The organism is Acidiluteibacter sp., from assembly GCF_055129545.1.
This window is the reverse complement of sequence record NZ_JBSRUB010000009.1, coordinates 1-115343: the sequence shown is the minus strand read 5'-3', so window position 1 is coordinate 115343 and position 115343 is coordinate 1. Positions and strand designations below refer to the sequence as shown.

The 115343-nt window shown below is 34.6% G+C and carries 100 protein-coding genes and 3 tRNA genes (1 of these 103 running past the window's edge); 47 read left to right on the top strand and 56 right to left on the bottom strand.

Annotation, left to right across the window (positions count from 1 at the left end; all coding sequences use genetic code 11):
- From ACTB0X_RS04195 to ACTB0X_RS04165, 7 genes are all read right to left on the bottom strand, one after another.
- Positions 1-247, bottom strand: the start of a protein-coding gene (locus tag ACTB0X_RS04195; RefSeq protein WP_463023738.1) for a SpoIIE family protein phosphatase. 1541 nt of this gene lie to the left of the window's left edge; only the first 247 of its 1788 coding nucleotides appear in the window; it begins with the start codon at positions 245-247; its stop codon lies beyond the left edge, outside the window.
- A 20-nt stretch (positions 248-267) separates the two neighbouring features.
- Positions 268-1164: a hypothetical protein gene (locus tag ACTB0X_RS04190; RefSeq protein ID WP_463023737.1), complete on the bottom strand. Its 897-nt coding sequence runs from the start codon at positions 1162-1164 to the stop codon at positions 268-270.
- Positions 1165-1166: 2 nt separating this feature from the next.
- Entirely contained in the window at positions 1167-1700 is a 534-nt protein-coding gene (locus tag ACTB0X_RS04185; RefSeq protein WP_463023736.1) for a YfiR family protein, read from the bottom strand.
- A gap of 81 nt (positions 1701-1781) precedes the next feature.
- The gene (locus ACTB0X_RS04180; RefSeq protein WP_463023735.1) at positions 1782-2186 is read right to left on the bottom strand and encodes a hypothetical protein; all 405 of its coding nucleotides are present in this window, start codon (positions 2184-2186) and stop codon (positions 1782-1784) included.
- A gap of 62 nt (positions 2187-2248) precedes the next feature.
- On the bottom strand, positions 2249-3076 hold the full coding sequence (locus ACTB0X_RS04175; RefSeq protein WP_463023734.1) for a universal stress protein: 828 nt from the start codon (positions 3074-3076) through the stop codon (positions 2249-2251).
- A gap of 3 nt (positions 3077-3079) precedes the next feature.
- Entirely contained in the window at positions 3080-3796 is a 717-nt protein-coding gene (locus tag ACTB0X_RS04170) for a response regulator transcription factor (RefSeq protein WP_463023733.1), read from the bottom strand.
- Between the two features lie 3 nt (positions 3797-3799).
- The gene (locus ACTB0X_RS04165; RefSeq protein WP_463023732.1) at positions 3800-5374 is read right to left on the bottom strand and encodes a sensor histidine kinase; all 1575 of its coding nucleotides are present in this window, start codon (positions 5372-5374) and stop codon (positions 3800-3802) included.
- A 242-nt stretch (positions 5375-5616) separates the two neighbouring features.
- On the opposite strand from ACTB0X_RS04165, the gene ACTB0X_RS04160 reads away from it, so the two are divergent.
- From ACTB0X_RS04160 to ACTB0X_RS04140, 5 genes are all read left to right on the top strand, one after another.
- Positions 5617-7062 carry an aldehyde dehydrogenase gene (locus ACTB0X_RS04160; RefSeq protein WP_463023731.1) on the top strand — a complete coding sequence of 482 codons (1446 nt, stop codon included), beginning with the start codon at positions 5617-5619 and terminating at the stop codon, positions 7060-7062.
- A 16-nt stretch (positions 7063-7078) separates the two neighbouring features.
- A complete protein-coding gene (locus tag ACTB0X_RS04155; protein WP_463023730.1) occupies positions 7079-7579 on the top strand; it encodes a hypothetical protein in 501 nt (166 codons plus the stop codon).
- A gap of 104 nt (positions 7580-7683) precedes the next feature.
- Entirely contained in the window at positions 7684-8937 is a 1254-nt protein-coding gene (locus ACTB0X_RS04150) for an SPOR domain-containing protein (RefSeq protein ID WP_463023729.1), read from the top strand.
- 2 nt (positions 8938-8939) lie between these two features.
- Complete coding sequence (locus ACTB0X_RS04145) at positions 8940-10115, top strand: SPOR domain-containing protein (RefSeq protein WP_463023728.1); 1176 nt, start codon at positions 8940-8942, stop codon at positions 10113-10115.
- Between the two features lie 108 nt (positions 10116-10223).
- On the top strand, positions 10224-11714 hold the full coding sequence (locus ACTB0X_RS04140; RefSeq protein WP_463023727.1) for a PP2C family protein-serine/threonine phosphatase: 1491 nt from the start codon (positions 10224-10226) through the stop codon (positions 11712-11714).
- Positions 11715-11829: 115 nt separating this feature from the next.
- Here ACTB0X_RS04140 and ACTB0X_RS04135 read toward each other — a convergent pair whose 3' ends face one another.
- The gene (locus tag ACTB0X_RS04135) at positions 11830-12825 is read right to left on the bottom strand and encodes an Omp28-related outer membrane protein (RefSeq protein ID WP_463023726.1); all 996 of its coding nucleotides are present in this window, start codon (positions 12823-12825) and stop codon (positions 11830-11832) included.
- Between the two features lie 163 nt (positions 12826-12988).
- Between ACTB0X_RS04135 and ACTB0X_RS04130 the strand changes: the two genes are divergently transcribed.
- Positions 12989-13672 (top strand): YdcF family protein, encoded by a 684-nt coding sequence (locus tag ACTB0X_RS04130; protein ID WP_463023725.1) that lies wholly within the window; start codon positions 12989-12991, stop codon positions 13670-13672.
- An 85-nt stretch (positions 13673-13757) separates the two neighbouring features.
- Here ACTB0X_RS04130 and ACTB0X_RS04125 read toward each other — a convergent pair.
- Positions 13758-13831 (bottom strand) — tRNA-Ala (locus ACTB0X_RS04125).
- 145 nt (positions 13832-13976) lie between these two features.
- On the opposite strand from ACTB0X_RS04125, the gene ACTB0X_RS04120 reads away from it, so the two are divergent.
- Positions 13977-14852, top strand: coding sequence for a fructosamine kinase family protein (locus ACTB0X_RS04120; RefSeq protein WP_463023724.1), 876 nt, complete (start codon positions 13977-13979; stop codon positions 14850-14852).
- Here the strand turns inward: ACTB0X_RS04120 and ACTB0X_RS04115 are convergent.
- A complete protein-coding gene (locus tag ACTB0X_RS04115; RefSeq protein ID WP_463023723.1) occupies positions 14844-15635 on the bottom strand; it encodes an XRE family transcriptional regulator in 792 nt (263 codons plus the stop codon). The genes ACTB0X_RS04120 and ACTB0X_RS04115 overlap by 9 nt on opposite strands.
- Positions 15636-15719: 84 nt before the next feature.
- Between ACTB0X_RS04115 and ACTB0X_RS04110 the strand changes: the two genes are divergently transcribed.
- The gene (locus tag ACTB0X_RS04110; protein WP_463023722.1) at positions 15720-15986 is read left to right on the top strand and encodes a hypothetical protein; all 267 of its coding nucleotides are present in this window, start codon (positions 15720-15722) and stop codon (positions 15984-15986) included.
- On the opposite strand, the gene ACTB0X_RS04105 is transcribed toward ACTB0X_RS04110, so the two are convergent.
- On the bottom strand, positions 15983-16459 hold the full coding sequence (locus ACTB0X_RS04105) for a hypothetical protein (protein WP_463023721.1): 477 nt from the start codon (positions 16457-16459) through the stop codon (positions 15983-15985). The genes ACTB0X_RS04110 and ACTB0X_RS04105 overlap by 4 nt on opposite strands.
- 155 nt (positions 16460-16614) lie before the next feature.
- Positions 16615-17178, bottom strand: coding sequence for a hypothetical protein (locus tag ACTB0X_RS04100; RefSeq protein ID WP_463023720.1), 564 nt, complete (start codon positions 17176-17178; stop codon positions 16615-16617).
- Between the two features lie 79 nt (positions 17179-17257).
- Between ACTB0X_RS04100 and ACTB0X_RS04095 the strand changes: the two genes are divergently transcribed.
- Entirely contained in the window at positions 17258-17722 is a 465-nt protein-coding gene (locus tag ACTB0X_RS04095) for a sterol desaturase family protein (protein ID WP_463023719.1), read from the top strand.
- 36 nt (positions 17723-17758) lie between these two features.
- Entirely contained in the window at positions 17759-19294 is a 1536-nt protein-coding gene (locus ACTB0X_RS04090; RefSeq protein ID WP_463023718.1) for a cryptochrome/photolyase family protein, read from the top strand.
- On the opposite strand, the gene ACTB0X_RS04085 is transcribed toward ACTB0X_RS04090, so the two are convergent.
- On the bottom strand, positions 19289-19720 hold the full coding sequence (locus ACTB0X_RS04085; RefSeq protein ID WP_463023717.1) for a glyoxalase: 432 nt from the start codon (positions 19718-19720) through the stop codon (positions 19289-19291). The genes ACTB0X_RS04090 and ACTB0X_RS04085 overlap by 6 nt on opposite strands.
- A 141-nt stretch (positions 19721-19861) precedes the next feature.
- On the opposite strand from ACTB0X_RS04085, the gene ACTB0X_RS04080 reads away from it, so the two are divergent.
- A complete protein-coding gene (locus tag ACTB0X_RS04080) occupies positions 19862-22033 on the top strand; it encodes a choice-of-anchor I family protein (protein ID WP_463023716.1) in 2172 nt (723 codons plus the stop codon).
- A gap of 323 nt (positions 22034-22356) precedes the next feature.
- Here ACTB0X_RS04080 and ACTB0X_RS04075 read toward each other — a convergent pair whose 3' ends face one another.
- On the bottom strand, positions 22357-24969 hold the full coding sequence (locus tag ACTB0X_RS04075) for a lamin tail domain-containing protein (protein ID WP_463023715.1): 2613 nt from the start codon (positions 24967-24969) through the stop codon (positions 22357-22359).
- 77 nt (positions 24970-25046) lie between these two features.
- Here ACTB0X_RS04075 and ACTB0X_RS04070 point away from each other — a divergent pair, with 77 nt between their 5' ends.
- The 4 genes from ACTB0X_RS04070 (at position 25047) to ACTB0X_RS04055 (ending at position 29875) form a co-directional block, all read left to right on the top strand.
- Entirely contained in the window at positions 25047-26036 is a 990-nt protein-coding gene (locus ACTB0X_RS04070; protein ID WP_463023714.1) for an aspartate-semialdehyde dehydrogenase, read from the top strand.
- A gap of 102 nt (positions 26037-26138) precedes the next feature.
- Positions 26139-26678 (top strand): RNA polymerase sigma factor, encoded by a 540-nt coding sequence (locus ACTB0X_RS04065; protein ID WP_463023713.1) that lies wholly within the window; start codon positions 26139-26141, stop codon positions 26676-26678.
- On the top strand, positions 26671-28209 hold the full coding sequence (locus tag ACTB0X_RS04060) for an outer membrane beta-barrel protein (RefSeq protein ID WP_463023712.1): 1539 nt from the start codon (positions 26671-26673) through the stop codon (positions 28207-28209). The genes ACTB0X_RS04065 and ACTB0X_RS04060 overlap by 8 nt, the downstream gene beginning before the upstream one ends.
- A 52-nt stretch (positions 28210-28261) precedes the next feature.
- Positions 28262-29875 carry a T9SS type A sorting domain-containing protein gene (locus tag ACTB0X_RS04055; protein ID WP_463023711.1) on the top strand — a complete coding sequence of 538 codons (1614 nt, stop codon included), beginning with the start codon at positions 28262-28264 and terminating at the stop codon, positions 29873-29875.
- 73 nt (positions 29876-29948) lie between these two features.
- Here the strand turns inward: ACTB0X_RS04055 and ACTB0X_RS04050 are convergent, their stop codons facing one another.
- From ACTB0X_RS04050 to ACTB0X_RS04035, 4 genes are all read right to left on the bottom strand, one after another.
- Positions 29949-30566 (bottom strand): lipoprotein signal peptidase, encoded by a 618-nt coding sequence (locus ACTB0X_RS04050; protein WP_463023710.1) that lies wholly within the window; start codon positions 30564-30566, stop codon positions 29949-29951.
- A 43-nt stretch (positions 30567-30609) separates the two neighbouring features.
- Positions 30610-30996: a TraR/DksA family transcriptional regulator gene (locus ACTB0X_RS04045; RefSeq protein ID WP_463023709.1), complete on the bottom strand. Its 387-nt coding sequence runs from the start codon at positions 30994-30996 to the stop codon at positions 30610-30612.
- A 1-nt stretch (position 30997) separates the two neighbouring features.
- Positions 30998-34366 carry an isoleucine--tRNA ligase gene (gene ileS / locus ACTB0X_RS04040; RefSeq protein WP_463023708.1) on the bottom strand — a complete coding sequence of 1123 codons (3369 nt, stop codon included), beginning with the start codon at positions 34364-34366 and terminating at the stop codon, positions 30998-31000.
- Between the two features lie 162 nt (positions 34367-34528).
- Complete coding sequence (locus ACTB0X_RS04035; RefSeq protein WP_463023707.1) at positions 34529-34945, bottom strand: RidA family protein; 417 nt, start codon at positions 34943-34945, stop codon at positions 34529-34531.
- Positions 34946-35158: 213 nt separating this feature from the next.
- Here ACTB0X_RS04035 and ACTB0X_RS04030 point away from each other — a divergent pair, with 213 nt between their 5' ends.
- Positions 35159-35488 (top strand): Hpt domain-containing protein, encoded by a 330-nt coding sequence (locus ACTB0X_RS04030; protein WP_463023706.1) that lies wholly within the window; start codon positions 35159-35161, stop codon positions 35486-35488.
- 78 nt (positions 35489-35566) lie between these two features.
- On the top strand, positions 35567-36469 hold the full coding sequence (locus ACTB0X_RS04025) for a DUF6252 domain-containing protein (protein WP_463023705.1): 903 nt from the start codon (positions 35567-35569) through the stop codon (positions 36467-36469).
- On the opposite strand, the gene ACTB0X_RS04020 is transcribed toward ACTB0X_RS04025, so the two are convergent.
- From ACTB0X_RS04020 to ACTB0X_RS04005, 4 genes are all read right to left on the bottom strand, one after another.
- Complete coding sequence (locus ACTB0X_RS04020; protein ID WP_463023704.1) at positions 36463-37875, bottom strand: DASH family cryptochrome; 1413 nt, start codon at positions 37873-37875, stop codon at positions 36463-36465. The genes ACTB0X_RS04025 and ACTB0X_RS04020 overlap by 7 nt on opposite strands.
- Positions 37872-38006 carry a DUF2256 domain-containing protein gene (locus ACTB0X_RS04015; protein ID WP_463023703.1) on the bottom strand — a complete coding sequence of 45 codons (135 nt, stop codon included), beginning with the start codon at positions 38004-38006 and terminating at the stop codon, positions 37872-37874. The genes ACTB0X_RS04020 and ACTB0X_RS04015 overlap by 4 nt, the downstream gene beginning before the upstream one ends.
- 17 nt (positions 38007-38023) lie before the next feature.
- Entirely contained in the window at positions 38024-38215 is a 192-nt protein-coding gene (locus tag ACTB0X_RS04010; RefSeq protein WP_463023702.1) for a YgaP family membrane protein, read from the bottom strand.
- Between the two features lie 69 nt (positions 38216-38284).
- Positions 38285-39733 (bottom strand): SDR family oxidoreductase, encoded by a 1449-nt coding sequence (locus ACTB0X_RS04005; RefSeq protein ID WP_463023701.1) that lies wholly within the window; start codon positions 39731-39733, stop codon positions 38285-38287.
- Positions 39734-39801: 68 nt separating this feature from the next.
- On the opposite strand from ACTB0X_RS04005, the gene ACTB0X_RS04000 reads away from it, so the two are divergent.
- The gene (locus ACTB0X_RS04000) at positions 39802-40257 is read left to right on the top strand and encodes an SRPBCC family protein (protein ID WP_463023700.1); all 456 of its coding nucleotides are present in this window, start codon (positions 39802-39804) and stop codon (positions 40255-40257) included.
- Between the two features lie 81 nt (positions 40258-40338).
- Here ACTB0X_RS04000 and ACTB0X_RS03995 read toward each other — a convergent pair whose 3' ends face one another.
- The 10 genes from ACTB0X_RS03995 to ACTB0X_RS03950 all read right to left on the bottom strand — a co-directional run bounded on the left by ACTB0X_RS03995 (position 40339) and on the right by ACTB0X_RS03950 (position 52071).
- Positions 40339-43185, bottom strand: a complete 2847-nt coding sequence (locus ACTB0X_RS03995; protein WP_463023699.1) for a T9SS type A sorting domain-containing protein — start codon at positions 43183-43185, stop codon at positions 40339-40341.
- Between the two features lie 150 nt (positions 43186-43335).
- Positions 43336-44598, bottom strand: coding sequence for a T9SS type A sorting domain-containing protein (locus tag ACTB0X_RS03990; protein WP_463023698.1), 1263 nt, complete (start codon positions 44596-44598; stop codon positions 43336-43338).
- 361 nt (positions 44599-44959) lie between these two features.
- Positions 44960-46261 carry a cryptochrome/photolyase family protein gene (locus ACTB0X_RS03985; RefSeq protein WP_463023697.1) on the bottom strand — a complete coding sequence of 434 codons (1302 nt, stop codon included), beginning with the start codon at positions 46259-46261 and terminating at the stop codon, positions 44960-44962.
- A gap of 11 nt (positions 46262-46272) precedes the next feature.
- On the bottom strand, positions 46273-46887 hold the full coding sequence (locus ACTB0X_RS03980; protein WP_463023696.1) for a flavin reductase family protein: 615 nt from the start codon (positions 46885-46887) through the stop codon (positions 46273-46275).
- Positions 46887-47579 carry an SDR family NAD(P)-dependent oxidoreductase gene (locus ACTB0X_RS03975; protein ID WP_463023695.1) on the bottom strand — a complete coding sequence of 231 codons (693 nt, stop codon included), beginning with the start codon at positions 47577-47579 and terminating at the stop codon, positions 46887-46889. Before ACTB0X_RS03975 ends, ACTB0X_RS03980 begins: the two co-directional genes overlap by 1 nt.
- Before the next feature lie 87 nt (positions 47580-47666).
- Complete coding sequence (gene idi / locus ACTB0X_RS03970) at positions 47667-48191, bottom strand: isopentenyl-diphosphate Delta-isomerase (RefSeq protein ID WP_463023694.1); 525 nt, start codon at positions 48189-48191, stop codon at positions 47667-47669.
- 1 nt (position 48192) lies between these two features.
- A complete protein-coding gene (locus tag ACTB0X_RS03965; protein ID WP_463023693.1) occupies positions 48193-49029 on the bottom strand; it encodes a phytoene/squalene synthase family protein in 837 nt (278 codons plus the stop codon).
- Positions 49030-49033: 4 nt separating this feature from the next.
- On the bottom strand, positions 49034-50506 hold the full coding sequence (locus tag ACTB0X_RS03960) for a phytoene desaturase family protein (protein WP_463023692.1): 1473 nt from the start codon (positions 50504-50506) through the stop codon (positions 49034-49036).
- A gap of 10 nt (positions 50507-50516) precedes the next feature.
- Entirely contained in the window at positions 50517-51020 is a 504-nt protein-coding gene (locus tag ACTB0X_RS03955; protein ID WP_463023691.1) for a sigma-70 family RNA polymerase sigma factor, read from the bottom strand.
- 163 nt (positions 51021-51183) lie between these two features.
- Positions 51184-52071, bottom strand: coding sequence for a MerR family transcriptional regulator (locus ACTB0X_RS03950; RefSeq protein WP_463023690.1), 888 nt, complete (start codon positions 52069-52071; stop codon positions 51184-51186).
- Between the two features lie 127 nt (positions 52072-52198).
- Between ACTB0X_RS03950 and uvrC the strand changes: the two genes are divergently transcribed.
- A complete protein-coding gene (gene uvrC / locus ACTB0X_RS03945; RefSeq protein WP_463023689.1) occupies positions 52199-54001 on the top strand; it encodes an excinuclease ABC subunit UvrC in 1803 nt (600 codons plus the stop codon).
- A gap of 143 nt (positions 54002-54144) precedes the next feature.
- On the opposite strand, the gene ACTB0X_RS03940 is transcribed toward uvrC, so the two are convergent.
- Positions 54145-55152 carry an NAD(P)H-dependent glycerol-3-phosphate dehydrogenase gene (locus ACTB0X_RS03940; RefSeq protein WP_463023688.1) on the bottom strand — a complete coding sequence of 336 codons (1008 nt, stop codon included), beginning with the start codon at positions 55150-55152 and terminating at the stop codon, positions 54145-54147.
- A gap of 131 nt (positions 55153-55283) precedes the next feature.
- A complete protein-coding gene (gene lysS / locus ACTB0X_RS03935; protein ID WP_463023687.1) occupies positions 55284-57017 on the bottom strand; it encodes a lysine--tRNA ligase in 1734 nt (577 codons plus the stop codon).
- Positions 57018-57118: 101 nt separating this feature from the next.
- Between lysS and ACTB0X_RS03930 the strand changes: the two genes are divergently transcribed.
- Genes ACTB0X_RS03930 through ACTB0X_RS03890 form a run of 9 tightly spaced genes read left to right on the top strand, consistent with a single transcriptional unit; the run spans position 57119 to position 64024 of the window.
- Positions 57119-58129 carry a bifunctional phosphoglucose/phosphomannose isomerase gene (locus ACTB0X_RS03930; RefSeq protein ID WP_463023686.1) on the top strand — a complete coding sequence of 337 codons (1011 nt, stop codon included), beginning with the start codon at positions 57119-57121 and terminating at the stop codon, positions 58127-58129.
- A 20-nt stretch (positions 58130-58149) separates the two neighbouring features.
- Positions 58150-59313: a serine hydrolase domain-containing protein gene (locus tag ACTB0X_RS03925; protein WP_463023685.1), complete on the top strand. Its 1164-nt coding sequence runs from the start codon at positions 58150-58152 to the stop codon at positions 59311-59313.
- Between the two features lie 5 nt (positions 59314-59318).
- The gene (locus ACTB0X_RS03920) at positions 59319-59558 is read left to right on the top strand and encodes a rhodanese-like domain-containing protein (RefSeq protein WP_463023684.1); all 240 of its coding nucleotides are present in this window, start codon (positions 59319-59321) and stop codon (positions 59556-59558) included.
- Positions 59559-59577: 19 nt separating this feature from the next.
- Positions 59578-60033 (top strand): heme-binding domain-containing protein, encoded by a 456-nt coding sequence (locus ACTB0X_RS03915; protein WP_463023683.1) that lies wholly within the window; start codon positions 59578-59580, stop codon positions 60031-60033.
- A gap of 13 nt (positions 60034-60046) precedes the next feature.
- Complete coding sequence (locus tag ACTB0X_RS03910; protein WP_463023682.1) at positions 60047-60661, top strand: DUF502 domain-containing protein; 615 nt, start codon at positions 60047-60049, stop codon at positions 60659-60661.
- Entirely contained in the window at positions 60648-61313 is a 666-nt protein-coding gene (locus tag ACTB0X_RS03905) for a hypothetical protein (protein WP_463023681.1), read from the top strand. Before ACTB0X_RS03910 ends, ACTB0X_RS03905 begins: the two co-directional genes overlap by 14 nt.
- Entirely contained in the window at positions 61313-61963 is a 651-nt protein-coding gene (locus ACTB0X_RS03900) for a SanA/YdcF family protein (RefSeq protein ID WP_463023680.1), read from the top strand. The genes ACTB0X_RS03905 and ACTB0X_RS03900 overlap by 1 nt, the downstream gene beginning before the upstream one ends.
- A complete protein-coding gene (locus tag ACTB0X_RS03895; RefSeq protein ID WP_463023679.1) occupies positions 61960-62787 on the top strand; it encodes a 5'-nucleotidase, lipoprotein e(P4) family in 828 nt (275 codons plus the stop codon). The genes ACTB0X_RS03900 and ACTB0X_RS03895 overlap by 4 nt, the downstream gene beginning before the upstream one ends.
- Positions 62777-64024: a peroxiredoxin family protein gene (locus ACTB0X_RS03890; protein ID WP_463023678.1), complete on the top strand. Its 1248-nt coding sequence runs from the start codon at positions 62777-62779 to the stop codon at positions 64022-64024. The genes ACTB0X_RS03895 and ACTB0X_RS03890 overlap by 11 nt, the downstream gene beginning before the upstream one ends.
- On the opposite strand, the gene ACTB0X_RS03885 is transcribed toward ACTB0X_RS03890, so the two are convergent.
- From ACTB0X_RS03885 to rpiB, 7 genes are all read right to left on the bottom strand, one after another.
- A complete protein-coding gene (locus tag ACTB0X_RS03885; protein WP_463023677.1) occupies positions 64021-64974 on the bottom strand; it encodes a hypothetical protein in 954 nt (317 codons plus the stop codon). The genes ACTB0X_RS03890 and ACTB0X_RS03885 overlap by 4 nt on opposite strands.
- 8 nt (positions 64975-64982) lie before the next feature.
- Entirely contained in the window at positions 64983-66290 is a 1308-nt protein-coding gene (locus ACTB0X_RS03880) for an MBOAT family O-acyltransferase (protein ID WP_463023676.1), read from the bottom strand.
- A 223-nt stretch (positions 66291-66513) separates the two neighbouring features.
- Complete coding sequence (locus ACTB0X_RS03875; RefSeq protein ID WP_463023675.1) at positions 66514-68064, bottom strand: SDR family NAD(P)-dependent oxidoreductase; 1551 nt, start codon at positions 68062-68064, stop codon at positions 66514-66516.
- 279 nt (positions 68065-68343) lie between these two features.
- On the bottom strand, positions 68344-68931 hold the full coding sequence (locus ACTB0X_RS03870) for a hypothetical protein (RefSeq protein ID WP_463023674.1): 588 nt from the start codon (positions 68929-68931) through the stop codon (positions 68344-68346).
- 22 nt (positions 68932-68953) lie between these two features.
- Positions 68954-69340 (bottom strand): hypothetical protein, encoded by a 387-nt coding sequence (locus ACTB0X_RS03865; RefSeq protein WP_463023673.1) that lies wholly within the window; start codon positions 69338-69340, stop codon positions 68954-68956.
- 503 nt (positions 69341-69843) lie between these two features.
- Positions 69844-71355 (bottom strand): M28 family peptidase, encoded by a 1512-nt coding sequence (locus ACTB0X_RS03860; RefSeq protein ID WP_463023672.1) that lies wholly within the window; start codon positions 71353-71355, stop codon positions 69844-69846.
- A 5-nt stretch (positions 71356-71360) separates the two neighbouring features.
- On the bottom strand, positions 71361-71801 hold the full coding sequence (gene rpiB / locus ACTB0X_RS03855) for a ribose 5-phosphate isomerase B (RefSeq protein WP_463023671.1): 441 nt from the start codon (positions 71799-71801) through the stop codon (positions 71361-71363).
- 408 nt (positions 71802-72209) lie between these two features.
- On the opposite strand from rpiB, the gene ACTB0X_RS03850 reads away from it, so the two are divergent.
- The 3 genes from ACTB0X_RS03850 to ACTB0X_RS03840 all read left to right on the top strand — a co-directional run bounded on the left by ACTB0X_RS03850 (position 72210) and on the right by ACTB0X_RS03840 (position 79184).
- Positions 72210-73748: a hypothetical protein gene (locus ACTB0X_RS03850; protein WP_463023670.1), complete on the top strand. Its 1539-nt coding sequence runs from the start codon at positions 72210-72212 to the stop codon at positions 73746-73748.
- 456 nt (positions 73749-74204) lie between these two features.
- Positions 74205-78407, top strand: a complete 4203-nt coding sequence (locus ACTB0X_RS03845) for a PAS domain S-box protein (protein WP_463023669.1) — start codon at positions 74205-74207, stop codon at positions 78405-78407.
- An 18-nt stretch (positions 78408-78425) separates the two neighbouring features.
- The gene (locus tag ACTB0X_RS03840; RefSeq protein WP_463023668.1) at positions 78426-79184 is read left to right on the top strand and encodes a response regulator; all 759 of its coding nucleotides are present in this window, start codon (positions 78426-78428) and stop codon (positions 79182-79184) included.
- On the opposite strand, the gene ACTB0X_RS03835 is transcribed toward ACTB0X_RS03840, so the two are convergent.
- Positions 79162-80238: an NAD(P)/FAD-dependent oxidoreductase gene (locus ACTB0X_RS03835; RefSeq protein WP_463023667.1), complete on the bottom strand. Its 1077-nt coding sequence runs from the start codon at positions 80236-80238 to the stop codon at positions 79162-79164. The two genes, ACTB0X_RS03840 and ACTB0X_RS03835, sit on opposite strands and share 23 nt — an antisense overlap.
- Before the next feature lie 74 nt (positions 80239-80312).
- On the opposite strand from ACTB0X_RS03835, the gene tatA reads away from it, so the two are divergent.
- The 6 genes from tatA (at position 80313) to ACTB0X_RS03805 (ending at position 85982) form a co-directional block, all read left to right on the top strand.
- Complete coding sequence (gene tatA, locus ACTB0X_RS03830) at positions 80313-80498, top strand: twin-arginine translocase TatA/TatE family subunit (RefSeq protein WP_463023666.1); 186 nt, start codon at positions 80313-80315, stop codon at positions 80496-80498.
- 24 nt (positions 80499-80522) lie between these two features.
- Positions 80523-81959 (top strand): Asp-tRNA(Asn)/Glu-tRNA(Gln) amidotransferase subunit GatA, encoded by a 1437-nt coding sequence (gatA, locus tag ACTB0X_RS03825; RefSeq protein ID WP_463023665.1) that lies wholly within the window; start codon positions 80523-80525, stop codon positions 81957-81959.
- Positions 81960-82060: 101 nt separating this feature from the next.
- On the top strand, positions 82061-83560 hold the full coding sequence (locus ACTB0X_RS03820; RefSeq protein ID WP_463023664.1) for a lytic transglycosylase domain-containing protein: 1500 nt from the start codon (positions 82061-82063) through the stop codon (positions 83558-83560).
- Between the two features lie 5 nt (positions 83561-83565).
- Positions 83566-84570 (top strand): DUF4837 family protein, encoded by a 1005-nt coding sequence (locus ACTB0X_RS03815; protein ID WP_463023663.1) that lies wholly within the window; start codon positions 83566-83568, stop codon positions 84568-84570.
- Positions 84545-85114, top strand: a complete 570-nt coding sequence (locus tag ACTB0X_RS03810) for a hypothetical protein (protein WP_463023662.1) — start codon at positions 84545-84547, stop codon at positions 85112-85114. Before ACTB0X_RS03815 ends, ACTB0X_RS03810 begins: the two co-directional genes overlap by 26 nt.
- Positions 85104-85982 carry a glycerophosphodiester phosphodiesterase gene (locus ACTB0X_RS03805; protein ID WP_463023661.1) on the top strand — a complete coding sequence of 293 codons (879 nt, stop codon included), beginning with the start codon at positions 85104-85106 and terminating at the stop codon, positions 85980-85982. The genes ACTB0X_RS03810 and ACTB0X_RS03805 overlap by 11 nt, the downstream gene beginning before the upstream one ends.
- On the opposite strand, the gene recO is transcribed toward ACTB0X_RS03805, so the two are convergent.
- Positions 85979-86692, bottom strand: coding sequence for a DNA repair protein RecO (gene recO, locus ACTB0X_RS03800; RefSeq protein WP_463023660.1), 714 nt, complete (start codon positions 86690-86692; stop codon positions 85979-85981). The two genes, ACTB0X_RS03805 and recO, sit on opposite strands and share 4 nt — an antisense overlap.
- Positions 86693-89017, bottom strand: a complete 2325-nt coding sequence (gene porZ, locus ACTB0X_RS03795; RefSeq protein ID WP_463023659.1) for a type IX secretion system anionic LPS delivery protein PorZ — start codon at positions 89015-89017, stop codon at positions 86693-86695.
- A gap of 82 nt (positions 89018-89099) precedes the next feature.
- Between porZ and ACTB0X_RS03790 the strand changes: the two genes are divergently transcribed.
- Positions 89100-89173 (top strand) — tRNA-Arg (locus tag ACTB0X_RS03790).
- 272 nt (positions 89174-89445) lie between these two features.
- Here ACTB0X_RS03790 and ACTB0X_RS03785 read toward each other — a convergent pair.
- Genes ACTB0X_RS03785 through ACTB0X_RS03765 form a run of 5 tightly spaced genes read right to left on the bottom strand, consistent with a single transcriptional unit; the run spans position 89446 to position 96467 of the window.
- Complete coding sequence (locus ACTB0X_RS03785) at positions 89446-90330, bottom strand: class I SAM-dependent methyltransferase (RefSeq protein ID WP_463023658.1); 885 nt, start codon at positions 90328-90330, stop codon at positions 89446-89448.
- Between the two features lie 28 nt (positions 90331-90358).
- Positions 90359-92224, bottom strand: coding sequence for a tRNA uridine-5-carboxymethylaminomethyl(34) synthesis enzyme MnmG (mnmG, locus tag ACTB0X_RS03780; RefSeq protein ID WP_463023657.1), 1866 nt, complete (start codon positions 92222-92224; stop codon positions 90359-90361).
- A gap of 35 nt (positions 92225-92259) precedes the next feature.
- Positions 92260-92694, bottom strand: coding sequence for an rRNA maturation RNase YbeY (ybeY, locus tag ACTB0X_RS03775; protein ID WP_463023656.1), 435 nt, complete (start codon positions 92692-92694; stop codon positions 92260-92262).
- Positions 92687-93097, bottom strand: coding sequence for an ATP-binding protein (locus ACTB0X_RS03770; protein ID WP_463023655.1), 411 nt, complete (start codon positions 93095-93097; stop codon positions 92687-92689). The genes ybeY and ACTB0X_RS03770 overlap by 8 nt, the downstream gene beginning before the upstream one ends.
- A gap of 7 nt (positions 93098-93104) precedes the next feature.
- On the bottom strand, positions 93105-96467 hold the full coding sequence (locus ACTB0X_RS03765; RefSeq protein ID WP_463023654.1) for a DUF4175 family protein: 3363 nt from the start codon (positions 96465-96467) through the stop codon (positions 93105-93107).
- Positions 96468-96671: 204 nt separating this feature from the next.
- Here ACTB0X_RS03765 and gltX point away from each other — a divergent pair, with 204 nt between their 5' ends.
- The 4 genes from gltX (at position 96672) to ACTB0X_RS03745 (ending at position 99318) form a co-directional block, all read left to right on the top strand.
- Positions 96672-98207 (top strand): glutamate--tRNA ligase, encoded by a 1536-nt coding sequence (gene gltX, locus ACTB0X_RS03760; protein ID WP_463023653.1) that lies wholly within the window; start codon positions 96672-96674, stop codon positions 98205-98207.
- Positions 98208-98213: 6 nt separating this feature from the next.
- Positions 98214-98567, top strand: coding sequence for a dihydroneopterin aldolase (folB, locus tag ACTB0X_RS03755; protein WP_463023652.1), 354 nt, complete (start codon positions 98214-98216; stop codon positions 98565-98567).
- A 55-nt stretch (positions 98568-98622) separates the two neighbouring features.
- Positions 98623-98693 (top strand) — tRNA-Cys (locus ACTB0X_RS03750).
- Between the two features lie 58 nt (positions 98694-98751).
- Positions 98752-99318 (top strand): anthranilate synthase component II, encoded by a 567-nt coding sequence (locus ACTB0X_RS03745; protein WP_463023651.1) that lies wholly within the window; start codon positions 98752-98754, stop codon positions 99316-99318.
- A gap of 64 nt (positions 99319-99382) precedes the next feature.
- On the opposite strand, the gene ACTB0X_RS03740 is transcribed toward ACTB0X_RS03745, so the two are convergent.
- From ACTB0X_RS03740 to ACTB0X_RS03720, 5 genes are all read right to left on the bottom strand, one after another.
- A complete protein-coding gene (locus ACTB0X_RS03740; protein WP_463023650.1) occupies positions 99383-99673 on the bottom strand; it encodes a TRL domain-containing protein in 291 nt (96 codons plus the stop codon).
- 16 nt (positions 99674-99689) lie between these two features.
- Complete coding sequence (locus ACTB0X_RS03735) at positions 99690-99971, bottom strand: TRL domain-containing protein (RefSeq protein ID WP_463023649.1); 282 nt, start codon at positions 99969-99971, stop codon at positions 99690-99692.
- Positions 99972-99999: 28 nt separating this feature from the next.
- Entirely contained in the window at positions 100000-100254 is a 255-nt protein-coding gene (locus ACTB0X_RS03730; RefSeq protein ID WP_160631756.1) for a hypothetical protein, read from the bottom strand.
- Between the two features lie 171 nt (positions 100255-100425).
- Positions 100426-101973: an L-piperidine-6-carboxylate dehydrogenase gene (gene amaB, locus ACTB0X_RS03725; RefSeq protein WP_463023648.1), complete on the bottom strand. Its 1548-nt coding sequence runs from the start codon at positions 101971-101973 to the stop codon at positions 100426-100428.
- A 152-nt stretch (positions 101974-102125) separates the two neighbouring features.
- Entirely contained in the window at positions 102126-103076 is a 951-nt protein-coding gene (locus ACTB0X_RS03720; protein WP_463023647.1) for a DUF3078 domain-containing protein, read from the bottom strand.
- A gap of 188 nt (positions 103077-103264) precedes the next feature.
- Between ACTB0X_RS03720 and ACTB0X_RS03715 the strand changes: the two genes are divergently transcribed.
- Together ACTB0X_RS03715 and ACTB0X_RS03710 are read left to right on the top strand one after the other, a co-directional pair.
- Entirely contained in the window at positions 103265-104521 is a 1257-nt protein-coding gene (locus ACTB0X_RS03715; RefSeq protein ID WP_463023646.1) for a metallophosphoesterase, read from the top strand.
- Between the two features lie 8 nt (positions 104522-104529).
- Complete coding sequence (locus tag ACTB0X_RS03710; protein ID WP_463023645.1) at positions 104530-104976, top strand: DUF2141 domain-containing protein; 447 nt, start codon at positions 104530-104532, stop codon at positions 104974-104976.
- Here the strand turns inward: ACTB0X_RS03710 and ACTB0X_RS03705 are convergent.
- A complete protein-coding gene (locus ACTB0X_RS03705; protein ID WP_463023644.1) occupies positions 104973-106268 on the bottom strand; it encodes an alkaline phosphatase D family protein in 1296 nt (431 codons plus the stop codon). The genes ACTB0X_RS03710 and ACTB0X_RS03705 overlap by 4 nt on opposite strands.
- Positions 106265-106609 carry a helix-turn-helix domain-containing protein gene (locus ACTB0X_RS03700; RefSeq protein ID WP_463023643.1) on the bottom strand — a complete coding sequence of 115 codons (345 nt, stop codon included), beginning with the start codon at positions 106607-106609 and terminating at the stop codon, positions 106265-106267. The genes ACTB0X_RS03705 and ACTB0X_RS03700 overlap by 4 nt, the downstream gene beginning before the upstream one ends.
- A 127-nt stretch (positions 106610-106736) precedes the next feature.
- Here ACTB0X_RS03700 and ACTB0X_RS03695 point away from each other — a divergent pair, with 127 nt between their 5' ends.
- From ACTB0X_RS03695 to ACTB0X_RS03685, 3 genes are read left to right on the top strand one after another with little or no spacing between them, the layout of a single operon-like run.
- Positions 106737-111959, top strand: coding sequence for a T9SS type A sorting domain-containing protein (locus ACTB0X_RS03695; RefSeq protein ID WP_463023642.1), 5223 nt, complete (start codon positions 106737-106739; stop codon positions 111957-111959).
- Complete coding sequence (locus ACTB0X_RS03690; protein ID WP_463023641.1) at positions 111956-113458, top strand: T9SS type A sorting domain-containing protein; 1503 nt, start codon at positions 111956-111958, stop codon at positions 113456-113458. Before ACTB0X_RS03695 ends, ACTB0X_RS03690 begins: the two co-directional genes overlap by 4 nt.
- A gap of 10 nt (positions 113459-113468) precedes the next feature.
- Positions 113469-114977, top strand: a complete 1509-nt coding sequence (locus ACTB0X_RS03685; protein WP_463023640.1) for a T9SS type A sorting domain-containing protein — start codon at positions 113469-113471, stop codon at positions 114975-114977.
- Positions 114978-115343: the final 366 nt, after the last annotated feature.

Here is a 115343-nt window from a genome sequence, read left to right as displayed (position 1 = left end):
ATTTGAAAGGTTCGTCTTCTTTCGGCTCTGAAGGCCATTTTGCGATAAGTGATGTAGACTCTAAAATCATAAATCTCAACTCCTGCAAACTTGCATTTGTTGGACTATAGATATTATTAATTTTATCATTTAGGGTTCTGGATTCAGCAAGCCTAATGTAAGTAGTGACAAATATAATTAATGTAAGAAAAATTAGAATTCCAAAACCGAAACCAATCTTCTTACCAATCGTTACTCTAAAACTCATAATTGCTAATAAGCGGTTGTTTACTTTTCTACTTCCTCTACTTCTTTAAGATTTTGAAGTTCTTGTTTATATGCTTCTGATTTCGCTAAATCATTTAGGCTGTAGTAAATCCCTTGCAAGCCAATTAATGTTTCTTCTCTCTTAGGATTTAAATCATAAGCCTTTTTCATATAAGGTAATGACTTCTTAAAAAGTGCTAGAATTTGATCTTGAATACTATTAAGTTCTTCCAAATCTAAACTGTAATCCATATTATTTACAATGTCTACTCCTTCATTGTAAAATAAAATACCCATATTATAATTTGCACTAATATTATTGGAGTCAACTTTTAGTATTTCTTGATAAAGATTTTTTACCTTCAATAGGTACCCTTTTGGATCTGCAGTGTCAGTTGTAGCCATTTGCGTAAAAGTGGTGGCCAATGCCAATTTAAACTGAATATCCCTTTCACTAAAATCGGATTCTGGTTTCACATAGCTCATGATTTCTTTCGAAAGCTCATAATTAGATATCGCTATTTCATATGATTCCGGATTAAATGAAATTGCAGCGTCGTTATAAATTGTGGTTGCTAAAAATGTCAAATTCTTTTGAGTACTAACACTTATTTCACCACCTTTATCCAGCTCATAGGCTTTCTTAAAAGATTCAACAGCCACCAATCTAGAAGGAGATAATTTATTCTCCGATTCTAACTCTTTGTACATTTCTTTATAGATATTTCCGCGGTAATACCATGTTCTAGAATCGTCTTGAAACAACGTATCAACAATGGCAGCATCTATAAGCTCCTGCGCTTTTACTAATTCTTTATTTTGAAGTGCATAAATAGCATTGAGCAATTTGTTTTGCGCATGCACAACATTGGAGGACCAAAGAAGCAGAAAAGCCAATATATAAAATAGCTTTTTCATAATTATTTAACTACTAGTGCTACGTCTTCTAAACTTTTACTAACCTTAAGGTTATGTTTTTCGACGTTTAACTTATTTAATTCAAATTTTTGTCTATTTGCAACTACAACGAAATTGATTCCAGAACCTTGTTGAGTTAAACCTGGAGCTTCAGTTACAATCAATGTACTTTTCCCTTTCAATTTTTGTACCGCTCCACTCAAATTAGCAGATGCATCGTCAGGAATATAAAGTATATGTATTTTATCATTTATTTCTGATGGGCTTGAATAAACCTGTATTTCGAATTCTTGACTCGCCACCTTTTTGGTTTTTGACATGTCATACAGCACCTTGTAGAGGTTAGATTTATTTCCAAGGATACCTACAACAAAGTTGCCTGACTTATATTCTGACGGCCAGTCGATATACTTCGTAAAGTTGTATAAGAAAGCTGCTTTAATTTTGGCGTTAGTATCCACTTGTGGATTAGACTCCACGAAACTAAAGCCAATGCTGCTTAAAAATAACAGTAATATAATTCTATATTTTTTCAATTTTTATTTATCAACTTCAATTAAACCACTAAAATAACATTTTTTATCAGAAAACTATGCATTTAGCGAAACTCGTGCCAATTATTTTTTTCTAGTTTTAAATAAACTGTTGTTTTTCCTCGATCCACCATTGTTCCCTTTTCTCTTATAATTGCTACCTGATGACTTCAAACGACTTTTCTTAACAGTTCGTTTCATTTTAAATTTACTTTTGCCGTTCTTATTATTTTTATAGGCACCACTACCATTTCTAAAGAGCCTTTTCTGCTTTTTTCGCTTATATTTTTGAAGTGCGCCTCTAGTTCCTCCTTTAAAGGGATTACTGTAATATCCCTTTCTGGATGTTTCATCTTTACCTGTTGATGGATTTCTCTTGGCATTTTTTTGAGCACGACTGGGCGTATGAAATCCTTTATGACAAGAACTTAATCCCAAAGAAATAATTAAAACAAATATAATGGTGTAGCTAAATGAAAATAATTTCACTGGTATTGACAAATTTTTCGCAAAGCTACTAAACAGCTAGTAGAGTATTTAGTAAACTAATATTATTTTCTATCAGGGATGGATAATAATGGAACTGAAGTCCTATTGGCTAGCATTTCAGTATTTGAACCTTGAAATAATCGTTCAAAAAGAGAATGCTTTCTGGCTATCATAGCTAAAAACCCACCTCCACTTTCCAGAAGATATGAAGTTAAACCATCCGCAACTTTCTCCTTTTTAATAAAAACATTTGAGGATTCAATAGGTGACAATGCTGACTTTATTTTATCCAACATTTCTCTTTTAGAATGTGTTATTTCATCAGCGTCACTAGGAAGTACATGTAATATATTTATTTTTTTATTTAATGCTGATGCCATTTTCTTTATCAAATCGAAACCCAATGGATTTTCTATTGGTTCTAAATCTGAAGCAAAGGTAATAGCGTCAAACTTCTGGTAGTCGTAAAATTCAGGAATAGCAAGAACTGGTATTTTAGACGTTTTTATCATACGAGTAGTATTACTTCCAATAAAAAACTCTTCAAAAGCACTCAAACCTTTTGTCCCCATTACAATAACATCTGCTTTTATTTCTGAAGCTACTTGTGGCATTACTGTTTCTAGATCACCTATATTAGAGTAGGTGGTAAGCGTTATATTCTTAAAACGCTCATTCGACTTAACATCTTCTTCAATTTTTTTTAACCCTTTTTCAGAGTCTTCTTTTAATACATCAATTATAGATGTCACTATATTTGATTTAGAATAAGGCAATTCGAAACAATTCAAAACTGTTATTTTTGAGTTGCTAATCAATGCGAATTCTAACGCAAAATCTAAAGCATTCTTTGCGTTCTTAGAAAAATCTGTTAATACTAGTAAATTCATTATCTATGGGTTTTGATCAGTTTGTTTGATATATAATTTAAATCCTTTACCATGAATATTTATTATTTCTATCCCATCATCAGCTTTCAAGTATTTTCTGAGCTTTGTAATGTAAACATCCATACTTCTTGAATTGAAATAATTATCATCTCCCCATATCAGCATCAATGCAGACTTTCTTTCTAAAGTTTTTCCATCACTTTGGGCAAGTAACTTTAATAAATCATTTTCCTTTGAAGTTAACTTTACTTCCTTCCCATTTCTTGACAACACTCGTCTGTCAGAATCAAATTCATAGCTTCCAATATCAAAGCTAGTTTGGTCCTTATCTATCGCTCCAGCATCTTGAGATCTTCTCAAAATGGCTTTAATTCTCAACAATAATACCTCCATACTAAATGGCTTGGTAATATAATCATCTGCCCCTAAAGTAAACCCTTCCATCGTATCTTCCTTCATACTTTTTGCCGTTAAAAAGACAATCGGAATATCAGAATTTAGAGATCTAATTTCTCTCGCTAAGGTAAATCCATCCATCACGGGCATCATTACATCTAAAATACACAAATCAAATGATTGATTCAAAAACTTTTTTAAGCCTCTTTCTCCATCTGTGGCAAGCTCTGTTTCGTACCCTTTAGAATTTAAGTACTCACTTAATAATGTTCCCAAGTTATCATCATCTTCAACTAATAGAATCGTTCCGTTTATTTGCTTCATATCTTATTTTTTAAAAAGAGGAATTGACACTGTAAACTTACTTCCAATTCCTAACTTACTGGAAAAAGTAATGGATCCTCCATGTTTCTCTACAATTTCTTTAACATAATTTAAACCCAGTCCAAAACCTTTTACGTTATGTATGTTTCCTGTGGGCACTCTATAGAACTTTTCAAAAATCTTCTTTTGATCAACCTTTGAAATACCTATTCCACTATCTTCAACAGTTAAACTAATAGTGGCTCCTTTTATTTCAGTGGAAACATGAATTTCCGGTTTTTCTTTAGAATATTTTATTGCATTGTCTAGCAAATTAAATACCAAATTTGTAATTAACACTTTATCTGCTAAAATCAAATCATCTCCTGCATCAAAAGAAGATGTAATAATGCCGCCCCTACTCTTCACTTGAATCTCAATACTTCTTATGACATCTTCAATTAAAAAGTTAAACTTCACTTTCTTTAATTTAAGCTCAAAGTCACCAGAATCCCATATTGCACTTTTCAATACATTCTCCACCAATAATGCCAATCGACTATTTTCCTGACCAATCATACGAACATAATTTGTTCTTCTTTTCTCATCGGCCCCCAACTCGCCATCAGACAATGCCTCACATGCTAAAGAAATGGTTGAAATTGGTGTTTTTAATTCATGGGTCATATTGTTAATGAAATCATTCTTAATGATTGAAATACGTTTTTGTTGAAAGATTGTCCTCAATGCAAAATAAAATATCCCAATTAAAATAGAAATCAGAATTATGGAAGCTACCAGGATTTGCCACACTTTTTTCAACAGATATTTGGATCTATTGGGGAATAAAATCAACAAAGCATCCGTTTCCATTAAATAATCATTTGGAAATAGATCGATCCTATAATGAGTTTCTAATAGGTCCGCTGCCCATTCGTTATCTGAATTCGCTAGCAATTCTCTATTCTTTGCGCTATAAATATCAATTATCGCTTCTGCTCGAATGCCCCTTAGCTTTAATTCATTTCGAACAATAGTATCTAACATATTGATATTAATCCGCTCAACAGCACTTTTATTGATGCTAATAAATGCCAATTCATTGACAATATCATTTACCAAAACCGACTTATTTTTAATCTGATCTGCTGTCAAGCCTTTATTAACTGAACTCGCATTTTCGTCGGATCGAAGCACTCTTTTTTGAGTTTTACGAATAATAAAGGTATTAGAATCTTTAAAAGATGGGCCAGGAAATTCAATTTTAAACTGTTCTCTATTAGGATTTCGTCCGGAAGAATCAAGGCTTATTATGGGACTACTAAAGCCATTTTGTTGAGCTACTTCTTCTCCCATATCTTGGAGATAGAGACTTAAATCAGATGAGTTAGATTGATTAAATTTCTTACTTACTTGAGTGATTGCTTCCTTTTTCTCTAATCGAAAAATAGCTTGTTCTAAGCTCTCCATCACTGCTTGGTCAAACTTCTCTCGCCGCAATTCTATGGCATTATTAATCCAATACAATTGAATCAACAATATCCCAAACAACACCACAGAGGTCACTGAAATCAACAGAAGAAAGTTCGATTTTTTCACAAGGACGAAGTTAAATATCCAATTGTCAATATCGCTGGTGTTTAACTTTAATTAACACGCCTTAACGCTTGCTTAACAATTCATTATAAAAGTTAGGATTAACTTGGCATTGTCCAATAAAAAATGGACAACAACATATTGAATTTATGTTAAATCAAAACTACAGTTAAAAGGCACCTTTGGTGCCTTTTTGTTTTTTAACCTCCTTATTTATTACATTTACTTTTAATAAAAAAGGAGATATGAAGCAGCTTCAGAACTATATAAACGGTGTATTGGTTTCACCATTAAGCAATAAATATTTAGATAATTACAATCCATCAACTGGTCATGTTTATTCTAAAATTCCAGATTCGGATCACAGAGATGTACAGCTCGCAGTAGATGCCGCGAAAGCAGCTTTTGAAGGTTGGAGCAATACATCGAAAGACGAGCGGTCATTAATTTTATATAAAATTTCCACTTTAATCGAACAAAATTTAGATCGATTAGCAGAAGCAGAATCTACAGATAATGGCAAACCTTTAAGCTTGGCCAAAAGAGTTGATATTCCGAGAGCAGCGCACAACTTCAGATTCTACGCAACAGCTATTTTGCATTTTAGCTCCGAGTCTCATAGCATGGAAAACAATGCGGTAAACTATACTCACAGAGACCCTGTGGGTGTCGCCGGTTGTATTTCACCATGGAATTTACCACTTTATTTATTTAGTTGGAAAATAGCACCTGCAATTGCTGCCGGAAATTGTGTTGTTGCCAAACCGTCTGAAATTACTCCAATGACAGCATTTTTACTTTCTGAGATTTGTATAGAAGCTGGACTTCCAAAAGGTGTGTTAAATATTGTGCATGGTTTAGGCCCTAAGGTAGGAGAAGCAATCGTGTCACACCCTGACATCCCATTAATTTCTTTTACAGGAGGAACGCAAACTGGAAAACACATTGCACAAGTCGCAGCACCAATGTTTAAGAAGTTATCGTTAGAATTAGGTGGAAAAAATCCAACCATCATCTTTGATGATTGTGATTTTGAAAAAATGTTAACCACTGTAGTTTCATCTTCATTTGATAATCAAGGACAAATTTGCTTATGTGGTTCTAGAATATTTATCCAAGATAATCTTTATAATAAATTTAAAACTGAATTCATTAAGAGAGTAAACAATCTTAAAGTAGGAGATCCAAAATCAGCGGAAACGAACATGGGAGCATTGGTTTCAGAAGCTCATTTGAATAAAGTACTTTCTTATGTAACACTTGCAAAAGAAGAGGGAGGCACAATTTTGACGGGCGGAAATAGAGTTTACTTAGCAGAAAGTTTAAAAGATGGATGGTATATGGAGCCCACTGTTATTGAAGGGTTGGATTATCAGTGCAGAACAAATCAAGAAGAAATTTTTGGTCCCGTAGTGACTATCACCCCATTCTCAACAATGGATGAAGTGTTGAAAATGGCAAACAGCACAAAGTATGGTTTAGCAAGTAGTGTTTGGACATCAGACATTAATAAAGCAACTCATGTTTCTAGAAAAATTCATGCTGGAATTGTATGGATAAACTGCTGGTTATTGAGAGATTTAAGAACCCCTTTTGGTGGTGTAAAACAAAGTGGAGTTGGAAGAGAAGGGGGAAATGAAGCTTTACAATTTTTTACTGAACCTAAAAATGTTTGTATAAAGTACAATTAAATAACCCGACTTTAAAATGACAACCCTCTACAAAAACTCTCTTCGATTTACTGGTTTAATTTTATTACTATTTTGTATTCAAACAACTTGTATTTCACAAACCTCACTGGCTGTTGACAAAGGTGGAAAGGTAAAAAGAATTCATTTTTATACAGGCTATTACATCATAGTGAAAGTGAAAGAAGAGAAAGAGGTAATTAAGGGCTATATAGGAAATATAGAAGATTCAGCAATCGTATTGGAAGGTAGAAGAATTAAGTTAAATCAAATCGATTATATTATAAACCCTAATGGACCATATATTTGGAGATTGTTGAGTCAGCTAGGCATAAAAGGGGGTATTGTTTATTTTACTTTAGATGCCGGAAATAGATTAATAAGTAATGACCGCCCTATTGTAGACGACAAAACACTGAAAGTCGTTATTCCATTTTTAACTGTAGGAGTAATTGCCACATTATTAAAAAATAAGAAATACAAAAACGACGGAACTAACATTAAGATAGTGAAGTTGTAGCTTCAGGTATTTTTAAGTTTTGAACATAGAAGGTGTTAATAGTAATACCAACTTTAGATTGAGGCTTTAAACATTTAGAATACATTTGTTACAAACACATAAGAATGAACATTAAATCACTAATTGTACTGTTTTTTCTATCTCTATCAATTTCTAGCTTTAGTCAGTCAATTGATAAGGAGTTTCAAATGAAATTTAATCAAGCGAAGACTCACCTTTCACATCGGAAGATGATGAAAGCCTTACCAATATTATACAATCTATATCAATTAGATAGCACAAACTCAAACATAAATTATCTAATTGGCGTATGTTTCGTTGAAGGAGAAATAATAACAGAACGCTCTATTTTTCACCTTAAAAAAGCGATTAAAGATGCTTCAGCAAAGTATGATTCTGATAGTCATGAGGAGAAAAATGCGCCCATTTATGTGCACTATTACTTGTCAATTGCCTACAGTCAAAATAAAAAGTGTGATTTAGCCATAACTACTCGAGAAAATTTCATGGAAATTTATACCTATGATGATCAATATTATCCCAGGGAATCTCAACGTTGGTTAGACAAATGTAAAGTTGAAGAAGAGTTGGTTCCTGCTGATCTTGAATTTTTAGTCGTTGAGGAAGTGTTACCGATAGATAAAAATAAGACTGAAGAAGATGCAGAATACTCATTGCCCTTATTGTCATTTCAATCTGTAAAGAAAGAAGTACCAGTTCAAGAAATAAAAGGTAGCGAACCAGTTAAACCATCTAGCTTTGTTACAAAAGAAATAGAATATACTACAAATATGCCACTTTATGGCATACAAGTGGGAGCTTTCAAAGAAATGATGCCTGTCCTTCGCTATCCAGATTTAAAAAATGTAGATGCATTTGTCGATTCTACAGGCTGGGTTCGTTATGTTGTGGGTCATTTCTCCTATCGCTCTCAAGCTGAATCTTTGAAAAAAGTGATTATTGATGCAGGCTATCCTGATGTTTTTATAGTTGATGTAAATAAGGACAAAAAATACGCTGAAAATGTTATTAGCATAGACAATATTAGTTTAAAATCTACCATAACCGGAAAGATTGAATTTAGGGTACAGCTTGGCGCATTCAAAGAGGAAATTCCTACTGAAATAGCTGAAAACTATCTAAAAATAAGCCATCTGGAACAGTATACAATTAATAACATCACATATTTGTCATCGGTGGGATTCCCAACCTATTCACAAGCAATACAAGCTAAAGATCAATATGTTAAAATTGGAGTTTCCGATGCATTCATTGTTGCTTTTAATAAAAAGAAAAAGATTCCTTTGATAGATGCATTAAATTATACTCACGAGAATCCTGCAAATAACCTACAATAAACATGAACTACCGTACACTTTTATCAATCTGTCTTTTATTTTCAACTTCAGTAATTTGCCAAAATAGCAGTGATGAGGAAAAAATGTTTATTCAGTCGAGACAATTATTAGCGATGCGTCAAATCGAAGAAGCCATTCCTAGTTTGGAGACGTTGTATAATCTGAATCCTGAAAATGCCAACTATAACTTTCTATTAGGTGCAGCTTATCGAGAATTAGGAAAGAACAGAGCTTCTGCTATTTTCCACTTACAAAAAGCCGCGTCAAACATTACTGAAAAGTATGACGCATCAACTTATAGAGAGGATAAAGCACCCATACTAACTTATTACTATTTAGCTACTGCACAAGTAGATAATGACCAATGTGTTGATGCAGAAAAATCACTAGCAGAACTAAAAAAATATGGTGATCAAGTAGACGGTTACTTCATTCGAGAAATAGAAAGAAACTTAAGTAAATGCGATTATGAAGCTGTTCCAGAAGTGGTGAAAGAAGAAGACCTACCGATTGCTGAATTAGTGGTAGCTCCAAAAGTAGAAGTGAAGAAAGAAGTAAAACCAAATGAACCAGTTGAGAAAAAAGATCCAATGGTTGGAATGGTTACAAAAACGATCAGCTACACTACAAAATCTCCATTATGGGGAGTTCAAATTGGTGCATTTAGCGAAGTTATTCCTACAAGCAGATTTGATAATATTAAAAATGTAGATGCTTTTGTTGACAAGAAGGGATTAATCCGATATGTAGTTGGTCACTTTTCATACAAGCAACAAGCGGAATCTTTACTTGAAGTGATTAAAGAAAGTGGTATACCTGATGCTTTCATTGTAGACGTAAATGACAATACAAAGTTTAACGAATCAATAGTTAGCGTTAACAACATCAATATTAAAAGTGGTATTGTTGGCAAAGTGTCGTTCAAGGTGCAAGTTGGTGCTTTTCAAAAAGAGATCCCTCAAGAATTAGCGAATAAATACCTGACGGTTGACAACATTCAAGAAGTAAATTACGAAGGATTAACATTGCTGCTTGTGGGAAATTATGGAAGTTATGATGAAGCACTTAAACTTAAAGACCAATTGGTTAATGAAGGTGTAAAAGAAGCATTTATTGTAGCTTTCAACAATGGTAATAAAATCCCAATAAAAGAAGCAAAAGAACATTCAAAAAAGTAGTTTTCCCGACAAAACTACCTTCTTAATACTATTTTGACCTTTTTAATCTAAAGATTTTAAATCTTTATCTTTAGTATTACGTATTTAATAATATTAATAAAGTAATAATTGGGAAATATAATCCACCAAATATTTCAGAATAGAAGTACTAGAATTTTAATTCTACTCTTTTCTTCCATGCTATTCATTTCAGGATACTTTATTGTATCGTCCTACTTTTCCCAACTTAATCTGCATAAAGAGCGAGAACTTAATAAACTTGATGCGATTGTTTCTACTTTGGCTTCCCAAGTTGATGAAAAACAGCTTAGTTACCTTTTTGATCATTATCCTTCCAAAAATGACATAGCTTCAAATGATCAAGATGCAGTATATAAAGAAATTCATACGCTATTACTTGGTGCAAAGCTTGGTAATGAATTAAAAACTGACATTTATACTATCACTCTGTACGACAGTTCTTTTTATTTTGGTGTGAGTAGCTCTCTTGCCCCCTACTTTAGACATCAATACATGCAATTTCCTAGAGAACTCATTTCATTATATGACAAAGGGGGAAGTTTAGATTTTTATGAGAGTGAAAATGGAACTTGGCTCTCAGCGAATGCACCGATAAAAAACAATGAAGGCAAGACCATTGCTTTGATTCAAGCAGATCAACGATTTGACGACTTTATTGCTGAAGCAAAAAGCAAGATATTCATTAATATCTCTATATCATTGGTAATTTTTACAATCATCGTACTTATCATGATTAGTGCCTTGAAAAAGATTCTTAGAAAAGAAGATGAACTGAAAGAAAAGCTTGTGCTCTCCAAATTTCAATTGGAGCGAAAAAATAAGGAAACTGCCGATAGTATTAGATATGCTAAACGAATTCAAGAGTCGATACTTCCAATTAAAGAGGATATTATAAAAACACTGGAGCAGTCATTTATTCTCTATCTTCCAAAAGACATTGTAAGTGGAGACTTCTATTGGTATAAAAAAATTGAAAGTAGAGTACTGATAGCTGCAGTAGATTGCACAGGACACGGGGTGCCTGGAGCACTTATGAGCATGATTGGAAACACTCTACTTAATGATATAGCCTCAAAAGGAAAAGACTTAAGCACAAGTGCTATTCTTAATTACTTAAATAAAGGAGTTGTGCGGACGTTAAAACAAAAAGGAATCAACTCCATTTCCAATGATGGAATGGACATCGCACTTTGTTCAATCAATTTTATAGATAATATCCTGGAATTTTCGGGCGCTCAACGTCCATTATATTTGGTAAGAAATGACGAATTAACCATAATTAAAGGTGATGCCCTTTCGATCGGTGGTGATTTTTTAGACCAAAGAAAACAATTCAGCAGCCATGAAATTCCATTGAAAAAGGGCGATACCATTTATCTTTTTTCAGATGGTTACCCAGATCAGTTTGGAGGTGATCGAAACAAAAAGTACCTCGTTGGACGATTTAAAAAATTCTTACACTCCATTCAACAACATACAATGGATAAGCAAGAAACACTTCTAAAAAGAGAGCTAATAGATTGGATGGGAGACGAGGAACAAGTAGACGATATTCTAGTCATAGGATTTAGAGTATAATCAAATACCCTTAAGAATCTATAAGTTACACCTTTTCTCTAATTTTAGAGTTTGCCAAAAAAAATAAGCTACCTGATTATTCAGATAGCCTATTTTATTTTAACTAAATTCTTTTTTATTGAATAGCTACTTCAATAGCATTCAGTACATCCTTTGTACCTCTTGTGACAAACACAACAACTTTCATGTCAGCAGTAACCACGGGGCCTCCACCATCAGGACCTGAACCATTATAGTCAGCAGGAATAGTATAGTTGTAGGTTCTTCTTACAAAGTGATCCTTTTCAGTTGAGGTGGTAACAGTTTCACCCCATTGACCAGTAATAAAATCTCTTAGGACATGATTTTGAATGTATCCAGGTTGGCCTGTGTTTGGACCACCAACTATTGATTGGTTAGAAGAAATCCCAGATTGTAACAAAGCCACATTAATAGAGTTACCAGCAGCTTCTGTTGCTGTGTAATACAAGTCTACATCTACGGTTAAGTTAGAACCAACTAATTTAGCTTTAGCTCCAATGTTAACCGGTGCATTTAAGTTAGCTGCTGCATTTGCAGCATTGGACCATTCACCTCTGCCCATAGCCATACCATTATCAGCAGGTTTTTGCGCAGTAGAACCAAGATCACCAGCTGGTAACCTATTCATTTGTCCAGCAGGATATCCAGAAACTTTAGATTGATCTATTAATGCTTGAGCAAATGCAGTATTAAAATCCATCCATCCAGGAGCAGGCGTTGCATAAGTACCTCCATGTACAGCCATTACAATAAATTTAGATCCCATCGTGTTCTTAATATTTACAGCTACATCATGTCCTGCAGGACAATATTGGCATCTAACTCCTGTAAAATCTTCTAATAATGCGACTCTTTTATTAACAGTTGTAGCTGCCATAAAACCTGCAGGTGGCTGTCCCCCTCCACTTGAAGTAGTGTCACCACCTCCACCACCATTGGTAGTATCGGTTATGGTGGTATCATTTCCTCCCGGAATAACAGGCACTTCTAGGTATTTAGGGTTTGGAGTCAAAGCGCCCTCTTTTTCGCAGCTAGCAAAGCCAATTGCTAAACCTAACGAAAGCATAATTAGTATTTTATTTGTTTTCATAATTTTTATAGATTACATTTTGTAATTAAATTCCAATTTATTAGGCGCCTAATTTAAGAATAATTAAGAGAACACTTACAAAAATTAACTTAATAATGATACTTCTGTTGTAAATTATACAATGAATTTTTATAAGCGAATAGAAATGTTATAAATTTGAGAAGTGAAAAAGCAACTACAACGTTATGCCAAAATAATTACATTCATCTTTGGAATCATATCATTGATACTGGTTTTTTTGAGTTTTACTAGCATACCTTACATCGCTTACCATCAACTAGCTGCTACCGATTATGAATTAAATTCTAACCCTACACACATAGTGCTTCTAAGTGGAAATGGCATGCCAAGCCCTGATGCATTGATAAAAGCCTATTATGGAGCAGAATCTGCAATAGAGTTTCCTAATAGTAAGGTAATTATAGCATTACCGAATGATTCAAAAGGTAGTTATAAGTCCCTAAAATTAATGGCTAAAGAAATCATCAATAAAGGGGTAGATTCAAGTAGAATTTCATTTGAGCCAACAGGATATAACACTTATACACAGATAAAAGCCATTTCAAAAACAATTACACAAAATACATCCATTTTAATTATCACGAATCCAGAACATATGTTACGGAGTATTAAAACCTTTAATAAGTTGGGATACAATAATGTTGGAAGCTTGCCGGCATTTGAAACTCCGAATGAAGAACGCTCTTTACGAAATAGTTCAGAGGCTAAAACACAGATTAAAAACGTCAACTTACGTTACAATGTTTGGAGCTACCTTCAATATGAGATTAGAGTGATAAGAGAATATTGCGCCATTGCCTACTATTGGATAAAAGGGTGGATATAAATATCCAATCATACTTTCAACCCATTAACAAAGAAAAATATAGTTAAAAAAAAAAACGACATTGAATTAACAACATCGTTTTTCGTGGAGAATATCGGAGTCGAACCGATGACCTCTACACTGCCAGCGTAGCGCTCTAGCCAGCTGAGCTAATCCCCCATAGGGTTTCCAAAAGTAACTAATAATTTGAATCCATTTTTATTCCATCGTAATTTTGTATAACTATTTAATGAAATAACTGCCGCACCTTTTCTTGAGAGTTCTTATTTTTGCCGCCCTATATTTTTATTGATTCCCTCCTAAAATGTTGAATAAAGACTTCCTCCTTTACATAGAAAATTCAATTAATCAGCACCAATCAACAACTGTAAAAATCATTGATTACAAACAACTGCATGGGGGATCTGTCAATTTCTCTTATGAATTACTTACTTCCAAAAGTTCCTTTTTTATAAAAATAAATCAACAGAAGGCGTTTCCGAAAATGTTCGAAAAAGAGTTAAATGGGCTGATCCACTTAAGTGATTTTTTCTATGTACCAAAATTTGTTTGCAAGGGTGAATTCGCTGATCTATCCTTTCTGGTTTTAGATTACGTAGAAACCCATCAAGCTAATGACCAGTTTTGGCAATTTTTTGCCGAAAAACTAGCTTTGTTACACCAAAGCACAGCTAAAAAATTTGGATATAAGGAAGACAATTACAATGGGTCATTAAAGCAATTGAATTCTGAAAAACAGATTTGGAGTGAGTTTTTTGTAGAAAATAGATTAATGGTACAATGTCAAATGGCCAGAGATAACCAGTCTGTTGATGCCCATTTTGTTTCACAATTTGAAAAAATATATCCTAAGATTGGGTCAATCTTTCCAACTGAAAAACCTTCATTATTACATGGTGATTTATGGTCTGGAAACTTTTTAATAGGTAAAAATAATACTCCGATTTTGATTGACCCCGCAGTATATTATGGTCATCGTGAAGTTGACATTGCCATGAGTTTGCTTTTCGGTGGATTTGACAAGCAATTTTACAGTCATTATAATGCGCAATTTCCATTAGAAAAAGATTGGGAATCACGGGTTGACATTGCCAATTTATACCCTTTAATGGTTCATGTCAATTTGTTTGGAGCTAGTTATGCACAACGTGTAAAATCTGTGATTAAGCGATTAGTTTAAGTTTCCTTTTAACTCTTTTACTTCCTGTTGTAATTGTAATAACATCTCATTCATTTGCCCCAATTGATTAGTAGCATCTGACAAACCAGCTGACAACTCAAAACTTAGATAGCCAATTGCTTTCCAAACTTCAGTTACCTCATCGATTTTAATGGAATATGGCGTATAGAATTTGTTATCTGAATGTAATACAATTGAACTATCCTCCTTAATTCTATTCTCAATTCGTTTAAAAACAACTCCATCATTTGATGAGACTACAATAGCCGGTTGCTGATTTTTTATAGTGGCCCAATCAAGCAAATATTCCCCAATAATATAAGCCCCAGAAGGAATTGGTAACATTGAATCCCCATTTATTTGAAACATTCTATAAGTTGAATTAGGGCTTAACTCGTTAATTGGCAATTGAAAAGTCGGTAATTGTTCAATGTATTCTAAATCTGAATATCCTTCTAAATATCCTGCAGCAGCCTTAATTGGAACCAATGAAATTTGTTCCATATTGTTTCGATCTACTATTATTGGCAAAACACGTAAATTGGATCCATTGATGTCTTTTAACCTTGATTGCGTTAAAGACAAGTCAATTTCCAGCAATTCATCAATATTTACTTTATAAAAATGAGAAATTTGTTGTATAACACTCAACTTAGGTTCTGCTCGGCCTTCTTCGTAAGAACCAATTTTTGGACGATTTATTCCTATCTTATCAGCTAATTCTGATTGTGTTAAACCCTTCTGTTTTCGAAGGAATTTAATATTTGATGCAAAAAAATTCATTTTATTTTGCTAATTATATTAGTAAACTAAATATTTTAGTATTTTTGATGGGTAAATTTAAACAATACTAATTAATTTAGCAACATGAGACAGATATATCATAAAATAAGAGGAAGTCACCCTGGATACATCGCAATAGAACTTCCGAATGAAACAGAGGTGATTTTATTGGATGAAGAAAATTTTAACCTTCTAAGAAATGCTGGCAACTACAATGGTACTCGAATATTAATCAAAGATCAGTATTGCCATTTTTTGAAACCAACGAACGGTTCATGGCACATTGTTATTGAGGGAAGGTCTTTGGACTTTAAACCTGAGATGGTCAATATTATTTACAAAGCTGCTTAAGGATTAGTGGCTAAATCCTCCACCAATCCACTTGCTATTGCGATAGCTACGCAGCCTGAGCGCTCTATTCTATTAGAAGTATTTTTGGCAGGAATGGCCACCTTTAGTGTAACTGTGCGATCTCTAATAGATCGTAAATCAATATATTCTGCAGTTTGATTAACATAAAGAATTCCATCATTCAGATCTTCTGTTAATTCTGTTGAAACTTCACCTAAGTATTTGTCGGCTTTCAATACTAGTCGATAAGTCCGGTTAGCTAACAAAAGTTGATCGATAGTTGCGGAGTCTCCAGGATACATTTTTGCAGCTTGTGCTCCTTCACATGTTTCAAATAAGTTTAAAGATTGGCGATCCATGTTTTTTACAAAACCATTGCACTGACCAAATGTACTAATGACGGAAAGTGTCATTAATAAAGTGATTAATACGATTGAAATTAAATACTCGACTTTGCTGTTTGTAGTTTTCATCTGTTTAATTTTTACACCGCAAATTTGAGTTAGTATTCGAAATTTAAGTTCAAGTTGAGTTTATGGTATTATTAATAAAATGGAAGTTTAATTCTATTTTTATTAATCAAAAAGCAGTAATTAGATGAATGACTTAACCTAGAATAAAAGAATCGTTAACGTAGTTTTCCTACTAGTTTAAAATAGTCCTTCAATGATTTCTCTAGCGACTTTCTCTGCTCTTCTGAAATAACTAATTCTACTAGGCTTTCCTGGTTGTTATGATAGAAAAACCTAGAATCTGCAAATAATTGCTCATAAAAATTAGCTGCAAAAACATAATGAGCCTCCACGTCAGAACCATTCAATTTAATGGTGTCAGAACCTCTTTCATTTTCACAATGCAGTCCGTTTAAAATGAAATTATAAGGGTGAAATTCTGCAAGAATATAATTTTCATCTTGCAACCAATTACTTACTATAAGAAAGTTAAGACCAAAGACAGTAGTATCCTCTTCTCTACTTTTGATGCGGTATAAAATAAAGTTTGCCTTTTCGTCTACTACACGATCATAAGAAAACGACCTAATATTCTTAAAATAGAGCTCTGATGATTCTGTGCTAATAAAGTTGATGGACTTCAGATCTAACCGTTTCACTTTAGGACCAAAAACTGCAAAAAGCGTTATCAACACGATCATACCAACAATCCAGTAATAAAAATATTTCTTTAGCTTCATTTCAAACTTAGTATAATGATTAAACATTCGAGGCTAAGAACTGTTTATTCTAGTTGAAAACTGGTTAAATTTGCCTCATATGGAAACGACTTTATATATCCTTGTTACCATAGCTACATTCTTCTTTATGGAATTTATGGCTTGGTTTTCACACAAATATATTATGCATGGTTTTGGATGGTACCTGCACAAAGACCATCACCAGCCTCATTCAGGTTGGTTTGAAAAAAACGATGTTTACTTTATTTTTTATGCTGTCATTAGCACCGGATTATTCTTTTTATGGCAATTGGGCATTTTTAGTTTTGGCCTTTCAATAGGGTTGGGAATTTTACTTTATGGTATCGCTTACTTTTTAGTTCACGATGTTTTTATTCATCAACGATTCAATTGGCTGAAAAAAACAGATAATATTTACTTTAGAGCTATTCGAAAAGCACACAAAGTGCACCACAAACATTTAGGGAAAGGAGAGGGAGAATGTTTTGGAATGCTTTTAGTTCCTTTAAAATATTTCAAAGAAGCTGCTAAATCGAACAAATAGATTGAATTAAACGTTGGTAGAATTTAATTTCTATCCATGTCAAAGATTTTACGACTAATTCTCGGTGACCAACTCAACAGCAACCACAGTTGGTTTAGCCAAGTTGATTCTAATGTATCCTACTGTATGATGGAAATGCGTCAAGAGACGGATTATACCACCCATCACATTCAGAAAGTGATTGGATTTTTCTCGGCAATGAGGGAATTTTCAAATCATTTAAAAGAGCAAGGTCATCACGTCATCTACCTACAAATTAATGATGAAAAAAATAAACAAGCTCTTGAAGACAACCTCAACTCAATCATTCAAACTGAAAAGATAAACCAATTTGAGTATCAACTTCCTGATGAATATCGTTTGGATAAGCAATTAAAGCAATTCTGTTCCAAGTTAAAATTGAATACAAAAAGCTATGAAACAGAACATTTTTACACTAAAAGAGAAGAATTAAAGACTCATTTTAAAGGAAAAAAGCAATGGGTGATGGAAAGTTTTTATCGAATGATGCGAGAAAAACACGATGTCCTCATGGAGGGCAAAAAACCGTTGGGTGGTAAATGGAATTATGATGCTAGCAATCGAAAAAAATTGCCACAAAAGCACAAGCCGACAGCACCATTCATTTTTGATCATGATGTTTCGGAACTGTTGAATACAATCAATAAAGCTGGAGTAAAAACAATTGGCAAAGTAGATCCAAAACATTTTTCTTGGCCCATAAATAGAACAGAAAGTCTTGAACTGTTAGATCACTTTTTTGAGAATTGTTTATCTCTTTTTGGCGATTTTCAAGATGCAATGGCTGTGAATGAATGGAGTGTTTATCACTCTAGGATTTCTTTTTCATTGAATACTAAAATGCTAGGCACAAAAGAAGTAATAAATAAAGCACTTGAATTCTATCATAGTAATACAGATAAAATTGACATTTCACAGATCGAAGGTTTTGTGCGTCAGATTATTGGATGGAGAGAATACATGAGAGGCATGTATTGGGCAAAGATGCCTGAATATGCAAATGCCAATGAATTAAATCACAACAGAAATTTACCAGAATTTTACTGGACAGGTAAAACTAAAATGAATTGCTTAAAGTCAGCCATTACTCAGTCGTTAGAATATGCCTATGCACATCACATTCAGCGATTGATGGTCACTGGGAATTTTGCGCTGCTGGCCAATGTTCATCCAGACCAAGTCGATGAATGGTATTTGGGAATATACATTGATGCCATTGAGTGGGTAGAAATGCCAAACACAAGGGGAATGAGTCAATACGCAGACGGAGGAATCATTGCTACCAAACCTTATATTTCATCTGCCAATTACATAGATAAAATGAGTAACTATTGTGGAAGTTGCTATTACGATAAGAAACAAAAAACTGGTGATAAAGCTTGTCCATTCAATAGCCTTTATTGGAATTTCATTTCCCATCACGAAGCCTATCTATCAAACAATCCAAGAATGGGAATGATGCTCAATCTTTGGAGAAAAATGGATGGTGAGCAGCAAGCAAAAATTCTTGAACAAGCAGAATTCTACTTAACCAATATCAATGATTTATAGTATTAATCTCGACAACTGATCTTGCAGTCGCTGAGTTGCCATACTAACGATTCGCTTGTTGACCTCATTCAAATTTTGGCTGTAGAAATTAAATTCCTCAACCGTAAAAAACGCAACAACAATAAAAATTATTTTATTCTTTAATCGTTGATCTTCTATTAAGCTGTCCTTTATTATTTCCAATTGAACCTTTTGGTTTAATGCAGAAAAGGTGCGCTTCGTCCTTTTAATATGGTCTTTAAAGATTTCTAAAATGATCAAATTTTGAAACTTCAAAATCGGACGTAAGGCATTGGATTGAAATACTTCAATTGGTTTTGATTGCTCAGTAGATAACTCCAAGTCAACCCGCATGTCTATCAATAATTCATCTCGCTCTTTCATGTAGTAATAACAAACTACATCACCGCTATGTTTTGTAAACAATACTATTTAGTGTTAAAAATACCCCTTCTCTTAACTTAAATTTCACCTGGTTAAAGATTGATTAATTAATCCATAATGTAAGCCTAAAACCATTAAACTAGTCGTTAGATAGCTTTGTAGTTAAATATTAAACTAAAAGAGATGAAAAAAACAATTACCTTATTTTCAGGTATTTTATTAGCTGCAGGAGTTTATGCTCAGAGCTTTCAAATCAACGCAATCGGAAGTTATAATACGGGGGTTTTCGATGATGGAGCTGCTGAAATAACTGCTTATGATACCACAACACAACGATTATTCTTTGTGAATGCATCCAACTCAAGTATTCAAGTATTAGACATTAGCAACCCAGCATTACCAATACTACAGAATACAATAAACCTAACTCCTTATGGAGCTTCAGCAAATAGTGTAGCATTTAAAAATGGTGTTTTAGCAGCAGCAGTAGAAGATACCAATAAGCAAGCTAACGGAAAGGTTGTATTTTTTGATGCAGCGGGAGTTTATTTAAATGATGTAGCAGTTGGCGCTTTGCCAGACATGTTGCTTTTTACACCTGATGGCAATAAAGTGATTGTAGCGAATGAAGGTGAACCAAACGATGATTACACTATAGATCCAGAAGGATCAGTAAGTATTATTGATATTAGCGCTGGAGTAGCTCAAGCAACCGTTTCTAATGTTTCTTTTACTTCTTATAATAATGTAGTGGATAGTTTAGAATCAGGCATGCCAGCAGGCTGGTTAAATGCAGGAGGATACTTCAACACAAGTAATGCTAATTCAGGAAATGGAAAAGCAGGTCTAAATACTACTGGTGACATTATCAGAACTGGAAAGTATTCTGCTGTTCAAGGTTTAACCTTTTTTGCTAAAATATCTAGTGCAGGTGCAGATTGGCAAACGGCTATTGAGGTTTCTCAAGATAGCATCGTTTGGACAGCCATCGATACCATAATTGCAGACGGAAATAATACAGGCGATGTTGTAGATTCTGTCTACAGAAAATTCAATTACAATGTAGGATCTAATTTACCACATTATGTTCGTTTCAATATGTACAACAGAGTAGGCGGAAGTTTCTATTTTGATGACGTAGAGGTAAGAACCATTTCGAAAGATGTACGTGTATTTGGACCAAATGCTACTGTAGCAATGGACTTAGAGCCAGAATACATTACAGTTGATCAAAACAATGCTTTTGCATACGTAAGCTGTCAAGAAAACAATGCGATTGTAAAAATTGACCTTGCTAATGCAACTGCTGTTGAAATAATGCCTTTGGGTTACAAAGATTGGTCAGCAGTTGGCAATACACTTGATGCAAGTGATAAAGATGGTGTTATCAATATGAGAAACTATCCTGTAAAAGGAATGTACATGCCAGATGCAATCGACGGTCATGTAATTGGTGGTAACTTCTATATTTTTACTGCGAATGAAGGTGATTCTAGAGATTACAATGGTTTTTCAGAAGAAGATAGAGTGAAAGATTTAAACCTTGATACCTTAGTTTTTCCAAACTATGCAGGTTTACAAGACCAAGACAGCCTTGGTCGTTTGAACATTACCAACACCATGGGTGATATCGACAATGATGGCGATTTTGATGAAATATATGCATATGGAGCACGATCTTTCTCTATCTTCTCTACTTCTGGTGCATTAGTTTATGACAGTGGAGATGATTTTGAAAGCTATATCGCCGCTAATCATGCTGCTAATTTCAACTCTAACAATGACGACAACAATTCGTTTGATAAAAGAAGCGACGATAAAGGTGCAGAGCCTGAATCAATCATTGTGGAAGAAATTAGAGGAAAGCAATATGCGTTTATTGGATTAGAAAGAATGGGTGGAATAATGGTTTATGATGTGAGCAATGTAAGTGCTCCAACATTTGAGCAGTATTTCTTGAACAGAGATTTCTCAGCTGTAGCGACTGATTCTGCTGCAGGAGATTTAGGTCCTGAAGGACTTTTCTTTATCCCCGCAAGTGTTTCTCCAAATGGATTAGATTTATTGGTTGCTTCTAATGAAATTAGTGGTAATGTATCTATCTATAGTCTTTCTTTTACTACTTCATTAATTGAAAATGGAATAAAAGGAATCGAATTGAGCATCTATCCAAACCCAACAAATGGAAACACAATCAACATGAATAAAGTGGCAACAGGATCAATTTTCAATATGATTGGAAAAGAAGTTGCTCGTTTTAACAACACCAATAACATTGACATCTCTTCATTAACTGAAGGAATGTACATCATAAAAACAACTAAAGGTGAAAGCCAAAAGTTGATCAAGAATTAGAAAATAGTTAAATAGTTAGTTAAGTTAGTGTGAAAAAGAGGTCTTAAGCAGAAATGCTTAAGGCCTTTTTTGATTGATCCTCTCCGTAATAAATAATCATTGAAGTGTATTAATCTTGTCGTATAATTTGGCAGTCAAGACTGGTGGTAATATGAACCCAATGACAAATCCAACACACGCCGAAAGTAAACAAGTTATCCAATGTAATTTAAACTTAATAGCCAAATCAACAACCTATAAACCAATAATTTATTATAGGATTGTTCCAAGAATAAAAGATAAATTAATTACAATATTCCTTTTCATCTTTTGTAAATAATTAACTACAATCTCCCTCCCAACACAAACGTCTTTTTGAATTTCTCAGTATCGCCCTTTTCGGTAAAAGCCTCAAATATTAGAACATAAGTACCAATGGCAGCCTTTGAGTTATTGTCGTTAATTCCATCCCAAATGAAGTTTCCGGAGGCTCCAACCACTTTGTTATTTGCTAAATTTTTAACTAGTCTTCCTTTTGCATCGTAGATGTTTAAGGTTACAATGTAATTTGGATGATCAAACTGATAGTTGAAGCTAATCAAGTCTTCAAAACCATCATTGTCAGGCGAAAAAACTTCAGGTGTAATTGAAACTTTAGAAGTCGAATTTTCCATTCCGAAATACTGTGAATTCTTATAGGTCGGTGTAGCATACCCTACACTAGAAGAAGCCGAGTGCCAAGTTCCCTCTTCATTGGTTGGTCTGTCAAAGCTGATTCGTTCCAATGAAATACCATTTAAATCAGTCAAAAGTGCCAAATGCATGTCGTCATTGTACAGAAAGAAGTCGGACACCAATGAATCATTGATCAGTAAATAAATATTGCCTTCAGTGTCGTTCATTGTTGGAAGAGAACTCATTTCTAAGAATCGATCAGAGAAACTCAGAGGATATTCCTTTTTTATGTTTCCAGGGTCAACTGTTAAAACGGTATACTCTCCGGGTAACATCACATAAGATTCCGCACTTATCTCTTTTATATTTGTAAAATCTACGCTATCTCTATTGGCCAATTTCCACCCTAGCAAACTAATTGCTTTTTGGCTGTTGTTATAAACTTCAACAAAATCTACACCTCCGGAACGAGGATTAAACAGCACCTCATTTAAAATAATATCTCCAGCTTGTGGTTGTTCGGGAAGCGAAAATGTTTTGGAGTTCACATTACCTATCAAATTACCTGAACAATCTGTAAGTCCTGTAATAGTAATTTTCTCTATCACTCCTGGTTGCAATGGTTGATTCAAACCGATCAAGATTCTTTGATATAACGGTGGAACATTCGAAAGAAAGTTGACCGAACTTCCTTGATCAAACAAATAATTTGCCAATAAAACAGATGAGCTATCTAGGGTCTCGTTGAACTCTAAAACAATGGTGTCAGATGAGATGATAAATACATTCAACAATTCAGGACCAGTTTGATCAACGACATTACTAAATACACTATTTTGTGCGCCAGGAGTTCCACCCAACGCATCATTTGAAGCCGACCAGTTAAATCTTCCACCACAAATAGCAGACGGATTGATTTGCTCCAATGTGTATCCGCCAGACTTTTTTGTCGCATCATTGTACCATTCATCGGTGTAATTCACTTGATCGATAATTACGCCATTGTTGTCTTTTAGTGTCATGAAATCTCCTGAGTTATTCAAAGTAGGGAAAGATGACACACCCATCACATTACCGAAAGATTGAAAAAGTGCAACATCAGCAGTGGCGCAAATAATTATATACTCATTTGGAGCTAAGATTTTGGTTGATAAATTAGCTGTACTTGAACCATCAGATATCGTCCAGTTATTTAAATCAAATGCCTCATTGGATGTATTGAATAGTTCAATAAATTCTTTTTCTGGTAATCCTACAACAGGAGAAGGATCAGGAAATAATTCATTGATAACGACATCTCGATAAGAAGCAGTGCCAGGTATGAAATACAAGAAGTTAGTAGTTGATTGATTGATTACATTGGATGCTCTATCTTCCACATTATTAATGGTTAGATTGTAATTATTGCCATTAGTAAACGGTGTAGAAAAAGTCAATAGTACTTTTGAGCTGTCTACCATATCAATAGCTGCCATTTGAGGATTTCCGATTCCACCATCGACAGTGTAATTATTAATATTTACAGCAGTAGCTACCTCTACAAACTCTGAAAACTTAATCTCTAATTCCGTTGCTGAATTAACGGTAACGTTTGAAACTGTTGGTTTGATATTATCCTGAAAAGCTATTCCTGTTACCACAAAATCATCAAAGTAAAATTTGTCTGATCGAGTAGAAGTATAAATACAATGAACACCAAAGAATGAAGACTGTGTATGAGTAGCATCTAAAACTGTTCCTTCAGAAACATAAGAGGAGCCAGTAGAAGTAGCGTCAACAAACAACTCCCAATTCCCAATACTGTCTCTGGTTACTTTTATTTTCAATTCAGGACTAGTAGCTGCACTTCCATCAATTCCATCAATAATTTTTGTTGAACCAGAACCATCTTGACGATACAAAGAAACATCATCAACCGTCCCAGTCGCTCCGCCAATTTTGACATAATACCCATTAAATGCAGCTGTCAAATCTAGGCTAGTTGACATCAAAGCAACTTTAGCATAATTGGAAGTAGAAGGATCGAAGTCTAACTTTACATAAAACTCCCAGCTTGCATTATAAACCGCTGGAGAAGCCGTGCTCAAATAAGCAGGACTCGTAGCCGTTCCATCATTTAATCGAAGTTGGTTCTGAGGAGTTACCTCAAACTTGGTTGTTTGACCAATCCAGGCGGGATTAGCGGTAAAATTTCCATCTGTAAAATCATCTGAAAACTGTGCTTTTGAAAGGGTTGAAAAAGCAAGGAATAAAAGGATCGAAAGACTAAATTGAATTCTCATAATTATAATTTCTCTAGAAGGTAAATATAGTATTTTTGTGTCCTTTAAGAGTGATGTTAACATTAAATCGAATTCAAATGAAAGTAGCAGTAGTAGGTGCAACAGGTCTTGTAGGAACAGTAATGCTAAAGTTATTGGCTGAAAGAAATTTCCCATTAACTGAATTAATTCCAGTTGCTTCTGAGAAATCGGTTGGAAATACCTTATCATTTAATGGAAAAGACTACCGAATCCATTCGATGAAAGAAGCCATTGCTGCTCAGCCAAACATTGCTATTTTCTCAGCAGGCGGGGATGTTTCATTGGAGTTTGCTCCAAAATTTGCAGCAATAGGAACTACTGTTATTGACAACTCTTCTGCTTGGAGAATGGATCCAGATAAGAAATTAATTGTTCCAGAAATTAATGCATGGTCTTTAAGAGCTACCGATAAAATTATTGCCAACCCGAACTGCTCTACCATTCAAATGGTGATGGCGTTGAACCCATTAAATAAAAAATACGGTGTAAAGCGAGTGATTGTTTCTACCTATCAATCCATTACTGGTACAGGTGTTAAAGCAGTAAATCAACTGGCCAATGAAAGTGCCGGAATAAAAGGAGAGATGGCTTATCCCTACCAAATTCACCAAAACTGTATTCCACATTGCGATGTGTTTTTGGAAAACGGCTACACTAAAGAAGAAATGAAGTTGATGATGGAAACGAATAAAATTTTAGCTGACGATAGCATAAAAGTAACAGCTACTGCAGTCCGTGTTCCTGTAATGGGCGGACACTCTGAATCAGTAAATGTAGAATTGAATGCACCATTTGATTTAGCTGATGTGCGAAAGTTACTTTCAGAAACGGAAGGAATTACTTTACAAGATCAACCAGAAGTGAATAATTATCCTATGCCATTTTACTCAAAGGATAAAAACGATGTTTTTGTTGGAAGAATTCGTCGTGATGACACTAGAGATAATGCACTAAATATGTGGATTGTTTCCGATAATTTGAGAAAAGGAGCTGCTACAAATGCCATTCAAATCGCCGAGTATTTGGTAAAACAAGGCTTGGTATAGGGAGAAAAATTTAACTTTTCCAATATTTCTTTTCTATTTTCTTAATTTAAAGCAGCGAAACTGCCATTTTGGGAGTCTTGTATTAAACCCGCTTTGTAGATTATGCAAGAAGAAGAACTCATAAAAGGCTGTATAAACGAAGATAAAGCTTGCCAAAAGGCGCTTTATCAAAAGTTTAGTGGCCTAATGTATGCAGTTTGTTTGCGTTATGCCAAGCATAGAGCGGAGGCTCAAGACATCATGCAAGATGGGTTTATTAAGGTTTTCGATAATATTTCTAAATTTTCTTTCAATGGCTCTTTCGAAGGATGGATTCGACGGATAATGGTCAATACTGCATTAAATTATTACAGAAAAACCAGTAGCCAAAAAGAACAATTGGGAATTGAAGATTACCAAGTAGGATCCACAGAACCTATGGCCAACAGCAATCTCGGAGAAAAAGAATTAATGCAAATAATACAACAATTGCCTGAAGGTTATAAAGTTGTTTTCAACTTGTATGCCATTGAAGGTTACAGTCATAAAGAAATCGGAGAAATGCTTGAAATCACTGAAAGCACTTCACGTTCTCAGCTTTCTAAAGCGAGAAAATGGATACAAAATGTTTTAGAAAAATATAATATTGACGCAAATGTTTAACGAAGAGGGAAACCATATCGATGAACTGTTTAGATCGGTTTTAAAAGACCATCAAGAAACTCCACCAGAATCCGCATGGGATAATATTGTGGAGAAAAGGAGTTTTGGCCATATACTAATGAACCAAATTTCTTTGAACTGGAAAAACTTCATGTTTTTAACGTTCATTTTCGCAACTGCAGGAATTTCAATCATAATGGCAACAGACGGATCTAAAAAGCAATCGGCTACACAAAATTCAAACAATCAAGTTCAATCCAATCAAATTGAATCAAAATCCAGCAGTCATCTGCAGCTAGCTTATAACGAACCAAGCGGTGGAGTTATAAATGGAATGAGACAAGCAGGAAGTCCCATCCATGGACCAAACAACCATACTACCGAATCTATTATTCATTCCAATAACACAATCGTTGCTAAAACTATAAACCATAGAAACCCTAACAATAAAACAACCTTATTAGAAATTGAATCTAATAATGAAAAGGTTGAAGATTCAAAATTAGCGGATCGTCAGATCACAAAAAATAATAGAAAAAGGAAAGAAAAAACCACAGCGTTGAAAGTTAATCAACTCATCAATGGTTCAACAAATGCTTTCTTAAACAGAAACACATCTACTTCTATTTTAAACAATAATGCAGCTTCAGATGTGCTTTTTGAAGAATTTAATATTGCCAACAACCACATTGACTTTTTAAATTCTAAGGGAATTTCAAACTTAACTTCAATAGAAGATCGATTCTTACTATTGGATTCCAATTACTATAAACCTGAAACTAGAAAAAGGTTAACATTTAAAAATCATTTATTTGTTTCTTTTAAGGCTGGGCCAGAATTTCACCAAACCACTTACTCTGTAAAAAATGGAGAATTCAGTGAATACAGTAATAAACGAAAAAGTGGTACTGCTTCAAAAGTAGGTGGTTCTTTACATTTGACAATGAGTTATTATTTTCACAATAACATTCTAATTGAAACTGGGTTTAGGTATAATCAATTGAGGGAAGAAGTGAAATATGAAAGCTATAGAATAATTTCTGAGCAAACCGTTTATGACTCCACATTGTTAGGATACAAAGTTGGTCCAACTGGCGAACCAGAAGCTATCTATGACATCACAGAGCGCACTGCAGTAGAGAAAGACATTTCTTCAAACACAAACATCAATGTTTATCATTCCTTGGGAGTTCCTTTGTTAGTGGGTTATCAAATCGATTTTCATCGATTTTCATTCCAATTGAAAACAGGAGCCAGCTTAACATTTTTAAGTAAAAGGAATGGTGAAATAGTTGGAGTTGATGAAAACCAAACCATTGAGTTAGGTGCGAATGGGGATCCATATAAAAACTCATTATTGTGGAATTGGGAAGTTGCTGCCGGAATTGGGTATCAATTAACAGAGAACGTAAATTTAATTTTAGAACCAACTTACAGAAACTCCATAAACAAGGTAACTCTGGAAGGTGCACCCGTTTCAGAGAAAAATAAAACAATTGGAATTTTAACAGGAATTAGGATTAAATTATAATATTGTGTAATTTAATACCCCTCAAACCGTTGTCAATGAAAATTTGATTTAAATGAAACCGCTAAAAGCCCTCATCCTTTCTCTCTTTTGTTCTATAGGAGGTGTGGGGTATGCTCAAGCCACTTATCAGGAGTTTGAAGTCGGTAACATTAGCACAAGAGTTTATGCAGACGGCTGGTTATTCAATGATTTTCATTACCAAAAAGCCAGATATGATATTCCAAAAAATTCAGGTATAAGCGCCATTTACATGTCAGGTTTATGGATTGGTGGGTACATTGATTTAAACATCCCAAATCAACCTAACATTTTGAGGTTATCCAAAATGTATAATACAATCAATAATTTCAAGCAAGGCCCCATTCTATTGCAAAATAGAACTGGTGCAGATCCTTCCTATTGGAACAAAACTTGGATTATTAATAAAAGTGTAGTTCTTAAACACATTCAGAGTTTTCAAAATAAAAGCTATGAGATTCCAGCCGAAATTCTAAATTGGCCTGCACATGGGAGAAATGGAACAGCAGAAATACTTGCTCCATTTATTGATGTAAATGGAAATTCCATTTATGAACCTGAAAAAGGAGACTATCCTGATATGAAGGGAGATAAAGCCATTTACTTCATTTGTAACGATGCTGGTCAAGGTGCAAGCAATGATGGTTTGGTATTGGAAATTCATGGAATGTTGTATGGTTTTAATTCTAATGATGAACGCATCAACAATACGATGTTTTTAAACCTAAAGATCCTAAATCGCTCAACTTTTGATTATAGAAATATCTATTTTGGGATGTATAACGATTTCGATTTAGGTGATCCCACTGATGATTATATCGGCACTGATTCGGCATTAGATATGGTTTTTTCATACAATGGTGACGCACAAGATGGCCCTTCAAAAGGTATTCCATCTTATGGTGATTCGCCACCTGCTGTAGGAATGATTTTTTTAAATAAGAAACTTTCAAACAGCATGTATTTTGATTTGGATGATGAAGAAAGAGGTGTTCCGCAAACGAATGAACAGTACTTTAATTATTTACAGTCTATTTTTAAAGATGGTACTAATCTAAAATTTGGTGGAGATGGACATTACAAATCAACTGGAGCAACCAATCAAGGCGCTAACTTTGTATTTCCAGGTGACCCAAATCATCAAACAGTTTCGAGTTGGACAGAATCTAATAATTTTGCGATACCAAATCAACCAAGTGATAGAAGAATTATAGCAGCCCACCACCAAAGTAGTTTTAATCAAAATGATTTTATAGAAATTGATTTTGCTTATATTTTTGCCGAGAACAGTAAAAATGACGGCACTAATACACAAGCTGTGGCTGAATTAAAAAACTTAGCTAAAGACATCAAAATACTTTACGATTCAGGAGAGTTTAGTAAACCTACTCCACCAGTAAATCCCAAGCCTAACAATCCTATTTTGGGTATTTATCCAAATCCTTTAAGCGCGGATGAAAGCATAATTATCGTGGATGATTTAGTGAGCAATGTATCTATTTACTCTGTAAATGGAGTAAAAGTATTGGAGAAGCAAAAAGGAGATAGTGAAATTCAAATTTCTCACAGCGAATTATCAAGTGGTTTATATATCATTAGACTTTCCACTCCTTTTAGTTCGAAAAGTGAGAAATTAATTGTGAAGTAATATCTAATATTAAATGTGAGTATTGTCAAAACAGTTTGCCCTGCTCAACGATTTCTCTAAAAACCCAATTCCACTAAAGGTTCTTAAAAAATTTTCGTTGAAACAATAACAGGCTAACTATTCCAACTGTGATTGCAGAGTCAGCTATGTTAAAAACAGGTCGAAAAAATAAATAGTGCTCTCCCCCCCAAATAGGAAACCAATCTGGGAAAAATCCTTCCATTAAAGGGAAATAAAGCATGTCTACAACCTTTCCGTAAAGTATTGGTGCATAGCCACCAGACTCAGGCAAAAATGTAGCTACTTGGTTATAACTTTCATCGAACACAACCCCATAAAGCACACTGTCTATTATATTACCTACAGCACCTGCGAATATCAGGGAGCCTGTAATCAAAAGTCCTTTAGAAGTAGTTTTCTTTGGCATTCTAAATAAATAGATCCCGATTACGGTAACCACAATAATTCGAAAAAGGGTCAGAAAGAGCTTTCCATAATCGCCAGCAAACTCAATTCCAAAGGCCATTCCATTGTTCTCAGTAAAATGAATAATGAACCAATCTCCTAAAACAGAAAACTCTTCCCCAAGGAACATGTTTGTTTTAATCCAGAATTTTGACCATTGGTCGGCAATAAGGATGGTAAGTACAATGAATAAAGGGTGAGTTAGAAAACTGGTAATTCTTTTCATAGAGAAATATGCATAAAGAAAAAGGGCTCGTGGCCCTTTATTCTTATCTATTATTTTGAGCTTCTTTTGCTTCTATTGATAGGGTGGCGTGAGGTACTGCTCTTAACCTTTCTTTAGGGATTAACCTACCAGTATCTCTACACAAACCATACGTTTTGTTTTCAATGCGGATAAGGGCATTTTCTAAGTGGGAAATAAATTTCTCTTGTCTAATAGCCAATTGTGAAACCTCTTCACGTGAAAGAGTTTCAGAACCATCTTCCATCATTTTAAAGGAAGGAGAGGTATCATCAGTTCCATGATCATCTTTGTAAGAAAGCGTATCTCTTAAATTTTTTAAATCAACTTTCGCTTCACTTAACTTTCCATTAATTAATTCTTTAAACTCAGTTAATTCTGCATCTGAGTATCTCGTTTTTTCTTCGCTCATACTATTGTATTTTATATAGAGAAACAAAAGTTTCTATGTTGTTATCAAACTCTATTTTATGCTGGTTATCATCTAACTCATCGACCTGCACAATTGATTCAGCCAAAGTTTCCAAACAAATATACTGTTTATTAGCTTCGATTGCTGCAACCAACTCATCATGTTTTTTAACAGTGATTCTTATTTTATCAGTTACTTCAAATCCTGCATCTTTTCTAAGGTTCTGTATGCGATTCACCACTTCTCGAGCTATTCCTTCTTGTTTTAATTCGTCAGAAATGTTGATATCTAATGCCACTGTGTATGCCCCTTCAGAAGCTACTAACCAACCAGGAATATCATCAGTAGAAATCTCTACATCATCCATTGAAATGGCCAAATCATTCCCATCGATCGTAATCGTATACGATTGATCTTTCTCTAGTTTAGTAATTGCATCTTGGTTCATAGCTGCAATTGCAACCGCCACCTGCTTCATTTGCTTACCAAACTTTGGTCCCAATTTTTTAAAGTCAGCTTTGATTCGCTTCACCAATACTCCTGAAGTATCTTCTAGGTATTCAATTTCTTTTACGTTTACTTCAGAAAGAATTAAATCTTGTACTTCAGTTAATTGTCGCTTAAAAGTTGGGTCCAATACCGGAACCATAATTCGCTGTAAAGGCTGGCGAACTTTGATTTGCTCTTTCTTTCTTAAGGCCAAAATCATGGAAGTCACTTTTTGAGCAATCCCCATTCTCTGCTCTAGGTCTAAGTCAATCAAGTCATCATTTGCTTTTGCAAATTTGGCCAAATGAACTGATGTATTATTATCCTTACCACTAATTGCATTTAAATCATTAAACAAACGATCCATGAAGAACGGTGCAACGGGTGCAGACAGACGAGCAACAGTTTCTAAGCAAGTATATAATGTTTGGTATGCAGATATTTTATCGGTAGAATAATCTCCTTTCCAGAAACGTCTTCTGCATAAACGAACATACCAATTACTCAAGTTTTCAGTTACAAAATCTTGGATCTGTCTTGTAGCTTTTGTAGGCTCATAATCTGTATAAAGCGCATCAACTTCTGCAACCAAAGAGTTTAACTTTGACAACACCCACCGGTCTATTTCTGGTCGATCTTCTAAAGTAACCTCAGCTTCTTTATAAGTAAATCCATCAATATTGGCATACAAAGCAAAGAAGTTATAAGTATTGTAAAGTGTTCCAAAAAACTTACGTTGAACTTCCGTAATCCCATCCAAATCAAACTTTAAGTTGTCCCAAGGCTGAGCGTTACTAATCATATACCAACGGGTAGCATCAGGACCAAATTTATCTAAAGTCGTGAATGGATCTACCGCATTACCTAATCGTTTGGACATTTTCTGTCCATTTTTATCTAACACTAACCCATTTGAAACAACATTTTTAAAAGCTACAGAATCAAAACAAAGTGTGGCAATTGCATGCAATGTAAAAAACCAACCTCTCGTTTGATCAACACCTTCGGCAATAAAATCTGCCGGATAGAATTGATTCTGCTCGATTAACTCTTTATTTTCAAACGGATAATGCCATTGAGCATAAGGCATAGATCCAGAGTCAAACCAAACATCAATTAGGTCTAACTCTCTTTTCATTGGTTTACCTGACTCGGAAACCAAGATAATCTCATCTACAAATGGACGGTGAAAATCGAATGAATTGTAATTTTCTTTAGAGAAATCACCAGGAGTAAAATCAGCCATCGGGTTTTTATTCATAACCCCTGCTTCAACTGCTTTTTCACAAGCTAATTTTAATTCCTCAGCGGACTCAATCAAAACTTCTTCTACGCCATCTTCGGTTCTCCAAATTGGCAATGGAATACCCCAATAACGTGAACGAGAGAGGTTCCAATCTTGTAGATTTTCTAACCAGTTCCCAAAACGACCTGTTCCAGTACTTTCTGGCTTCCAATTGATCGTTTTATTGTTAGCGATTAATTCAGGCTTCATCGCCGTCGTTTTCACGAACCAAGAGTCTAATGGAAAATACAAAACTGGCTTATCGGTTCTCCAACAATGTGGATAACTGTGTTCGTATTTTTGCACATCAAAAGCACGGTTTTGCTCTTTTAACTTTATAGATATTCGCACATCAGCCGATTTATAATCATCGGGTTTTGTTGCTTCATCTTCATATTGCTCTTTTACATATACTCCTGCAAAATCAGTTACCTCTGGTAAAAATCGGCCCTGCATATCTACCAAATGCAAAGATCCAATTCCATTGGTTTTTGCCACTCTAAAGTCGTCAGCACCATAACTTGGTGCTAAGTGGACAATACCAGTACCGTCCTCTGTGGTTACAAAGTCACCTAATATTACTCTAAAAGCATCGCCATCTTCTGGTTGTACATACGGCATTAACTGCTCGTAACGAACCCCCTCCAATTCAGAACCTAACAGTTCCCCAACAACTTCAAATGGGATCTTTTTATCGCCTGCTTTATAGTCTTCTAATTTAAGCTCAGCGTCTTTTGGTGCAAACCATTTACTCAACAAATCTTTAGCTAAGATTACAGTAATTGGTTCAAATGTGTATTTATTAAACGATTTTACTTTAACATAGGTGATTTTTGAACCAACTCCCAAAGCTGTATTGGAAGGTAATGTCCAAGGAGTCGTGGTCCAAGCAATGAAAAACAAATCACCTTGAACATCTGCAAATAATGAAGCAGACTGCTGATTATTAATTACTTTAAACTGAACTGTAGCAGAAGTATCTTTCACCATCCTATAGCAGCCAGGTTGATTTAATTCGTGTGTGCTCAATCCTGTTCCTGCCGCAGGAGAGTATGGTTGAATAGTATATCCTTTATAAATCAATCCCTTTTTATACAACTTAGACAGCAAATACCAAACACTCTCAATGTATTTGTTATCATAGGTTACATAAGGATCTTTCATGTCTACCCAGTACCCCATCTGTTTGGTCAAATTGTTCCAAACATCAGTGTATCGCATTACCGCTTCTCGGCATTTTTGATTGTATTCTTCTACAGAAATGGTTCTCCCAATATCTTCCTTGGTAATCCCCAATTCCTTTTCAACGCCTAACTCTACAGGCAGTCCATGCGTATCCCATCCGGCCTTTCGTTTAACTTGAAAGCCCTTTTGAGTTTTATATCTACAAAAAATATCTTTTATAGTTCGTCCCATTACGTGGTGGATACCAGGTAATCCATTAGCAGAGGGAGGTCCTTCATAAAATACAAATGAAGGTGCTTCTTCTCTTGAATCAATACTTTCTTGAAACGTATTCTCCGCTTCCCATTTAGATAAAATTTCCGAAGCTATTTCGGGTAAATTTAATTGCTTGTATTCTTTGTATTTACTCATGTTGAATAATAACGTGTTCACTGTAATTTAATGGGCGCAAATTTAACAATTCTCAACCAGATGGGAATCATCAAAATTGAGCCTTAACTTTATGATAAAAAAACAGCCGATTGGTAATTCAATCGGCTGTTTAGGCTCTTTATTGAATATTTTCTTATTCTACTAAATGGTAGCAATTACTTTAAGTTCAATACCAATAGGTGTTGGTAAACTTTTAATTTCTACTGTAGTTCTGCACGGCTGATTATCAGCAAAGTACTCGGCATAAATTCGGTTGTAGGTTTTAAAATCTGCCTTCATATTGGTTAAAAATACTGTTACATCCACTACATCGGCCCAAGAGGCACCGGAATCTTCTACGATAGCTCTTACATTCTTAAACACAGAATGACATTGCTTTTCAATATCATACGATAGAATTTCTCCGTTTTCATCGAGTTCCACCCCTGGTATAATTTTAGTCCCCCTTTCTCTTGGCCCTACACCTGAAAGAAACAATAAATTACCCACTTTTCTGGCGTGAGGATAAGCACCAACAGGCTCTGGTGCTTTATGAGAATCAAATTTTTCTGAAGACATACTATTTATTTTGATAAACAAAGGTAATAATCTAACCTCAAATAGTAAACTTCGAATTCTATAGTAGCATTCAGCTTACAAATAAACACGCCCGTCGAAAGAAATACTAAGAACCCTAATTTTTAGGTTAATTGGGGTAGAATGTATTTTGAGGAAACCATAGGATCAAGAAGATATATTGGAAGAGAATTTTGATTTTAAATTTGATTAATCATGCACATAGTAACTCTTCCAAAAAGCATTAGTCCTGAAGTTTATAAAAAACTTATTTACTTATTGATTAAAGAGATCAACACAGATTTTAATATTCTTAAAAGCGCGTTTGGAAATAATGATTGGAAAGAGGTAAAAATGCTATCCCACAAAACTATTGGGGCTTCAGGTAGTTATAGCGCTTTAGAGGTGCAGGATTTAGCAAAATCACTTGAAATTTCAGTCAATTCAATTGAGGACCTCAACAAAAATGCCATTGAAAATCTTGAGAATGCAATTTCTAAGTTAAATGTATACATAAAGTCAATTTCCCAGCAACCAAACAAATAAACTTTACGTCTTTATCTTAACTTTTAACTTTCAGAGAGAATTTATTATAACCTTTGCAAGTCTAAAAAACTAAGAAAAATGAAAAATTTATTGCTTACTATTTATTCGCTTGCGTGCGTATTAACATTTACATCTTGTGAGAAAGAAACCAATCTAACTCCAAATCCACTTTTCAATAAAACTCCAAGTCAGCCTCAAAACTTTCAAGCTGATCTAGATAGCACAACTTATGTATTTGATATAACAACTAGTGTTGAGTCAAGTGGCTTTCTAAATCTAGAAGGTGTAAAAGGGATGTATAAAATTGTTGTTTTGACTAGTTCTTTAACTCCTGGGGTTTATAAAACTATAGACAACGGTTTAAATAATGTTAGTATATATGTGAATAACGGAGTTCTTGGGATATATTCCAGTGCTTTCGTACCAGTTCCTAATATGGAAATTAAAATCAATTCATTCGATGCAGTCAATAGAACTATTACAGGAACTCTAAGTGGATTAGTACAAGATATTAATACGAAAGATACCATTCGTATTAATAATGGTATTTTTTCTAATGTAAAAGTATTAAAAGGTCCAGATGTTAATTTAGGGACAATGACTGCCAAAATAGATGGAATTAAATTCGAGTCTTATTTTTGTGTTCAAACAAATGCTTCCTATAATGGAATTCAAATTAGTCAGATTGATGGATCAAGCAGTGGGGTGAGTAAGTCATTGAAGATTTTATTCAATGATAAAATAAAAGTTGGAACTTTTAATGTTGACGGTATTGATGTCTCTGCTCAGTATTATGCAAATTTATCTTCCAATCAAGATCCTTTCGAAGATAATTACGACGCAATTAATGGATCAATTGATGTAACCAAGATAGATACTGTTGCCAAAATCGCTGTAGGAACATTTAACTTTCAGGCGGTAAACCTTAACTCAGATACATTGAAAGTAACTGATGGGAAATTTGAAGCTGCTATTCAATAGTGCTTTTCCCAATAAGTGGGCGGAGGTATTACCATTTTGGGATATTCAATACCTTCCAGTTGATTAAATAAAGTATTTTGAGTGGTCCACGGGTGATGGACCACTTTTTTTTCAAGTATACCTAGTTCAGGAATCCATAGCTTTACATACTCACCATCAGGATCATAATTTTTAGCTTGTAAAATAATATTAAAGTATCGATCTCTGCTATCATTTCCCACACCAGCTATATACATCCAATTTCCATAATTGCTGCAAACGTCATAATCTAATAACACCGATTCAAAGTATTCTGCTCCTATTCTCCAATCTAGCTGCAACTCTTTAACTAAGAAGGAAGCAACATTCTGTCGCCCTCTATTGCTCATGAAGCCTGTTGCATTTAATTCTCGCATGTTGGCATCAATAAATGGAACTCCGGTTTGTCCAGTAGTCCAAGCTTTAACCAAATCAATATTGTCTTTATATTGATAAAATTGATTTTGAATCCCGTTTTTTTGAAAAATTCTATTCCCGTATTTAATTGCGATATATTTAAAATAATCCCTCCAAATTAATTCGAATATAAGCCAATAAGTGGAATCATTCGCTTCTACTAGTTGCTCATAATTTCTTACTTCCCAATATATTCTTCGTGGCGAAATACAGCCATTCCATAACCAAACTGAAAGCTTACTTGAATAGTTAGCTCCTATTAATCCATTCCTTTTTTCTTTGTACTGACTAAGCTCCCTGCTATCATAAAAATAATGGTTTAAACGGCGCATCGCTTCATCTTCTCCTCCTTGAAATGGAAATACTTCACGAGGATCCCTTTCAAGGGAATCTATTCCAAAATCCTCCAAAAGAGGAATCTGACCCATAAAAATTTGAGAAGGAAGTTGTTTGATTTTTTCTGGAATTGAAAAACAAGCTCTCACTTTAGATTTCTGCTCTATCAATTTCCTGAAAGGAGTAAATACTTTAGGAATTTCTTCCATTTTAAATGGAAGATCGTTGGGATGGTATAATGCTGCACCAAAAAAGTAGGTAATTTCTCCCTTAAACAACTTTGCCAATTGCTTCTCATTCTTGACTTCTTCTTCTGTGATTTCTTTGTGGCAAAATATAGCAGTTGCTTGACTATCTTTAGCTAACTCTATTAAGTGTTTGATAGGATTCCCTGTTCTAACCACTAAATCACTTCCTAGCTTTTGAATATTTTCTTTGAGGTTTTGTACACTTTCAATTAGAAATCGTGCACGATGCGTTCCTATTTTTGGAAAGCCAAATCTAGTTTTCTGAAAGAAAGCCTCTTCAAAACAATAAAACGGAATAACTTGATCAAACTTCTCTGTTGCCTTAAATAAGGCTTCATTATCATGTACCCTGAGGTCGTTTCTGAACCATACTATTGCTGTACTCATTTCTTATTTCTTCTACATTTCTCTCCACAGTAAAGGACACTCTCCCAGTTTCGTTCCCATTTCTTTCGCCATGAAAATGGTTTTTGACAAGTGGCACATATTTTTTGTGGCAAATTTCCTTTCTTAACCAATGCAGAGGGTATTTGTTTTAAGGACGATCATCAGAGTATGTGCCTAATAACTTATAGAGCGGTGAACGCCCAACAAGCCCAACAATAAGAAAGAAGACCCCAAGGAGCGTGAAAATAATTACTCCTGAAACAGATTCCATCTTGGTATATGTGAAATAAAATGTCGCGAAGGCCATCAAAAATCGTAGAATTCGATCTAGGAGCCCCATATTTTTCTTGAATCCAAACATTGTATCTAATTTTTACAGAATGTATCCATTTTTTTAATAAAATGAAACTTATTGGGCAGAAATGATCCTTTTTGCCATGTTTTTGAAGATAAAACCATGAAAAGGCAAAACAGAATACCAATACAATCGACCAGCTAATCCTTTTGGACGAAAAGTCGCTGTTTGGACTAAACAGTAAATATTGGAATCGTTCTTTTTCGGCACAATTTTAAACTCTAGCCATGCATCTCCAGGTAATTTCATCTCAGCGTACAACAACAATCTTACATTGGTTTCATCGGCCAATAACACTCTCCAAAAATCCAAAGAATCTCCGGCAAAAATATCGGTTGGACTGCGTCTACCCCTTCTTAATCCTACTCCTCCAACCAATTTATCCATATGTCCCCTTACTCTCCACAAAAAGTTTCCATAATACCAACCTCTGTTTCCTCCAATGGACCAAATGTTTCGTTTCACTCGTTCCAACTGACTCTTTTCAAACTCTTCTATTTTTACATCTTCAAATGTCCCATTTTGGGGCACTTCAATATAATCATTCAGTGAAGATTCAGGATGTACAAATTGATCAGAATCCACCCATGACGAAACCACCATGTTTTGCTCTATTCTTTTGAAGGCCAACTGAACAGCTTCAGAATAAGTAAACAAATCAATTTTAATAATTTCTCGTAAGTCGTTCTTAACGATAACTTCATTTTTCATACTGTCCACTAAATTGACAGCCAAATGGTAAGATGTTGAGGTGACGAAATACAACCAATAGGATGAAATTCGAGGGCTGAAAACTGGCACTGTCAAAATGTATCTTTTCATTCCGCGAACCTTGGCAAATTCAAGAAGCATTTGCTTATACGTCAAAATATCAGGACCTCCAATATCGTATGTATTGTGATATGTTTTTTGATTTAAAGCAGTACGGCTTAAGTATTCAATGACATTCCTAACTCCAATTGGCTGACAATTAGTATTTAGCCATTTTGGAGCAATCATAAATGGGAGCTTTTCAACTAAATCTCGAATAATTTCGAAACTTGGACCACCCGAACCAATTACAATAGCAGCTCGAATTACGGTCGTCGGAACTTTAGACTGTTGCAACACCTCTTCAACACTTTTTCTGCTGCTTAAGTGTTTCGATAGGTCAGAATCATTTGAAATTCCTCCCAAATAAATAATTTGCTGCGCCTGTGATCGATCTATATAGTTCTTAAAATTTTCAGCAGTCTGTTGTTCCATTTCTTGAAAGTCACCTGAAGTGGACGAAAGGGAGTGAATTAAGAAATAAGCCACGTCAAAATCCAGAGGCAAGTTCTCCAAAGAGGATTCTTGCAGGAAATCTGCCTGAAAAATAGTTACATTCTCTTTTATGGACTCATTGATAGTGATTCTACTTTTATCACGAACAACAGCATACACCTGATGTCCATCTTGTGTTAGGCTTGACAACAATCGTTTTCCAATATATCCATTGGCACCAGTGAGTAGAATTTTCAAAATGATTCTTTTTTAGTTAAACAAACACCTATAGATGATTGTTTGTATGAAACTGTAAATTACAAAACATGCATAGATTAAAACGAATTAGTCGACTACCAATTTCGCTAGACAAAGCTTGGGATTTTTTCTCATCTCCACAAAACTTGAAAGAAATCACACCAGACTACATGGGATTTGATATCACTTGTGAGCTACCTGAAAAGATGTATCCGGGAATGGTAATCACTTATAAAGTAAAGCCACTTTTGGGTATCCCGATTGGTTGGATGACAGAAATCACTCACATTGAGGATAAAAAGTTCTTTGTGGATGAGCAGCGAGTAGGGCCATATACTATTTGGCACCATCAACACCATTTTAAAGCCATTGAGGGCGGTGTAGAGATGATTGACACTGTTGATTACGTTTTGCCGTTAGGCCCGATAGGAAGAGCTGTAGAACCTATTTTAGTTCGAGGAAAACTGAAAGAAATCTTTGATTATAGAGAGAAAAAAGTGGAGGAGTTGTTTGGAAAATTCTAATTGACAATAAAACCGATTTAAACATAAAAAAGGGCGAAATCAGAATTGATTTCGCCCTTTCGTATGCTAATAAAAGTTGACTTATTTGATGGTCACTTTTTGAATGGTATTCTTTCCGTTGATGTTTGTTCTCAAGAAATACATTCCATTGTTTAAGCTTGACAAATCAATTTGCTCTTGTACAGAATTTGCACCTGAGAAATTGTTATTGTAAACCACTTTTCCAGTAATATCATATACCTCAACTAGAACGTTTCCAATCTTGTTTTCATCAGTTATGTTTAACGTAATGAATCCGTTTGAAGGGTTTGGATATACTTTAATTGCGGAAGTAGCACTTAAAATTTCATTCGTTCCGATAATAACAGTCCTTGGTTTTCCAAAGTTTGGACGAATCAAATAAGTTAATGCAAGTGCTGGGTTAACTACCTCGTTAGGTCTCCAAGGATTAGCTCCAAAAATTACAAAATTAGTGTTCGCAATAAACTTAGTTGCAGTCGTTCCAATAGTCACGTTAGAATCTTGCTCTTCTACACCTACAAAGAAAGAGTCAGCAGGAAGAATTACATATCCACCTGCATTATTAAACGTCAAAGTAGCGTAAGAAGCTCCCGTATTGGTATAAATCATTGTATCTGTTGTAGCAATGATACTTCCAGGGATTCCATTTGTAAAGTTTCTAACTTGAGCGCTTAGCGGTTGGTTAGTCATTACCCCGCCACCATTTAAGATATAAACAGAAACAGAAGTTAATGTATCGCTTTTATTAATCTCATAAACAGAACCTAACTCTCCTCCTGCACCTGAACCAATTCCTAATGAACCAGTAGCAATACCATTGTCTCTAGCCATTGTTGTATCAGTTACAATCAATGTATCAGATGAATTTGAGTTGTTTGTTAAGTTAGCGTCAACGTTAGCGTGAGAAACTAAATAGTCTACAGTGTAAGAACCTAACACTGTTGGAACATAATTGGCCACTTTTACGAAAGTATTGTTAGCACCAGGAGCTAATTTAGCTATTGAAGAACTATCTCTATATACTACTGTTGCATTTCTTTTAACGGTATAATTCACTTTTACATTTCTCAATGTATCTGCTCCTATATTTCCGGCAATTGCAGCGAAAACAATGGAATCCGTTTGATTAAATGGCAACCTTGTGTACTCTGATAATCTATTTGTAGCTAATAATTCTACCTCATATGATGCAGCGTTCTTTACAGAAATATCATCAATTGCGATATCATCGTAGAAAGTACCATTTGTTTCATCAACTACAAATCGAATCTTAATTGTAGCAAAAGATCCAAATGGTGATAAGTCAACTTTATTTCTTTTCCAACCATTTGTGTTCACTGAATCAGTAAATACAGTATCCAAAGTAGATCCATATTCTACAGTTACATAAAGCGTAGCGTTTCTTGAACCAGTTTCTCGATCACTATAATGAAAGAACTCTAATTCAGGATTTGTTAACCCACTAATATCGATGTCAGGCATTTGCAGCGTTACGTCAGAAGAAGATGGAGTTTCAGAATCGTCTACGTAAGCAAAAAATCCAGTTCCACTATTATCAGTTGAAGGCCCATGACCACCACCAATAGTTGGTGAGTATGCCTGTGAAAGCACCCACAATTCATTAGACGTAGAATAGTTGCTTAAGCAAGGATCAAAAGTAGCTGAACCAAAGTTTTGTGTGTAAGGAGCTACAGCTACAGGACAAGTGGTAGCAAATCTTCCTTTAACTGACCAGAAGCTATTATTCCCTGCACTACAACTATCTTCGACTCTAAATTCATAAGGAGTTGAAGCGGTTAATCCGGTTAACGTATATGGCTTAGCTGTTATATTTGAAACTTTAGTTCCTGTACCAGATGCAAAACCAACAGGACCGTACTCAATGTTCCAAATCGTAGCACCACCCGAAGTCCAGTTTAAATCAATACTTGTTGTTGTAGGATTTGAAGCAACAGGTAATCTAGGATTCAAACAATTTGGTACTACTGTATTGTATCCAAATAATATATCAGGAGTTCCTTGCATTACACCAAAAACCTGTAAGTTAGATGTATTGTATTGATCAGTAATAAATAAACCACCTGCAATTGGTCCAGCAGTTGGTTGTTGAAATCCAATTAAATCAGGTGTTACTGCGTAAAAAATACCAGTTGGAGTTCCAGAAGGAATAGAAATTACATCTATTCTTGCTAGTTCTAAAGCACCAGTTGCGCCTTGATTAAACAAATAAAGATAAGGACCACCTGCCGTAACAGTATCCACAGCTCCACCGTAAATAGCAGAAACCCCATGCGTAGCCATTGGGATAACAGTTGAAGCAACACCAGTCTTACTTACCAATACTACATCGGAAGTAAAGTTTCCTAGCCAGAAACCACCTGCACCACTAAAAGCTGTCGGATCGTAAGCACACATTCTTGCACCCACAGTTGTTCCAGTGATTGCAATCGTTGAAGTTCTAGTTTTTGTAACGGGATTCACTACAAAAATTGAAGCTCCAGCAGCACCCATGTATAAAGAAGTACCATCTGTAGTAATTGAACGAATACCTGTCACACCGGGAATAGTAAACTTTGAAGTAACCTGCCCTTGAGCATTCATGGTAAAGATAGAATCCGAAGCCCATTTAGAAACCCAAAATTGTCCATTTAAATAAGTAACTCCAGCATTGCCATCTTTAACAGATCCTGCTTGGAACTTCTGCAACGAGTCGCCAATGTTAACTGTTAAAAATGGATTTAAAGCAGACTTACTAAAGTTGTTTGAAAACCCTTTTGAAGTTGGATTAATCACAAGCCCATCGATAGACTCGGATTGCGCAAATAGTGACGATGAAGCCACTAAAGCAGTACTAGCTAATGCGACAGCAAGTCCTTTTAGCCTTTTACTAGGTAATAAATTTCTCATAATTAATAGTTTTTAAAACCTTAAGACGAGATATATATTGAAATAGTTGCCAAAATAGAGTTGTTATAAAACATTTAACATTTGAAGACTCTCCATAAAAAAAGCCCTGAACATCAATGTTCAAGGCTTCTAAATTTATTGAGAATACGATTAGTGAGTTACAACTAAACGCTCTGTTCTATTTCCAATTCTAATTGAATAAATTCCGTTATCCAAATCAGAAACGTCAACATTCATTTTAGCAGAAGAGATTGCTGATTGATAAACTAACTTTCCATCAATTGAATAAATAAAAACTCTTTCTTGGCTATTGGCAAACTTATTCATTTCAATTGTAAGGTTACCGTTAGTAGGATTAGGGTAAACTGCAAATGCATTTGCATTCGCTTCTAATTCAGAAAGGCTTGTGATTTTCCCTACAGCTAATAATTTTGTTTCAGTAGATACACAAAACGAACCATTGTATTGACGGATCGTATCATTCAATGAAACGGTATAGTTTTGAAGTGTATTGTATACTACATTTGAATCAGTAACTCCAACTGCTCCACCACCATTACCAAAATCATAAGTATGGTTTGAAATACTATTACCAAGAGCAACGTTGAAGTTATACATTCTGTCATTAATAACAGGAGAAGAACTATTTGTTACACTAATAGTTGCAGGTACTGAGTACAAACTATCAGGGTTCAAAACAAAGTCAGTATTTAAGTCATAATCTACATGTGGGTGACACAAGAAATCTGCATTAAATGAAAGACCACCTACACTAACTACCGAACCTCTTAAATAATTAGCTCCAATCTTCAAAATAGACAAATCTTCAAAACCACCATTTCCTGCGGTGTAAGAATTGCTAATCATAGATACAGGAGTTGCAGAATTATTAGATACAATTAAAATATAAGGTTGTGTAACTATTACTGGAGTAGTAAAAGCAACAGACTTAAATGACCCAGCCAATGTACCAGCTCCAGAAGTATCAATTGTGATAGCCTTAGTAGCTAAAGGTGCACCTGTAGGTAATGAATCTGTACCTGCAAGATAAATTGAGGCGTTAATAGTAATTGTAGCTCCATTTGTTCCATTACTTTTCCATGCAAAAAAGTCAAATCCACTTACTGTAATTGAATCCGAAGCATTGTAGTACTGACCCGCTTCAGAAGCAGAAGTAGCGTTATTAATACTTAAAGCAGAAAGTCCTGTAGCTTTTCTTAAAGGATAATCTACAGTATCAGTTCCACAAACAGCCAAAGATTTGTTGTATGTATTGGCACTTTTATTCAATTTTAAATCATTAACAATAGTAGGATTGTTAGGTGCAACCTGCAATTGAGCTGTACTAGTTAATGAAGCTCCGCCTATAAGAAATAATGAAAAGGCAGCATTTAAAAGATAGTTTTTGTTCATAATGAATTGTTTTGAGATAGAGTTTAACTTAATTATTACTCTATTCTATGATTAATAAAAATTATTGATAGTTCACTAACCAATAAAACCTGAATAGGTTTTATCACTTCGTGTATTGTAATTTTGAAATAAGTAAACTGATGTTTCGAGGTGAAAATCTTGAAAATTTACCCCTAATAGTTAAAAAGTTTTTACTTGAATATACAAGTAGGTTAATAATTCAATTTAATAGTATCTTGGGAAAAGACTCGCCAAATTTAATATTAATTTAGGATTGAACTTGTTAAAAAATATAAAAGGCTAATTCTAATGACAACTGGTAATTAGTTGCAAATGATCCTTCGGAATCAATTACTATTTTTTAATTCAACGCACTTTTGTAGGTTTCCAATGCTCTATTTCTAGCCATTTTATGCTCTACCATTGGTTCTGGGTATTTTTCTGTATTCCATTCCTTCACCCATTTTTTGATGTATTTATAGTCTTTGTCGAATCGTTTAATTTGTTCGGATGGGTTAAAAACTCGAAAATAAGGCGCTGCATCTACACCAGTACCAGCTGCCCATTGCCAATTTCCATTGTTGGCAGAAAGTTCATAATCCAATAACTTTTCAGCAAAATAGGCCTCTCCCCATTTCCAATCTATTAGTAAATGTTTGGTCAAAAAACTTGCCACCACCATTCTTACTCGGTTGTGCATAAATCCTGTTTCATTCAGTTCTCGCATTCCAGCATCAACTAACGGGTAGCCTGTTTTTCCTTCGCACCACTTTTTAAACTCTTCTTCATTATTTCGCCATTTTACAGCGTCGTACTTACGATGGAAATTATTCGAAACTACATCGGGATAATAACTCAATATGGTCATAAAGAATTCGCGCCAAATTAGTTCACTTAAAAATACCTCGCTTTTATCTTTTGCCCTTGAAGCTATTTCACGAATGGAAACCGTCCCGAATCTTAGGTGAATTCCTAACCTTGAAGTGCTATCTTTTCCTGGAAAGTCTCGTTCATCAGCATACGTTTCTAATGTACTGTCTTGTAAGTTAGACTTGGGAAGCTCTATATCTGTCAGCGCAAAACCAATATCATTTAATGACGGAAACTCAAATTTAGATGGATTCCATCCTTCAAATCGAAGTGCAGATGAATAGGAATCAAGGTGATTTTTCTGAAGTGCTGCTTTCCACTTTTTACTAAATGGAGTGAATACCAAATAAGGCGTTCCGTCATCTTTCAGCACCTCTCCCGGTTCAAGTATCACCTGATCTTTAAAGGTATTAAAAGTGACTCCTTTTGATTTTAGAAATCCTTCCACCCATTTATCTCGTTCTTTTGCATAAGGTTCATAATCTCGATTGCAATAAACAGAAGCAACTTCAAAGTCAGTCACAACTTTTTCCCAAATTTCTTTCGGTTTGCCATGATACACTTTCAAACTACTGCCTTTCGTTTTTAAAGATTCGTTTATCGCAGTCAATTCTTGATGAATAAAACTCACTCTCGCATCTTTCTTATCCTTAAGATCAGACAAGATTTCTTCATCAAATATAAAAATAGGCTGCACCGGAACATCTCCTGAAAGCGCATGATACAATCCTGCATTATCATTTAACCTTAAATCTCTTCTAAACCAAAATATGGCCACTTTATTCATCTTCATGTCTTAAGGAGTTATGGTTTGGCGTAGGGCAATCGTTCCAATAAAGTAGTTTTATAATACGCGTCTAACCCAACCACCGTAATACTTCCATGCTGTTGAATATCTATAAAACCATCTTCTGAAATTTGATTGTTTTCCAACTCAATGAACATAATTTCTCCAATGATAATATAAGTGCCGTTTAATTCAATTGGCTTAATTTCCCTTAGTTCTAGCCCAATTTTTATAGTACTTTCTTTTACAAATGGAACAGGAAACCCATCCATGTATTGTTCTGTTAATCCAACTTTTTTGAACTCAGAAATCCCTCTATCATACCGTGCAGAAGTTTGATGTGCTTGTTTATAAATCGACTCATTAACATGGTTCAACGTATATTTACCCGCATCTCTAATATTTTTAAGTGTATGTCGGTCTACAGAATCTGGTCGTGATACCATTCCAATCAATGGTGGATTTGCTCCAATATGAAAAATAGAATTGAAAGGTGCCAAATTGGTAATCCCATTTTTGTTGATGGTTCCTACTAAATTCAAGGCTTTAAACCCCTCAATTGAATTGATAAGGTTAGCTCTGTACCGCTGTTCTAGGTTTTCGATTTCTAACTTTGTGAATGACTTTTTCATTACTTTAAACTACCCATTCCTCCATCAACATGCAACACCTGACCAGTAATCCATGATGATTTATCGGTCAATAAGAAAATTGCTGCATCAGCAATATCTTTAGTGGTTCCAATTTTCTTTAATGGATGTCTGTCTGCATTTGCTTTTCGCTTTTCATCAGAGGATAACAGACTATTTGCTAATGGGGTATCAGTTAATGAAGGTGCAACTAAATTCACTCTAATTTTCGGAGCTAACTCTGAGGCCAACGCTCTACCGAAACCTTCAAGTGCCCCTTTCGCCATTGCTACCGAAGTGTGGAAAGTCAATCCTGTTTGAACAGCAACGGTACTAAATAGGACGATAGATGCAGTCTCTGCTTTCTTCAATGCAGGTAATGCTTGCTGAATAACCTTTGTTGCTCCAATGGAGTTCAATTGTAATTCATTCACGAATTCCTCTGTTTTTAATCGATGGAAGGGCTTTAGGTTGATAGAACCCGGACAGTAAACCACACCATCTAATTGCTCTGGTAGGTTCAATTCAAAAGAATTCAGTACATCGATTTGCTGAAAAGTAACATTATCAAATCCTTCTAAGTTTTTATTTTCTCGCGCAGCTACAATTATTTTATGGCCTTGTTTTGATAAATCTTCTACGATTTTATTCCCTATTCCGGAGGTTCCTCCTACAATTAGATATGTTTTATCCATTTCTCTTTTTTTATCGAAACAAAAAAATGTACTAAATGTTTATCTGTAAGGATTTTTATGGAAAAAACTAAACGCTTCTGAGGGGGGTTATGCTCTTTTTTCTAATCTATTTTTAACGACTTTCTCCCAACTGATCAAAAACCAAGGAGTATAATTTTCTGGATTCTCAGAAATATCAGTCTCCAAAACATCTAAATCGATCCATTTCCAATCATTAACCTCAATCGGATTGGGATTTGGAGAATCGTTAAAATGGCCAATCAATACATGATCGTATTCATGTTCTACCAATCCATTAGAAAACTCTGCTCGGTATATAAATTCAAATTCTTTATTCAGGTCACAGTCGAAACCCATTTCCTCCATCAATCTACGATGTGCCGCTTGATTGCTCGTTTCACCAGGCTGCTGATGACTGCAACAGGCGTTTGTCCACAAACCAGGAGAGTGATATTTATCCAGAGCCCGCTGATGAATCATCATCTGATTTTGATCATTGAAAATGAAAATAGAAAAAGCACGATGTAGCAACCCTTTTTCATGGGCTTCCATCTTTTCCATAACTCCGATCTGGTTATCCGATTGATCTACTAACAGTACAAACTTTCCCAATCTATAAAATATTAAAACTGTGCTTGATATATGAACTTAATAACAATCCATATTTTTTATTGTTTGGAATACGAACACGCTTATCCAAAATGATAGATGGCGGTGTATTCTGAATTTTTTTAAACAGTGCATAATAATACACATAGGCAGTATAAACCCCTAGTCGAGAATTTTTGGGCAATTGTTTAATTCCAACATATGCTTCCTTAAAGTCTTGCTCTATGTCTGCTTCTATTTCTCTTTTAGAAGCTTCATTAAAAGTAGCTAGATCCACATTTGGAAAGTAACTTCTTCCCATGTCTTTATAGTCTTGCTTCAAATCTCTCAAGAAATTTATTTTCTGAAAAGCAGCTCCCAATTTCATAGCTGAAGGTTTGAGGTGCTGATATTGTTCATCGTCTCCTTGACAAAAAACCCGTAAACACATTAATCCAACCACCTCGGCTGAGCCCAAAATATATTTTTCAAAACTGTCTTGATCGAATACTTTTTGAGACAAGTCCATTTCCATACTATGTAAAAATGCCTCAATTAATTCCTTTTCAATACCATATTCATTCACAGCATCTTGAAAAGAGTGCAATACTGGGTTCAAACTAATCTTCTCATCAATAGCTTTATAAGTATCCTTTTTAAACTCGTGCAATAATTGTAGCTTATCGTAATCATGAAAAGAATCTACAATTTCATCGGCCAACCTTACAAAACCATAAATAGAGTAGATAGGTTGATGAATTTTTCGATCTAAAACATAAATTCCAATGGAAAAAGAAGTACTATATGTATTAGTAATCAACTTACTAATCTTAAAAGATGATTTATCGTATAGTGCCTTCATGTGTCTAATTTACTTTTTTCTGAATTAATTCTGAAACGACCTTTCCAGAAATGATAGATGGAGGCACTCCCGGTCCTGGAGTGGTCAATTGACCTGTATAAAATAGGTTTTTTACTTTTGAATTAATCATAGATGGTTTAAAAATAGCTGTTTGTTTCAGCGTATTTGCCAATCCGTAAGCATTTCCTTTGAAGGAATTATAATCACTAACGAAATCGGTATACCCATAAGAACGCTTGAAAATGATGTGTTGTTTAATTTCAACTTTCAATAGTCGCTCTATTCTTGTCAATACATCTTCTAAATATTTATCCAACAATTCTTTACTTTCTTTCATATCAGGTGCCGTTGGAATCAAAATAAAAATATTTTCTTTTCCTTCAGGTGCAACCGAGTTATCAATTTTTGAAGGACAAGAAACATAAAATAGTGGTTTTTTAGGCCATTGAGGAGTGTCATAAATCTCTACCGCATGGTCATTAAATGATTCATCAAAAAATAAATTGTGATGAGTCAGGCCTTCTATTTTCTTATCAAATCCTAAATAGTAAATCAAACTTGATGGCGCCATTGTTCGAGTTTCCCAATATTTTTCATCGTATTTACGATACTTCTCTTCCAAAAGATGTTGCTCTACATGATGATAATCCGCCCCTCCGACTACTGCATCAAAAGGTAAAAATCCATTATTAACAACAATTCCTTTTGTAATACCATTTTCAACTGAAACCTTAGAAACAGTATGATTAACATGAAATTTAACGCCTAAACTTTCAGCCAATTTAGTCATCGCAGAGACGATATTATACATTCCTCCCTGCGGGTACCAAGTCCCTAAAGAAATATCTGCATAGTTCATTAAGCTATAAAGAGCTGGAGTTTTAGATGGCTTCGCTCCTAGGAATAAAACAGGAAACTCCATCAGCTCTATAATATTTGGATGTTTAAAGTACTTCCTAACATGATCGCTAAAGGAGCTAAATAAATTCAATCTAAGAGATCCAACAATCACTCTCCAATCAATAAATTCAGTAAATGACAATGAAGGTTTAGTGACTAGATCATTAATTCCAACTTCGTATTTATATTTTGCATCGGCAATAAATTTATCCAATTGATCACCTGATCCAGATTCTTTAGACTCTAAAAGGGTTTTAAACTCATTATAATCTGCAGGGATTTCCCATTTTTCCCCATCTTGAAAATACACGGTATAAGATGGATTTAACCGAAGTAATTGGTAATAATCAGAAACCTTTTTACCAAAATCTGCGAAAAATTTATCAAAAACATCAGGCATCCAATACCAACTAGGCCCCATATCGAAAGTAAACCCATCTTCAGAAAACTGACGAGCCCGACCTCCAGTTTGTTCATTCTTTTCAAATACATCCACGCTGTATCCAGCTTTTGCCAGATAACAAGAAGCTGATAACGATGAAAACCCTGAACCTATTATTGCTATTCGCTTACTCATGCATTCAAATCTAAGCGTAATCCTCTAAAGCAGATGTTAATTTTTTTCTTGCCAAAAATATTCTACTTTTTACTGTTCCAATGGGCATATTCAACTCATCAGCAATCTCTTTGTATTTAAAACCACTGTTATGCATATCAAAAGGAATTCGAACGTCGTCATCTAATCGATCTACCTCTCTCTTTATTTCTTCATATCTCAAAGCCGAATCAGGTGTTTCTGAAGCAGATTCTTTTGAAATATTTAAAAAATAGGATTCTTCAGTAGTATCAATTATAGTTTTCTGGCGAGAAATTCTTCTATAATTATTGATAAACGTATTTTTCATTATAGTGTACATCCAAGCTTTTAAGTTTGTTGGATCAACAAACTTATCTCTATATCGGAGCGCTTTTAGCAAAGTTTCTTGCAATAAATCATTCGCGTCCTCTTGGTCTGCAGTTAGTTTTAATGCAAAATACTTTAATGGGTTCTGTAACGAAATAATTTGATTGTTAAACTCTATTGCTGTCATAGCTCAATTATTAAATTTTTTGTTTAACAAATGTATGCTTTAGTTAAACGCAAATTACAATTGAACATATTTTTTTTGCTAATTTTTATTAAAAAAAGCACAAAAACACACCTAAGTAATTAATTAAAAATAAGTTAAAGTGTTTAATTATAATTAAAATAAATTAAACAAAACTAGTATCCAAGAACTTTATAAATCCATTCACTTTCTTAAATGTCTTTACATTACTTGGCAATTTTAAAGGATTGTATTGGACCTGAAAACCTGATAATACAATGGTTTTCCCTTTTCCCTCCTTGGATAACGCATCTATATATCCTTGTAAATCAGTGTCAGGAAATGGAGCTGTAAGTGCACTAACAATGCAATCAATTGATGGATGACTCTTACAAACACGCTGAATATCCGCAAAAGGAACAAACTGTCCTAAGTAAATTGCCTTATGACCTCTTTTTCGGATAAGGTAGTTAGAGAACAGCAAACTCAATTCATGCATTTCGTGTTCAGGCAGATAAAGTAAAAAGGTCTTATGATTCGGAGATAAAAAAGTAAACTTTTCTGTTTCTGATATCAACTTATGGCGTATAATATTACTTACAAAATGCTCTTGAGCGGGAGAAATAGTATCGGATAACCAAAGCGACCCCACTTTGTGTAGAAAAGGATAAACTATTTCAGTCATTGCAGACTCCATACCTGACTCAGCAATAAACCTATCGACTTTTTGAATAAAATCGACTTCATCTAAATCCATTAAGGGTTGAAGTAAACTGTCTATTTTTTTTACAGTATTCGTATCTGTATTCAGGTAGTCAGCTACCTTTTGTGCAATGGTTTCCTGTTCTAATAATGCAATTTTGGAAATTTTCAATCCCGAACGGTTCAAAATAGCAATGTTCAGCAACTTTTTAAGCTGTTCATCATTGTATGTTCTAAAGTTGGTCTCGGTTCTATTCGGATGTATTAAATTATATCTCTTTTCCCAAATACGAATAGTATGAGCTTTAATTCCAGTGATCTGTTCCAGATCTTTGATGTTGTACTTCGCCATTTGAAAAATCTGTATTTATATACTTTAGATACAAGAACAATAGATTTAATAAAATGTTTGAATGGCGAATTTACAATAGATTTTGAACCTTTTCACAAAATTGATATTCTCTACGTAATTTTGATGTATGTCTAAAGAGGCCCTAAAAGAAATCATCCAATCGGCACCAAAAAAACCAGGAGTTTATCAGTATTTTGATAAAGAGGGTACTATCATCTATGTAGGCAAGGCAAAAAACTTAAAAAATAGAGTCAATTCTTACTTTAACAATAAACACCTAGATAGTGGAAAGACTAGGGTGTTGGTGAAGAAAATTGCCGATATCAAATACATCATAGTTGATACCGAATTGGATGCACTTTTGCTGGAAAATAACCTCATCAAAAAATACCAGCCACGGTATAATGTACTGCTGAAAGACGATAAAACCTTTCCTTGGATTTGCATCAAAAATGAACGATTTCCGCGAGTTTTTGCGACGAGAAATAAAGTAAAAGATGGTTCTGAATACTTTGGCCCTTATCCATCAGTTCGAATGATGTATACTGTTTTGGAACTAATCAAACAATTGTATCCATTAAGAAATTGCACACTTAATCTTTCACCAGAAAACATTAATAATCACAGACTAAAAGTTTGCTTAGAGTATCATATTGGCAACTGCAAAGGGCCATGTGAAGGAATGCAGGAGGAGGCCGAATACAATGAAATGATCAAAGAGGTTCGAGGCATTATAAAAGGCAATATTTCGGAAATCAATAAGCAGCTGAAAGAGATCATGCATCGGTATGCAGGCAGTTTGGATTATGAAAATGCACAAAAAGTAAAAGAAAAAATCACCGCATTAGAAACCTTCCAAAATAAGAGCACAGTTGTAAGTCCGACCATTAATAATGTAGATGTATTTAGTATTCAAAGTGATGAAAAGACCGGATTTGTAAATTACATGCGTGTAGTAAATGGCGCTATTATTCAGGCACATACTGTAGAGTTGAAGAAAAAGTTGGATGAAACTGACGAAGAATTACTTGCCATCGGAATGCTGGAATTGAGAAATCGTTATGAATCTGAATCTAAAGAGATCATTATTCCTTTTGAGCTAGATTTTAACATTCCCAACTCCTTCTATACAATTCCACAAAGAGGCGATAAAAAGAAGTTGCTTGACTTATCTGAACGCAATGCAAAATTCTACCGATTAGAAAGTAAAAAACAAGCTGAGCGAGTCGATCCTGAGCGTCATTCTAAACGAATTTTAGAACAATTAAAATCCGATTTAAGACTACATGACTTACCAAAACACATTGAGTGTTTTGACAACTCTAACATACAAGGAAGTAATCCTGTCGGAGCCTGTGTAGTATTCAGAAATGCCAAGCCCGCTAAAAAAGATTACCGTCATTTTAATATAAAAACCGTTGAAGGTCCTGATGATTTTGCTTCTATGGAAGAAGTAGTTTATCGCCGATATAAGCGATTGTTGGAAGAAGGTGAATCATTACCTCAGCTCATCGTTATAGATGGTGGAAAAGGACAATTAAGTGCTGCTTTGAAAAGCCTTGAAAAATTGGAGTTGAGAGGTAAAATTGCCATCATAGGAATTGCCAAACGATTGGAAGAAATCTACTTTCCAGGTGATACGTTGCCGCTTTACTTAAAGAAAACATCGGAGAGTTTAAAGGTGATTCAGCAACTAAGAAATGAAGCGCACCGTTTCGGAATCACGCACCACAGAAACAGACGCTCGAAAGGAGCTATACAATCTGAATTATCTGAAATAAAAGGAATCGGAGAAAAAACAGCCAAGGAATTATTGCTTCGATTTAAATCCGTTAAGCGAGTAAAAGAGTTACAATTAAAAGAGTTGGAAGAAATTATAGGATTCAGTAAAGCCAAGTTGGTGCATGAGCATTTTAGTAAGGCTGAGTAGGGTTTAATTGGTCCTTGGCTTCACTCAGATAAATAATATTTAGGCTTATTTTGTTCTGAATACACATGCCTTTGTCATACTGAGCACTTCGATAAACTCAGCACAAGCTTTAGTCGAAGGATAGGCAAAGGAAATAGAAATAATTAGGTCAACTTATCCGTCAATATTCTCATTTCAATGGCTGGGCTAATTTTCTCATATAAAATACGATACACTGCTTCCGCGATTGGAATTTCTACTTCAAACTTCTTGTTGATTTCAATGATACTTTTCACCGCATAATATCCTTCAGCCGTCATGTTCATTTCAAACTGAGCCGACTTTACAGAATATCCTTTTCCAACCATACTTCCAAAAGTTCTATTTCTGGAGAATTGAGAATAAGCAGTCACTAATAAATCTCCTAAATAAGCAGAAGACTTCACATCTCTATGAACTGGATTAACTTCATCAATGAACTTTTCGATTTCTTGAATGGCATTTGCTATTAGTACTGCTTGAAAGTTATCTCCATAGCCCAAACCATGGCAAATACCTGCCGCTATTGCGTATACGTTTTTAAGTACTGCCGATAATTCAGTTCCAAATAAATCATCTGAAGTAGAAGTCTTAATGTACCTGCATTCGAATAAACTTGCCATTATAGCCGCATTCTCTTCCGTCTGACAAGCAAAAGTTAGGTAGGATAGACGCTCCAAAGCCACTTCTTCCGCATGACAAGGCCCACAAATAATTCCAATATTCTCGTATGGAGTACCAAACTGTTTGTGAAAATAGCGAGCTGGTATGGCGTGATATTCAGGAACAATTCCTTTTATAGCAGAAAAAATAATTTTATTCTCCAATCCTAAAGTTCCTTTTCCATCAAAAACATCGGCTAAAAAAGCTGCTGGTGTTCCCATCACAATCCATTCTGAAGAATCAAGAACTTCTTCTAAATCATTGCTAACATGAATTTTATCTTTATCAAATTGAATGGAAGATAAATACCTTGGGTTGTGATGATATTTATTGATATAGTTTGCTTTGTCTGCATTTCGCATCCACCAAAATACCTTTCCTTCTATATTATTACACAGCATTTTTACAATGGCTGTTGCCCAGCTTCCTCCACCTATTACAGCGATATTCTTCGGTTGTTTCAATTCCATATCTAACAAATATAATTAAAAGGCTATTCTAAAACGAATCTAAAAAAATGATAGAAATTTAATTGTATCAAAATTTCCTCTCATTAAAAAATCGAGACTTTCTAGGTCTCGATTTGAATTATTTTGATCTTCTACTGATTTATAAATTCGATCATTGCGTCTCCTTGATCATTTTTCGCAATGTTGATCAATTTCTCTTCTCTCAATTTCTTAAGTGCTTTGTCCCACTTCTTATTACTGATTTCGTGTGCTTCTTGATATCCTGATTTAACAGCTCCAATCTCCGCTTTTTCTTTCGCTTTTATAAAAGCCAAAACACTTTTCTCTTCATCGTCCAACTCCACTACTCTTACTTTCTTCTGAGCTCGCATTTGTGGGAAAAACAAAACATCCTGAATGGAGTTTGAATTGGTCATAATCATAGACAATCGATCGATACCAATTCCTAAACCAGCTGTTGGAGGCATTCCATATTCAATCGCTCTTAGGAAGTCTTCATCAAGAACCATGGCTTCTTCATCTCCTCGTTTTCCTAACTCAATTTGTTCTTCAAAGCGAGCTCGCTGATCAATCGGATCATTCAATTCAGAGAAAGCGTTACAAATTTCTTTACCATTACAAATGGCTTCGAAACGTTCTACCAAACCTTCTTTACTTCTATGTTTTTTTGCTAAAGGAGACATCTCCACTGGGTAATCAGTAATAAAAGTTGGTTGAATCAATTTACCTTCGCACATCTCACCAAAAATCTCATCTATCAGCTTTCCTCTACCCATGGTATCGTCCACTTCAATTCCAAGCTTTTTAGCAGTTGCAAACATTTCCGCTTCTGTCATTTCTGAAACATCAATTCCAGTAAAGTGCTCTATAGCTCCATACATGGTGAATCGTTTCCATGGACGTTGGAAATTAATGACATTTTTTCCAACCTGTACTTCTGTTTTTCCGTGAATGTCCATGGCGATTTTCTCAACCATTTCTTCCACCAAATCCATCATCCATTCATAATCCTTGTACGCTACATACAATTCCATTTGAGTAAATTCCGGATTATGAAAACGACTCATTCCTTCATTTCTAAAGTCTTTTGCGAATTCATAAACTCCATCAAATCCACCAACTATAAGTCTTTTCAAATACAATTCATTTGCAATTCGCAAATACAATTGCATGTCCAATGTGTTGTGATGAGTTTTAAAAGGTCGAGCAGCAGCTCCACCATATAAAGGTTGTAAAATTGGAGTTTCAACTTCCATATACCCTTTATTATTCAAGTAATTCCTCATACTGTTAGTCAGCTGAGTTCTTTTTACAAAAGCATCTTTTACATGTGGATTCACTATTAAATCTACATATCGCTGACGGTATCTGGTCTCAGGATCATTAAACCCATCGTGAATATTTCCTTCCTTATCCGTTTTTACAATCGGAATAGGGCGAAGTGATTTTGTTAATAATACCAACTCAGTAGCATGAACCGTAATTTCTCCTACTTGCGTAGTAAAAACATATCCTTTGATGCCAATGATATCACCAATGTCTAACAATTTTTTATATACCTCGTTGTACAAGGTTTTGTCCTCACCTGGGCAAATCTCATCGCGGTTAACGTAAACTTGAATTCTACCTGAAGAGTCTTGTATCTCAGAAAAAGAAGCTTTTCCCATTACACGAGTACTCATTAATCGCCCTGCAATACAAATGCTCTTATAAGACAATTTATCTCTTTCGTAATTATCATGAATTTCCTTCGCGGTTACATCGACAGGGAAAAGATCTGCAGGATAAGGGTCTATGCCTAATTCTTTGATTCTTTTTAACGCATCTCTTCTTACAATTTCTTGTTCTGATAATTCTCTTTGCATCTGTATTGGCTAAATTTTTTGCAAAGATATTAATTCTAGCAAAGAATTAAGAATTCCATTGTATTCTACTTATTGCTCCTATGCATTTTTTCCGTTAATTTGTGAGCCAAAATGAAATCGTTATGATGGATCAACATATCGCTGACTTTTCTAGTCATTTAGAGCAAGCATTAAAAATAGGTAAAGCTAAATCATTTAAGCCAACCGGTAAGAATATTCAAAATGTACTTATTTGTGGTCTTGGAGGATCAGGAATTGGTGGCTCTATTGTAGCTCAGTTGGTGAGTGAGGTAGCCGTTTGTCCGATTTTAGTGAATAAGGATTACGTTATACCCTCATATGTGAATGAGAGAACTTTAGTAATTTGTTGCTCCTATTCAGGAAATACAGAAGAAACAATTCAGATGTATTTTGAAGCTGCCAAAAAAGGAGCTGAAATTGCAATTATTAGTTCGGGTGGAAAATTCATTGATATTGCAACCGAAAAAGGGTATAATCACATTCAGATTCCTGCAGGATTTCCGCCAAGAGCAGCATTTGGTCTATCTTTTCCACAATTATTACAAGTTCTTTCATTCTATAACATTATTCCATCTGATTTAGAAAATGAATTGGTTGAAGCTATTTCATTGATAAATAAAGAGGGAGAGCATATCAAGAAAGAAGCACAATCAATAGCGAAGCAATTACACAATAAAATACCAATTATTTATGCTGATGCTTCATTTGAAGGTGTTGCTGTTCGATTTAGACAACAAATCAATGAAAACTCTAAAATGTTGTGTTGGCACCATGTGATTCCAGAAATGAATCACAACGAGTTGGTAGGATGGAGAACAAAAGATGAAGAGCTAGCTGTTGTGTTGTTGAGAAATGACATAGACTATGATCGCAATAAAAAACGAATGGACTACAACAAAGAAAATATCTTTAGTAAATATACGTCCACCATTATTGACATTCAATCAAAAGGGAAAAGCCGTTTGGAAAATGTAATTTATCACATCCACTTGGAAGATTGGGTTTCTTTCTATCTTGCTGACATAAAAAAGATTGATGCAGTAGAAGTAGATGTCATTACAGGACTAAAGACTTTTCTTTCTAAAATTTAATTTTCTTAAATTGCCTTTATATGAAAAAGGTAATCCGCATTCTTTTAATTGTTGCAGTTGTCATTGCATCGGCTTGTTTATTGGCCATTTTTACAGGAAATGGGCATTTAATAAAAGCTGTTTCTAACACCTACCTAAAAGGCCGAGGTGGTCCAAGCATTGACGAATATGCCATTTTTGAAAATAGAATAGTTAAAGCGTCTAGTAAACCCAATTTATGGCCAACTTCTACTGAATATAATTCAATAAAATTATCTTCTAAAGAACTAGCTCTCCATGACGAATTGAAGTCAGTTGCATTTTTGGTTTTCCACAAAGACTCTATCATCCATGAAACTTATTGGGATCAATTTAATGCCGAGAGTAAAACCAATACCTTTTCTGTAGCCAAATCTTTAATAGGATTGGCAATTGGAGCTGCAATTGATGACGGTTATATCAAAGACATTAATCAAAAAGTAAGCGATTTTCTGCCTGAATTTAAAGCAGGTAAAAAAGCAGAAGTATCCATTAAGCAATTGCTTCAAATGAATTCAGGAATTGACTTTGGTGAAAGTTATGGCGATCCATTTGGTTTTATGGCGAAAGCTTACTACGGAGAAGATTTATATGATTTAACCATCAATAAAGAGGTGACACAAACTCCAGGAACAATTTGGAAATACCAAGGAGGAAATACCCTTTTACTGAGCTTTATTATTCAAAAAGCAACAGGAAAATCGGTCAGTGAATATTTTAGTGAAAGAGTTTGGCAACCGATAGGTGCAGAGAATGATGCTTTGTGGAACTTAGATACTGAAAACGGAAGAGAGAAAGCATATTGCTGCTTCTACAGCAATGCTAGAGATTTTGGAAAAATAGGGAAGTTGCTTTTGCACAATGGGGTTATAGATGGAAAAAGAGTACTATCCGAAACCTATCTTAATCAAGCAACCTCAGCAGTTAACACCCCTGATGACAAAGGAAATATAGTCGATTATTATGGCTATCAAATATGGATGACTTCATACAATAATCAAAAGGTAATCTATGCTCGAGGAATTCAGGGTCAATATATTGTTGCGATTCCAGATGCAGACCTGGTTATTGTAAGGTTAGGTAGAAAGCGATTTGAAGAAAAAGTAAACAATGTGCCCGTCGATTTATTGAAATACATTGATATGGCAAAACGAATAACTCAATAATAGAAATGGAAAAAAGAACGGTAGTAGATGTGCGCTCGATTGAAGAATTCAATAGCGGCCATTTAGAAGGAAGCATAAACATACCTTTGCAAGAAGTTCCTGAGCGGCTTGAAGAATTTAAGCAAATGGAACAACCCATAATTTTGTGTTGTAAAAGTGGGTACAGAAGTGGACAAGCCATGCAATACTTACGTCAGCTTGATATTGATTGTGAGAATGGTGGCGGATGGACAGATTTAATTTAAAACTAAAAATAATAGAATTATGTTGAAAAAAGTAGGGTTAGGTTTATTAATAATTTTAGTGATTTGCCAATTTTTTACGATTGATAAATCAGTGCCAGAGTTTACTGAAGAAGAAGATTTTTTTACCACTCATGTGGCGACAGAGCAGATTCAACTATTGATTGAAAGCACCTGTTATGACTGCCATTCGTACAAAACAGAGTATCCATTTTATAGTAACATTGCGCCCATTTCTTGGTGGTTAGCTGATCATATTGAAGACGGAAGAAAGCATTTAAACTTTAGTAAATGGACTTCTTATTCAGATAAAAAAGCAGACCATAAATTAGAAGAGTGCGTAGAGGAATTGGAAAAAGGAGAAATGCCTTTAGAAGAGTACACTTACACTCATTCTGAAGCAAAGTTAACAGATGAGCAAAAGAATCTTTTAATGATTTGGTTTCAATCACAAAGACAACAATATAAAGTCAACTAATTAAAAATAAAACATGGATACGAGTAATGGACTTGAACCTTACAAAGAAGACAAAGGATTCAAGCAACTCATTAAGTACTTTTTACAAGGGCTATTTTATTTAATGCCCATTGCCATTACCGTTTATATTGTAGTTCAGTCAATTTTAATGATTGACAATATCATTCCTATTGACATTCCGGGTTTGGGCTTGCTTTTTATTCTCGCGTTTATCACGTTAATAGGATATCTTTTTTCTACTTATTTATCTGCCCTGCTTCGTCCCTTTGAGCGAGCAGTCATGCGAACACCTTTAATTAAGTTAATCTACACTTCGATTAAGGATTTGATGAGTGCCTTTGTAGGAAGCAAGAAACAGTTTAGTAAACCTGTATTGGTGATGATTCAAAAAGATCCTTTGATTGAACGAATGGGATTTGTAACCAAAGACGATGTTTCAGATCTAGGATTGAGTGATGAGAAAGTGGTGGTTTATTTGCCTTTTTCTTACGCTGTTTCTGGAGAAGTAGTCATAGTTCCTAAAACAGCGGTGACTCCATTAAATGCGAAGTCGGCTGACATCATGAAATTAATTATTTCGGGAGGAGTCACTTCCGTAGAAAACACAGAACACCATGAAAATTCATAAGCTCTCTCTTTTATTTTTTCTAAGTCTATCCACTTTTGTTGCAAATGCGCAAAATAAAGTTGAAGTAATCGCTTCAAGTGAAGTGGTTGGAGTGACCAATAAAACCTTTGAAACTAGAGTTTATAATTCCTCTGCCTCTGAAATTGAAAAAGCTTGGAAAAGTTTAATGAATGATTACGATGGAAAAGTCAAAAAAAGTAAGCGAGAAATAATCTCCACCAATACGATGGTTCCTTTATTGGGATCTACTCCACAAAGTATTTATTTCAGAACGTATGAACTAAACGATTCTGTTTCAAAAATTATAGTGGCGTTTGAAATTGGAACTGATTACATCGACCCTATGGGTACAAATGCTGATGGAGCAAAAAGCTTTATTCGAAACTTTGCCTTTGAACACTCGAGAAAAAGAACCAACAATAAGCTTCAGACTAAAGAAAAGGAGAATCGCGAGCTGTCCAATAGAAAGCGTCAGTTGGTAAGAGAAAAAGAAAAATTAGAAAAGAACCTGAAAAAGTGGAAAGAATCTATTGAGGAAGCTGAGTTAAAATTAAAGGAAAATATAGCTGATCAAGAAAATGTTGATGCCGCAATTATTAAAAGCGAGGAAGCTGTAAGGTCTGCACAAACTGAATTAAATAGTATTCGATAATGAACAACTGGCTGACCACTTTTTTAGCCTATTTGTTAGTGGTATACTCACTAATTTTATACGTTGCAATCGCGGCAGATAGCTACATAAGTAATTCAAATAATGGATTGTTATATGATTCTGTTTTAATGATTCCGCATAAAAAAGTTGGTTTGTTGTTGGGTACAAGTAAGTACATTACAAATGGCACAAGAAACCTTTATTTTAGCTACAGAATTGATGCTGCGTGTAAGTTGTTTTACAGTGGAAGAATAGAATACATTTTAGTAAGTGGAGACAATGCCACCAAGCAATACAATGAACCCATTACCATTAAAAAAGAATTAATGAAGCGTGGAATTCCAGAAGACCGAATCGTATTGGATTATGCCGGATTCCGTACTTTCGACTCTATGATTCGTGCCAAAGAGGTCTTTGGACAGAATGAGTTAATTGTCATTTCTCAACTATTCCACAATGAAAGAGCCATTTTTATAGGGCGCAAAAACGGCATGGACGTGATTGGCTATAATGCAAAAGATGTGTCCGATTACAGTGGTTTTAAAACCCAATTAAGAGAAAAGTTTGCACGAGTAAAAGTGCTTTTAGATATCTATTTATTAAACACCAAACCTAAATTTTTGGGTGAGAAAATTGAAATTCAATCATGAAAAAAATCCTATTTCCAGTTCTTTCTGTTTCTATTCTTGCTTTGTCGAGTTGTCAACCTAAAGTAGAACAAATAGAAACAGTAATCATTGAAAAAAATCCAACAGAATATTCTACAGGTGCTGTATTGTGGCAACAACATTCAGCTGAATATGAAGCACTTTGTTTTCAAGCATACAATATTGGCGAACGAAGAATAGATGAGATTCTAGCAGAAAATAAGAAGACGGAAAAGCCATTGGCTGTTGTGATGGATATTGATGAAACAGTGTTGGATAACTCATCTTACAATGCCACCTTAATTGCCAATCAAACAAGTTACAGCAAAAAAACGTGGATGGAGTGGACAGCAATTCAGAGTGCTGATTTAGTTCCAGGGGCATTGGAGTTTATACAATATGCCAAAAGCAAAGGAGTTGAAGTTGTTTTCATTTCCAACCGAATGGAGGAAGAGTTGAACGACACCTATCAAAACATTATAGATCGCGGGATTGACACAATTGCCAAGGAAAATTTCTTCCTCAAATCAACCACTTCTAGTAAAGACGAACGACGACAAATAGTTTCAGATAAGTACGAAGTAGTCTTACTTTTTGGAGACAATTTAGGTGATTTTAATGGTGTTTTTGATAAAGCAACTGTTATCGAACGTAAGAAAAATGTAGCCAACTTTAGACCATTATTTGGCGATAAACTGATCATACTTCCTAATCCAATGTACGGCGAATGGGAAGGAGCATTGTACAATTACGATTACAGTAAAACCAATGCTCAAAAAGACAGCAATAGAATGAATGCACTTAACATTTATAGCATTGGAAAATAAACTAATAAGAATAGGTTTAGGATTATTTATAACTGTGCTAATTGGGTGTCAGCAAAAAGAAGAATCCCTAGTAACGCCTGAATTAAAAGGAGGAGAATGGAGAGGTGAAATGACCCTGCAAGAAGGAGTGATTATGCCATTTAATTCTACCATCACTAAAAGCGGAGGATTCTATTTATTCACTTTAAAAAATGGTGAAGAAACCATAGAGACAGACGATGTGACTGTGGTTAATGATTCCGTATTTATTAAAACGGCAATTTTCGATTCAGAATTTAAATTGAAGATTGTTGACGACAGTTTGTTGACAGGAAAATGGTTCAATTATTACAAAGCAGATGACTATACAGTTGATGTAAAGTTCGTCTTGGGAAAATCATACCGATTCAGACCTGCTGCCAAAACAACTTTTCAGTTGGCGGAAAAATACGAAATCACCTTTAGTGCCGAAACTGAAGATGAATACAAAGCCATTGGCTTATTCCAACAAAATGGCGACCAAGTAAGTGGGTCGTTTGCAACAGAAACAGGTGATTACCGTTACCTTGAAGGACAAATTATAGGTGAGTCATTGTACCTTTCCACCTTTGATGGAGCACATGCTTTTCTTTTTGTAGCGGCATTGGAAGACAGCATAATGGATGGCACTTTTTATTCAGGTACCCATTTTCATGAATCATTTTCTGGTACCTCAAACCCATCTGCTACTCTAAAAAACCCTGATTCACTGACTTTTATTAAAGATGGATTTGGTGATTTTGATTTTAGTTTCGAAAACTTGAAAGGGGAAAAAGTGAGCTTGAGTGATCAGCAATTCCAAAATAAAGTTGTTTTAGTGCAAATAATGGGGAGCTGGTGTCCGAACTGTATGGACGAATCGGTGCTTTTTAAGCAGTTTTACAACGAATACCATTCACAAGGTTTGGAGATTGTTGCTTTGGCATTTGAACGCGCTAAAACCAAAGAAAAGTCCTTAGAGAACTTGAATCGGATGCAAAGTAAGTTGCAATTGCCTTATGAGATTTTATTGGCAGGAGAAACAAGAGAAGATAAAGCTGAAGAAAAGTTACCCATGTTGAATCACGTAATGTCATATCCCACAGCGATTACAATCAATAAGAAAGGGGAAATTGTTTCTATCCACACCGGATTTTATGGTCCAGGAACAGGGAATTATTATGAAGAGTATGTGAAAGAAACAAGAGCTAAAATAGTGAGCCTTTTGGATGAAGGTTAGTTTTTTACTTCCTGATTAATCTGATCCACCAACCAGTTACTCAAAGCTTTTGAACCATTGTAGTTAAGGTGCTCACCATCTACCCAGTGTTTTTGATTTTCAAATATACTCGCCGGCGGTAACCACACCTCTCCATATTGGGTTAGAAAATCATAGTGTAATGGCTTCTCTATTTCCAATCCGTATGGAGGAATGTACAAGAAAACAAAAGGGATTTGCTCTTCATTCAATCGATCTACCATTTGAATTAAATACTCCTTGGGGTATTGCAATTGGAATTGTGTGAAATTAGAGATTCCTTTTGCCATCTTTTTCATTTTATACGCCTTATGTTGCACTAAATCCATTGAATCAGCATCAAAATCAAATGGCTGATACATGAAATCGCTCTTGTAATTTTTAGGCGCTTCCATCTCTTCTTTATAGATAAACCGATCTCGTAAAAATGAAAATCGACTTTTTGCCAATGCTCCTATCTCTGAAAAAAAAGAAAAGTTATGCGGTGAAAAAGAAGACAATACCGTCTTGTAATCAGCAATGTATGCAAAGTCTTGATGAGACCTCTTGCTCTCCATTTCCATCACTTCGATAACCACTAATTTTGGTGTTTTGGTGCTTATAATGTCATTTAATAGTGGAAGCTGAATGTTTCTACCATTGGTGCAGTATGACATGTTGGAGGTCTTTAATATCCGTCCATATTTAGATTTTATAGTCCGCTCTATCAAAGAATCGTTGATGCTGCAACCAGTGTGAGAAGTCCCTATAAAAGCCACATCTATTGGAGCTGCATTTTCATACAGTCGGTAATAAATCCAAGAGGTATTGCAGTCTACATTTTTACGGAAATGATAGCCATATTTTTTAGAATATGGAGAGACCAATAAAGCAATAAACAATGCCATAAAAGGCAGAGAAAACAATGCTATGTACTTTATAAATTTCTTCATATCAATCACTAAAATTGGAAATACACAAATTCTTGTGGATTCTCAAAAGCTCCAAAAATGAGGAACCACCCAATTAGGAAAAAATAAATTCCAAACCTCACCGGTCGAGGAATTTTGTAAATAAAATCTTCAAAGCTTCTTTTCCCAATTGTAAAATCTACTATGGCTAAAATGCCAATTGACATCAACAGATAAATCAGTGATCGGCTATTCACAAAAATCTCTTTGATTACCTCTTTAAAATTACTGAAACTACTGATTTGCTCTCCAATATTCACCAATAGGTGTTGAATTAACACCAATGCATCTTCACCGGATTCTGCTCTAAATATAAGGAGTGAAAAGGCAAACAAATTAAAGGTGATAAAAACTTTAAGTCCTGTTAATAATCGAGGGAACTTCATTAAGCCAACTGCTTTATTGAATTTCTCAAAGAATGATTTTACTAAGACTTCCACAATCAAGTAAACCCCATTTAAAGCACCCCAAATAACGAAAGCCCAGCTGGCGCCATGCCATAACCCACTAATCAAAAAAGTAATGAATAGGTTCGAAAACCACCTGGCCTTTGTTCCTCTATTTCCACCTAATGGAATGTATAGGTAATCTCTAAACCATGTGGATAACGTAATGTGCCAACGTGACCAAAACTCCTTCATGGATTGAGATTGTAAAGGTGTCCTAAAGTTGACTGCAAGTTTAAAATTAAACAATTGAGCTACTCCAATCGCTGTATCGGAATAGCCAGAAAAATCACAGTAGACTTGGATGGTAAATAACACCATGGCCAATATAACTGATAGTCCATAGTAATCTTCTGGAGAACTGTAAACAATGGCTACATATCGAGCAATATTATCTGCTACGACCACTTTTTTGAATAAGCCCCAAAGAATTTTTCGCAATCCTGCTGTGGCTTCTTTGTAATCGAATTTTCGTTCTCTATGAAATTGTGGCAATAAATCTATCGCTCGTTCAATAGGCCCTGCTACCAACTGAGGGAAAAAGGCAACGAAGGCGAAAAAGGCGACAGGGTCTTTTGTTGGTACTAATTTTTTACGGTAAATATCAATCGTATAACTTAACGTTTGAAAGGTGTAAAAGCTAATTCCGACAGGCAATAAAACTTCTAAGGTGCCTTTGGTTAATTGAATTCCTGCGGAAGAAAACAGTGCAATAAATGAGTCGACGAAAAAGTTGTAATACTTGAAAAAACCCAACATTCCGAGATTGAAAACAATGCTGACGATGAGCAGTCGTTTCCGCTTTTTATCGTCGTCTGAGTTATAAATTTTTTGACCAACAATGTAGTCCAAAATAGAACTTAAAAAAATCAATGACAAAAAACGCCAATCCCATGAACCATAGAAATAATAGCTGGCGATAAGGACCAAGATGTTTTGGTTCCTAACGCTTTTATTAAATACAAACCAATAGAGCACGAAGACTACTGGAAGGAACAACGCAAATGCTAATGAGTTAAAAAGCACAAATTAATTTTTTATTGGGGCTAATATACTGAATTGAAACATCTATTCATCACCAATCAATCGGCATATAATCTTTTAAGAATTTACCACACCAGTGTTTGCCCGTATTGATGCCGTCAAACAATGGATCCATCACTCTTGCTGCTCCATCTACAATGTCTAATGGAGGTTGAAAATCATGCACATCTTCTTTGTGTTTTGACAGTTCAACAGGGTCTTCATCCGTTACCCAACCGGTATCTACTGCATTCATGTATATTCCGTCTTTGGCAAAACTCGCTGCTGAAGTATGCGTCATCATGTTCAATGCGGCTTTAGCCATATTGGTATGTGGATGCCGATCTTCTTTGTGAAAACGGTGGAATTTACCTTCCATTGCCGATACATTAATGATGTGCTTGATGCCAGTATTTTCCTTCTTCATTAAGTTGGACAAACGGTTGCACAGCACAAAAGGAGCAACAGCATTTACCAACTGAACTTCTATCATTTCTGGTGTTTCAATTTCTCCCAATCGCAATCTCCAACTGTTGGTTTTTCTCAAATCCACTTGCTGTAGGTCTGCATCTAGTTTACCAACCGGAAAAATTTCTTCAGGTGCAGTAGTGTTGTCAAAACTGTATGGAATTTGAGACAGCTGAGCCGACGACTTTAGTCCAATTCCTATATCTGGTGCATGCCAACTCACTGAAAGCGTATTATTGGCTTGGCTTTGGGCTACTTTCTCTTCGTGATTGCCTAATTCATCAATACAAAATTGGTGATCTCTCAATAAGTCTTGAACATTAGCCGTTAATTGTTCGAAAGGGGTTTCTTCAGCTTGCATCAAGTGTTTGTAAAAACCAGATGGTCGTCTTACAGTTTGAGCCGCATTATTAATTAGAATATCTAATCGATTGTATTTATGTTCGATGTAGTTGCAAAACAATTCTACACTCGGAATGTGACGTAAATCCAAACCGTGTATGTGGAGACGGTGTCCCCATTTCTCAAAATCTTCTTCTTTGGCAAATCGCTCGGCTGAATCTACCGGAAATCGTGTAGTGGCTACCACTGTGGCTCCTGCTCGAAGCATCATTATTGTAATGTGATAACCAATCTTTAATCGAGAGCCAGTAACTACTGCCACTTGATCTGTTAAGTCTGCCGTTTGGAAACGTTTGGCATAATTAAAATCACCGCATTCCGGACACATGGTATCGTAAAAGTGGTGCAAAGTGTCGTACATGGTTTTGCAGACATAGCAATTCCGAGGGGATTTTAGTTTTAAGCTTTCGGCTGATTTTAATTCTAATTCTGGCAACAATTTAGGTGCAATAAAAACCGTGGCTTCACGAGCACTTCTAATGCCTGTTTTGTTCCTGGAATGACGATCTCGTTCCAATTGCTTCCGCTTCGCCGCCTTCTTAGTATCCTTTCGGCGTTTATTTAACTCATCCTTCGTAGGACGGGATAATTTTCCAGCCGCTTTCATTAAGTCGACTCTCTGCTCTTCAGACAATTCTACAAAAAGGCCACTGTTCACATTCAATTGCTGCAAAATAGCAATGCATTTATCAATGTCTGCTTTACTCAAATGGTCTTCGCCTTGCTTCTCCATGAAAATTTTAAAATCAATTGAAGGGGCAAAATTATACCATTTATACGTTGAAATGCCGCAAACTATAAAATTTATAGATTATTCAATAGTTTCTGTCATGCTTGCCGACATAAAAATGGTAAATGCCGAACTACTAGAAAATCCCGTTTAGAATTCGGGACAAGCTGAGCAGACAAAAATTTAAAATAACACAACCGAAGCAAAATCTGCGACATTTTATTGTTGTATCGGTAATACACAAAACTAAATGTGAATTTTAAGAATGATTAAAGGGATGAATTATTCAAAGGTTATGGAATCAGTTTCGGCTGTTAAAATGGAACTATTTGAAAATTCAACTTCAAACTTCAACTTTTGTTTTTTAGAATTAGTAGGTCTTCCGGACAATATGAAAGTCGAATTTGAAATATCAGCCAGTTTAGCTGTTTTAGAATCTCTACTACCTACCACTGAAAGAAATTGAGAAATAGAAATTGTTTCAATTTGTTGAGTTTTCCAATTGAAAAAACGAACAGTAAACAAGTCAGTGATGTAATTATTTCGAAGATATTGATCAGAGAACTCTGTTAACGTAAAAATCTTAATATCTGTAATTTCTTCTTGAGGGATATACCTATCCTCCTTATCACAATCATAAGCGTATAAACTACTGCCCATATTTAGCTGATTGAAATTATAGGCTACACTGACAATAGAATCATTAAGTATTAAATCACACTCTATATTATTATTAATTTTTATGTAGCTTTCTTTCAATTCAATATCTATGCTTTTTACGATAGTATTAAAGGTGTTGGTTTTTTCACAACACGCTGAAATTAAAAACAAAGAGAAATAAATAATTACAACATAGATCTTAGTCTTCATAATTTTTGATTTATTGTATAAATTAACTAATCCATTTTTCCCCTTTAACTACCGGCATAAGGTATTGACAAAATAATTCTTCTATCAATACCAATGTTGATTCTATAGACTTCGGTTCCTCCTTTTTATCGAAGTATTCTAAAGCTTCAATCTCTTTTTGCTTTCTAAACAATAAACCCTGTTTTTTAATTATTAAGTAAACTTGATAATATGGCCTATCCGAACGTATAAAATCATATATAATTTCAACGGTTTGATTCAGTGCTATTGATTGAAATTGGACTACGATGTATGGTCCATTATTCAAGAATGTATATCTATAACCTAATCTTTTGAAAACTCTATCAAAAATCAGCTGAGTTCCTATTGTAAATATCTCTGAATCATCAAGTGGTAAATTTTCTTTCATAAATATTTTCTAATTTACAGTTTAGCAGGATGTTCTTTTAAGCAGGATGCTCCGCAGTGGTTTGCAACCCTGCGGAATATTTTTTCTACCAACTTATTCTCTTTAATAGTATGTTTTATACCTTGCTTGATGCCTAAAGTTAAATAATATAAGGGAACAAATTTATATTTCTAATTTCCGCAGGGTTGCAAACACCTGCGGAACATTCTGCATAAAATTTACTTATCTAAAGTATTTGTATTAAAAATAACAGTCCTTTTACTAACGTATCGGTATAATGAAACGCCGTTCCGCAGGTGTTTGCAACCCTGCGCCATAAATTATCAAAAGTTCTTATGAAATAAATTTCCTATAATATGCTGACTCAAACGCAAAATGATTGATAGATATTACGCTGCTTTAAAAAAAAGTATTTTATAAGCTACTGAATGAAAATTATTTAATTGTATTAAACAAAAAAGAGCTACATCACTGCAGCTCTTTACCATTAAAATTAATTCATCTTATTTCTTATCGTTATCCACAATGATGCGTTCATTTCTATTGGCCAAATCCCAAGCTGTATGAAAGATTAATTTGGTAATTACTTCCATTTTATCAAATTGAATTTTTTCAACTGTATCCGTTTCCTTGTGGTAATCTTCGTGTACTCCACAAAAGTAAAAAATAACTGGAATTCCATTCTTTGCAAAGTTATAATGATCTGATCGGTAATAAAAACGATTGGGATCATTCTCGTCATTGAAGGTATAGTCCAACTCTAATTTAGTATAGGTTTCATTAGCATTTTCACTGATCTGATGTAAATCAGAACTCAATTTATCAGAACCAATTAAATACACAAAATTAGAATTTCCCTCGTGTGCTTTATCTAATCTACCAATCATATCCACATTCAAATTGGCCACTGTTTGTTCCAATGGAAACACCGGATTTTTTGAATAATACTCTGAACCTAACAACCCCTTTTCTTCACCAGAAACTGGCATAAAAAGGATGCTTCTTTTGGGGCCATTTCCTTGATCAGAAGCCATTTTAAATGCTTGTGCCAATTCCATTAACGCTACGGTTCCACTTCCATCGTCATCCGCTCCGTTAAATACAACTTCACCTTCAGCCCCTATGTGGTCATAATGTGCCGTTACAACAACAACTTCATCAGGCTTCTCAGTACCTTCTATGTAGGCCAATACATTCTCTCCAAAAAACTCATTTGTTTCCTTTTCAATGGCCAAGGTAGCTTCTGCAAATTGTTTTTGCTTGATAGTTTTTCCTTTCAGATATTTTTTCTCTTTTACCCCATTGGTCGATAAAATCTCATTTTTAATTTTATCATTCACTCGATATATAGGCACAAATCCTTCTTCTTCCATATTAGATTTTAGATCCATTTTAGCCCTTTTTATGTAATGATCGTAACGTTTGGCATAAGTATCATAATCGTCAACGGTTACAAAAATAGCCCTTGCCCCCTTCTTTTTAGCCAATTCAATTTTGTCTTTGATTGTCCACTCTTTTTCTAACTTCCCTTTTTTGGGACTTCCATCAAATAACAACACAATTTTATTTGTGACATCAATATTTTTGTAATCATCCCACTTTCCATCTGTAATTCCAAAACCACCAAAAACGATTTCGGTATTAAAATTAACTGAAGGAGTGATAGAAGGGAAAGAGAAAAAATCTTCAAAAAATTGATATTTCTTGTTATTAATAGTCAAACTAATGCCATCAGCCATTTGTTCCACTAAAGGATATTGCTGTATATAATTATAGTCAGCAACTGGTTTAAATCCAGTTTCTTTAAAATAATTTACTAAATACTCCATGGCCATTTTCTGACCTTCTTTTCCAGTTTCTCTTCCTTGATACGCATCTGAAGCTAACACATGAAGGTGCTTGCTCATTTCATTTGCAGTAATTGTATTGGCATACTTCAATGCTAAACTGTCTTGGGTTTGTCCTATTACAAATCCACTTACTAAACAAAGTAGTGCTGTTATTTTAATTCTCATAACTCCTATTTTACAGGTATTTTTTCTATTCTTCTTAAATGTCTTCCGCCTTCAAAATCTACAGTTATAAATTTATCTACACATTTTACAGCTTCGTTTTCATCGATAAATCTGGCAGGAAGTACCAATATATTGGCGTCATTGTGCTGACGAGCCAATGCTGCCAACTCTTCTTCCCAACAGATAGCTGCTCTAATTCCTTGGTGTTTATTTGCTGTAATCGCAATCCCGTTTCCACTTCCACATATTAGGATGCCTAGTTCTACTTTTTTTGATTCTACTGCTTCAGACAGAGGATGAGCAATATCTGCATAATCACAGCTTTCTTCTGAGAAAGGACCGAAGTCTTCAACTTCAATTCCTTTATTTTGCAATAACTTTAAAAGTGTATTTTTTAATTGATAACCTGCATGATCCCCGCCAATGGCCATTTTGCTTACTTTCATATCAAATTTTATTTATTGACAATTTAGGTGTTGATAACCGTTTATAAAGTTGAATAAAAAAGCAAAAGTAAAGTTGCTTTAGTTAATTTTATTGTTAGCTGCACAAATCTTTTAATAAACCACTATTTGTTATCATTATTTGAAGTCGACTTATGAACGTTGAACCAACTATTTTAAACAGTAATATTGTAATGAAGTTATCAATACATACCAATTTTGATAACTTGTTAATATCAACTTAATATAAATAACATTCAATTAGTTAAATGTAAAGTTTATGTTAATAAACTGTTATTACAATTGTACAACTCATTAATCCTATTAAACCTATTTTTAATTGTGCACAGAGTTAACGCCATAATAGTAATAGTAGATTTTAGATTTATAAAAAAATAATATTATTATATAATGTTCAAATCATTTCTTTGTTTCTTTTTCTTCATTTTTTCATTCTCACTTTTTAGTCAAGAAGGAAAAGTGGATACTACTTCAAAAAATTATAAAGCCTTTTATTATTCCAATCAACAAATATCAAGTCATGGTATTTTAGAAAATGGAAAACCCAATGGTTATTGGATTTCATATTACGACAATGGACTGTTGAAATCAGAAGGTAATCGTGTAAATTTTAAATTAGAGGGACCTTGGATTTTTTACAATGAATTTGGTGATAAATCTAAAGTAATCAACTATAAAGAAGAAATTAAAGATGGATTAACTATTTCATATGATGATAGTTGTTATATAATTAAAGAAGAACCATATTCAAATGGAGTCATTCAAGGAATTGTTAAAAACTACTATCCTACGAAAGAAAAATTGTTAGAAAGTGAAATTCCTTATCAAGAAAATAAAGAAGATGGAACGGCCTATTATTATGCCAAAGATGGTCGTATAATTTTAATAGTAGAATACAACAAAGGATTTATTTCTCGTAAAGAAGAAATAAACCGATTTGATAAAAATGAAAAGAAGGTTGGAATTTGGAAAACCTTTTATTCAAATCGTAAAACTAAGACAGATGCTACTTATAAAAACGATTTATTGAATGGCTATTTAAAATATTATTCACCTGAAGGGCAATTGGATAAAGCAGAATTATACATTGATGGAGTATTGCAAAAAGAGGATGAAAATTCAATCAATTTTGAAATTATACCAACCTATTCAGATCAAGGAATAGTAATAGAAGAAACTACTTATAACGCATTAGGTCAAAAAGATGGAGTTTCTAGAAAATTTAATGATACCGGAGAAGTGATTCAATCGTTTGTGTATAAAAATGATTTTTTATTGGCAGAAGGTGGTACTATTGATCGGCAAGGCAGAAGACAAGGATATTGGAAAGAATACTATCAGAATGGTAAACTAAAAAATGAAGGAGAATATCTTGACAATCAAAAATATAATAAATGGAAATATTACTATGAAAATGGTAAAGCAGAACAGATCGGTAAATACAATAAAAATGGAAAACCGATTAACGATTGGATTTGGTATTATCAGAACGGAGATACATTGCGTTTTGAACAATATCGAATGGGATTTGAGGATGGCTTTTTAGTAGAAAAAACAGATAGTGGTACTGTTATATCTAAAGGAGATTATATAGATGGATACAAAGAAGGTGAATGGTATTATGAAATGAATGACCATATAGAAAAAGGAAAGTACGTTTTTGGAACTAAAAACGGATTGTGGGAACATTACAATATCAACGGTGAAAAAGTATTTGAGGGAAAATTTATAGAAGACCGGCCTGAGGGAAAACACAAATGGTGGTACCCTACAGGAAAACTGAAAAAAGAAGGAAGTTACAGCTATGGTGAAAAAGATGGAATTTGGAAAAAGTATGATGAATTAGGTAATTTACTGATCACAATTCAATACAAAGATGGTAAGGAATATAAAATTGATGGTCAGAAATTTAAAACTGAAAAAAAATAGATAACTTGCTTTTTTATATTAGCAAGAATGTGGCCTTTTAAAAACTCTAATAATTCAACTAAAAAATACTTTTTTGAAACATACGATTACGCTAGAATTTATCTCCTTTTTGGCGTTGGAATTACGCTAATACTCTCGTACCATGTTTTTAATAGTAACCTATTAATTTTTAATTTAGAAATTCAATTAGGTTTATCGATACTGTATTTTCTAGGATTCTTATTTTCCTTTTTTAGTAAATATTTTAAGGAACATTTATTTAAATATGTTTTTTTCCTAATTACACTCTCAGCAGCTTCTATATCTTTTATACTTTACGATAATCATTTTTCAGAATACAGCTACTTTATATTTTTAGTAGTAATGATCTGTGTTATATTCACAATCAATACAATTAATAAGTTTATTTTCTTTTTTACCCTTTTTTCAATCTTCTTTTTTACTGTTATATTAAAAGTGGATTTAATAATTGTTGGATTTCCGACAATATTATCAACTTATCTAATTTTAATAACAACCTCATTTTTTATAACTACTTATCGTGTAAATAATAAAACAAAAGGAATAGCTAAAACGCAACTTTTTAATTTTCTATTTAGAAATTCATCAGATTATTTAATTCTCTGTTTAAAAAAAGGAGAATTAATTGAAATTAAAGATATAAGCCAAAGTGCGTTATCCTTTCTTGGAAAGAAACAAGAAGATCTTATAGGAAGTGAATTAAAGGAAATTGAATATTTTGGAAGTAAACTTTTTAGTGGTTTTAAATTTAATAAAGATTCTGAAAAGATTACTGTTAGCTTAAATAATCAGAGTTACCTTGAAATAGAATATAATACATATTTGATTAACAATGATGAATATCTATTTTTTTCAATTACAGATATATCAGTTAATAAATTGACAGAAATTAATTCTCAAGTAAGTATAGAATCCTATAAATATTTATTTGAGTACAGTTCAGAATATATTTGTATTCAAGATATTGACGGTAATCTAATAGATTACAACAGTTCTTTAGCTGCGAAATTAGGTTGTAGTAAGGATGAATTTAAGGGAAAAGCAGTTTCTATTTTTAGTCCAGATGAAGATAGCAAATGGCGATTGCAGCAGAATAGAAAAGTATGGGAAACCGATAGTGTAATCAAATTTTTTAAAGAAGTAAAAGACGTAAATAATCAAATAATTCCTTTAGAGGTAATTCTTAGAAAAGGTAAATATTTTGGAAGGGATGTTTTAATTTCTACTTCTCGTGATATTTCTGAGCGATTGAAAGCTGAAAAGGAATTAAGAAATAGCGAAAGAGATTTAAATGAAATTTATGATAATTCACCTGTAATTATGTATTCAGAAAATGAATATGGTATAATAGAAAAGGTAAATTATAAGTTTTTAGAAGTTTTTGGATTTACAAAAGAAGAAGTGATTGGCACATCTTTTCAAAAATTATTAGAAGAAAAATACCATGAATCGTATCAATTAGATCGGACTTTATTTTGGAAAAATGGCGTTGTAAAAGATGCAGAATATGTAATTAAAACAAAAAATGGTTCTAAATTAAATATTTTAATAGATTCAAAATTAATAAATTACAATGAAAGTAAATCTAAATTATGTCTTTCAGTTATAAGAGATGTAACCGAACAGTATAAATACCAACTTCAACTAGCTAATTCTGTAGATCGATTTTATAAACTCTTTGAAAATGCGCCTATAGCGATGTGTATTACTTCTTACGAAGGCGATTTTTTAGATTTTAATAAATCTTTTATTAAACTGTTTGGATATTCTGAAGAGGAATTAAAAAACATGAATGTCTCGAAAATTATTCATCCAGATGATTGGGAAATAGATGAAAAATTAGTGCGTCAGATGAATGAAAAGAAGTTTGAAACATTCACGACAGAAAAGAAATACATAAAAAAAGATGGAAGTATTATACATACTATTTTAAATATTATACCGGATATTGGTAAGGGAGATGATAAACCCCATTCTATTTCTCAGATTGTCGACATCACAGAGATTGAAAATTACAATGACGTATTAAAACAAAAACAAGAAATACTAGATTTAACCTTAGTAGCTTCTAAAACAATTTTATGGGACATAGATTTGGCAAATGGTGATGCAGTTTGGAAAAATATAGAATCCATAACTGGAATGGTTGGTGATGAAATAATTGTAGACAGAGCACAATTTAAAAAATTTATTTATCCTGATGATTACGATTATGTTAAGAAGTCTATCAGTTTTGTAACTGATAATAAAGAACCTTACACCATCGATTTTAGATTGGTTAGTAATAAAGGGGAGCTTAAATGGGTGAATGCAAAAGGCCAAGTAAAAGTGGATGAAAATGGAGTGCCTACAAATATTTATGGAACGCTTCAAGACATTACTGAGAAGAAAGAATACGAAAATGCACTAGAAAAGAGTGAAGAGAAATTTAGACAATTATATGAAAGAAATTTATCAGGTGTTTATCGGTCTTCATTATTTGGAAAGGTATTAGATTGTAACCCGGCATTTGCAAAAATTTTAGGCTACAGCTCGGTTGAAGAAGTTTTGTCAGAAGGCAATGCCTTGAATTTTTATACGAAGCAACAAGATAGAATTGGGTTTATTGAAGAAATTTTAGAAAAAAAATCGGTTAAATCTAAACGAATAGAATTAAAGACAAAAGAGGGAAATATAATTTATATCCTGATTAGTTCGTCTGTTATTTATAACGATAACAATGATGTTAAATTCATAGAAGGGAATATAATTGACATTACAGAGCTTGTTGAAGCAGAGAAAAACCTGCAAGAAAGTAAAGAACAATACAAGAACTTAATTGATAATTCTAACTATGGAATCACTATAATACATGAGAATAAGATTCAATTTATTAATGAAAAAGGTATAAAAATTCTGAAATATGAATCTGGTTTTGAATTGTTGTATAAATCCATAGAAGACTTTATCCCTGAAGGGGAATTGTTAATATATGAAGATATAAATTATGTAAATGAAGGGAACTCTTTAGGCGTGCAAGAGCGTAAAATTATTGATCGAAAAGGGCAAATGATAGATATAGAGTTAAGGGCCAATATGATTAATTACAATGAAAAGGAATGTGTTTTATTCACCTTTATAGACATTACTACCAAAAAGCAAATTGAAGAAGAAAAGAAGAGAGCTGAATTGGCAGAAAGTGCCAATTTGTTGCTAAAAGAAGAAATTCAAGAACGTATCAAAATTGAAAACCAATTAACACTTTCACAATCATATACAGCAGGAATTATTGAAAGTTCTATCGATATGATTTATACTGCTGGCATTAATGGATATATCAATGAATTTAATTTGGCTGCTAGAAAACAATTCAATTACGATAAAAATGAAGTGCTAGGTCACAGTATGAATGAATTATTTGCTGATCAGAAGGAGTGTAATCTAGTATTTAGTATTCTAGAAAACGAAGGTCAGTTTGTAGGTGAAGTGAAATCAATACGAAAAGATAGAAGTGTTTTTATAAGTTATCTATCTATTTCATATCTATACAATACTCAAGGGATAGTAATGGGAATTATGGCTGTTGGTAGAGACATAACAGACATAAAAGAGGCAGAAGAAATTCTAAGAAGAAGTGAAGAAAAGAATAAATTACAAGCAGCTAAACTGAATACAATTATTGAAAGTAGTTCTCATTATTTCTTTATGATTAATAAGTCTTATCAATTGATTTCATTCAACGAAAACTATGCAAATGATATAGAATTATTTTACAATCAAAGTATTAAATTTGGAAAGGACTTTTTCGAATCCTCAAATATTACAGACAAAAAAGTAAAAGATAAGTGGAAAAATTATTTCACTGTTGGTTTTTCTGGCGATCATTTTCATTTTGAAGTAGAGCAAATAGATCAGTTAAATACCAAACATTATCGCGAAGTTTTCATTAATCCAATTATCAAAGATGATGGCTCTGTTGATGAATTATCCTGCATTGCACATGATATTACGGAGAAAAAAGTAGCAGAGAAAAGTTTAAAAGAATCACTGACTGAAAAGGAAGTTTTATTGAAGGAAGTGCACCATAGAGTAAAGAACAATATGCAGGTTATATCAAGTATTTTGAATCTACAAAGTGCCTATGTAACGGATCCAGGAACACTTCAAATTCTAAAAGAAAGTCAGAATAGAATTAAATCTATGGCTTTTATTCACGAAAGCTTATACACCAATAAAGATTTTTCTAAAATTGACTTTTCTGATTACATTTCCAATTTGGTTAGGAATCTATTCAGAACCTATGATGTGTTTGACGATACCATCAAATTAGAATTAAATATTGAAAAAATTTACCTTAATTTAGACCTTGCAATACCTTGTGGTTTAATTATGAATGAATTAATATCAAATTCATTAAAATATGCTTTTGACATTCATAAGGGAGGGATTATAAAGATAATGTTAACTTTGGAAAATGAATTTGTAAAATTAGAAGTTGGTGATGATGGAATAGGAATTGATGAAGCTATAGATATCGATAATACTCAAACATTAGGGTTACAATTGATTTCAAGTTTAGTTGAACAACTAGAAGGAGAACTAGATTTAGACAGAAGTAATGGAACCAAATTCACTATAAAATTTAAAAAAGATAACTAACACCTAAAACAATCAAACATGTCTAAAGTAAAAATATTAGTTGTTGAAGATGAAGCAATTGTTGCACGTGATATAAAAGTATGTCTCAACAAGATTGGATACGATGTATTGGGCTCTCACTCTTCTGGTGAAAGCGCTTTAGAAGCCATTGAAAAGGATAAACCCGATTTAATTTTGATGGACATTATGTTGAAAGGAAAATTATCAGGAATTGAAACTTCTGCCGCAGTAAAAGAAAAATACTCCATCCCTGTTGTGTTTTTAACGGCATACGCAGACGAAAAGACAATTAGCAAAGCCAAGGTAACTGAACCTTATGGATACATCATTAAACCTTTTAAGGAAATTGATTTACGTACTTCCATAGAAATGGCGCTTTACAAATACAAGAAAGAAAAAGAAAAAGAGCAGAATACGCAGAGTAGATTAGAGGTGCTTTATTCTATGAACACTAAGAACAATGACTTTATTTATGTAAAATCTAATTCAAGATTGATTAAAGTAAATAATGAAGACATTCTTTTTGTTGAAGCACTCAAAGATTACGTTGTTATTCATGTAGGAAATGAAAAATATACCATTCATTCTACCATGAAAGACATTGCTAAAAAATTACCTGAAACTAATTTCCAACGTATTCATAGATCATACATTGTTAATTTAAAACAGATTAAGGCGATTGAAATGCCTAATCTAATTTTAGAAAAAAGCAATATTATTTTACCTGTAGGCGGTTCTTACAAAGAAGAATTGTTTAATAAGTTGAACTTGGTGTAAACTCTGAATAGTAACGTTCAATTGTTACTTCAGAATTTAAAGGAGTTCCGTTTTCTAGATGATCAATAAATTCATCGGCCAATTTTGGAGCCATCATTAAGCCTCTCGATCCTAGTCCATTAAAAATATGAACTTGCTTGTGTTCAGGATGACATCCTATAACTGGTCGTCTGTCTTTTACAGCCGGGCGGATTCCAGCAGATTGATCAACAATTGTATATTCACAATCAATTAACTCTTCTAGGTCTTTAACCAAAATGTTTCGCTTTTCCTCTGTGGTTGATAAACTTAAATCTCCCCAAGCATAAGTAGCTCCTATTTTATACTGTTGATTTCCAAGAGGAAGTATGAACACTTTTTTATTAAAAATGTATTCATCTGAAAGGGCTTCACTGTGAATAGTAATTAATTCTCCTTTTACTAAACTTAATGGAATCCAATTGAATAAGTAATTAAAATTAGATTTAAATCCTTCACACAAAATAATGTGTTTCGAAAGTATAGTTTGGTATTGAATTGATTTTTCATTGATAATTAATTGTTCTAAATCAAATGATTCTTGCACAAGTTGATTGTTTTCTATTAACTTATTTCGGTAAGATTTTAAAAGTTCAGGCGCATCTATCCATGACGTATTGTTGACCAACCCTCCTTTGAAATCTTTTAAAAAAGAAAATGGCGTGAGATCCAAAAATTCGTCAGAAATGTAGGTTTTCACCTCTTCATTTTCTGAGCGATGTGACCAAAACTTAAATTCGTCTGCTGAATTAATTAGTTTTAAAATTGGTGTTTTATGGTAGAATTTGACTGACAGAAATTCTTCTAGTTGTTGGTAATGAAGCTCATTAAAAGCAATAAACTCTTCTGCTCTCCATGTTTTTGTAAGTCGTTTTAACACCAAAGGGTTTATCAGTCCTGCAGCAACAAGCGTACTAGAACTTTGATGATTATCATCAATAACCTTAACTTTATATCCTTTATTTATAAGCTGATAACTCAATAATGTACCTGCTATTCCTTGCCCTATAATAAGGTAATCAATTTCTTGTTCCATAGATTATCCAAAACTAGCGAATTCAAGCTATGGGCAATTAAAATTTACTAATTTTGTTTCCTAATCTGAACAGAATGGATTTAAACATCATCTTAGGTATTATTGGACCTAATCAAATTATTATCATCTTAGTAATCGTAGTGTTACTATTTGGAGCAAAGAAAATTCCTGAATTGATGAAAGGAGTAGGAAAAGGCATCAAAGAGTTTAAAGATGCTACTGGCAAAGAAGAGGATAACAAGAAGGACGAAACCAAGTAATACAACACCTAATATTTTTTGCAATTGAAGGAATATACTTCTCTTTCGGAGATTCAAACTGAATTACATTCGGGTTTAACTACCTGTGAACAATTGGTTAAAGGTTATTTAAATCGCATAGAAGAACGTAAAAGTTTAAATGCATTTTTAGAAACATTTGATCAATCTGCGTTAGAAAAAGCGAAAGAAGTGGATGCAAAAATTGCATCAAAAACCGCTGGCAAACTAGCCGGAATGGTCATTGGCATCAAGGACAATATTGTATATAAAAGCCACAAAGTATCAGCATCTTCAAAGATGTTGGAAAACTTTGAATCACTTTTTTCTGCTACCGTTGTTGAAAAGTTGTTAGCCGAGGACGCCATTATCATTGGTCGATTAAACTGTGATGAATTCGCAATGGGGAGCTCTACTGAGAATTCTGCATTTGGAGTTACGCGCAATGCGGCCAATGAAGATTATGTGCCTGGCGGATCTTCAGGCGGATCAGCAGTAGCGGTTCAAGCTGGTTTATGTTTGGTTTCTTTAGGTTCAGATACTGGTGGTTCTATCCGTCAGCCAGCTTCGTATTGTGGAGTTGTTGGAATAAAACCAACTTATGGAAGAGTTTCTAGAAATGGATTAATCGCTTTTGCTTCATCTTTTGACCAAATTGGTCCATTTTCGAACAATGTGGAAGATGCGGCAATTGTATTGGAAGTGATTTCTGGTCATGATAAAATGGATAGTACATCCTCTAGTAAAAGTGTTCCTAACTATTTAAACTCCATTCAACAATCAGATAAAAACAAAAAGTATAAAATAGCATATATTGCTGATTGTTTAGATCATAAAGGATTAAATAAAGAGGTAAAACAAACAATCAATCAACAAATAGAAAAGCTAAAAAGCCAAGGTCACGAAGTTGATTCAATTTCATTTCCTTTTCTAGATTTTATGGTTCCTGCTTATTATGTATTGACCACTGCCGAAGCCTCATCCAATTTGGCAAGGTATGATGGAGTCCATTTTGGCTATCGCAGTCCCAATGCCACTAACTTAGAAGAAACTTATGTATTCTCTAGATCAGAAGGTTTTGGAGCTGAAGTGAAACGCAGAATAATGTTGGGAACTTATGTGTTATCAGCAGGATATTATGATGCGTATTATGCGAAAGCTCAAAAAGTAAGAAGGGTTTTAAGGGATAAGACCAAAGCAATTTTTGCAGACTACGATTTTATTTTATCACCAACTACAACCAACTCTTCATTCAAGATAGGGGAGAAAAGTAATGACCCTATAGAAATGTACTTGGAAGATGTTTTTACTGTTCAGGCCAACTTAGTTGGAATGCCAGCTATATCAATTCCAATTGGAGCTACCTCAAATGAATTGCCTTTCGGAATGCAATTAATGGCAGACGCCTTTGAAGAAGAAAAGCTATTGGACATTTCTAGGAAGATAATGAACAGTGATACGTGAATAAGTTAAGCGCTTGTTTATGTTTGCTAGTCCGCATTTCTCGAATTTTACATACCAAAGAAGTTATTGCTTCGTTGTAATTAAAATAATACCCGTTTCCAATGATTAACAAATTAGTATTAATTGCTTCTCTTTTAGTTGCAAGCACTTCAGCTTTTGCTTCAGGTGCAGTGTCAAAGACTCAAAAGTCTGACACCACTTTTATTATTTCATCTGATGATGAGGTACTCGCAATGATAGATAGTATTCTGGCTAGGAAATTTACAAATCAATTTTCTGTAGATCAGCGATTATTTGGTAACGGAGACACGAATTTAATAATCACAACGGTTGATGACCACAATGATTCTATTATTCGTCATCGATTAGAAGTACTTAATAGAAACACACCTTTTGATTTGGTTTACAACGATTATGTGAAAGGTTTTATAAAATTATATGCAGATAGAAGACGCGTATTAACAAGTAACCTTCTAGGTTTGGCGCCATTTTATTTTCCAATGTTTGAAGAAGTGTTGGATCGTTATGATATGCCATTGGAATTAAAATATTTGGCAGTTATTGAGTCGGCTTTAAATCCTCAGGCTAAAAGCCGTGTAGGTGCTATGGGATTGTGGCAATTTATGTATCGAACTGGGAAAATGTATGACCTAAACATCACCTCATATTACGATGAGCGAATGGATCCATACAAATCTACTGTTGCTGCTTGCGAGTTTATGACAGACATGTACAAAATGTACGGCGATTGGAATTTAGTTCTAGCAGCCTATAATTCGGGTGCTGGTAATGTGAATAAAGCAATCAGACGGTCAGGTGGGAAAAGAGATTATTGGGAAATAATAAACTATCTTCCAAGAGAAACAAGAGGTTATGTTCCAGCATTTATAGCTGTAAACTACATCATGAATCACTCTTTAGATCACCAAATATTCCCAACTAATCCACAGTATACTTGTATAAAGTACGATACTATTATGATTACAAAGGGGTTTTCCTTTAAAGAGTTATCTACCTATATTGACATGCCTGTTAAAGACATTGCATACTATAATCCAATGTACAAAGCAGAGTTAATTCCAACTTCTGATAAACCATTGCCACTTTGTTTACCAACAGATAAAATTGGTGTTTACTTAACCAATGAAGCCAATATTTATGCAGATTTACAGCGAAAAGAGGTGGCAGATAGCATTAATGATGTAAAAGAGGAAAAGAAAATTGAAGAACAAAACATGTTGGTTCATCGTGTAAAAAGCGGAGAATATTTAGGATCAATTGCCAATAAATATAAGGTAAGTGTTAGTAATTTGATGGCTTGGAACAACATGCGATCAACTCGTTTAAGTCCTGGAGATAAGTTAACCATTTATACTTCTAATGCACCAGAATCAAAGTCGGTAACAACAGCCAGTGCATCAACAAAGTCGACTTCTAAAAACGATTTTAAATACCATGTTATTCAACCAGGTGATACGTTATGGGATATCGCTAAGAAATACAATGGAATTACAGTAAATGATTTAAAACAAATGAATAATCATTTAAATATTAAACATTTAAAGCCTGGGATGAAAATAAAAGTTCCTGTAGCAAGTTAAATACTATGAAAAGAATTTATCGGATTAGTTTATTATCGGTTATCGTTTTATTTTTTTCATGTGATGTAAAAAACGATGAGCGTACGCTACCTGCATCAACTGGCAAATCTGGAGAATTAATAATAGTGGTAGACACTTCTTATGCGAATGGTGAAACTGGCAGAGCTTTAGAGAAAGTTTTTTTAGAAGAGGTTTACGGTGTGCCACGTAGCGAACCTATTTTTAATGTAGTAACTGTTCCTCAAAAAGGGTTTACTAGAATGTTGCAAACTGTAAGGAACATTTTAGAAATGGACATTAATTCAGCGAATAAAACAGAGATCCAAATCAAAGAAGAAGTTTGGTCAAAGGATCAGTTGGTGGTTGTTATTTCAGCGCCAAATGATAATAGTGCAGCATCAATTCTCTTGAAAAATAAAGATAAACTGCAAAAATTGTTCAATGAAGCAGAGTTGAAAAGGTCTAGCAATCGATTGTTAGATGGTGTAGATCAACAAAAATCAAACGCTTTATTAGAGAAGCACAATTTCTCTTTGAATGTTCCCGCAGAGTATTTTGTATCTATTGATAGCACTAACTTCTTTTTTGTTAGAAAAAATCGAGTGGTAGGAGAACATCAAATACTTCAAGGAGTAATGGTTTATGAATATCCTTATGATAACGATAGTACTTTTAATGCAAAAGTGATAGTGGATTCTATGGAAACTTTTATTAGCAATATTAAAGGCCAACCTAAGGGTTTTATGGCAGTTGAAATGCAATATCCAGTTTTAAAAGAAGAAATTAATTTTAAAGATAAATACGCTGTAAAGCTTTCAGGTTTATGGAAAATGGAGGGAATTTTTATGGGAGGTTCTTTTGTCAATTACACTTTTCTCAATGCTGAGGAAAATAAAGTGGTTGGTATATATGGCTTTGTATATGCCCCTAAATTTAATCATAGGGAGTATTTAAGAGAGTTAGAGGCATTAATTAACACCTTCCATGAAAGCAACAAAAAGCTTCGTTAGAACGCCTTTATTTTACATTCTCTTCGTAACTTTTTTTTATTCATCTAGAATTACTGCTCAAAATAATTGTGTATTCTCAGATATGAACTATTCTGTAAGCGCAGGTGGAACCTATTCATATGTTGGTTATAGCGCATTTGCTACTTTTGGTTTGAATTGGAAGCGTCATCAATTTTATCTAGGAATAAGAAATGTAGTCTCTGAGACTTATTTATTTTATACTGGTCCCCTTGGTGGAAAATTAGGCTGGAATTATATTCTATCAGAAAATGAAAAAAGCAAATCATTTATCAATATCGACTATCAGAATTCTTATAACAGAGCCTATAATCCTAAAAGTATTTTTAAGGATAAACTAAATAGTGTTCATGAAATTTTTATTAGTAATGGTCTCGACTATAAGATTTCTGAACATTTTTGGATAGGAGAAAAAATGGGAGTTGGAATGTATCACGAGAATTTGAATAATTTGAGTTTAGGCGTTAAGCAAAGGAATTTCGGATTTAATATTTTTGTTGGTTTACACATAAGATATGATTTTTAGAAGATTTAAGATCGGTTTTATTCTTCTTGTTTTTATAACCAATTTAGGTTGTGAAAAAGTAGATGACATTAATATTGTTAATCTTAATGGCAATCATATCGGTATTATTGGACACGGAGGAATTGGGTTTACAAGCGCAACTAATCTTGTTCCTGATAATTCTATTAGAAGTGTTAGAAGAGCTATTAACGGGTTTGGAGCTGATGGTGTTGAAGTAGATGTCCAAATGAGTTTAGATTATGAGTTATTCCTTTATCATGACTTGCAATTGCAATCTAAAACCAACTGTCAAGGAACTATATCTGAGCGTTTAAGCACTGAGTTGGATCAGTGTAGTTATCGGAATCATATTGTCACGAGGGTTATTGATGAGTTGTATTTGCCAAGGTTAGAATATGTTTTAGATGAATTTTCGTCTTATACCATCAAGCCATTATTCTTTTTGGATATGAGAACTACCTTAATTTTAGATCCAATCGTATCAGACTCCTTAAATAAAAAGTTGTCAAAAGGAGTATCAAGCCTGATTGATAAGTATACTGGATATGATTGGATTTTTGTTGAGTCTGGTAATCTAAATTTTTTGAATCAACTGAGGGTTGGTAATCCCAGAATACAATTATTGTTTGATGGCGAGATCTCTGTTGAAAATATAAAAAAAATTCTACCGATAAACATCAAAGGCATAGTCTCTAAAAATGAAACAATATCTAAAGAAAAAGTAGCTTATGCTCACAGCAAAGGATTGCAAGTAAGTGTTTTTGATATTAAGTCACGTAGTTCTCATATTGATGCAATAAAAAATAACGTAGATTTTATACAAACGGACAACATTGAGTTGTTAATTAATATTTTAAACGGTATTTAATCCGCAAAAAGTGTTTCTAAAACATGGATTGATTTTATTTCTTTGAATCCATCCAAATGGTATTGAAAATATAAAATCAGGCCTTCTAACAATTCTCGACGATCGGTTGCATTTAATTTTATTTCTTGATTTGATATCACAGAACTTTCAGTAAATAAATGGAGTAAACCCGATAAACGCAGATCTAAATAGTTAGAAGCTGTGGTTGAATAGCCATAATTTCCTTCAATAATGTTAAATTGTAATCCTGTTTTGTAAATTCCTTGAGGATAGAACCCCAAATATTTTGTTAGCTTAATTAAAAAATAAATGTGAAAGTTTGGATTAAACTTTTCGTTCTTATCAAAATATTGAAGATGAGCTTCTATAAATTCATATAAGTCCATATTCGCCGTTTCTTCCTGTATGCTATTATTAAGTATTTCCTGTAGAAACTGAATTACAGTGGTCTTATATATATTTGTGGATATACTACTGTAATGATAATGTGGTTTAGCTGTTTTTATACGGGCCAGTCGATTGTTTCCTTTTTGGTAACTTTCTATTTCTATCAAGTTTAATCCTTGAAAAGTAGCTTTAGTATTGTTTTTTTTACCAAAGAATACAATATAACTCTGCAAACCTGATTCCTTCGTAAAAAGCTTGATAATTAGACTTGAGTCTGTGTATTTTGTGCTTTTTAAAACAATTGCATGAGATTTTAAATTCATTTAATTGATAAATAAAATCTTACCAACATTTGTTTTTAGGTTTCCCTGGCCATCTCCTGAACTACTAAATACTAAATAAACTCCTGTGGCCGCACGTTCTCCGTTAATGGTTTTGCCATCCCAGATAGCCTGACCACCTAATGATTTCATTTCTCGTACTAGTTTTCCATTGATGTCTGTGATTTTTACTATTGATCCATTAACAAGTCCTCTAATTGCTATTGGGCCTTCGTATTCTGGACGAACAGGATTAGGATATACTTCTACTTGTTCAAAGTCTTCAAAACCATTTGTAGCGTCTCCTTTGTAAGATACAATACCATCTTCAGTAGCGAAGAATATTTCCCCATTTACATCATCAATGGCTATTCCAAAGACGTTATTAGAGATTAGTGGACTATTATTGATTGTAAAATGGTGTATTTCTTCTGTTCCATCTTCCGATAACAAATAAACGCCTTGTCCTTCTGTAGCAATCCATTTGCGATTTGCACCATCAATTTTTATATCTGATATCTTAATTGCTTCTAATAATATCTCTATATCAGCTCCTTGTTTAATTAGAATTCGTTGCGCATTTTTCGCACCATCAAATACCCCATCAGGATTATAAAATACAGCTAAACCATCATCTGTTCCAATCCATATTTCTCCATCTTGATCTACGGCGCCAACTAACCCTCTAGCGCCCGGAAGATTTCCATTGTCAGCATTCGAGGTTAATAGTATTTTTCTATCATCTGTAACATCTTCTATTGTACCATTGTCATCAAATACAAAAATTTCTACGTTTGAGCCCACCCTTGGCAGTAATACCCATTTAAGTCCCCCGTTTGTAATTAAAATATCACCTACAGATTTGGTAGAAGTAATTTCTTCTGGGAAGCCGTAGTTCATCCATTTTCCATTTGACTGTTTCACAGAAATTAGTGTATCGGTATAAGAGCTAGAAACCCACAGATTACCTTTATTGTCATAAGTTGTTCCGCCTACACCAAACCAGCTATATGCTGATCTTGAAGGGATTCCTGAATTCGTGCTGTCGTAAACGTTTATTACTTTATTATCTTGCATTTCAATTAGTCCTGCTCCCCAAGTCCCTATTAATACATGGTTCTTATTTTTTGGATCTATAGTTACGTTTAGTAAATCAAATGTGCCGTTTAATTTTGGATCATTTTCTGGTGCTAAGTATGTCCATATTCCGGAATTATAAATACTTATTTCCGAGTATTTGAATAAATTATTATACGCGGAATTAACTCCTCCTTGAACAGCGTATACTTTTCCACCACTCGCTTCAAGTTTAAATACATTTTTGATTCGTGGTCCATTCGCACTATAAGTAATAAAATTATTGTTTTTATTTTCTACTAAACCAATGTCTAAATCTGCATACCAGAAGTTACCATTTAGCTTGTTTAATGCTATAAATGAAGGATTAAAGCTTCCGATACCATAGTAACTATTTATGGTGTCTACCATGTTCAGGGTTTTATCCATTATTCCAATTTGTTGGTTTGAAATGTAGTATGTTTTATCTCCTAAGGTGATGACTTCCTTTAATTCGTTCACTTGGTATGCAGAAAATTGATTCCATTTACTTCCTGTACGTATGAAAATACTATCTGAAAGTGTTGAAACTTTTTTGGTAACTGCAATTAGATGGTCACCTAATTTTTCTAATGCTTTATATTCAAATCTTGATATTAAGGGTATAACTTTCCAGTTTCTATAGTCGGTTAGATTTATTGAGGTTGGTGCGTATTTTATGCCATTTTTTGTTGCTGCATATATAGTATCTCGAAGAATAGTAACATCAAATATTTCTTCATAAACTCCACTCTGTCCAATAATATAAGAATCTGAAATTTCTCTTTTTGTAGTATTTAATTTAAGTATACCAAATCCAGAAGCAATATAGACAAACTCATTATCGATATATACATCATTAATTGAAGTGTTTGGAATTGTTAAATTGTTTTTTAAAAACGGAATATTAAAAATGGCATCATTTCGCAATAAATCAATGTTTCCATTCGCATACGCAATGACCAATGTCTGATTTACTTCATTAAATGCTAAGGCGCTTATCCCAACATCGGAGAGTCCGTTAACTTTACTTTTTCTGGAAATAGAGTTGTCTTCTTTATTGATATAGAAAAGTGCTGAACCTGTACTACAATAAACTTTATTGTTTCCAATTGCTACCTTTTCTCCACTACTGTATGGTAGATGATCTGTCCATGTTCCAAGTGGTTTATCTTGGGCGATTCCTTGCATAGCAAAGATGGCTGGAAGTATTAGGGTTATAAATTTTTTCATTGGTTTTATTATTGTGAACAATATAACTAAATCCCTGACTATTTTATTGTTCAAAATTAGCTTATATTTGCGTCCGAATTTTGGCCCCGTAGTTCAACTGAATAGAATATCAGATTTCGGCTCTGACGGTTGCAGGTTTGAATCCTGCCGGGGTCACATTTTTAGAAAGCCACTCATTTTATGATTATATAAATGAGTGGCTTTTTTATTTTTTCTTAGTTCAATTTTTTAATTAATAATGATTTCATTGTTTTTTCAATTAAAGTCGTCAATGTAGTATTTTATATCTATTTCCAAACGCATTATTAATCAACTACATCATATTCAATTCTTTAATTACGTCTGTTTTATGTCAGCTCTAATTTAACATCTCTGACATTCTGGATGTCTTACATCAAAACGCATTTAAATTTAGGATATCGCTTTATTTAAGCTTGAATTTCTATTTTGTAGATTAAACTGGAATAGTTCATGGTATTTTTCGCTTTTTGGTTCGATTTCCATCCTGTAAGAAAAGCATTCACTAGATTTGATTTTCCATTTTTATATTTTTCGCTTAGCATACTTACATAGAACGAATCAAACTTCATTGGTAAAACTTGCTTTACTTCCATTCCATTTTGAAGCATTAAATTAGAAATATCTGTTTTTGAAAAGTGGTATAAATGTCTAGGAACATCAAATGCTGCCCAATTCTCTTTGTAATATTTGGCATCAAAAGATTCTAAATTTGGAACTGCGATATATATTGTTCCATCTTTTTTTAAGATTCTTTTTAGTTCAATTACTCGTTCATTTAAGTGATAAACATGTTCCAAAACATGCCACATTGTGATAACATCAATTGAATTGTTTTCAATTTTTGCCAGTCTCGTTTCTTCAGAAATTGTTAAACCATAATTTTCTTGACCTAGTTTTCTGGCACTTTCATCGGGTTCTATCCCTTCCGTTGTCCAACCTTTTTCTTTGGCATGATTTAAAAATTCTCCTGTTCCACACCCAATGTCTAATAATTTTCCACGATTTCGTCCATCTACAATTAGCTTTTCTTTTTGCTCTAAAGTTATGTTTCGGACAATTTGATAGGCCTTATTGATTAATCCTTTGTTGGTATTACTATGCGAAATATACTCTTCCGATTTATAGTATTCGCCAATTTTAGCTTCTTCAGGAATCGGGTTTGTGAACTTAAATTTGCATTTATTACAGCTTACTATGCTGTAATTTTCTTTGCTTACAGTGTAGTCTTTTGCAATTAAAAAAGGAGAGAATGTCTCTCCTTTACATATTGGGCATTGTTTTCTTGTGTTCATTTTTTAGTTTTGTTTCACGTGGAACAAATCACCTTCCAAGGTGAATCATTAATACTGATATGTCAGACGGGGATACTCCGCTTATTCTACTTGCTTGTCCTAGTGTTCTTGGTCTGATTGAATTTAGTTTTTCTCTAGCTTCAGACGATAGGGATTTAAACTTGAAGTAGTCCATTTCATCGTTAAGTTTTACTTCCTCCAAGCGTGTCATTTTTTCAGCCATCTCCTTTTCTCGGTCTATGTAGCCTTGGTATTTTATTAGGATTTCGGCCTGTTCTACAACTGTTGGATCTTCTTTGGAAATGATATCTTTTACTGAAGCTACTGCATCAGAAAAGTCATTTATGTTTACTTGTGGCCTACTAAGAATACTAGAAATTTTTACTTTTTGTTTGATGTTAGCAGTTCCTGATGTGGTTAAATAACCATTTATTTCTTCAGGCTTCACGCTTACATTGTCCAACTTTTTCATTAAAGATTTTAGTGAGGATTGTTTTTGTTCCACTAGTTTTAGTTGTAAGTCTGATGCTAATCCAATTTTATGAGCGATTGGAGTAAGTCTAATATCAGCGTTATCCTGACGTAAAAGGATTCGATATTCTGCACGTGATGTAAACATGCGGTAAGGTTCTTTTGTCCCTTTTGTTATTAAATCATCTATTAAAACACCGATATATGCTTCGTCTCTTTTTAATATGAGAGGTTCTTTTTCTTCTATTTTTAAATGTGCATTTATGCCTGCCATCATTCCTTGACATGCTGCTTCTTCGTATCCAGTAGTACCATTTATTTGACCTGCGAAGTAAAGTCCATCTACAAGCTTTGTTTCTAATGTGTGCTTCAATTGTGTTGGTGGAAAGTAATCATATTCGATGGCATAGCCGGGTCTGAATATTTTTGCATTTTCAAATCCAACAACTTGTTTGATTGCTTTTTCTTGTATTTCCAATGGTAAAGATGTAGAGAAACCATTCACATATATTTCCACAGTGTTCCACCCTTCTGGCTCAATAAAAAGTTGGTGGCGGTCTCGTTCAGAAAATCGCTCAATTTTATCTTCAATAGATGGACAGTATCTTGGTCCGGTTCCTTCAATCGCACCACTAAACATTGGTGAACGATCGAAGCCTTCTCTTAGTGTATTGTGAACTGTTTCGTTTGTGTAGGTAATGAAACAGCTTTTCTGTTCCTTTAATGGAGATGTAGAAGCTCTATACGAAAATTTTGAAGGATTTACGTCTCCCTTTTGTTCTTCCATTTTAGAATAATCCAAGGATCTACCGTCAACTCTTGGTGGTGTGCCTGTTTTCATTCTGCCGGCTTCAAAACCTAATTTTATTAGGTCTTCAGTAATGCCTGTTGCTTGTTTTTCGGCTGCCCTACCGCCGCCAAAATTTTTGTCTCCTATATGAATTAATCCATTTAGAAAAGTTCCATTGGTTAATACTACAGTCTTTGATTTGAACTCAATTCCAAGAGAAGTTTTTACTCCTTTTACTACATTATTTTCAACAATAAGCCCTGTTACCATATCTTGCCAAAACTCCACATTGGGAGTTTGTTCAAGCATTAATCGCCATTCTTGGGCAAATAACCAACGATCACTTTGTGCCCTAGGCGACCACATTGCAGGTCCTTTGGATAAATTAAGCATCCTAAATTGTATAGCGGTTTTATCCGTTACAATTCCTGAGTATCCTCCCATCGCATCAATCTCACGCACAATTTGTCCTTTTGCCACTCCTCCCATAGCTGGGTTACATGACATTTGGGCAATTGTTCCCATATTCATCGTAATTAGTAGTGTTCGCGAACCCATGTTGGCTGCTGCAGCAGTAGCTTCACAACCTGCATGTCCTCCTCCTACTACAATTACATCATACTCTTTTTCCATATTTTCTATTGTTTCACGTGGAACGATGTCCACTTTTAAACGGGGCGCAAATTTAAGTAAAAATCCTCTTTTTGTCTCATTTCTAACGCTTCCTCTTCAGATTTGTCTTTAAAACCTGAAAGATGAAGAATTCCATGCACACAAACACGCTCAAATTCATCTAAAAAACTATTATTTAGAGTTTTAGAGTTGTCTTCTACCCGTTCTATACTGATAAATATATCTGAATTCAAAACACTTCCTTCGCAATAATCAAATGTGATTATATCAGTCAATGTGTCGTGCTGCAGGTATTCTTGATTAATTTTTAGAAGGTGTTCGTCGTCGCAAAGAATGTAATTTATTTCCCCTATCGTTTTTCCTTCTTTTTCGGCGGTTTGCCGTAACCAGTGTTTTAGGTAGTCACTGAGATTTATTTCTTCTACATTTTCAAAGTGAAAATATATTTCATTGGTAACCGATTCAAGCATGGTCAAAATTATGAAAAGCAAGGTTTACTATTTTACCATTGTCTTCAAAATCGACTTGGTCTGCTAAATTCTTCATGAGGAATACTCCTCTACCATGAATCTTTTCCAAATTTTCTGGGTCTGTAGGGTCTGGTAGATTTTCAAAATCAAAACCATTTCCTTCATCTTTCACTTGAAAAATAAGCGATTTTTCGCGAGTAAAGTAGTTCACTTCTATTTGCTTATTTTGATCATTTTTATTGCCATGTATAATCGCATTATTGACAGCTTCAGTTACTGCAATCAAAACATTACCATAACACCTTTCGGCTACACTTAATGTTTGGCAAATAGTATCGATGTGTTCTTCAATAATGGAAAGACTTTTTGCATGGGATGGTATTATTAGGCTATCTGTATCCATAGCGGTATTATTTAATGTTTTCAAAGTAAAGGTTTGTTTTGTTCTTGTAAAAAGGCAAATAACTTGGAGGTAGTGTTTTTAGTAGCTCCACCTCTTTTTCTTTTTGTTGGTTATACTCAAAAAATTCATTTGGGTTACGTAACTGATTTTCTCTGCCTTCTTTTGACTCCCTTTTATTGTCTTTCTCTCGCTCTCTTTCTGCTTTTTCAGATTCCAATAGTCGCGTTAATATCTCTTCTTGACGCATCATGGTTTGTCTTGTAATGTTTTTATTTACGATGTCGGTTTCGTTTTGCTCCATAAGGTCTGAGAGCTTTTTTAAATCACCGCCTGCACCATTTTCTCCATTTTTACCCAACTCTTCAGACATCTTCTGCAGTTCTCGTCTAATTGCAGCTTGTTTGGCGGCCATTTGAGCCAATTCCTTACTCATTCCGCCTTGCCCTTGTCCGGGCTTATCTCCTGGTTTACTACCGGGCTTACTGCCTGGTTTATCGCCAGGGCTCTTCCCATTTTCCATGGCATCTTTCATTTTCTGCATTTGCTCATTCAACTGCTGTTGCATTTTCTTCATTTGGGCTGCTGATGGCTTTGGGTTTTTACCACCTGGCTTCGAACAACTGCCTTGACCTGCTTGCATTTGTTTTTGCATGTTCTGCAAAGCCTCGTCAAGTATCAACGCTAAATTATTGATAGAAGTCATAGCGAATTGTTGGTTAGAGGCTGCATAAGCTGAATTTCGATCTCCCAAGTATCCCAACGCTTTTTGCATATTTGATTTGATGGCAGTCACTTCTCTATTTACTGTTGCCTCCAATTGCATCACTCTTTTACTCAGAGCAAACAACGAATCTTCTATGGTTTTTGAATCATCTATTAACTTTTTCTGCGCTTGACTGTAATCTACAAATTTTGGATCTGTTCTATTTGCTTTTTTCACCACATCTATCAGTGCTTCTTGATCAAAAGACAATTGAATTAAATTTTCCAACAGGGCTCGAATATCCTCCATGTCCTCTTCGCTACCTGCAGCTTGCATTTCCATTTGCAAACCACCTAATTTCTCCTTCATCTTTTGCATTTCTTCAGCCGCTTTTTTCTGAGATTCAGCCGCTTTTTTCTTGTCTTTTTGGCCTAGTTCTTCAGCACTTTTTTCCATTTCCTTTTTAGCCGCATCTTCCTCTTCTTTGGTTTCAGGCATCTCGTTTGGATTCTCTAATTCTTCATTTTTCTTTTCGAGTTCATCCAACTTTTCTTTCAATTTGTCGAATTCTTCATTCAGCTTTTCTTGCTCTTTTTTCAATGCTTCTGCGTCGGCATTTTTATCTTCTGATTTTTTGGCTAATTCTTCTTGCTTCTTTTTTATTTCATCTAACTTTTCAATCGTTTCATTTAGTTTTTGCTCAAACTCCAATTGCTTGAAAATTTCCAATGATCGATCCAGTTCTTTCTCTAATTCCTCATTTGAAAGATCAATTTTATCCAACTGATCTTTCAACTTATCCTTATTCATTTCTTCCATTAATTTTTCCAACTCTTTGTAAAGCTCTTTCATTTCTGGAGTCATCAATTGCTCAAAAAGCTCTTCTAGCTTTTCCTGCTTTTCTAAGATGTCTTGATCTAATTCGTTGAATTCTTTCTGTTCTTTATTGTTTTGTTTGTTTTCATTCTTAGATTTTTCAATTTTTTCACGCAGCTTTTTTTGTGCATCTATTATCTCTTCTAATTTCTTTTTTTCTTGCCAGCCTAACTTCTCTTTATCGATCAAACTTTTATTTAACTCGTCGATGTCTTTCTTTAATTTTTTGGCATCAAGCAAACTTTTTTCCAAATCGCTCACAATCTCTTTTGATCGCTCATCCGACTTTTTCTCTAATTCTTCTTTTGTCGGCACTTTAAACTGCATCTTTTGAGTTCGGCTAGATTTACTGCCGTGAACTCCATCGTTGTCAAAAATTTCAAAATAATAGTCAATTTCATCTCCTGCCTTTAGAGGAAGATCTTCAAAATCCCACACGTAAAAATACTGATTCTGTGTGGTGTTCGTATTAATTGGTATAATAGTCGAAACAAGTCGATTTGAATCTGCAACTCGATAATTAAAGGTCAATTTTTTGAATCCGTAATCATCTTTAATCGAACCTTTGAAATAGATTCGCTTTAATGAAGTCGAATCAGCTTTTTGTTCCACGGTAATCGTTGGATATACATCAGGAATTACAGTAAGCGCATAGTTTAAAGTATCGTTATTGCTGATGAATTGGTTGGCTGTGGCAATTTGATACTGACTACTAAATTTAGCTGTTGCACTCACCACATACTCATCTATGTTATTTTGCTGAACTGATAAAGCTGAGTCTTGAAATCCAAAAAACAAACTCTCAGACGCTGTAGTAGTAAACTTCCATTTCAAAACACTTCCTTGCGGAATGGTAAGGTCACCAATGTCATGCACCACTTCATCATTTAATTGGGTGTATGTTGGATAATCGATTGATACATCAAAGTTGACTAGCAAAGGTTTTGGTTGAGCAGTTAGTGTATAGTTTCGAGAATCAAATCCATCTGCAGAAAGTTTAAAATCAATGTCCTCTTGCAAATTTTTAAGCGTATAATTAAAGGTTGACTTATCAATTTTGTTTAATAGAAATGAGTTGCCTCCTAACTGAATAAATGCTTTTTCAGGCAATACTTCCCCTTTAATTTTTATAGCTAATTGAAAATCCTCGTTTTTTATTCCTTTTAAATTGTCGTTAATAATTGCAAATTCAAAAGGAGCCATTGGAGTAAAGTCGCTACTGTGCGCTACTAATCGTTGTGTTCCGTCAGTAAAAACAGCAGGATTGATAATTCCAATAGCAGCAAATATTACCACTGGAATAATCAGGTATTTTAAAAACTTTTTGTTGGCACTAAAATCAATGGCGTTAGTGAAAGGAATCGGCTTAAGCTCAGTAATTTTTTGATTAATTCCCGCTTCTATTAAAGACTTGCTTTGTGTGGATTCGCTCGATAAGTTCTTTAATTGTAATACATTGAATAGCTTATCTGAAACATTAGCAAAGTGCTTTCCAATAATTTCTGCCGCTTGTTCATGAGAAATATTTTCACCCAATTTGTACAGCTTAAATGTGGGAATCAAAATCAATTTGATCAAAACACCAAAAGAAAGTAGCATAAAGCTATAGAATAAGAACATTCGTAAGCTGTTTCCAAAGTGGCCAAAATACTCTAACGAAGTAAAAGTGGTGAAGCTGATGATAAGAATCGCTAAGGTGTAAATGGTCCCCTTAATGAGTTGATTTTTATAATACTTTCGTATAAACTCATCTAGTTTTTCTAATAAAATGTTGTAATTATCTTGACTCATTCGTTGCTTTCGCTTTCCATTGAAATTGATACTTCTGTTCGAACCCAGAAAATTACACAAAATTATGTCGGATATTTTGATGTGAATAGGCTCACTTAACGAATAACAGTAGCTATTTAACCTAATTTTAGTTTTGTTGTGAAAAAAGTACTGAATAGATTACCTTTGCCAACCAATTTTTAAGAACAATTAGACAATATTTCGATGGATAGAAAAGTAAGAGTAAGATTTGCGCCGAGTCCAACTGGGCCTTTGCATATGGGAGGAGTTAGAACGGCGTTGTATAATTATCTTTTTGCAAAAAAGCACAATGGCGACTTTTTGTTGCGAATAGAAGATACCGATCAAACTCGATTAGTGCCAGGAGCTGAGGAATTTATTGTTGAATCTTTGAAATGGTGCGGGTTGGTGCCAGATGAAGGACATGGTTTTGGAGGCGATTTAGGACCTTACAAACAATCGGAAAGAAAAGACCTAGAAATTTATAGAAAGTATGCCGAGCAATTAATTGAATCGGGACACGCCTATTATGCATTTGATACTCCAGAAGAGTTGGATCAGATGCGTGAGAATTTAAAAGCTGCAGGAGTTGCCGCACCACAATACAATCACATCACAAGAACGACTATGAAAAATTCCATTTCATTGTCGACTGAAGAGGTGGAAAAAAGATTGGAAAATGGAGATCCTTATGTGATACGAATTCGAATTCCTAGAAATGAGGAAATCAAATTTAAAGACATGATTAGAGGTTGGGTAATGGTTCAGTCTACTAATTTGGATGATAAAGTGTTATACAAATCAGATGGAATGCCAACGTATCACTTAGCCAATATTGTAGATGACTATTTGATGAATATTTCACATGTTATTCGCGGTGAAGAATGGTTGCCTTCTGCTCCATTGCACGTATTGTTATACCAGGTGTTAGGTTGGGAAGACAGCATGCCACAGTTTGCGCATTTGCCATTGATTTTAAAACCAGATGGTAATGGGAAATTGAGTAAAAGAGACGGTGATCGATTGGGTTTTCCAGTATTTCCAATTGAATGGAAAGACCCAGAAACAGGCGAAATTTCATCAGGATATAGAGAAAAAGGATACTTTCCAGAAGCTTTTGTGAATATTTTGGCCTTTTTAGGATGGAATCCTGGAACGAGTCAAGAATTGTTTTCAATGGAAGAATTAATTGAGACATTCACAATTGAGCGAGTTGGAAAAGCTGGTGCGAAATACGATCCAGATAAAGCAAGGTGGTTCAATCAGCAATATTTGAGAGGAACTGATAATATGGATTTGGCTAAGAAATTACAGTCAACTGCCATTGAAATGAAATTGGCGAAAGCCGATGATCTTGAGTTTTTGTCAGGTGTTTGTGGAATGATGAAAGAGCGAGCTACCTTCATCAATGATATTTTGACTGAAGGAAATTACTTTTTTGAGCAGCCTTCTGAATACGATGAAAAAACACACAGCAAAAAGTGGAAAGAAGGAACGCCTGCTTTAATGAAAGAGTGGAAAGAAGTGTTGAGTAATAGCTCCGATTTTTCTGCTGCTTCAATTGAAACTTCTTTTAAATCATTTTTAGAAGAAAAAGAAGTGGGTTTGGGCGCTGCGTTGCCTAATTTTAGATTGATGGTTACTGGTTCAGGAATGGGACCTTCTATGTTTGAAATCACCGCTTTATTAGGTAAAGAAGAAACCATTAGTAGAATGGACGTTGCCTTAGGCAAATTGTAATTTGATATGAATAAGATTTCCATAGAAGGAATGGTGTTTTTCGCTAATCATGGGTTTTATGAAGAAGAAAATAAAATCGGTGGAAAGTTTGAGGTTGATATAACTTTTGAAACGCATTTTAAGTCAGAAGCTACACTTGAAGACAATCTAGAAGGCACTGTGAATTATGAGAAAGTCTATGCCATTGTTCAAGAAGAAATGAAAATTACTTCCAAATTGTTAGAGCATTTGGCACAAAGAATCATGGATCGATTGTATCTACAGTTCAATGATATTTCTAATATTAGACTAAAGGTTAGTAAGTTAAACCCTCCTTTGGGTGGTGAAGTGAAGGCAGTTTCAATCCTTTTAGAGAAATAAAAGAAACCCAAGGAGTTTAGGAAACAATTTGGTAATTTTGAGCCTTCATTAAAAGGGTCTCGTGGCCGAGTGGCTAGGCAGTGGTCTGCAAAACCATCCACAGCGGTTCGAATCCGCTCGAGACCTCAAAGTCCCATTTCCATCCTAACTGAAGGGTTGAGATGGGACTTTTTTTATGGCACTTATGCGGATTTTACTGTTAGACAATTACGATTCATTCACTTATAACTTGCTCCATTATTTGGAAAAGGTTTCGGATGTAACTATAGATGTCGTTCGGAATGATAAAATTGTGCTAGACGAAGTGGAAAAGTATGATAAAATTGTGCTTTCACCTGGACCTGGTTTACCTGAAGATGCTGGTTTGCTCATGCCCCTAATTGATCGATTTAAGCACTCTAAAAGTATTTTAGGAGTCTGTTTAGGTCATCAAGCTTTAGCGATGTCATTTGGTGGTAAATTGATTAATTTGCCACAAGTAGTGCATGGGGAAGCTACTCCCATTTCTATACTTTCAACACGCACCATTTTCAAAGGGTTGCCAAGTCAATTTAAAGTGGGGCGATACCACTCATGGGTGATTCAACAATCGGATTTACCAAAGGAATTGGTATGTGAAGCGGTGGATGATAGCAATAATGTAATGGCTTTTTCACATGAAACATTGCCACTCTATGGGGTACAATTTCATCCTGAATCCATACTGACAGAGTATGGATTAGAGATAATTCGTAATTGGGTAGAGGGATAAAAAAAGGCGTTTACTTAAAAGTAAGTAAACGCCTTTATATTTTAACTTTAAAGATACTGAGTGCTTATTCTCCGGTAACTTTTGTTCTATACTTGGTTACAATAAATCCACTTACTATCTCTGAATCAACAGTTGCAATTTTTGTAATATTTCCTTTCTTAGCTGCTGCTACGATACCTAGGTCTGCAGAACCAAACATGATTCCAAAATAAGTTTTCTTTTCAGCAATACCTACTTTTGTACCAACGCTATTTTTGGTAACCAATGCTTTTGGAGCTGTATATGGTCCTGATACAGAGCAAGAAGATAGCACCCCTACAAAGCAAACTATTATTAGTGATTTTATATATTTCATAATATTATCGTTTTAATTATTCTCCTGTTACTATTAACTCTTTCTTACCGAATATAATATAGTTGGTGTATTTAACATCAACAGTAGATATTCCTCCAGTAATTTTACCTCTTTTGGCAGCCTCAGCTACACCGTACTCTTTGTTTAATTGGATATAACCAAAAACAACAGTTGTTTCACTTACTCCTTTTTTAGGTCCAATTGGCACTTCAGTTACTGCTAGTGGAGTAGTTACTGAACAAGAAGAAAGTACTGCTGACAAAATAGCTGCACTTGCTATATATTTTAAATTTTTCATCTAATTTATTTTTAAGTTATTAACTGTATTACTCTCCTGTAACGACTGTTTTATAAAATGGTACAATGAACACAGTTACTTTTGTGTCTACACTTCCAATTTTATCAATTTTCCCTTTTTTTGCTGCAGTAGCCATTGTAAAGTCTTTATCTTTACTAAAAGCACCACCTTTAGCAACTCCCTTTTTTGTCCCAATAGGGTTACCAGTTACAGTGTGTGACTCATACACTACGCAAGAAGACAGTGAAAAGATCACTGCTGCCATTAATGTTAATTTTTTCATAATTTATAGTTAGAATAATTACTAATACTCTAGATTATTAAAACTAGAGCCTCTTTATTACGATACAATTATATGTATTTAAAATCGTTAAGAAAAGTTAATCTCAAAAAAATTACAAAAAAAAGAGGGTTAGAAACGCTAACCCTCTTTGATGATTCTTATAATTTTTAATTACAAATCAAACTTAATGCCTTGTGCTAAAGGCAAGTCGTTTCCGTAGTTGATTGTATTTGTTTGTCTTCTCATGTATACTTTCCATGCATCAGAACCAGATTCTCTACCGCCGCCAGTTTCTTTTTCTCCACCGAAAGCACCGCCAATTTCAGCACCAGAAGTACCGATATTCACATTGGCAATTCCACAGTCTGAACCTTGAGTTGAAAGGAACAATTCCATTTCACGCATGTTGTTGGTCATGATAGCTGAAGATAATCCTTGCACCACTCCATTCTGAATTTCTAGAGCTTCGTCCAACGTTTTATACTTCATGATGTAAAGGATCGGAGCAAATGTTTCATGCTGAACAATCTCCCAAGAGTTGTCTGCTTCTGCGATTGCTGGTTTTACATAACAGCCAGACTCATATCCTTCCCCTTCAAAAACTCCACCTTCAACGATTACATTACCGCCACTCGCTTTCACTTTTTCTAATGCTGCCAAATAAGTATTGACAGAGTCTTGATCGATTAATGGACCCACGTGATTCTTCTCATCCAAAGGATTTCCAATCCTCAATTGCTTGTAAGCATTCACCAATTGGTCTTTTACTTTGTCGTATAAACTTTCGTGAATAATTAATCTTCTAGTAGAAGTACAACGCTGTCCACAAGTACCAACCGCTCCAAATACCATTGCAGGAATACACATTTCTAAATCAGCAGAATCAGTGATTATAATCGCATTGTTTCCTCCTAATTCAAGCAATGATTTACCCAATCGTTTACCTACTGTTTCAGATACGATTTTACCCATTCTGATAGAACCAGTTGCAGACACCAAAGGAACTCTTCCGTCCTGTGTCATTAATTCACCAATCTTATAATCACCGTTAATCAAACAGCTAATCCCTTCAGGAAGGTTGTTTTCTGCTAAAACTTCAGCGATAATATTCTGACAAGCAACTCCACACAATGGCGCTTTTTCAGATGGTTTCCAGATACAAACATCTCCTGAAACCCAAGCCAAAGCAGTGTTCCATGCCCAAACAGCTACTGGAAAGTTGAATGCTGAAATAATACCCACCACTCCTAATGGATGATATTGCTCATACATTCTGTGGTTTGGACGTTCAGAGTGCATCGTTAATCCATGCAATTGACGAGATAAACCCACTGCAAAATCACAGATGTCAATCATCTCTTGAACTTCTCCCAACCCTTCTTGGTACGATTTTCCCATTTCGTATGAAACCAACTTACCTAGAGCTTCTTTCTTTTCTCTTAACTTTTCTCCAAATTGTCTTACTATTTCTCCACGTTTCGGAGCAGGAACAGTTCTCCACTCTTTAAACGCCTTTTGAGCTGCCTGAACAGTTTGCTCGTATTGTTCTGGAGTCGTAACTCCTACTTTACCAATTAAGGCTCCATCTACTGGTGAATGTGAAGAAATAGGGTTTGTTCCGTTTTCCATCCACTTATTTCCTGTCGATGTTCCATGATTGATATCTTTCAACCCCAAGGTTTTCAAGTCTTGAGAGATATCTACTTTTGATAGACTCATATTTTTTTGTTTATTTTTCAATGCTTTAACAGCAAAGGTAGGATTTCAAACTTTGGATAAAAAGAGATTTTAAATCGAATATGGAAATTGATAGCATAAAAAAACTCCACCTTGTCAAAGGTGGAGTTTCAATTAAAATAGTTTAAAAAAACTTAGAATTTATAAGACAACCCGATACTCAATACTTCTTTAAATTGTGTTCTTGGTCCTTTTCTATCCAAGTTAGTATCGTCATCAATTGCAATATCAATATCATCATCATAAACTAAGGTTGCAGAAATATTAGCGGTAATGAATTTATTTACTTTCATTGCTATAATCGTTTCCCAGTTTACATCTATATTTTGTGGGTTGTCAATGTAGTTAGAGAACAATTCCAATTTCGTTTGGAAGTTGATATTTTCCATAATGTCTTTGTTGAATTGAGCCTTAAGGTAACCCCCAATCTCTGCTCTAAATTGTTTACTGTTTTTAATTTTTACACCAGCGGTATCATACTCTGCACCTTCTACTCCAAAAGCACCTGCATCTGATAATGATCTATCATTTACAATCGTAAATTTTCCAGTTACAGGAGAAAGGTAAAGTGAGAAGTTATCATTTGGTTTGTAGTCCATACCTATAGAAGCTAATACATAAGCAGGAGCTAATAAATTAGAAATTTTCGTAGAATCATCTGGGAAGTTGTAACCAGGTGCAAACTGAGACTTAAAGTTGACCAAAGCTGTATAATACCAAACTTTAGATGCTTGTCGACCATATTTTGTTGTAAAATCGATCTTATCATCACTTTTTCTGAATGCATCACCTCCTTGTTGGAATATCCCGTAACCAAGGTCTAACGTATTGTCCCAAGAGTGAATGCCTTTTTTATACTTGGCAAACACATTTAAAAACCCATTTACTGCGACTGAACTTTGACCACCACCGGCCCAGTTGCTCAATGCAACTTGTGAGAAATTGAAAGAAACCAATCCGCCTTTTGACCAATAACTAGTATCAGCAGCAGGAGTTGGAGCAGGTGTGTTTTGAGCAGTAGTTGTTGAAATAAACAACAAACTGGCAACAAAAAAACTTAAAATGATAGATGATTTAATCTTCATGCGTGTTATTTTTAATTTTTGGTTTAAGCATTTAGGCGTGTTAAAAAACACTAAATATAATTCAATCTGCGAAATAACAAAAAATGTATTTCTTCCAATGAGTAAATTCGCTGAATAGTTATTAAAAAGACCTAATCGGAACAAATCTTTGCTTTAATGGTATCATATTGGGAGTTCAATAGAAATTTATGAATAAAATCATCATCATTCCACTATTTGCACTGTTCTTTATACTAATTGACTGGTATGTATTTCAGGGTGTTAAAGCATTATTTCAAAACAGTTCAGAACTGACACAAAAGTCTGTAAAAATTATCTTTTGGTCAATTACAGCTTTGTCTTTGTTTGCTTTTTTTCTTTATCATTTTAGTAACGTGGACCTTTTAGGAAAATCGGTACGAATGTTTATCCTCGTCGGGATTTTTATGAATTACTTGGCAAAGGTATTCTTCGCTGTATTTTTATTGATAGATGATATTAGCAGGGGAATTCAGTTTTTGGTACAAAAATTTTCAAATCCATCTCCAGCAATCGTTTCAGATAAAGAAAGTCACATTCCACGTTCTCAATTTATTTTGAAAACTGCTGTGGTTGTTGGGGCCGCTCCATTAGTCGCCATGTCATGGGGAATTATATCTGGTGCTCATGATTATCGAGTACGACGAATTAAATTGCCATTGCCCAATTTGCCTAAGGCGTTTGAAGGACTAAAAATAGTTCAAGTTTCAGACATCCATTCAGGTAGTTTTTGGAATAAAACAGCTGTGCAAGGTGGGGTGGAAATGCTCTTGAAAGAAAAGCCTGATGTGGTATTTTTTACAGGAGACTTGGTGAATAATCAAGCAGTAGAAATGAAAGAATGGATCTCTACTTTTTCAAAAATAAAAGCGCCATTAGGCGTTTTTTCAGTGTTTGGGAATCACGATTATGGCGATTATGTGAGTTGGGGTTCTCCTCAAGAAAAGCGTCAAAACTTAATTGATTTGGCCAATATTCAAAAAGCCATGGGTTGGAATTTGTTGGTGAACCAAAACCATATCTTAGAAGTTGATGGAGAAAAAATTGCCATTATTGGGGTGGAAAATTGGGGTGCTAAAGCGCGATTCCCAAAGTATGGTAAGTTGAATGAAGCCATCAAAGGAACTGAAGACATCGCAACAAAATTATTATTGTCGCACGATCCCAGTCATTGGCAAGCAGAAGTGTTACCGATGTATCCTGATATTGATGCCATGTTCTCCGGGCATACACACGGCATGCAAATGGGGATTGACATTCCTGGGTTTAAATGGAGCCCAGTCCAATATGTTTATGACGAATGGGCGGGATTGTATCAGCAAGATAACCGATATTTGTATGTGAATCGAGGGTTTGGATACATTGGTTATCCTGGGCGCATAGGAATGCCTCCTGAAATTACTACTATAGAGTTGACACGGGGTTAGAACGATTTATGAAAGTTAAGGTTGGATTTGGAGCGTTATTGTTGGTTTTTTTCTTTGTGCTAATATCTTTTACTACTAAGAATACGGGAACATTATCATTAAAAATAGATCAGGTAAATCCCATTAAAGGTGCGGTTCGAATTTTAATGTTTAAGGGTGAAAAGGGTTGGCCAAACGATCCTGAAAAGGCGGTTTATATTAAGTCAGTTGTAGTTCAAAATTCAGAAATCAATATTGAAATCAAAAATTTGGCTTATGGAACTTATGCGATAGCTGTTTTGCACGATGTCAATTTGAATGAAAAAGCTGACAAGTCCATGTTTGGAATACCAACAGAACCTTTTGGTTTTTCAAACTATCCGAAAATTACATTTGGTGTTCCAAAGTTTAACGATGTGGCATTTAAAATGAATGCTCCAAATCAACAACTAGTGATTCACATGAAAGAAATTTAATCACGTGAAATTGATCTTTCCCACTCTAGTTTTCCTTCAGAATTGTAGACCATAATCTTCATCACTCGTTTCTCTAAACTACCTGAGAATTCCAAAATCGCGAAGTTATTTGTAGCCGTGTGCGTTCCTTCTACTCGCAAGGTATTGGCCTCATCAATCGTGTTGTAATACTTGGCTGTCAATGGAGAAACGGTCAAATCGTATATATTCACTTCGTCAGTCAATTTTAATTGACTCAATTCTGTTTTATGGCGGTCACCAGTCACAAAAACAACGCCTTTAATGCCTTCTTCCTTGATTCTATTGAGCAAAAAACCGCGTTCTTCTGGGAAGATGGAATAGTTCTCATAAACTGCTGCAGTATTCAAAACTTGCCCACCAACGGCCACTAATTTGAAAGGAGCATCGCTGTTTTTCAACCCATCGATCAACCATTCTATTTGTGGCGTTCCAAGCATCTGTTTTGCGCCAGTGGTTCTATTGTTGGCATTTCGCTGATATCGATTATCTAACAGGAAAAAATCAACATCATTGTATTCAAAAGCTGAGGTAATTCCTGGTAAATCATTGACTCCATAAAATGGATTTCCCCAATAGGTTTTAAACGCTGCTAAGCTCTGCTCTTTTCCCACATAACTGCCATCGGCATCATTCGGTCCAAAGTCATGATCGTCCCAAATGGCATAATGATGAGCAGCTGAAAGCAAAGGCTGTAATTCTGGAGTAGCTCTATCGGTGGAGTAGCGATAGAAAGTAGCTGCTTTAGAATACAAATCAGCATCACGGAGGTAAAAATTATCACCCAACCACAGCATTAACTCTGGCTGTTGAGCCACTATTTGATTAAAAATACCATAGTTGCGTCCGTAGGGTTCTCCCGGTCGGTCGTATTGAGATTCATTGAAGTATGCACAACTGCCCAATGCCATTTTGAAGGTTGGCGGATCAGTTCTAAATTGCCAATTGGTTTGAGTTTTAAAACGAAAGACTTTAGTGCTGTATTTCGCTTTAGGAACCCGAATTTGGTAAAGGTAATTGGTACCCGGCTCTAGCAATTGAGTGATGAACTTGATGGTATTGTGATGCTCCGCTACCGCCTCTTTTTTTAATCGAATGCTATCGTTGCTGCCTTCTTTCCAATAGATCATTTCAGCGTGCTCAGATTGATCCAATTCAACCCAAACGAGTACTTCTCTCATGGTATTATACCCTAACATGGGGCCGGATTTTATTTGAGCAGGTAATGTGGTTGCAAATAATAGGACGCAAAGAGTGACGAAGAGCTTGTTCATGTTCTTTTCGATTTCAACTCATCTCTTAAAAACAGTACTTCTTCTTTTAAATGGTTAATTCTTGTTTCGTACAATTCTTTTAGAGCATTGATAGAGTCCAATATAGGCTCATTTATCGATTTTGAATTTTCCACATATTCATCTATCTCAAAGACGAGTATTTTTTCCATCGGAATATTTAATACTTTAGAAAGCTTCATCATTTTTTCAATGCTAATTGAAGCTGAATTATTCTCAATCTTACTGTATGCGGATTGAGATATTCCCAATTCGTGGGCAATTCCTTCTTGGGTAAAACCACGAATTTCTCGCAGTTTCTGTAGGGTTTTTCCTATTTTCATAGTAGTCAGTTTCTTAAAAATCAAATATAATATATTATTCCGAATATGAATAAATTAGAAATGTTAAATATTTTTTAACTTTTATTTAGAATGTAGTTTTATGGCTTAATCCTAAATAATTTAAAAAATGAGAAAAAATTTAGTCATCCCGTTATTGTTGCTTTCTGTTATTAGTTACGGACAAACAACAATTAATAATTTTTATACTACTATGAGTATATTAAATCTTGATTCATTGAAAAGGTTACCCGATTCTTCAAAGAGTTATGATACGAAAACAATAGTAAGAGCAGATTTAATGTGGAGATCACAATTATCTCCACATGGAAACCCATCGGTTGCTTCAGCAGGTATTATAAATTATGCCAATAACTTTGTGGCACCTAGTAATTCTAATTCTTTAACTGGAGGAAGCAGTAATTCAACAGAAATTGGGCCTATTGGAACTCCATCAAATTCTGGGGGTGATGGAAATGGTCAAATCAATAGAATTGCTTTTGATCCAAATTATAATGGCACGACAAATAAAGTGATGTATGCCGGTTCTTTTCATGGTGGTCTTTGGAAATCAACAGATGGTGGAAATAACTGGTTGGTGCATGGTACAGATGATCAGTTGCCTATCACATCTGTTTCGGGTATTGCCATAAGTCATCAGAATACAAATAAGTTATTTGTTTGTACTGGCGATGGTGATGAAAGAGACTTTGTCATTGATTACAATACTAATCTTGATGGTAGAAACCCCAATTTTACGATCGGAGTATATCGATCTTTAGATGATGGACTGAGTTGGAACCCTATTAATTTAGGATTAACGAAAGATGCAGCAAACAATCCAATCAATTTTGCTGACGGTGGTGTGTGTAGACAATTGAGGATAAACCCAAATGATGAGAGTATTCTATTTGTAGCTACCTCAAGGGGGCTTTACCGTTCATCTAATGCAACTGATGTAAACGCTCCTTCATGGACCAAGTTAAACGTGAATAACAACACTAATTGGATGGATGATTATAGAGGGTTGGAGTTTCATCCAACAAACTCTAACATAGTTTATACGTCTAGTAAAGATATTTTTAAATCAACAAATGGAGGGAATGTCTGGACCTCTATGACTGGTCCTGGGACTGGTTTAGATTTAGCCACTTTTAATTCAAATTTTTCGGTTAAAAGAATAAACATTACGGTAACGCCAGCAGCTCCCGATAGATTGTATGCCTATATTAATGGTACTGAATTTAATCCTGTAACAAATTACCACCATCAAGCGGTCTATGTCTATATGTTAAAAAATGGACAATGGGAAGAATTGAATTATACCATTCAACCTTTTTATGTGAATAGTAAGGGAGAAGTTAAACCTGATGGTTATAATTCATACCCAGTAAGCTGGATGGCCATTGCGGTTTCTCCTGTAGACCCTGAAAAGGTTTATATCGGGTATACCAAAGTGAAAGGTAGTACAGATATTACAGCACCAAATAGCAGTTTCATAGGTCAAGCGCCTTATGTTGCAGGTGGTCAGTTTCATGCTGATGTTCATGAATTGATCTTTCAACCAAATACCCCCAATCCTAAAATGTTCTGTGGACACCATGGAGGTATTAGCTTAAAAGACATTAGTTCAAATAATGAGAATGGTTGGGTTTATAAAAATAATGGCTTGAATACTAGTTTGATTTGGTCGTTTGATGTGTCAAAAGTAAATTCAAACATTGTTGGAATTGGCCGACAAGATAATGGAGTAAATGTATATAAACCACTCTTTTCGGGTGGCCAAGCTTGGACGAGACAAGGCGGCGGTGATGGATATGGATTTCAAATTACTGATGATACTAAAGGAAATGGACAAAACCCGAAATATGCAATGGATATAAACTATTCGTTTTACAATTTCGGATTGCCATGGGACGCATTACCAAGTGCCATCAACCCTCCTAATTTTATTGGGGATTATAAGAGGTTAGAAGCTGTCCCAGCTCAATTTCAAATCATAGATCATCCAGAAACGCACAAGGCAATTTATGGATTTTCTGATTTGTACTCTTCAAATAATGCAGATTTTTCAATGCCATCAAGCAATTCAAGCGCAGCTAACCCTTATAAGGTAGAGTCTGACTTATATGCAGATTTTGACTTATCTGGTAAAAATGATACAGTGAGTAGATATGAACGGCAAGTGTCAGAGTTTGATATTTCTAAATCAAATCCTGATTATGTCTATGCAGTGACTTTGGCAAGCTATTCTAACGGTACTAATCTGTATAGATCGACGACCGGATTAAGTAATGGCGTTTATACTGATGTTTCAGCTGGAAAACCTGCCAGTACGGTTTTTGAAAATATTACTGCAAATTTACCTATGATTACCTATACTTCGAACACTAATCCTCCAACTACAAAGACAGCACCTCCATACATCTCAGGAATTGCAATAAGTCCTTCCGATCACGAAAAAGTATGGATCTCGGTTGGTGGCTATGAGGATAAATTTAGAGTTTTTCAAACTACTGATGGAGGAAACACATGGGCTAACGCTGATCCAACCGGAACTTTACCTGAGCTTCCGACGAATAATATTGTGGTAGTAGAAGGAACGAATGATATGTTGTTTATAGCTACCAATGCAGGTGTATATACCACTGAAGGAGGAACAAATGTTTGGACAAAAGTGCCAAGCATTCCAAATGTTCAGGTTCGTGAGCTAAGAATAAATGCGTGCTCGAATAAGTTATTCGCTGCTACGTACGGTAGAGGAGTATGGAGTCTTGACTTACCTGAACCTAATAGAGCAGGTAACGAAAAAGTAATAGACATTAATACTACTTGGACAGAAAATAGATACTTAGAAAATAATTTGAGAATAAAGGAAGGCATGACCTTAGTCATTCAAGGCACACTTCATATGCCTTATAACGGTCATATTTTTGTTGAAGCTGGTGGTACGTTAGAAGTAGACGGTGGAACCATTAAAAATGACTGTGGTACTTTTTGGTCAGGTATTGAAGTTTGGGGAAAATCTAATTTAACTCAAGCGTCTACCAATCAAGGAAAATTAATACTTAAGAATAATGCAGTGATTGAAAATGCACACACTGCTGTAAGTTTAATGAAAACGGACGATTGGGGCTCCATGGGAGGAATTATTATAGCTGAAGATGCTACTTTTAAAAACTGTAGAAGAGCGGTTCAATTCATGTCTTACAAAAAACCCAACATCAGTAGCTTTACCCGTTGTAAATTTATTTTAGACGACAATTTTAATCCTGAAGGACTTGGAGAAATAAACCAAGTGACACTTTGGGATGTAAGAGGGGTTCAATTTAAAGGGTGTGAGTTTTCGGACAACCGAACTACAGTTGGCACATTTAGCCTGAATAGTGGAAGCGCCATCTTTTCTATTGATGCAGGTTATCAATTAAAAGGAGATTGCAGCCTTCCTAACCAAGGAAACTCTTGTCCTGTTAATAATTTGACTCGTTCTAAAGTTAAAAACTTTAACATTGGGGTGCATGCGTTAGGTTCTAGTACCTCCAATACGATTGCTGTAGACCAAACCGATTTTGAAGGCAATATGCAAGCGACAGTAATTGAAGCATTGGACAACTTTCGATTCATTAGAAACAATGTCACCATTGGAGCTACTGCAAAAATTGGATATAATAATCCGAATCAAATTGGATTGTACAATTACCAATCTACAGGTTTTGAAATAGAAGCCAATTTAATAGGAAGTAACACTTCAATATCTAACTTAAATACCGTTGGACTGTTGATTAAAGAATCAGGTACGGAAGCCAATCAAGTGTATCGAAATAATTTTCAAAACAATTCAATGGGGGCATGGTTTTTTGGGTTGAATAGGAATCAAAACCAATACGAAGGCATGCAGTATTTGTGCAATACCTTTTTTAATGGTACTGATGTAAAGGTTGAAGAAGATCCAAATGGTCAAAATAGTAATAATCATGGAATTCGCACCTATCAAGGGGCACATTCTCCATCGGAATCTGCAGGGAATCAATTCCCTCCAACCATGAATAATTTTTTACAATTAGAGAATGCTAGCAATCAAGGAATCGTTTACTACTACAATTCTACTGCAGAGCAAATGCAAACCAATAAGGTGACTCCTCCTGGATTAATCATGCAATTGCATACAGCTAACACCAACAGTTGTGCTCAGTTGTTTAAAAGTTCTTATGGAGGCAATGTAGTAAATAACCTAAACAGTGAATTCTACAGATTGAGGGATGAATACGATGCATTATTGTATACCTATTTTCAGAACATAGATGGAGGGAATACGGATTCATTGCTGCAAGCCATTAACATGAGTTGGAACAACGAAGCCCAAGATTTAAGGGACGAATTAATGAGCCAAGCACCTTATTTGTCAGAGCAAGCATTGCGAGAAGCAGCAGAGACCGGGATCTTAACGGATGCCCTATTGTTAGAAATATGCTTGGCGAATATGGATGCCACTAGAAACGAAGATTTCTTAAACTTCTTGCAAAATGAGATTCCGAATACCTTGCCGGAATCCATGATTCAGTTGATTTATCAAAATTGGAGTGGAGAAACACCACGTACCATTTTGGAAAACCAAATTGCTGTAACCAATGCTGAAATGGGAATTGCTTCCAATCAATTGATGCACTATTACATGACCGATAGTTTGGATCACAATGACAGCTTAGAGAGTCTATTGGCTGCTCGAAAGCACCCAGCATCCGTGTATAGAATGGTGGAATTGGCAATTGAAAACAACGACTTTGAGGAAGTGAGCACCCTTATTGCTGAAATTGAAGAAGGGCCAGAAATGTCGGAGTGGAATCAAAATGAACACAACAATTTGAAAGATTACATAGATTTTAGACAAGGTCTTGGTGAAAGCAATACCGCAATTTTAGATTTAGGTGAAGAAGCGTTGGGTACACTGAGAACCATTGCCGAACTGAAAACTGGACGTTCATCTCAAATGGCGCAAAACATACTTTGTTTTGGGTATGGAGAATGTACTTCTTTTGAAGCTCCCGAAGGGAGAAAAAGAAGCCGACGAATTTATAATATGAATACTGCTTCTGCAAATGCTTTGCAAGGTAACTACCAAGTGATTCCTAATCCTGCAAAGACTTCTGTAGACCTTACTTTTGAAGGAGAGGAAACAGAAGGGTCTAGAACTATGCGGGTGTATGCAATCAATGGTCAAGTGTTATTGGAAAAACCCATAAACAGTACAAAAACTACCATTGATGTCAATCATTTAGAAAATGGTGCGTATCTTTATGAAGTGCTTCAAGATGGAGCAGTTGTGCACCAAGGAAAACTAATCATTCAAAAATGAAAAAGGGATTAATCGTTATTATTATACTATTTTATTTCCAATTTATAGGAACGAAGGCTGAGCTGCATGCTCAGCCTTCGTTTTCATTAGATACTACTTTTCAACCCTTTTTTAATATTACGCAAGGGCTTGGGAAAGGATACATTGGAAATGTCTGGGAAAATCCATTGAATGGTGGGTTGCATATGGCAGGGAGTTTTAGAAAATTTTTAGGAAATGACCCCTATTACTCTATTTTGAGTACATATAGAGATGGGAGTCGCAACTATAACTTTCAGGGGTTTAATGTAGAAGATATGACATTCTTTTACCCCATCAACGACAGTGTTTTTATCTCTGGTTCTAGTGGATTTTATTTTCCCATGGACATAGACGGAAATCCCATGTGGACGAATTGGTTGCAGATGTATCAACAAACGGTAGACTGTTCGGCTGCAGCTTGGCCGTATTTCTTTCCGAATGGATCCTCTTTAATGACCAACAGTTGGGACGGCAATCCAAATCGATGCTTAATCAGTAATCCTCCCAATACTTATCTTTCACAAGCCATTATTAAAGTAGACTCTTTGGGATATTTCGATTCCACTTTTCAGCACACTGCGAATGGTACAGTTACTGGTTTTTGGCCCTACGACAGCACTCGACTCTTGGTGTTTGGGTTTCCCCGTAAGTTTACCCAATATGATGGGCATACAGTAAATGGATTGTGCCGCATCTATTTGGACGGCACATTAGATACTACTTTTCACAGCCCTATTGTGCCAGGAAATGGAGGGTTTCGGCCTAATCTGATAGAGAAGGACGGCAAATTCTTTATTATCGGAAATTTTCAAGTGTTCGATCACCCTACTGAATGGTTTTCCATGCTGAAACTCAATGCCGATGGAAGTCTAGATACTACTTTTAATAATTTGGGAAGACCAATAGATTCAGCCTCAACTGGATCACAAATAGGAAGTGTGGTCAAAACTCCTGACAATGGGTATTTGGTTGGAGGTGCTTTTAATCAAGTTCAAGGGGTATTTAAAAATAGCATTGTAAAGTTGGATTCTAACGGAAATATAGAGCCGCAGTATTTTACCTCAAGAGGCCCAGACACAACTATCCTTTTTCAATTTCAAGGTGGAATTTCAAAGATTGTTGAATCAAAATTTGGGGGGTATTATGTAATGGGAGATTGGACACATTGGGATGGAGTGCCCACTCAACCCATCATTCGCATTCATGAAATGCAAACCGTTGGTTTGAAGAAGAACGAGCAAGAGTCAGTATTACTAAAAGTGTATCCTAATCCTGTTCAAGAGCAGTTGTATTTGGAGTTTTTGCCCAATGCACGCATTACTTCTATTCAGTTGTACGATCTGCAAGGCAAAGTGGTGCAATCATTTGGCTATAAGGTGAACTCTATTTCTGTCAACGGCTTAAAAAATGGCATTTACTTTCTAAAAGTCATTTCAGAGCATGGGGTGAGTACGGAGAAAGTGGTGGTTTCAAACTAATCATTCAAAAATGAGAAAGGCAATAGTATATTTATTTATAGTATTTATTTTTCTAGCAATAGGAAAGAAGGCTGAGCTGTGTGCTCAGCCTTCTTTTTCATTAGATACTACTTTTCAACCTTTTTTTAACATTACGCAAGGGCTTGGGAAAGGATACATTGGAAATGTCTGGGAAAATCCATTGAATGGTGGGTTGCATGTTGCAGGCGGTTTTAGGAAGTTTTTAGGTAACGATCCCTTTTATTCTTTAATGAGTATACACAGAGATGGAAGTCGAAATTATAATTTTATAGGTTCAAGTGCGAGCAATATGACATTTTTTTTTCCCATTAACGACAGTGTTTTTATCTCTGGTTATGGGGGCGGAGGGTGGTATATACCAATGGATATAGATGGTAATTTAGTGTGGCAAAATTGGTTTCAAATGTATCAACAGACAGTGTCTTGTTCGCAAGCTGCGTGGCCGTATTTTTTCCCCAATGGCTCCTCTTTAATGACCAATAGTTGGGATGGGAATCCAAATCGATGTTTAATCAGGAACCCTCCGAATACTTATCTTTCACAAGCTATTATTAAAGTAGACTCTTTGGGGTATTTCGATTCCACTTTTCAGCACACTGCCAATGGAACAGTTTCTGGCTTTTGGCCATACGATAGCACCCGTTTATTGGTGTTTGGATTGCCCCGTAAATTTACCCAATACGATGGACATACCGTAAACGGATTGTGTCGCATCTATTTGGACGGCACATTAGATACTACTTTTCACAGCCCCATTGTTCCAGGAAATGGAGGGTTTCGGCCAAATTTGATTGAAAAAGATGGGAAAATTTTTATTGTTGGCAATTTTCAAGTGGTTGACCATCCTACTGAATGGTTCTCCATGCTTAGATTAAATGCTGATGGAAGCCTAGATACTACATTTAATAATTTGGGGAGACCAATTGATTCAGCTTCAACTGGAGCAAATGTCGGCAGTGTGATCAAAACCCCGGACAATGGGTATTTAGTTGGAGGCTCTTTTAATCAGGTTCAAGGGGTATTTAAAAATAGCTTAGTGAAGTTAGATTCAATAGGTAATATAGAGCCGCAATATTTTACATCAAGGGGCCCTGATACAACTATCATTTTTCAATTTCAAGGAGGAGTTTCACATATAGTCCAATCAAAATTTGGGGGATATTATGTAATGGGAGATTGGACACATTGGGATGGAGTGCCCACTCAACCCATTATTCGCATTCATGAAATGCAAACCGTTGGTTTAGAAAAGCGACAACAAACAAAAGCAATATTAAAAGTGTATCCTAATCCTGTGCGAGAGCAGTTGTATTTGGAGTTTTTGCCCAATGCACGCATTACTTCTATTCAGTTCTACGATCTGCAAGGAAAAGTGGTGCAATCGTTTCATCAAAAGGTGAATTCTATTTCTGTCAATGGCTTAAAAAATGGCATTTACTTTCTGAAAGTCATTTCAGAGCATGGGGTGAGCACGGAGAAAGTGGTGGTTGGGAGGTAGTTAACTAACTATCTTTGAGATATTAAAATCTTTACATCCAGTTAAGTATAACATTTCGCTTAAACCTTTGTCTATCCTTCATTTCGACGCAGCTCAATGTAAACTCACAAAGCTCTGGATGACAAAGGTTTCATGACATTTTTATTTTGAAACAAACATTCAAATTTCAAAGCGATAACAAATGTTCATTTTTTAATTAAGGTTAATTTGTGTGATTGGCCTTGAGTGATTCTCGAGATTTTCGAAGTAGAGCCTTAGTAAATTCGTCTAGCTCCGAAGAATTGAGGAGATCCGACGAATGTCTTAGGCTGTAGGAGATAAATTGAAGTGAATTGGTCAAAGCCTTGAACTTTTGGTTCATTTTGG

What these genes read in the sequence shown, in the direction of transcription:
- ACTB0X_RS04190 (WP_463023737.1), bottom strand. Translation starts at nt 1,164, where the DNA reads ATGAAAAAGCTATTTTATATATTGGCTTTTCTGCTTCTTTGGTCCTCC.
- ACTB0X_RS04175 (WP_463023734.1), bottom strand. Translation starts at nt 3,076, where the DNA reads ATGAATTTACTAGTATTAACAGATTTTTCTAAGAACGCAAAGAATGCT.
- ACTB0X_RS04170 (WP_463023733.1), bottom strand. Translation starts at nt 3,796, where the DNA reads ATGAAGCAAATAAACGGAACGATTCTATTAGTTGAAGATGATGATAAC.
- ACTB0X_RS04160 (WP_463023731.1), top strand. Translation starts at nt 5,617, where the DNA reads ATGAAGCAGCTTCAGAACTATATAAACGGTGTATTGGTTTCACCATTA.
- ACTB0X_RS04155 (WP_463023730.1), top strand. Translation starts at nt 7,079, where the DNA reads ATGACAACCCTCTACAAAAACTCTCTTCGATTTACTGGTTTAATTTTA.
- ACTB0X_RS04150 (WP_463023729.1), top strand. Translation starts at nt 7,684, where the DNA reads ATGAACATTAAATCACTAATTGTACTGTTTTTTCTATCTCTATCAATT.
- ACTB0X_RS04145 (WP_463023728.1), top strand. Translation starts at nt 8,940, where the DNA reads ATGAACTACCGTACACTTTTATCAATCTGTCTTTTATTTTCAACTTCA.
- ACTB0X_RS04135 (WP_463023726.1), bottom strand. Translation starts at nt 12,825, where the DNA reads ATGAAAACAAATAAAATACTAATTATGCTTTCGTTAGGTTTAGCAATT.
- ACTB0X_RS04120 (WP_463023724.1), top strand. Translation starts at nt 13,977, where the DNA reads ATGTTGAATAAAGACTTCCTCCTTTACATAGAAAATTCAATTAATCAG.
- ACTB0X_RS04115 (WP_463023723.1), bottom strand. Translation starts at nt 15,635, where the DNA reads ATGAATTTTTTTGCATCAAATATTAAATTCCTTCGAAAACAGAAGGGT.
- ACTB0X_RS04110 (WP_463023722.1), top strand. Translation starts at nt 15,720, where the DNA reads ATGAGACAGATATATCATAAAATAAGAGGAAGTCACCCTGGATACATC.
- ACTB0X_RS04105 (WP_463023721.1), bottom strand. Translation starts at nt 16,459, where the DNA reads ATGAAAACTACAAACAGCAAAGTCGAGTATTTAATTTCAATCGTATTA.
- ACTB0X_RS04100 (WP_463023720.1), bottom strand. Translation starts at nt 17,178, where the DNA reads ATGAAGCTAAAGAAATATTTTTATTACTGGATTGTTGGTATGATCGTG.
- ACTB0X_RS04095 (WP_463023719.1), top strand. Translation starts at nt 17,258, where the DNA reads ATGGAAACGACTTTATATATCCTTGTTACCATAGCTACATTCTTCTTT.
- ACTB0X_RS04090 (WP_463023718.1), top strand. Translation starts at nt 17,759, where the DNA reads ATGTCAAAGATTTTACGACTAATTCTCGGTGACCAACTCAACAGCAAC.
- ACTB0X_RS04080 (WP_463023716.1), top strand. Translation starts at nt 19,862, where the DNA reads ATGAAAAAAACAATTACCTTATTTTCAGGTATTTTATTAGCTGCAGGA.
- ACTB0X_RS04075 (WP_463023715.1), bottom strand. Translation starts at nt 24,969, where the DNA reads ATGAGAATTCAATTTAGTCTTTCGATCCTTTTATTCCTTGCTTTTTCA.
- ACTB0X_RS04070 (WP_463023714.1), top strand. Translation starts at nt 25,047, where the DNA reads ATGAAAGTAGCAGTAGTAGGTGCAACAGGTCTTGTAGGAACAGTAATG.
- ACTB0X_RS04065 (WP_463023713.1), top strand. Translation starts at nt 26,139, where the DNA reads ATGCAAGAAGAAGAACTCATAAAAGGCTGTATAAACGAAGATAAAGCT.
- ACTB0X_RS04060 (WP_463023712.1), top strand. Translation starts at nt 26,671, where the DNA reads ATGTTTAACGAAGAGGGAAACCATATCGATGAACTGTTTAGATCGGTT.
- ACTB0X_RS04055 (WP_463023711.1), top strand. Translation starts at nt 28,262, where the DNA reads ATGAAACCGCTAAAAGCCCTCATCCTTTCTCTCTTTTGTTCTATAGGA.
- ACTB0X_RS04050 (WP_463023710.1), bottom strand. Translation starts at nt 30,566, where the DNA reads ATGAAAAGAATTACCAGTTTTCTAACTCACCCTTTATTCATTGTACTT.
- ACTB0X_RS04045 (WP_463023709.1), bottom strand. Translation starts at nt 30,996, where the DNA reads ATGAGCGAAGAAAAAACGAGATACTCAGATGCAGAATTAACTGAGTTT.
- ileS (WP_463023708.1), bottom strand. Translation starts at nt 34,366, where the DNA reads ATGAGTAAATACAAAGAATACAAGCAATTAAATTTACCCGAAATAGCT.
- ACTB0X_RS04035 (WP_463023707.1), bottom strand. Translation starts at nt 34,945, where the DNA reads ATGTCTTCAGAAAAATTTGATTCTCATAAAGCACCAGAGCCTGTTGGT.
- ACTB0X_RS04030 (WP_463023706.1), top strand. Translation starts at nt 35,159, where the DNA reads ATGCACATAGTAACTCTTCCAAAAAGCATTAGTCCTGAAGTTTATAAA.
- ACTB0X_RS04025 (WP_463023705.1), top strand. Translation starts at nt 35,567, where the DNA reads ATGAAAAATTTATTGCTTACTATTTATTCGCTTGCGTGCGTATTAACA.
- ACTB0X_RS04020 (WP_463023704.1), bottom strand. Translation starts at nt 37,875, where the DNA reads ATGAGTACAGCAATAGTATGGTTCAGAAACGACCTCAGGGTACATGAT.
- ACTB0X_RS04010 (WP_463023702.1), bottom strand. Translation starts at nt 38,215, where the DNA reads ATGGGGCTCCTAGATCGAATTCTACGATTTTTGATGGCCTTCGCGACA.
- ACTB0X_RS04000 (WP_463023700.1), top strand. Translation starts at nt 39,802, where the DNA reads ATGCATAGATTAAAACGAATTAGTCGACTACCAATTTCGCTAGACAAA.
- ACTB0X_RS03995 (WP_463023699.1), bottom strand. Translation starts at nt 43,185, where the DNA reads ATGAGAAATTTATTACCTAGTAAAAGGCTAAAAGGACTTGCTGTCGCA.
- ACTB0X_RS03990 (WP_463023698.1), bottom strand. Translation starts at nt 44,598, where the DNA reads ATGAACAAAAACTATCTTTTAAATGCTGCCTTTTCATTATTTCTTATA.
- ACTB0X_RS03985 (WP_463023697.1), bottom strand. Translation starts at nt 46,261, where the DNA reads ATGAAGATGAATAAAGTGGCCATATTTTGGTTTAGAAGAGATTTAAGG.
- ACTB0X_RS03980 (WP_463023696.1), bottom strand. Translation starts at nt 46,887, where the DNA reads ATGAAAAAGTCATTCACAAAGTTAGAAATCGAAAACCTAGAACAGCGG.
- ACTB0X_RS03975 (WP_463023695.1), bottom strand. Translation starts at nt 47,579, where the DNA reads ATGGATAAAACATATCTAATTGTAGGAGGAACCTCCGGAATAGGGAAT.
- ACTB0X_RS03965 (WP_463023693.1), bottom strand. Translation starts at nt 49,029, where the DNA reads ATGAAGGCACTATACGATAAATCATCTTTTAAGATTAGTAAGTTGATT.
- ACTB0X_RS03960 (WP_463023692.1), bottom strand. Translation starts at nt 50,506, where the DNA reads ATGAGTAAGCGAATAGCAATAATAGGTTCAGGGTTTTCATCGTTATCA.
- ACTB0X_RS03955 (WP_463023691.1), bottom strand. Translation starts at nt 51,020, where the DNA reads ATGACAGCAATAGAGTTTAACAATCAAATTATTTCGTTACAGAACCCA.
- ACTB0X_RS03950 (WP_463023690.1), bottom strand. Translation starts at nt 52,071, where the DNA reads ATGGCGAAGTACAACATCAAAGATCTGGAACAGATCACTGGAATTAAA.
- uvrC (WP_463023689.1), top strand. Translation starts at nt 52,199, where the DNA reads ATGTCTAAAGAGGCCCTAAAAGAAATCATCCAATCGGCACCAAAAAAA.
- ACTB0X_RS03940 (WP_463023688.1), bottom strand. Translation starts at nt 55,152, where the DNA reads ATGGAATTGAAACAACCGAAGAATATCGCTGTAATAGGTGGAGGAAGC.
- lysS (WP_463023687.1), bottom strand. Translation starts at nt 57,017, where the DNA reads ATGCAAAGAGAATTATCAGAACAAGAAATTGTAAGAAGAGATGCGTTA.
- ACTB0X_RS03925 (WP_463023685.1), top strand. Translation starts at nt 58,150, where the DNA reads ATGAAAAAGGTAATCCGCATTCTTTTAATTGTTGCAGTTGTCATTGCA.
- ACTB0X_RS03920 (WP_463023684.1), top strand. Translation starts at nt 59,319, where the DNA reads ATGGAAAAAAGAACGGTAGTAGATGTGCGCTCGATTGAAGAATTCAAT.
- ACTB0X_RS03915 (WP_463023683.1), top strand. Translation starts at nt 59,578, where the DNA reads ATGTTGAAAAAAGTAGGGTTAGGTTTATTAATAATTTTAGTGATTTGC.
- ACTB0X_RS03910 (WP_463023682.1), top strand. Translation starts at nt 60,047, where the DNA reads ATGGATACGAGTAATGGACTTGAACCTTACAAAGAAGACAAAGGATTC.
- ACTB0X_RS03905 (WP_463023681.1), top strand. Translation starts at nt 60,648, where the DNA reads ATGAAAATTCATAAGCTCTCTCTTTTATTTTTTCTAAGTCTATCCACT.
- ACTB0X_RS03900 (WP_463023680.1), top strand. Translation starts at nt 61,313, where the DNA reads ATGAACAACTGGCTGACCACTTTTTTAGCCTATTTGTTAGTGGTATAC.
- ACTB0X_RS03895 (WP_463023679.1), top strand. Translation starts at nt 61,960, where the DNA reads ATGAAAAAAATCCTATTTCCAGTTCTTTCTGTTTCTATTCTTGCTTTG.
- ACTB0X_RS03885 (WP_463023677.1), bottom strand. Translation starts at nt 64,974, where the DNA reads ATGAAGAAATTTATAAAGTACATAGCATTGTTTTCTCTGCCTTTTATG.
- ACTB0X_RS03875 (WP_463023675.1), bottom strand. Translation starts at nt 68,064, where the DNA reads ATGGAGAAGCAAGGCGAAGACCATTTGAGTAAAGCAGACATTGATAAA.
- ACTB0X_RS03870 (WP_463023674.1), bottom strand. Translation starts at nt 68,931, where the DNA reads ATGAAGACTAAGATCTATGTTGTAATTATTTATTTCTCTTTGTTTTTA.
- ACTB0X_RS03865 (WP_463023673.1), bottom strand. Translation starts at nt 69,340, where the DNA reads ATGAAAGAAAATTTACCACTTGATGATTCAGAGATATTTACAATAGGA.
- ACTB0X_RS03860 (WP_463023672.1), bottom strand. Translation starts at nt 71,355, where the DNA reads ATGAGAATTAAAATAACAGCACTACTTTGTTTAGTAAGTGGATTTGTA.
- rpiB (WP_463023671.1), bottom strand. Translation starts at nt 71,801, where the DNA reads ATGAAAGTAAGCAAAATGGCCATTGGCGGGGATCATGCAGGTTATCAA.
- ACTB0X_RS03850 (WP_463023670.1), top strand. Translation starts at nt 72,210, where the DNA reads ATGTTCAAATCATTTCTTTGTTTCTTTTTCTTCATTTTTTCATTCTCA.
- ACTB0X_RS03840 (WP_463023668.1), top strand. Translation starts at nt 78,426, where the DNA reads ATGTCTAAAGTAAAAATATTAGTTGTTGAAGATGAAGCAATTGTTGCA.
- ACTB0X_RS03835 (WP_463023667.1), bottom strand. Translation starts at nt 80,238, where the DNA reads ATGGAACAAGAAATTGATTACCTTATTATAGGGCAAGGAATAGCAGGT.
- tatA (WP_463023666.1), top strand. Translation starts at nt 80,313, where the DNA reads ATGGATTTAAACATCATCTTAGGTATTATTGGACCTAATCAAATTATT.
- ACTB0X_RS03820 (WP_463023664.1), top strand. Translation starts at nt 82,061, where the DNA reads ATGATTAACAAATTAGTATTAATTGCTTCTCTTTTAGTTGCAAGCACT.
- ACTB0X_RS03815 (WP_463023663.1), top strand. Translation starts at nt 83,566, where the DNA reads ATGAAAAGAATTTATCGGATTAGTTTATTATCGGTTATCGTTTTATTT.
- ACTB0X_RS03810 (WP_463023662.1), top strand. Translation starts at nt 84,545, where the DNA reads ATGAAAGCAACAAAAAGCTTCGTTAGAACGCCTTTATTTTACATTCTC.
- ACTB0X_RS03805 (WP_463023661.1), top strand. Translation starts at nt 85,104, where the DNA reads ATGATTTTTAGAAGATTTAAGATCGGTTTTATTCTTCTTGTTTTTATA.
- recO (WP_463023660.1), bottom strand. Translation starts at nt 86,692, where the DNA reads ATGAATTTAAAATCTCATGCAATTGTTTTAAAAAGCACAAAATACACA.
- porZ (WP_463023659.1), bottom strand. Translation starts at nt 89,017, where the DNA reads ATGAAAAAATTTATAACCCTAATACTTCCAGCCATCTTTGCTATGCAA.
- ACTB0X_RS03785 (WP_463023658.1), bottom strand. Translation starts at nt 90,330, where the DNA reads ATGAACACAAGAAAACAATGCCCAATATGTAAAGGAGAGACATTCTCT.
- mnmG (WP_463023657.1), bottom strand. Translation starts at nt 92,224, where the DNA reads ATGGAAAAAGAGTATGATGTAATTGTAGTAGGAGGAGGACATGCAGGT.
- ybeY (WP_463023656.1), bottom strand. Translation starts at nt 92,694, where the DNA reads ATGCTTGAATCGGTTACCAATGAAATATATTTTCACTTTGAAAATGTA.
- ACTB0X_RS03770 (WP_463023655.1), bottom strand. Translation starts at nt 93,097, where the DNA reads ATGGATACAGATAGCCTAATAATACCATCCCATGCAAAAAGTCTTTCC.
- ACTB0X_RS03765 (WP_463023654.1), bottom strand. Translation starts at nt 96,467, where the DNA reads ATGAGTCAAGATAATTACAACATTTTATTAGAAAAACTAGATGAGTTT.
- gltX (WP_463023653.1), top strand. Translation starts at nt 96,672, where the DNA reads ATGGATAGAAAAGTAAGAGTAAGATTTGCGCCGAGTCCAACTGGGCCT.
- folB (WP_463023652.1), top strand. Translation starts at nt 98,214, where the DNA reads ATGAATAAGATTTCCATAGAAGGAATGGTGTTTTTCGCTAATCATGGG.
- ACTB0X_RS03745 (WP_463023651.1), top strand. Translation starts at nt 98,752, where the DNA reads ATGCGGATTTTACTGTTAGACAATTACGATTCATTCACTTATAACTTG.
- ACTB0X_RS03740 (WP_463023650.1), bottom strand. Translation starts at nt 99,673, where the DNA reads ATGAAATATATAAAATCACTAATAATAGTTTGCTTTGTAGGGGTGCTA.
- ACTB0X_RS03735 (WP_463023649.1), bottom strand. Translation starts at nt 99,971, where the DNA reads ATGAAAAATTTAAAATATATAGCAAGTGCAGCTATTTTGTCAGCAGTA.
- ACTB0X_RS03730 (WP_160631756.1), bottom strand. Translation starts at nt 100,254, where the DNA reads ATGAAAAAATTAACATTAATGGCAGCAGTGATCTTTTCACTGTCTTCT.
- amaB (WP_463023648.1), bottom strand. Translation starts at nt 101,973, where the DNA reads ATGAGTCTATCAAAAGTAGATATCTCTCAAGACTTGAAAACCTTGGGG.
- ACTB0X_RS03720 (WP_463023647.1), bottom strand. Translation starts at nt 103,076, where the DNA reads ATGAAGATTAAATCATCTATCATTTTAAGTTTTTTTGTTGCCAGTTTG.
- ACTB0X_RS03715 (WP_463023646.1), top strand. Translation starts at nt 103,265, where the DNA reads ATGAATAAAATCATCATCATTCCACTATTTGCACTGTTCTTTATACTA.
- ACTB0X_RS03710 (WP_463023645.1), top strand. Translation starts at nt 104,530, where the DNA reads ATGAAAGTTAAGGTTGGATTTGGAGCGTTATTGTTGGTTTTTTTCTTT.
- ACTB0X_RS03705 (WP_463023644.1), bottom strand. Translation starts at nt 106,268, where the DNA reads ATGAACAAGCTCTTCGTCACTCTTTGCGTCCTATTATTTGCAACCACA.
- ACTB0X_RS03700 (WP_463023643.1), bottom strand. Translation starts at nt 106,609, where the DNA reads ATGAAAATAGGAAAAACCCTACAGAAACTGCGAGAAATTCGTGGTTTT.
- ACTB0X_RS03695 (WP_463023642.1), top strand. Translation starts at nt 106,737, where the DNA reads ATGAGAAAAAATTTAGTCATCCCGTTATTGTTGCTTTCTGTTATTAGT.
- ACTB0X_RS03690 (WP_463023641.1), top strand. Translation starts at nt 111,956, where the DNA reads ATGAAAAAGGGATTAATCGTTATTATTATACTATTTTATTTCCAATTT.
- ACTB0X_RS03685 (WP_463023640.1), top strand. Translation starts at nt 113,469, where the DNA reads ATGAGAAAGGCAATAGTATATTTATTTATAGTATTTATTTTTCTAGCA.